The sequence below is a fragment of the Meridianimaribacter flavus genome (genome assembly GCF_004366715.1).
Taxonomy (GTDB): domain Bacteria; phylum Bacteroidota; class Bacteroidia; order Flavobacteriales; family Flavobacteriaceae; genus Gaetbulibacter_B; species Gaetbulibacter_B jejuensis.
On record NZ_SOQZ01000004.1, the window covers coordinates 115,343 to 230,685 of the forward strand.

Below are 115,343 nucleotides of genomic sequence, written 5' to 3' on the forward strand. Positions count from 1 at the left end.
TAGATACATAAACATGCCCTCTTTTTTCCCAAACAAACATTTTAGTACCATCATTATTAAACACTACTCCCATAATGGTATTGTAGCCTGTTTGCACTGTCTCGTGATAGTAAGTAGGTGTTGGTGTATTTGAATACAATTGTACTTCTGATAATTGAATACTATTATCAGAACCACATTGTGTAGTGAAATTTATTCTATAGTATTGATAGTATGTTGAATTTGTAAAATTAAATGTTCTTTGATGAAATCTAGTTCCTACACAAGGAATGGATCCTGAAGCGATTTGTGTAAAGTCAGTTCCATTATTTGAACCTGAAACAGTATAATTTTGAGGATCTCTATTAGGAGAATCGTTTGCAGTAGTAATCGATATTGATGATGCAGCTTTTGGGTTTGCACCTAAATCAACTGTAAAGCCCATACCATCGGCATAATTAAAATCTAAAAACTTAGTGGATGTTGAACCATCAATAATATTTTCTACAGTTTCATTTGCTGGAGAATTTACAGAGCCTAATTCTGTAACTGTCATAGCTGGTGAAAAAATAGGCGTTTGCGAAAATGAAAAGCTAACAAGTAAGAAAAAGAAGCTTAAAAACGGAATAGTCTTAGAATAAGACTTAATATAATAGCAAAACATGTCTAGTGACTTTAAGTTAAAATAAAATGATTTGCTATTAATCTTAATCCAAATGTAGGGATAAAAAATTAAGGAAAATAAATAATCTCGATAAGTCGTTTAAATAGGCTTTAAACAACCACATTTTAACAATAATTCACTAATTTCCAACACATAACACCTAACGTTAATGTACAGGGTTTTGTGCACATGGACAGTTACTAATTCCTTGTAGAAAATCAAACCCAACAGTTATACTGTGTGTCCCTGAATTATAACCAGCCAAATCATTAATTGTAAACTGATAGGAATACGCAAAATAAAACTTTGACTTCATGATACCTGCCATAGGACCAATATTTAAAGGTTTAAAAAACTGGTCGTTAAGAAACCTATAGGATGCTCCAACCCAATAATAATCTTCATTTCTGTTATACTTTCGGTATTTGAAGTTGATATCAGTACTTGAACGCTTATCACTATTGAATAGTTGATAGTAAACAGACGGTTCAAACTCTACTCTTTTATTTTGCTTACTCTGAATGATTAAACCTGAATATAATTGAAAGTTTAAAAGTAAACTTGGTTCTATTCCAACAAAATCATCAATTTCTTTTTCAAGAATATTGTTAGCATTTAAGCTAAAATAAAATCCTTTATATCTATATAAGGCTCCAATATCAAAGTTATTGTTATTAATTGCTCTATCATCAGTGATACTTGGATCTACAATAGGAATTTCGTAAGTAGGTTCAAAATTTTCAATATCAATTCTAAAGCTATTAATATTATAAGAAACACCAAATGACAGGTATTGCTTAGATTTATAATCTAAAATAAGGTGATGCGCAAAAGAGAATTTAACTCCTTTTTGACGTGTATTTCCGTTTTTATCATTGTATAACGACAAACCAACTCCTGAACGGTCTGCAATTCTAAAATCGGCATAAAGCGCTTGATTATCTGGGGCGTCTTTAATACCAACCCATTGTGTTAATCCGTTGGCTCTAATTCTAAAGTTATCTCCAATTCCTGCATAGGTTGGTGAGATAACAAAACTATTGTCGGCTAAATACTGTGTCCAAACTGGCAAATTCAACTCTTGTCCATAACCATTTATGACTACTAAAAACAGAATGTATTTTATAATTTTTTTCATGAAATTCCTTTTTTATTAAAAGACCATTTAGACCTTAACTATTATCTGTAAAGTGTAAAGTGTCCTACAAAATCTCTATCATCTACTGAACTATTTAACCTAACCACATACCAATAATCTCCAGTTGGTAACTCGGTATTATTATACCTACCATCCCAATATTGTCCTTGTCTATAGGTACCTACTTTACGACCATAGCGATCAAAAATGTCGAACTCTAGATTAGGATAATTTTGAGTACATCCTGGAGCCCAATAATCGGTAACTCCATCTCCATTTGGTGTAAAGTAATTTGGAATACATATATCTATATACTCCATAACTATAGTAGCCGTTGCAGTACATCCACTACTATCAGTTACAACTACTGTGTATTCACCAGTTTCCATAATGACAAACGTATTAACATCACCATAATCTTCATCATTAAGTGAGAATTGATAATCTCCTGTCCCTCCAGAAGCCACAGCTATTATTTCATTTATTTCTCCTTGATTTAAAACCAGAGTTAATGGCTCATAGCTTTCAATATCGAAAAGTTCAGTAGTTTGAATACATCCATTAGTGTGTCTTACATCTACATAATTACCAATACCTGAAGGTACATCTACAAAGATGTTGCTTGTTTGGTATGGTCCATTGTTTAATGAATAGTCCAAATCAGCAGGATCAACATCTCCTGTAACTGTAACAATAACACTATTTGAAGAGGCATTATCCACACACGCATATTCAACTTCTACTGCTGGTTCAAAACTTATAGCTTCAGGGAAAGTAATATTCCATTCAGATTCGCAACCTTGACTATCTCTTACAAAAACAATATGGTCGCCTCCATTTAAATCAGTAAAATCAAATTCTGTTTGACTTGGCGTTCCTGTAGTATATGGACCATCATAATCATCTAAACTCACACTGTAAGGCGCTGTACCACCTGAAATTTCAATACTGAATTCTCCATTAGCATCACCTTCACATAGTTCAGGGAACATAGAATCTGGAACAATACTAATAATTACAGGTACTGGCTCTTCAATGGTGAAATTGTAAGTTAAATAACAACCTAACTCATCTTGCACAATAACATCATAAGTTCCAGGAGCTAAATCATCAAAAATATTCGTTTCAAAAAACTGATTAAGTTGAGGCGAAATCGCATACATGATAACTCCTGTTCCTCCTGTAGCTGTTATTTCTAAAACACCATCATTTGCTCCTGTACATGTTACATCGGTCACTGTAAACGTCGCGTCTAACATTTGAGATGGTTCAGTAATTGTTATTGGTGCAGAAACTGTACTACAATCGCCACTTTCAACACTAACTACATATGTACCTGCAACAAGTTCGGTAAACATTCCTGGTGTATTTTGAGTTGCAGAAATTGGGTTACCTGAAGTATCTTCTAACGTGTACACATAGTTTCCTAAACCTCCTTGAGCAGTTGCAATAATAGATCCTGTATTATCTCCAGCACAATTTATAGTTGGATTGTTAGAATACAAGTCGATTTCTAAATCTAGAAGAGGGTCAATTGTAATTTCATTAGATACATTGGCTACACAACCATTGGCATCCATTACATAATATTGATATGTTCCTACTGGAACTGAAAATGTTGTAGAGGTTGTAAACGTTCCTAAAATTGTGGTAAAAGTACTATCGTTACTGTAGCTGTATGTTCCTGTTCCTCCTGTAGCACTTAATGTTAATGTTGACTCTATTAAACAAGTTTGAGTACTAGCTGTCACCAAACTAGCTTGTATAGGTGTTGGTTCATCAATCACTATATCTAGCGAAGTCATTTCACAATTATATCCATCATTTATAACTACTGAATATGTACCAGCTCCTAAATTTGAAAACACATTAGACGTTTGTGGTCCTGATGAACTTGGAGTTGGTAAAATAGTGTTTAAAGTATATGTGTAATCACTTCCTTGACCACCAGTAACATTTGTTACTGTTATTGTAGCGTTTTGATCACCAAAACAAGACAATACTGTTGTACTTGGCGTAAACGTTGCATTAATAGGTGTTGGTACTTCTAGTGTAATAGTTTCAGAAGCTATACAACCTCCTGCATCCATTACATTTACTGTATACGTACCTGCAGAAAGGTTTTCAAACATTCCGTTTGGAGAATAGGCAATTGTTGCTGCTCCTGTTAGTTCATACTCATAACTTCCCCATCCACCAGTAGCGATAGCAGTAATAGTACCTAGGTTATCGTCACAAGTTACATTTGAGGTTTCTGAAACTGTTAGTGTTAACGCTTCTGAAGGTGAAGAAATAATCACACTCTCAGTGGCACTACAAAACGGACTTTCACTTTCTGTGATAACAACAGTGAAAGTTCCTGCAGTCATTCCTGTTACAGTTAATGGGTTTGTAGCTGTATTAGCATTAACTGCTCCAGTTACTGAAGTTCCAACGCTATCAAACACTTCATAAGTATATGTTCCTGAATATCCACTAACATTAATATCAAAACTTCCTGAAGTATCTCCAAAACAGGTTACAGCAGTTGGCGTTGTTGTAAATGTAGGTGCTATTGCTTCAGGTAACGATACTGTAACTTCTTCAGTACAAGAGGTAACTGTATCAGTTACTGTTACTATATAAACTCCAAAAGGGAGTCCTGAAATTACATCTCCAGCAATACTCACAGAAGCAGGATTAGGGCTTATGGAATAAATATAAGAACCTGAACCTCCTGATACTGACATTGTAATTTCACCATCATCATTATTACAGGTAGGAACCGTATTTACAGTTGGCGTTAATCCTAAAGGTGGCGCAATTGTTACTGAAACTAAGTTTCCACAACCATTGGCATCATTTATTTCAACAGTATGTGTTCCTGAGTATAAATTTGAAATTGTAAATGGAGCTGTTAGTGTTTGAAATGCACCTCCATTAATACTATAACTATAAGGAGCAATTCCTGCAGTTGTTAGTGCTACTTCTATTTCAAAATTACCTTCTTCTGTTGCACATTGATCACTTAATGTTGCTGTAATTACAGGAGAAGAATCCATAGGTAACACAACAACAGGACTTGTTACTACACAACCATAAGCATCAATAACATGTACATAGTAACTTCCTGCATCCATATTAAATGTACTTGCTGAACTCCATGAAGGATCGTTAGCTGCTGGAGCAGTTGCTGTTGTTGTAATTTGATATTGATAAGGCGCTGTTCCATCATGACCAATAGCACTAATAACACCTGAACTTGGGTTACAGTTAGCGTTTTGATCTACTGAAGTAGTTAAACTTAATGGAATTGCAGATTCAGTAATATTAAAAGGAGCAGTTACCACACTACAGCCTGCATTGACTCCTGAAGTTTCAGTAATTAACACATAGTAGTTTCCAAATGGTAAAGGCCCTAAGTTTGTAACATTTAGCGAACCTCCTGCTGTAACTGTTCCAGAACCTGTTATTCCTGTATTTTGTTGTGATATGGCATCAAATATTGTATAATCTACTGTTACATCAGTCCCATAAATACTGTTTACAGTAAACGATACATTACCATCGTCACTTCCTGTACAAGTTATATTATTAAAACTCTCAGCACTTATTGACAAGGTTGAATTTGTAGGTATAGGCGCTGTTGCAGGTTCATAATAACTACACATAGTAGAGGCATCATATACAATAAAAGTATAGGTAACTCCAGGTGTTAATCCAGTAAATGTAGCTGATTGACTTCCTGGTGAATCTTCAGGAATCCACGTTCCTGCAGGATTAGGATATACCGAAGTAGGTCCTTGGTAAATACTAAAAAAGAATGGACCAAGACTTGGTAAACTAGAACCAATACTTACTACTGCTTCTCCTCCTAATGCACAATCTACCGAAGTACTAATTACAATATCTAAATCTGTAGGTGGAGACGCAACTAATACATCTTGATGTAAAACCGAACAACCATTAGCATCGACTACATTAATTTCATATAAACCAAAATCAACCACATCAAAACTTACCGAAGTTGACCCTGTAGCATTCAATTCAGAATTTGAATAACCATTAGTTCCTGTTACAAAGTAATTGTAAGGAGCTGTACCACCTACAACGCTATCAATAATAATAGAACCTTGAGACACTCCTCCTGCTGTACACGTAATATCAATGGTATGATAATTTACTACAATTGCATCAGGCTCATTTATAGTAATGGTTTCAGTGCCTGTACAAGAATTAGCATCAGTAATAGTAATAGTGTAAGTTCCTGCTTCTAATCCTGAAGTTTGCGTACCATAATCTGTAGCAGTTGTATCATTAAATACATTTATTGTAAAAGGAGGCGTTCCTACTGAAGGATCAATTGTAATATCAATTGCTCCATTAGTATCTCCATGACATAAAATAGGCTGAGTTTGAACCACAGCACTTATTGCAGGAGGAACAATTGGTGCTACAGTATGAATTACAGATTGAGCTGTACATCCATTAGCATCAGTAATTTCAAATTGATAAGCTCCTGGAGTTGCAGTTGTATAGGTAAATGTTGTTCCTGTTGCTCCTAAATTACTAAACGCTCCACCATCAATAGATACTGCATAAGTAAATGGAGCTACTCCACTTGATATTGTCCCTTCAATTACAGCATCAGGTGTTGCTGTACAATCAAGACCTTCAACTAAAACTGTATTTACCGAAACTACTGGCAAAGGATCTATAGTATAAGATTCTGAATATTCACAGTCATTTTCGTCTCTTACTTGAAATGTATATGTTCCTGGAGCTAAACCTGAAAATACATTTGACGTTTGGTAAGATGTTGCATAAGAAGCTGGAGCAGTAATTTGATATTCTAAAGTTCCTGTTCCACCTGTTACACTTGAAATAGTAACAGCTGATTCATTTGTTGGACAAGTTAATGGTGTATGACTAAAGGTTAAATCTGTTGGAGGATTCAACGCATCAATTGTAATTGTATTAGTAATAAAAGTACATCCACTTGCATCTTGAATAGTTACAGTATACGTTCCACTAGTTAATCCGCTAAAAGTATTACCTGACTGAAAATTAACACCATCAATACTATAAGTATAAGGTGGTGTTCCGCCTGTAACTCCTGTAACTGTAATTGTTCCGTTTGTTGTACAAGTATAAGGTGCTGATAATTCTGCTGTACCATCAATAGCGTCTGCTGAAGTAATTGTTACCGTTTGAGGATCAGTTAAACAAACCGAAGTTCCTACCGTATATTGAACGACTACATCATAATCTCCTTCTGAAAGTCCTGAAAACACTGATGAATTAGAAAAAGTCGTTCCTCCATCAATACTGTATTGTAAACTGTTACCATTAGTATTGGTCACATTTATGGTAATTGTTCCATTTGACGAACCTGAGCAAGAAATATCTGTTGTTGCAATGGTAAAATCTGGAGCAGGAATAGCATCTACAGTAATAGTTGTTTCTGCTGAACAGTTATTAGAATCTATTACTAAAATATCATAAACTCCTGGTGAAGTCACTACAAATTCAGGTACAGTTTGGAAATCTGTTGTACTATTTATAAAATAAAAATATGGAGCTGTTCCACCTTCTGGATAAATAGTAATTTCTCCATCACTACATGTTAAAGGTACGGTTACTGCTGCAGTAACAGTTAATAATGGTGGCTCGATAATTTCTATATCTTCAGTATGAAAACAACCATCTTCAGTTTCAATATTAACCGTGTAGGTTCCTGGGTTTAAATTTGCAAACGTATAGTTATTTTCGGTAATAGGACCTACACTATTTACTAATGTTCCTCCATTATATATTGAAAAAAAGTATTGAGGATCAACATCATTAGCAGCTAAGTGTACACTTCCTAAATCACCATGACACAAGGGTTGTGTTACTAAAGTTGAAACCGTAAAATCACGTTCTAAAATTTGAACATCTGGTACAGTAAACACACATGGGTTTGTTGACACTCCAATTTGTCTAATATATACAGTATAAAGTCCAGGAGTTGTTACTGAAAATACATTGCTTGTTTGATAATTTACATCATCTAAACTATACTCATAACCATTTGGCACATCTAAAACCGTAATACTTCCTGGTGTTGTACAAATAATATCAGTAGCAATTACTGAAGGACTTAAAAGATTTTGATATACATTGAAATAGAATTGTACAAAACAACCACCTTCATAATTAATAGTTAACCTAAATTGACCTGCTGTGTTTGCTGTAAAGTCCGAACCTGTTGCTACTTGATTCCAAGTACAAGCATCGTTTTCGTTAGCGCAATCGTCATCAGTTACAGGAGCACAACTCGATTCATCTAATTGTTCCCAAATTATTGAAGTGGCTCCAGCAATATCAGTTTCAATTTCTCTAAAATCATTTGCTCCACATAAAAATATATTTGGTAATAATTTTCCATCGTTTGGACAAGTCACCACCTCATCAGCATAAGGAATAACAGGGTTCGTTAAGTTATTACCTCCATAAAGCCCAACAACATATTCTTGCTCAATAGATTGACAAGGTGCTAATGCAGTATTAAAAGAATAATACGTACCTGTGTTTGTAACTGTAATGGTTTGTGTAGTGCCTATTACAGGAGTTCCTGTTGGACTTGTTGACCAAGAGTACGAATCATAACCATCAGCTGCTGTAAGTTCAACACTATCGCCACATAACACTATGTTTTGTGTAAACGTACAATCTAAATCTGCTAAAAAGTTTGTGGCTTGAGGAGTAATTAAACATCCTGTATTACTACTTAAACTTGGGTCATCTGTAATTGTGAAATTAGGATTAAAAAACCCACTGTAAGAAGCAAAAGCTTGATTACTTACAATGTTTGAACACGCATCAGCCAACTCATTACAAGTATCTACAACTTGAACTTCAATTCTAATTTCGTAAACTGGATCATTTTCTTCAACTAGATAGTCTTCAATATCAAATATAATTTCTCGAGTAGTAGGATCGTAACTTACAACTGTAACTCCTGGAGGTAAAACCAAATCCTCTGGGTAATTGAAAATAATATTTACCGGAAGAATATCTCTTATTTGAAAATTTGTAGCATTATCATTTCCTGTATTTTGAAAACCGATAACATAATTTAAGGACGCTCCTAAACCAACAGTTTGCCCTCCAATGTTGTTTCCTGAGTTGTCCTCTACAATTTTTGTAAGTACAATATGTGGCTCAATAATTTCTACTGCAAATGCGAAAAAGTAAGGAAAATAAGTGTCACCACTTGTTTCTAACCTAATTACTGCAGATGTAGCATCATTAGCAATTACTGTATTTCCAGGATTAGGAACAGTCATTACACCTGTGTCAAATCCTAATGTATTGGTACTATTAGGAACTCTGTTATTTACAGGTGTTGCATCTAGTTGCGTTACAGAACTATTAAAAAAGTTACCCACTGGTCTATCTGCAGTAGATAATGGCACACCATTAAGTAACAAACGGTCTCCTAAAATAGGCTTATCTCCTTCTAAAGTTGCAAAAGCAAAATTTGCTCTTACAGGAGCAGGTGCTGGAATAGTTCTAAATCCACTAACAGGAATATCAAGATTTGGATTACCTCCTGCAACACTAATTGCACTAAAACCGTCAAAACTGGTAATTGATTTACCAGGTAGTGTTGGGTCTTCATACACAACAAAAAGTGACCATCCAGCAGATTCTCCAGTTCCATTATATGGACTATAATCAGACGATTCTCCCTCAGCTGATGACACGTTTGCTACAGTATAAGTTCCCAAATCAACACCAGTTCCAAAACTTGTTACAATACTAGTTACATCAGCAAAACAAGCATAAGAAAAGCTGTCTCCTCCATCAACCGAACTACCATTTGCATCATAAATTACTGTACCAGTAATATCATTATAACCTCCAACAGGACCTCTTAACTTAACATTTGTAATTGGTTCGTCACCAGGATTTACTGCTCCCCAATATAAACCAGCATAAATAATTTGGTAACAGTTTGGGTTAGGAATTTCTAAATCAGCACTCGAAGAAGAAAACGTTGTTGGATCTCCATCAATATCAATATAAGTCATATTAACATTGTGGTTATACACCGAGTTATTATTAAACGCATTATTATTTGGTCCAAGAATATTGTTACCTATAAGCACAATATCACCTTTTAAATCTTCATTGAATCTTGGTGTAAAAGGCTCGTAGTTTTGGGCATAACATTGTAGGCCTAAAAACAATAATGAAACTAAGGTTGCTAGTTTAGAAAAAGTAGGTTTTTTCATGGTATTCAATTTTTTTAATTCTGAGTTCAAAAAGGGGCATAATTGAACCTAGAATTGGCCTATTATTTTATTAGTTTTCTATTTTCAAGAGTGATGCTTTTGCTTTATATGGTTTACTTTCTTTAGCTTCCAGTGCTGCATTTGCAGCTTGAATGCTTTCAAAACTTTCGTAATAGATGTAATACTTACTTGTCTTAACATCGTAGAAGAAATTAATATTCTTCTCACCTGAAGCTACTGCTTTAGCTAAGAAATCATCCCTCTTTTCTACATCAGTATGTACTGCAACTACCAAATAATATCCATTTTCTACATTTTGAACATTCTTAAGAATTTGGATATTGCCACTTAATTCTTCTCCAAAATCAAACTCTTCTTCAGGAATTGGACTAATACTAAGTGGTGTGTTTTGCTTAATGCTATTTAACCTCGCTTTATCTTGAGCATATCTATCTTCTTCATTATCATAAAGTGCGCGTTTAATTCTTCGTTTTCTTTCAAAGTCAGTTGCTAAGTTTATATCTTCCAACCTACTTTCTAAATCAGATTTAGCTTTAATAGCAGCCGCTTGTTCGGCTTTTAAAGATTTAAGTGCTTTTTGATAGTATAAGTACACTTCATCCATTGCTACGGTTTCTATTTGTTGTCTTTGATTGTATAAAGATTCTAATTCGTTGATTTTATCACTAGTCGTTTTAATCGCATTATCTAAATCTGTTCTTATTGCTTCAAGAGCAGCATTTTCAGCTGTAATACTCTTAAATGGTTTAGGTTCCATATAAATACCTTTTTCACTTAAATCGTTTTCCTCTTTTAAGTCTTTAAGGTCTTGGTCTTTTACATCAATAGCATCTAAAAACTTCTTTAATAAAGCTTCTTGCTCTTTCTTAGACGCTTCGGTAGACTCAGATATTTCGTTCATAGACTTACCAAGATTATCAGTTGCTTCTGGCGGTGTATCTTTCTCTTCATCAACCACTTCATCCTCTTGACTTTCTTCTAATTCCTGCTGAGCTTTTGCCTCAGCCTCTGCTTTAGCCTTAGCTTCTGCTTCTTGTCGTGCTTGTTCTTCTGCTGCTGCTTTGGCTCTTGCCTCCTCTTCAGCCTTTTGTTGTGCTTCGACTTGGGCTTTTGCATCAGCTTCAGCTTTAGCCTTAGCTTCCGCCTCTTGTCGTGCTTGCTCTTCTTCTGCTGCTTTGGCTCTAGCTTCCTCTTCAGCTTTTTGTTGTGCTTCGGCTTGGGCTTTTGCCTCTGTTGCTGCTTTAGCCTTAGCTTCCGCCTCTTGTCGTGCTTGTTCTTCTGCTGCTGCTTTGGCTCTTGCTTCCTCTTCAGCTTTTTGTTGTGCTTCGGCTTGAGCTTTTGCCTCAGCCTCTGCTTTGGCCTTAGCTTCAGCTTCTTGTCGTGCTTGCTCTTCTGCTGCTGCTTTGGCTCTAGCTTCCTCTTCAGCCTTTTGTTGTGCTTCGGCTTGAGCTTTTGCATCAGCTGCTGCTTTAGCCTTAGCTTCCGCCTCTTGTCGTGCTTGTTCCTCTGCTTCGGCTTTCAATTTACGTTCGGTTGCTTCTGCTTTAGATAGTTTAACAGCAGGCTTTATTTTTCTTGTTGGAGAAATTAAAGCACTTACTTCATCTTCGCTACTATAATCAAAGTTTGTGTTGTTCTTAAATTTGTAGGCTAGTGTAATTTCATGTGATGGACCAAAATCTGTTAAATCACCAAGCGCTTTTTCAAAGTTGTATTCAATTGAAATTTGATTCGTGATATTAAGTCCTAAACCTGCTGAACCACCATACAGAGTGTTATAACCAACTTGTGCCCAAATACCTTTAGGCACCATTACCATAGCTATACCAGAAATAACTGTTTTATCTTTTTTAAATTCTGAACGTAATAAACCTGTAAACTTACTTTCATCAAAAAAACCACGACTATCCATATAACCTGTATACATCATATGTGCTTGAATAGCTTGTTCGGGATTATCTTCTATAAGTTGAGAACTATTGAGATTATATAAGACTAAGTTGTTTATTGATATCCCAAAGTCTAAAAATGCTGTTCCATAGTTTATTCCAGGATTAACGGTAAGCATAAAGTTTGAAGGAATATTGTCTAACGAAGGGTCTGGAAAATTAGTAACTACATTTCCATCGTTAACTCCACTTTTATAAGCTCCAACGTTAAGACCAAATGTTAGGTTATTATCCGTATTGAGCCTAACGTTATAGGCAAAGTTAGCAAGTCCACCAAAAGTAGTTAGTACTCCGTAGTTTTGTTGAAATACACCTACGCCAATACCAATATTTTCTTTAAACCTTCCTGAAAAACTCACCAAGTAGGTTTGTGGCGCGTCTTCAAACTGAACCCATTCTCTTTTATTAGTTAAACTTATGTATTTATTTTGTTCTCTAACAAAGCTAAATGTTGGATTAATAACATATCTGTTGAACTTTAAAGAGTTTCGTACTGGTAGCGCAAGAGCAACTACTCCATCATCTTCTTGAGAGTAGGACATCTGTGTAGAACAGATAAATAACGCTATTACTAGTACAAAAAGTTTCATTTCATTTTACTACTGTTATTGAACCTTTTTTGGGTTTTTGATTAGGGATTGTGATGATATAATAGTAAACTGGATTTATGTTTTTAAAATCCAATTGATTTTCAGGCCAATTGTTTTGGTAATCATTAGTTTGTAACACTACTTTTCCTTGGTTTGTCATAATAATAACTTCGGTATTTGTACCACTAACATATTGTGGTGGTATTACCCAAGTATCATTAACACCATCTCCATTGGGACTAATAAGATTAGGTATGTTTGCTACATCAGGAAATTGCTCTATTGGTGCAGAAATTGAAAACAGAAATTCGCTAGACACAATACAACCTGAAGTTTGAGAAATAACAACTCTATAATCTCCATAAGCTGTTGCTTGATAGGAGTCTTCGGTTGCTCCTGCTATTAAATTGTTGTTGAAATACCATTGAAATTCTGGATCAATAGCTGTTGTTGTTAAACTCACCCATAAGGTTTCGCCTTCTTCCATAGTATTTTCTTCAGGAACATCAATAGTGCTTGTAAAGCTTTCACTCACTAAATCTATGGAACCTGAAGCTTCACAACTTCCTAAATCTACTTGAACAGAAAACACTCCAGATTCGTTTGTTTGATACATTTGCTCTGTAGCATCTGGAATTATATTTCCATCCTTATACCATTGGTAACTATTTCCGCCAATAGTGCTTAATGTTGTCATTCCTTGATCTGGACAAAACGGATTTCCTAAACTAGAAACTATTGATGCATTAGCTTCTCCTGAAGTTGCCTCACTAATAGTAACTCTATTTGAAAATGAATTAGAGGTACAAGTACCATAATTAGTTTCAACAAAATAAGTTCCTTCTTCAGTAACCTCTAGAGTGTTTCCTTGAGCTACAAATACTGAAGTTGTTGGACCAGTTTCTTTATACCAATTAAATGTAAGTGATGGATAGTTTAAAGGAGAATCATTTGAACCTGTTCCTGGATTATCAATAGTCAACAAATAACTACCTCCAGTACAATACGCTCCTGTAGACACTAAATTATTAATAGTAAACGGACTATCCTGTGCTTTATAATAAGCCGCAAAAGTTGCTGAGCCAGAGCTAGTAGCTACAGGAGCAGTACTTTTAATTCTTATTCTGTAACCTTCACCTGAAGTTGTTTCAGGTAAAGAAAAGCTTAATGTAGCTGGTGAAGTTGTAACTTCTCCTGCATTTGATGTAAATACAATTGTTGGATCTGAAAAGCTTCCATCAGCGTCAGACATTTCAATGATAAATTGGTTTGAAGCGCTCAAAGCAGATTCTGGTGAAAATACAAATGTTGTGTTATACGTATTGAACGACTCACTTGCGCATGCTTGACTGAATCCTAAATTTGGCGTACCAATAACTATTTGAGCGTTTGATTTTTCTGTTGAAAGAAAAGCCAACAAACAAATTCCGAAAAATAGGGCTTTAAGGATGGTAGTTTTTTGCATTCAGTTCTGTTTTTTAATTCCCTTTTTTATTCTCAATGTTAACTCTTAAAAGAGCTTCTTAATTGATTAATCAAAAAGAACACGCAATTCATTATGAATAGAGTGTTTAAAAAATTACATGAATCTATCTATTAGTCTTCGTAGGCGTTAGAAGCAATAATTTTGTTAATTCGTAATCTGTAATCAGGACGTCTCGTGCTTGTTGCATCAATAAATGTTTCAGAGTCGTCTCCTTTAGAATACACATTAAAAAATACACTGTTTCCGTACCAATTCTCTAAGTCTTCGTTATTGGAGTTATTTTTAGTAAAAATGTTTCCGTTGCAGTTGTTGAAATACATTTCACTAAATCTTATCTTTTTGAGATTTTCACTATTTACTTTGATATTGTCATCTAAAATAACCGCTGGGTTAAATCCAGAAATTACACTTTTGTTCATTCTCAATGACGCATCTTGATCAATATAAAGTGCTTCTTTTACCAAACCAACTTTTATATCAGCTTCTAAATTATCACTAATGTTTACTAATGTTAAGTTTTCAGCATTAACAAAAGTTCCAGGTTTAGTAAAATCTACTTCATCTTTTTTATCATAAGATGCAATGTGCATACATATTGAACCATCAGCTCCTGAAATATAAGGAGATCTAATTGCTAGAGAATTTGAAATATTACATAATGTTCCATAATTAAACTCATAGTCATTACTACTTGTTCTATATGAAATCATCTTATTTAAGTTTACTTCTCCTCCAAGAATATTGAAAGAGTTTCCTTCGCAATAGCTTACCATAACATTTTCAATAATGGTTTGGTTTCCAACTCCTGCTAAAGTAAGTGCGTTAAAATAACCAAAGTCTTTAGTTCTTTTACCAGCAAATTCAATTCTTACATATTTTAAAATACCTGAATTGCTTTCAGTATTGTCACCACCATAACTAATATTTTCATAAGATGAAGGTCTTAATCCGTATTCAACTGAAGAACCATTTCCATATTTATTAATTGGTGCATCTCCCAATACAAAAACACCTCCCCAATCTCCTTGTTTTTTTACGCTTCTGTTTGAAGTGAAAACAATTGGATCGGTTTGAGTCCCTTCAGCAATAATTTTACTGCCTTTACTAATGGTAAGTGACCCATTAGTATCAAAATCTCCAAGTATTACTGTACCTGGTTCAATTGTAAGTGTAGTACTATCAGTAACAAAAACACTTCCTAATAAAAGGTAAACATCTCTTTTATTAAGCTTTGTATCTTTTGTGATGTTTCCGGTTAAAATTTGTGTTGGCTCACCATAATCAGTATGATTTGGTTTAAACTCTGTCCAATTATTCAACCAGTTATTTGCTCCTATTATTCCCTTTTCCTGTTGGGCAAAAATGTTGCCAACAACAAAAAGTAATACACATAAAATTTGAGTAGAGTTTTTCATAGTAGGTAAATTTGTAATTAGGTTTGGGGTTCATTTTTATACTATTAGACCAAACATATTAACTTTTCCTATGAAATACAAATAATATCGGTAAAATACATTTTTTTAATATAAAAGACAGTTTATTCCTACAAAAATTAAGATAATTTGACTATTTTTTAATGAAGAAGAAATACTAATTAACAAGAAAACTCCTATTTATCAGAAAAATAAAAGATTACAAATAAAAAAACCTCAACTTATTAGGTTGAGGTTTTGATAAAAACAATACCAAATTGTTTAGTTATTAAATTCGTTATAAGTATGTAGCGATTTTAGTGTTTGCTCATAAAAAAGAATAGCTGCAATTAAATTTGATTTATCTGAATAAGGCAACACCTTTTTTTGAAATTCAATTGTACTATCAAAGTAAATTTTTGAGGCGTTTTTATTATCCTCTAATGCTTTTCTATTATCCTTAGTGTCTGGAATTCCTAAAGACGTCATTGTAATACCAGGCTTCGTTGCAAAAGCAATATTAGGGAGAATGTTAACAATGACTTCTATACGTTCGGTATACAAATCCAACAACTCTCCTTTTTGCATCTTTTCTAAATCTTCACGATCATGATACTTAGTTATTGAAACTTTACCGCTTATAATATTTTGAGCCTCATCCTTTTTTTGAGCAAATCCGTTACTCATAGCTAGGAAAAAAACCATCATAAGTATAGTAAATTTAGTTTTCATAGTTTAGATTTAAGGGGTTCAATATCGCAAATTTATGTAATTAAACGAAAAAAACAAGCGTTTTGTCGATTTTTTAAGAAATTTACGAAAAAAAATTTGTAAAAAATTAACAAATAGGACTTTAGAAGACATTTTATGATTAAACCATCTTATTTATAAACCTTTACATAATCTACAATAAACTCTTGAGGAAAAATTGAATCATCTACTTCTGGACCTCCAAAATTACCTCCAATAGCCATGTTTAATATAATATAAAACGGTTTATCAAAAGGCCATGTTTTATCGTTTTTAACTTCTGGATTAAAAGTGTAAACCAAAGTATCATCAATAAAAAACTCAATAAAATCTTTAGTCCAATTACATTTATAGATATGAAAGCCTTCTTCTATTTTATCGTTTGTTGTAATTTTAGTGTTTTTAGATTGACCATAACTATCAGGAGTATGTAATGTTGTGTGTACTTCATGTGGTACTTTACCAACATATTCCATAATATCAATTTCTCCACATGCTGGCCAACCTTTGTCACCAATATCAGAGCCTAACATCCAAATTGCAGGCCAAATACCTTGTCCTTGTGGCAACTTTGCTCTAACTTTAACTGTTCCGTATTGAAATTCAATCTTTTTTGCTGTAGTAATTCTTCCTGACTCGTAAAGCGTACTATCTTTTGTTGCTTTAATATATAACAAACCATCTTTTACTGAAACATTGTGTTTGGTATAAGTCTGTCGTTCATTATTGCCCCAACCACAGAGGTTAGGGCAGCCATCTCCTAATTCATAATTCCAAAATGATTCGTTTAATGAACTTCCTGTAAAGTCTTCTTCAAAAATTAATTCTTTTTTTGATGCTTTGTCACAAGATGTAAAAGCAATACACAATAATGCTATTAAAAAACTATTTCTCATTCTAATGTAAATTTAGCTTCTAATGTTGTATTTGAACTTCCTCCAACATACACTTTAAAGTCTCCTGGTTCAAGTAAAAATTTTCCTTCGTTGGAATAAAACCCTAACTCATTTTTAGACAATTTAAAGTTAATTGTTTTTGACTCGTTAGGGTTTAGCTCGACTAATTCAAAACCCTTTAACTCTTTTACTGGTCGTGTAACACTTGCAAATAAGTCTTGCATATATAATTGCACTACTTCTTTACCTTTTAGTTTACCAGTATTAGTCAGTTTAACACTTACCTCAACTGTGTTGTTAGAAACTACGTTAACCTTTAAATTGGTATAATTAAACGTAGTGTAGCTCAAACCATATCCAAAAGGATATAATGGTGTATTGCTTACATCTGTATAATGAGACCAAAATACCTCGCCTGGTGAAGGCATATTTGGTCGTCCTGTACTTTTACTGTTGTAGTATAATGGTAATTGACCTACGCTTCTTGGAAAAGTCATTGGTAATTTACCACTTGGGTTATAATCTCCATACAACACTTGTGCAATAGCATTACCACTTTGTGTTCCTAAATGCCACGCTTCAACAATTGCTGGTATATGCTCATCAGCCCAATTAATGCTTAACGGTCTTCCATTATTAAGCACTAAAACAATGTTTTTATTTACTTTATAAACCTCTTCAAGTAATTCTTGCTGAACTCCAGGTAAATCAATATCTGCTCTACTTCTTCCTTCTCCACTTTGAAACCCATGCTCTCCTAATACCATAATAACAACATCTGCTTGTTTAGCAACTTGTTTAGCTTCGGCAAACCCACTTTTATCAGATACATTAATATCTAATTCTCGTGCAAAAACAGTTTGTCCATATACCAAATCTGCTCCTTTAGCATAGGTAACTTGATTTCCAGAATATGCTTTTAATCCTTCTAAAACTGAAACTGCTGTTCCGTCATCAGCTCCAATTCTCCAACTACCCAACGGACTTGTTTTATCATTAGCTAAAGCTCCTATAACTGCTATTTTTTGTCCTTCCTTTTTTAAAGGCAAAACATTGTTTTCATTTTTTAATAACACTATAGATTTTTTAGCCATATCCAACACTGCATCTTGAATTTCCTTACTACCTGTTACGCTTTGCTCTCGCTCTTCGTTGCAGTATTTATAAGGGTCATCAAACAATCCTAATTCAAATTTTACTCTTAAAATTCTTCTTGCAGCATCAGTGATAAATTGCTCGTCTACTTTACCTTCTTTTACTAAAGTGACCAACTCATTAACATAAAGGTTTGATTCCATATCCATATCAGAACCTGCATTAACCGCTAATTCTGTAGCATGAGCACCATCCTTAGCATGACCATGTGCAATCATTTCTGCAATTGATCCCCAATCTGACACTACAAAACCTGAAAAACCCCATTGATGTTTAAGAATTTCTCTTTGTAAATATTTATTACCTGTTGCTGGCACACCATTAAGCTCGTTAAAAGAATTCATAAAGGTTCTTACACCTGCTTCATTTGCTGCTTGAAATGGTGGGAAAATAGTATTGTAAAGTGTTGAAGTACCAACATCTACAGTATTATAGTCTCTACCTGATTCGGCAAAACCATAACCAGCAAAATGCTTTGCACAAGCCGCAATAGTATTATGAGCTGAAAGATCTTCTCCTTGAAACCCTTTTACACGTGCTACAGCTATTTTACTAGATAAATAGGTATCTTCTCCAGATCCTTCCATTACTCTTCCCCAACGTGCATCTCTTGAGATATCAACCATTGGAGCAAATGTCCAGTTTATACCAGCAGCTGCAGCTTCTTCAGCTGCAACTTCTGCTGATTTTTTTATGGCTTCTAAATCCCAACTAGCTGACTCAGCTAATGGAATAGGGCTAATCGTTTTATAACCATGAATAACATCAAACCCAATAATTAACGGAATACCTAAACGTGTTTCTTCAACGGCTATTTTTTGAACAGCTCTCACATCTTTTACGCCTCTTACATTAAGCATTGAACCTACTAACCCTTTTCTTAAATCATCGTATTTTTTTGCGGCATCACCATTTTCAGGCACTGGACCAGTAACATCCCAAAACCCATTGTACTGGTTCATTTGCCCAATTTTCTCTTCTAAAGTCATTATAGCTAAAAGGCTATCTACTTTAGACTCGATGGTAGTATTAAGATTAGTATTGACAGTATTTATTGCCAATTTTTTCTCATCAGTTTGGTTGCATGAAACCAATAATAGTCCTATACAGACGAGCTGCAGATACGTTTTTATATAGTCTTTCATTTCTTACTGGTATACTCTTACATAATCAACTTCCATAGTATCTTCGGTAAATGCAGGATCAATTGTTCCTCCTAAAGTTCCTCCCATTGCAACGTTTAAAATCAAAAAGAAATCACTGTTGAAAGGTAAACCTGCATTATTACTCACAGTATGGAAGACAGTATCATCAACTAAGAAAATAATTTCGTCTGTTCTCCACTCAACAGTATAATTATGAAATTCTGTTGTTGAAGTTGGCGCACTTGTACTAGAAGAATCTCCAGCTCCAGGAGATACTGCAGGATGATGAACAGTTCCTAGAACTACATTTTTGTCTTGTCCTGTTTGTTCCATAATATCTATTTCACCACATGCTGGCCATGTATTAGTTTGGTAATCTTCTCCTAACATCCATATTGCTGGCCAAGTCCCTTGTGAAGCAGGTAGTTTTGCTCTTACTTCAACTCTACCATAAGTAAACTCATATAAGTTTTCAGTTTTTAATCTAGCAGAAGTATAACTTCCTCCATCGGCTTTTGCAGTTATTTTTAGCAAACCGTCTTCAACAATAACGTTATCAGATGCGTTTGTGTAAGTTTGGGATTCACCATTTCCCCAGCCACCAGCACCTAAATCATAGGTCCATTTTGTAGCATCAGGAGCTCCATTAACATCAAAAGCATCTTCCCAAACTAAATTATCAAAGTCCGTTTCGAAAGGATCTTGTCCTGCTCCTTCTTCTTCTGAAGTAATAATGAACCACCAATCGAACTCTCCATTTCCATCAGTAGTTTTTAATAAAATTTCATTTGGAACAGAGCGATCTACAATTTGATAATTATGGTTACCACCACAGTAATAGCTTATAAATGCTAATCCTGATAAGCTTAAGGTTTCTTGCCCTCCAGGAGCAATAAGCGTCCAAGTCTCAGAATAATCATTATAAAGGAAGTTTTCAACATCAGCTCCATTAATTGTTCCTGTACCACTTCCTAATTCACTTACAAGACCATCACGACCAAAAATGGTTCCTGTTGGATCGTTTGTAGGATCATCATTAGTATTATTAGTAATGTGAGTGAAAGTTCCATCTGCATTAAATATAAAACGATCGTCATACATTCCTACTCCAACTTTTTCATTAGCTGCAGCTCCATACCATTCCGCTGGAATTTGTCCTCCTACTGGACCCAAGCCAAAATGTCCTGGTTGTTCAGATTTCATTCTCCAAGTTTTAGAGCCATCACCTACTAGCAGTTCTAATAAATCTTCAGGTGGCGCATAAGTTGCTAAAACTTCTACAGTAACTAATGTAGAACTTGATGTTCCGCCAGCACCATAAGCTATAACAACAATGTCATAGGTATTAATGCCTAAGTTAGAAAAATTCATTGCTACCTCTCCAATTGGTGAGTTTGCAGCAACCGAACCGTAAACAAACTTAAAGTTGATAGCATTATCTGCTGTAGCTTTAAAATTAACTACACCACTCCCATCACCATAAGGATTATCGGCATCCTGCCCTACAATTTCGGTAGTTACAACAATATTTGATGGAGCTACTATATCTCCAAAACTTGCATCATCATCTTGACAAGAAGTAGCTACAAAAGCTATTGCCAAAAGTGAAGCGAAAATATATCTTAATTTCTTCATAGTCTTATTTTTTAAATTTTTACAAGCTTATACTGCCAGAAAACTCCAGCTCCAGCTTCAATAGAAACATTAATTGTATTACTGTCAATAAACGTTACACTATATGTAATTGATGATGGCGCATCTGCTGGATCGCTTAACTCACCTGAATTATTTGCTTTAGGCACTCCTATAAAAGCACCTATACCATTTAGTGTTACGGTTCCTGCTCCTTCATCATATGTATAAGTTGCTGGGTTAGATCCATCATGAGGTGCTACTGGAGCTCCACATGCATCTCCTCCACCTTGCCAACCTTCAACCCAAGTATCTGCTCCAAGAACATTACTGAACGATCCATCAGCTCCAAAAACGTATTGATCGTCATAGTAACAAGCTCTATCAGTTACACAAGCAGCATCACAATTCCACCAGCTAGTATCTCCAGGTGCTGGACCAACTCCTAAAGCTCCTGCTTCCTGAGCGACTTGCCATGTTCCTGTTAATGGAGATACTGGCTCTGATTCTTTTACTAAATGAAATTGCCAGAATACTCCTGCTCCAGCTTCAATAGATACTGTCATTTCAGTGTCGAAATTAGAAAGCTCTACACTATAAGTAATAGATGCTGGTGCATCAGCTGGATTACTCAATTCACCAGAGTTATTGGCTTTAGGCACTCCAATATAAGCTCCTACTCCATTTAATGTTATTGTACCATCTATATCGTTGTAAACAAAAGTTGCAGGATTAGATCCATCATGAGGTGCTACTGGAGCTCCACATGCATCTCCTCCACCTTGCCAACCTTCAACCCAAGTATCAGCACCAAGAACATTACTAAAAGTTCCATCAGCATTAAAAATATACTCATCGTCAAAGTAACAAGCTCTATCAGTTACGCAAGCTGCATCACAGTTCCACCAGCTAGTATCTCCAGGTGCTGGACCAACTCCTAATGATCCTGGAGCAGTAGATAACTTCCAAGTTCCTAAAACACCTGTTGGTGTTGCTGATGGTGTTTTCCAGAAATAAATATTATCAATAAACACTGTTCCAGCAGCCCATGGTTCGCCTACAAATTTTAGTTGAAAAATTTCCGTTACTGTTAATCCTTGATCGATATAATCTGAAATAGGAATTTCAATACTTGTCCAGCTATTAGCATTTAATGCTACTGTTACTGGAGCTTCTGTAACTGTACCTGATGCGTTATTAATTAGTGATACTTCAATATCAGTCACTGCATCAGCAGTCCAAACATCTAAATGAAGAGATTCCATGTTAGAAACGTCTACCGAAGTTCCATCGGCTAAGGCAATACCTTGATAGCTTAAATTTACATATTGTAGCATTTGGTCTCCTCCTAAATCAAACATGGCCCAACCACTACCTTGACCTCCTTGTCCCCAATCTGGAAAATAGTTAGTATCTGGAACATCATTATAAACACTACTAAATATTGATATTACATCTTCTTCAGCTCTTGAAGGTGGTGTTGGTGCCGATGCTAATGGTTGTAAAATAGCTGTAACTTCAAAGTCTTCTGAATATGTAGTTGTTTCAATAGCTGCTCCCATTGCTTCAATAGTAATGGTATAAATACCAGCTTCTTGGTAAGTGTAAGAAATAGTTTCACCTATATTGGCTGAAGATGGCTCAGTTGAATCATCTTCTCCAAAATCAACTTCATAAAACATTGCATAATCTGCAGTAACAGTTACGTTAACTGTTTTTGATAATGCTGGATCGTTTTCTATAATAACTTCTAAAATCTCTGGAGCTTGAAATGACACTACAATTTGTTGTGTGATAGTAGTTGATAAGCCATTAAGTCCGTTAGCAGTTATTGTTGCTTCGTAAGTTCCTTCTTCGTAAACATGGTCTACACTTCCTCCTGGTAGGATAACTCCTGAAGGTTCTGAATTATCACCAAAACCAATGTTAAAGGTTGTTACACCTTCTGCTAAAGGTGTTATGGTAACTAATCCTGTGTTGTCTTGTGTTACTCTTACAGATGCCGAAACATTTGTTGGTGCTTCAATTTGATTGACAAAATCTGTATTATCATCATCACTAGTACATCCAAATAATGTAAGGACAATGAGCGATAAGCCAAGTGTGTACTTTAAAATTTTCATAGTCTTATATTTTAGTATCCTGGGTTTTGTTCCCAATTTCCGTTTGAGAATTGAATCTCTTGTAATGGAATAGGAAATAATTCGTTCTTATTAGCTGTAAATCCTGGTATTTCAGTACCTCTTCCTGTTCTTACCAAATCAAAGAAGTGATGACCTTCACCTATTAACTCTACGCGTCTTTCATGATAAATAGCTTGTGTTAAAGCGTCTCCTGTTGCTGTAACATTATGCTCTGTATCACCAAAGGCTCTTTGTCTTACTCTGTTTAGGAAATTTTGAGCTTTAGTATCATTGATATTTCCTCTGTTAAAAGCTTCAGCAGCCATTAATAACACATCAGCAAAACGAATTGCCCTGTAATTATTAGGGTTTGTTAGGTTTAAATCTCCTGCTGCTTCTGTACTTCTAGTTCTAGGTAAATACTTTCTGTTGAAATAGCCTGTATGCTCATAACCTGTACCATAAGTAGCCCCTGTTTCATCTGCCCATGCTTGGATATCTAAAATTGCAACGTCTTTTCTTAAGTCACCATCTTCAAACTCGTCAACGGCTTCTTGAACAGGAACATTAAAGCTAAATCCAGGTGTAAACAGTGGGCCACTATAGTTTCTTACTCCGCTAAAACCAACTGCTACATTACCTTCGCTACACTGTAAACAATCGAATCCTGCTCCTTCAACATCAGTATATTGAACTTCAAACACTGACTCAATTCCGTTTTCGCCTTCCATCTCAAAAATGGTATCATAGTCGGTAACCAAATCATACGGTCCATCCATGATTAAAAGGTCTAATACATTTGCTGCTTCTGGAAACTTATCTTGATATAAATACACTTTTCCTAATAATGCTTGTGCTGAACCTTTAGTTGCTCTTCCTGTTTGTGGTGCAGTGTAAGTAAGATTATTTACTGCGTAGATTAAATCGGTTTCAATAAGTGCATAGACATCTTCAACTGGTGACCTTGGTATTGTAGTTTCATCACCTAATTGAAATCTTGATTCCTTAATTGGAATGGGACCAAACCATTTTACTAATTCAAAATTGAAATAAGCTCTTAAAAATCTTGCTTCAGCAATTATTGTTTCTCTACCTTCAAAATCGGTTTTATCTTGAAATTCTAGAATATAATTTGCACGATTTACACCTGCATACATCCAGTTCCATATATCTCTTAGGTTACTGTTTACTGGTGTATGAATCATATCGTCAATTTGTTGCCACCCAACAACGTCAGTAGCACTCTCTCCTCCACATAAAGTATTATTAGAAGCTATTTCTCCTAAAATAACATTAGCATAGGTAGATTGAAGTATATCGTAAACTGCTATTAAGGCATTGTAATAATCGTCTTCTGAATTGAAATAGTTTTCAGAATCTATGTTATATGTTGATACATCTTCTAAATAGTCGTCACCACAAGCATTAATGGCTAAACCCATAACGATTAAAAGTGACAGTTTTTTAATTTTTCTTAAGTATGTTTTCATTTTAATCATTTTTTATAGTGAAAGATTTAACCCTAATAAATACTGTCTTGATATTGGATAAAACCCATAGTCGATTCCTCCTCCAATTGCATCTCCAGAAGTAGCTGCAGGATCATACCCTGAGTATTCAGTAAATGTAAATGCATTGTTTACCGCTGCATAAATTCTGAATTTACTCATTCCTATTTTTTCTAAAACATTATCAGGTAATGAGTATCCTAATTGGATGTTTTGAATTCTCAAGAATGATGCATCTTCCACATAAAAATCAGAGAATAATCTGTTAGTTGTTGAGGCAGTTGTAACTCTAGGTACTGTATTACTAGTACCTTCACCTCTCCATCTATTAAGGTATAAATTAGAACGATTTACATTAGGTTGAGACCTCTCATAGTTTCTAACCATTTCTTTTCCAACTTCAGCATACATATAGGTTGCAAGATCAAAATTCTTGAAGTTTACACTTAAATTCAATCCCATGTAATAGTCTGCTTGCGGTTTTCCTAAATAAGTTCTATCATCAAAATCGATAACTCCATCACCATTAACATCAGCATAACGAATATCTCCTGGAGCAGCTTCGGCTCCTAATGCCAATTGTGAAGGATGTGCTTCAACTTCAGCTTGGTTTTGAAATATTCCATCTGTTTTTAATCCATAAAAATATCCTATTGGCTGTCCTACTTCCATTCTTGATGGTGCTAATTGACCCACACCAAAAGCGCCTCCTTCAGGAATAACATCTCCATTGATTGAAATTACTTCTCCTTTTACATTAGTAAAGTTGAAATTAGCAGCAAAACTTAAGTTATCAGAAAAGTCATCTTTATAACCAATACTAAATTCAAACCCCTTACTACGTGTTGTTCCTGCATTAACCGTTGGGTTTCCTCCTCCTGGAGCAGCAGTTCCTAAAATACCTGAAACTGGTAAACCTCCTATAAGCAGATCTTCTCTATCTTCAACAAAATAATCTGCTGTAATGTCTACTTTGTTGTTAAGTAATGTAATATCAAAACCTACATCTAGCTTTTCTGCTGTTTCCCATTGTGCATTAGGATTTGGTAATCTACCATTTGCAACTCCTGTTACTAAAGCTCCATCCATTACATAAGTAGCTTCACCATTTAATAAAGCTCGGTATAAATCGGCTCCAACGTTATTACCAAGTGTACCATAACTAGCTCTTAACTTTAAGAAATCTATTACTTCAGAATCTTCCATAAATGGCTCATCAGAAATTTTCCAACCAGCAGTTACAGACTTAAAGTAGTCTACTCTGTTTTCTGGAGAAAAATCTGAAGCAGCATCTCTACGAACCATTGCAGACAATAAGTATTTGCCCATATAATCGTATTGCAGTCTTCCAAAGTAAGATGTTAGTCTGTTATCGTAAACATAAGAAGCGTTTGATTTTGCATCACTTAATCCTGGTGTTAAACTTATATCAGCAAATTCCCAAGAGTTATTTGGTACATCAAATCCGCTTGCGCTTAAACCATCTCCCCAATTTCTTTGAGCACTTGTACCCAATGTTACTGTTGCGTGGTGCTTATCGGCAAATGTTTTATCGTAATTAATGAATGTTTCCCAAGTATAAGAGTTGTAGTGGTTTCTCGATTGGTCAACTCTACTTCTAGGATTATTAAACACTTTTCCTGTTCCATACTCAACAATTGGAGCAAACGATTTTCCTTTATCAGAATATACTTTGTATCCAATTCTTGAGGTTACGGTCAATTCTTTTAAAGGTTTGTATTCTAACTGAAAATTACCTTCAATATTAGTTCCGTTGTAGCTGTTATAAGTATTTCTTATTTGTGACAGTGGATTAATAACTTCGTTTCCTAAAGTACCATTCCAATCTTCTTCATCTACATTAAAAGTTGGCGCGTAGTTTAAAGCATTGAATAATACCGAACCTAAAGCGTTCTCTGAAAACCCTCTACTTGATGCTGTAAAATAATTAGCATTAGTTGTAAACTTGAATTTTTTAGAAATATCTATTCCTAGGTTAATCTTGATGTTGTTTCTAACAAAATCAGATTTATCTCTAGCTACTATACCATCTTGCTCCAAACGCGAAGCTCCAACATAGTAAGTAATTTTTTCACCACCACCAGACAAACTAACATTATGGTTAGTTATAGGTGCATTACTAAATACTTCGTCTTGCCAATCAGTTCCGGCTCCTAATCCTGAAACATTAGGATAAGGTAAAGCTTGCCCATTAGTAGCATAACTTTCATTAAGTAATAAAGCATACTCTGTAGCATTTAAGTAAGGAAGTGTACGTGTTGTCTCTTGAGTTCCTGTATATGCATTATATGAAAACTTTGGTGCTGAATTTTTCTTACCTGACTTTGTAGTAATTAAAACGACACCATTTGCTCCTTTAATACCATAAATAGCTGCTTGAGCATCTTTTAACACTGTTATTGATTCAATATCATTTGGACTTATAGTGTTAAAGGATGACACCTCATAACCATCAACAATGTAAAGTGGTTTGTTACTACCATTAGAGCTAATACCTCTAATGATAATATTAAACTCAGCTCCTGGAGAACCCGAAGGCGAGTTAACAGTAACACCTGAAGATGTACCTTGAAGTGCTATTGCTGCATCTACAGGTTTTAAATCTTCTAAAGTTTCAGATGATACTAGAGACACAGCTCCTGTTACATCTTTTCTCTTTTGTGTTCCGTAACCAATAACCACTACCTCGTCTAAAGATTCGGCATCTTCAACTAAAAGAATTGAGATTTCTTGACTACTTGTTATAGTTACTTCTTGAGTTTGATACCCTAAATAAGTAACTACTAAAATTGAATTAATTGGCACATCGTTAATTGAGAAATTTCCATCAAAATCGGTCGAAGCACCTTTTGCAGTGTTTTTAACAACAATATTTACACCTGGTAGTGGTGCATTTGTTGCTACATCTTTTACATTACCTTTTACGTTAATTGTTTGCGCATAAGAAAATGCGGAAAACATAAATAAGGCAATAAAAGCAATGAAGTATGTTTTTTTCATATAGATTGAATATTAGTTGTATGGTAAAATTATCACATTACACTAATAAATTATCAAAAACGCACGCTACAAAAAATATACAAATCAAAAAAAATCACATTTTTTTACGAATTTGACAAAAAACCCTTGCTTTTGTTAGGTTTTAGAAGCATTACAAAACACCAAACTACATCGTTGTAGATTAGCTATTTGCATAAAATGTTGTGGTAATGTATAGGTATTTTAACTATTTGTTTGGGTGTTATAAATCCAAGATATAATTTGTTAAGCTCACATCATGCTCTAATTCCATTTTTTTACGAAGTCTGTATCGTTTTACTTCTACACTTCTAGGAGAAATATTTAGTAAAGGAGCTATTTCTTTTGAACTTAAATTTAGTCGTAAATAAGCACATAATCTTAAATCGTTTGGAGTAAGTGATGTGTGTTTAGCTTTAATCTTCTTAAGAAAATCTTTATCAGCATTATTAAAGGCTTCCTGGAAGAGTTTCCAATCATCAGTATTATTAAGGTTTTTATCAATGATTTTAATAACAGGTTTTAAACCCTTTCCTTCTTGGGCAGCTTTAAGTTCATCTTTAATGCTATTTAAAAACTCATTTTTCTTTATCAAGCTCATAGTGGAAATAGCCAGCTCTCGGTTTTTGTTGTCTATGTCTTGTTGTAGCTTTTCGTTCTTAAAAGCCATAAGCTGTTGTTCATTTTCTAATTTCTTAAGATCTAATTCGCGTTGAGTTCTTTCTAATAGTTTTTCACGTTGCTTTTTGTAATAGTTTTTATATACATTATGCATAAAGAATGAAAACAGCGCAACACCCAACACATATAAAACAATCATTGTATTGGTTATATACCAAGGCTTTGCAATTGTAAAATTATAAGACGCTACATTAGTTGTAATAGTATTACCTACTCTTCCTCTTACATTAAAAGTATAGTTTCCGTAGGGTAAGTTTTTGAAAGACTCTTCAGAATGGTTACTCCACGAACTCCAATTATCGTAAATTCCCTTAAGCTGATATTGATACTCTGCCTCAGAATAGCGATTAAATTCAGAGATACTATACGAGAATGTTAAGTTGTTTTCTTTATTTTCAAAATTTCCTGACACAGATTTATCTATAGCACTTTGGTCTCCATCAAGAGCACTCATTTTTATTGTGTTGATGTCTATTTTAAACTTTCGTTCTTTAAGCTTTTCTAAATCAACTACAATATATCCTGATGAAGACCCTAAAAGGTATTTTTGACCATGCAAGTAAGATATATTCTCATAACCTGTCATTTCATTTCTCAATGAACTTGGTAAAGCAATTGAATGTATTTCTGGGATACGACTTAATTTCCCAGGTGTAAGATAGTTAAGTTCCTTATCAGAAAAACTCCAAAGCCTATTCGAGTTTTGATGCGCAATCAACTTACCTGAGGTGTAGCTTTGCTCATTAAATAACTTACTGTATATAGAATCTCTTTGAAATGTACTGTTTTCAGAATCATATTTAAAAACTCCTTTTTTGTATGCGTAAAAAATAGAATTGTTAAATTTTACTAGACTAGAATTATAGCCTTTATCTACAGTACTATCTTTTGTGAGTTTAATAACTTTGGTTAAGGCATCGTCAACTTTTATTTTAAAAACTCCTTTGTACTCATGACTTACCAGAATCTCATTATTTTGTGATTGCTCAAAATACTTAGATGAATTATTAAATCCTTCTATTTTATTCCTGAAAGTCCAACCTAATGATGTTTTCTCTAAAATGTTCAACCCATTATAATTTCCTTGTAACAGTAGGTTTTCAGCATCTTTAATAGGTTGAATATCCCAAGTACCTTGCACATTGGAAACTAATTGTGCTGAATTATTTTCTACTACATAAGTTCCCATATTATGACCACAAAATAATTGGTCATTTACAACTCTCAAACACCAAACCTGTCCTTTAGTACCTTTAATAAATTTAAACGCTTCGCTGCTATCTTCTTTTTTGTAGAAAAGTCCTTGATTAGTTCCTAAATAAAGGTTTCCGTTGTAAACTGCAGAACAATACACAGTTCCTAAATCGCCTTTTATATCATTGTAAATTCTAAACGGAGAAGTAATATTAACACAGTTAACACCATTATCTAGACCAAGCCATATATTGTTATCCACATCTTCCATTAAAGATAATACAGTATTATTACCCAAACCATCTTCGTGACTTATGGAATAATTAATTATACCATCTTCGGTTAAATGCAATAAACCGTTTGATATTGTTCCTAAAGCAAAACTGTTATCCTTAAGCTGAATGCTACTATAAATCGTGAAATTTGATAATTGAACATTGGCAGGAATATTCCATTTTCTCAATTCATCATTATTGAAAACAAATAATCCTTCAGATTGCGTGTGTATCAACAATGATTGTCCTTGCTGAAATACATTTACTATCCTACTACTCTTCAATACTTCATGGTTACTTACTAATTTAGGTAAGCCGTTTTCTAACTTAAATAAACCTTTGCCATACTTCTGAAAGTAAATACTGTTACCTACCTTGTACATTTTAACAATTTCAGTTTCACATTCAATAACCTTTATTGTTTGGTTTGAAATATTATAAATATAAATTCTATTTAAAGACTGAAACAATACCCAATCATCAACTCCTATGATGTTCCAAAACTGTTCGTCTTCAATAAGTGGTTGCTGTAAAGTTTTAGATATTGAGGTATAATCTAAAGTTCCAAATTGATTATGCGACCAATAACCAAACTCCATATAGCAACCTGTATAAATACGTTCGTTAATCGCTGTTACCGAACGTATAACAGTTTCGTTAGGCGAATTATAAAGTGTCCATACCGCACCATTAAATTCTAGCAAGCCTTTATTGTTTGCTACATATACATACCTATTTTCTGCTTGAGTGATTGACCAGTTTTGATTTCCTGCATTGTAATCTTTAGTAGTATAAACTTCAATTGGAGGCAACTCGTCTTGAGAAAAGCAAACACTAAACTGTATAGCTATAAAAAGAAAAGAAAGTATATAGGCTTTAATTTTCACTCAATGTTAAATTATTAGTTACACAAGTATACAAATAAATAAAAAAACACAACTCTCAAACTGTACAATCATTAGTCAACACTATACTTATCAATTCATTTTAACAACCCTAAAATTTATTTAACAATTGTTTAACTTCGTTTAGTTCGGTTTGTTACGAACTAATCAATATTTTTGCATTGTAAAATTTTAATAAGATGAAAACAATGGATGGGAAAAAGGGTGAGTTAGTAGAAAAACTAGGGATTCATTTTGAAAGAAAAAAGCAGATGGCTCCTGTGGCAGCCAGAATTTTTTCTTATGTGATTTTAACAGGAAAACAAGGAACTACTTTTGAAGATTTAGTATCAAACCTTTGTGCTAGCAAGAGTACAATTTCAACACATCTTAATCATTTACAAGATTTAAAAAAGATAACCTACTTCACCAAAACAGGTGACAGAAAAAAATACTTCATTATGGATCATGACAGTATGATTCGTGATATAGGAAATCTAATTGAAGAGTGGAAATCTGAACAACAACTTCACTTAGAAATTATGGATTTTAAAAGAGATGCCAACAAAAACTTGAGCGATGAAAATAAATTTGACCTACAATTTCATGAAAGCTTTGTAGAATTTCATGATGAAGCCATAAAATCAATAAATAAATTAAAAGAAACAATTGTAAATAATTAATACTAATCAAAATCAAAAAATGAAACAATTTCGAATATATAGTACGATAGTTTTGGGAGTTGCCACATTAGTGTTTACAGGGTGTAAACAAGAACAGCAACAAGCACAACAGCAAGCTCAGGCTTTACCATTTACAGTAACTGAAGTCCCTCAAAAAAGTGCTACTGCCTATACAACCTACCCAACAACAATTGAAGGAACAATTAACAGTGAAGTACGTGCAAAGGTATCTGGTTACATTCAAAAAGTTTTGGTAGACGAAGGCCAACAAGTTAAAAAAGGACAAGCTCTTTTTAAATTGGAAACTCAATCTTTAAGTCAAGATGCTGAAGCTGCTAAAGCTAGTGTTAATGTAGCTCAGGTAGAAGTTGACAAACTAAAGCCTTTGGTAGAAAAAAATATAATAAGCTCAGTACAATTAGAAACTGCTAAAGCTAATTTAGCACAAGCCAAAAGCGCTTATAATAGTATTGTTGCAAATATTGGTTATGCAACAGTAGTAAGCCCTGTAGATGGTTATGTTGGAGCTATTCCTTACAGAGAAGGGTCTTTAGTAAGTGCTACAAGTGCTAAACCATTAACTACTGTTGCAAGTATAGAAAAAGTATATGCCTATTTTTCTATGAATGAAACTGAATATTTAAACTTCTTACAACAAACAGAAGGTAAAACACTTCAGGACAAAATAAACAACTTCCCAAAGGTTGAATTGCTGTTAGCTAATGGTCAAACCTACAACCAACAAGGAATTATCCAAACAGTAACAGGACAAATAGATGCTAATACAGGAACGGTAAGTTTTAGGGCTATTTTTGAAAACCCTAACCTTTTATTAACCAATGGTAACAGCGGTACCATTGAAATTCCTAAGCATTATGAAAATGTTGCTGTAGTACCTCAAACTGCTACTTTTGAGCAACAAGGACAAACATTTGTTTATAAAGTTGAAAATAACACTACAGTTTCAACTCTTATTTCAATTCAAGATAAAACCAATGAGCTTTACATTGTAAACTCAGGCGTACAAAAAGGAGATGTAATAGTGGTTAAGGGTATTGGTAAACTTAGAAACCGAACACCTATTCAACCACAAAAAGTTGCTTTTGATAGCATCGTAAAACCAATCAAAACTTTGTTTCAATAATATTTAGAAGACAAAAATCATGTTAAAAACCTTTATAGAAAGACCGGTTTTATCGACCGTTATTTCCATCATTATAGTTATTCTGGGTGTTTTAGGGTATTCAACCTTACCAGTAGAACAATATCCAGACATTGCACCTCCAACTATTCAAGTAAATGCAACTTACCCTGGAGCAAGTGCCGAAACAATCTTGGAGAGTGTTATCATTCCTATTGAAGAACAAATAAACGGAGTTGAAGGAATGACTTATATGACTTCCTCTGCTGACAATAATGGTACAGCAAACATTACTGTTTATTTCGATCAGGAAATGGATCCAGACATAGCAGCTGTAAACGTTCAAAACCGTGTAGCACGTGCAAATCCATTATTACCCAGTGAAGTAATTCAAACAGGTGTAACTACTCAAAAACAGCAGACATCTGCTTTAATGTTCTTGTCCGTATTTTCAAAAAATGAAGATTACAATGCTACTTTTGTTCAGAATTATTTAAAAATCAACGTTATTCCTGCATTACAAAGGGTTAATGGTGTTGGTAATGTACAAGTATTCTCCAACCAAGATTATGCTATGCGAGTATGGTTAAAACCAGAAAAACTAGCAGCTTACAATCTTGTTCCTAGCGATGTTACAGCAGCTTTACAAGAACAAAGTTTAGAAGCATCTGCTGGTTCTTTAGGGCAAAACGATGGACAAGCATTTTCATACAATATTAAGTATAGTGGTCGTTTTAAAACTGAAAAACAATATGAAGACATTATCATAAAAGCTTTAGATAATGGTGAATATTTACATTTAAAAGATGTAGCAAAAATTGAGTTAGATGCTCAGGGTTATGATGGTTATGGATTTACCGAAGGTTACCCAAGTGTGAATATGGGTATTTATCAAACAGCTGGTTCTAACGCTCAGGAAATTATTGAAACCATTAAAACAGAATTAGATCGTTTATCTCTAGATTTTCCAGATGGTATCGAGTATGTGATTAATTACGACACCAACAATTTCTTAACTGCTTCCATGAACAAGGTACGTAATACCTTAATTGAAGCCTTCTTATTGGTGTTTTTGGTAGTATTTATATTCCTTCAGGATTTTCGTTCTACATTAATTCCTGCTATTGCAGTTCCAGTAGCTATTATTGGTACGTTCTTCTTTTTGAACTTATTTGGTTACTCCATTAACCTATTAACCTTATTTGCATTGGTACTGGCCATTGGTATTGTGGTTGATGATGCCATTGTGGTTGTTGAGGCAGTACATGCCAAAATAGATGAAGGTGCAACAGATGCCAAAGCAGCTACACTAGATGCCATGCATGAAATATCAGGAGCAATTATATCTATTACCTTGGTTATGGCTGCTGTATTTATTCCCGTAACCTTTATTCAAGGTCCAACAGGTGTATTCTATGAGCAATTTGGTGTTACATTGATTGTTGCCATTTTAATTTCAGCTGTCAACGCATTAACTTTAAGTCCTGCGCTTTGTGCTTTGTTTTTAAAAGGTCATGACGAAGAAGAGCACAAAAACAAAAGTTTCTTACAGAAATTCTACGATAAATTTAATGCTGGATTTAATGCCACAACCCAACGTTATGGTAAATCATTGGCATTCCTATACAAAAACAAATGGATTACAGCTTTTGTATTGATTCTCTCTGGAGTTGGAATTTGGTGGGCTGCAAATACGACGCCTACTGGATTTGTTCCTAATGAAGATAGAGGAATCATATTCATGAATATTGAATTGCCTGCTGGAGCTTCAATGGACAGAACAAATATGGTGACCGAAGAATTATATGAAAAAGCCAGTGCGCTTGAAGGTGTTAGAGGTGTGACGGTTATTAATGGTAGAAGTTTGATTAGTGGAGCTGGAACAAACTATGGATTGGGATTTGTTAAGCTGAATGATTGGGATGAACGTGAAAGCGAAGACCTATCGGCTAATGCCATTATTGGTAAGTTATTTGGTATTGCAGCTGGTATTCCTGATGCGAACATCATTTTCTTTGCGCCTCCAAGTATTCCTGGATTTGGGCTTTCTGGTGGATTTGAAGTGAACTTACTGGATAAATCTGGTGGTAGTTTTGAAGATTTAGATGCTACAACCCAAGAGTTCATTGGTAACCTAATGAAGCATCCTGAAATTCAGTATGGACAATCTTCATTCAACACAAAATATCCACAGTACGAATTGGACATCAATGTACCATTAGCCAAGCGTTATGGCGTTACAATTAGTAGTATATTCTCAACTTTACAAGGTTATATAGGTGGTGTGTATGCAGCAGATTTTGCGAGATTTGGAAAGCAATATAGAGTGTATGTTCAAGCCTCTCCTGAAGACAGAAGTGATGCTAATTCTTTAAACGAATTATATATAAAAACAGCAAGCGGTGAAATGGCTCCTATCACACAGTTTGTGAGTTTAAAACGTGTGTATGGTCCACAATCGGTAACACGATTCAACTTATATAACTCTTCAAAAATCAGTGGTGCTTCAAACCCTGGGTTTAGTACAGGTGATGCCATTGCCATTGTAAATGAAGAAATCAAAAATCTGCCTAGCACCTATGAAGTTGCCTACTCAGGTTTATCTCGTGAGGAAGTTAGTGCAGGAAACCAAACAGTTGTTATTTTCTTACTAGTAATAGTGTTTGTGTATTTCTTATTGGCAGCTCAGTACGAAAGTTATTTATTACCATTATCGGTAATTTTCTCACTGCCTTTAGGTGTATTTGGAGCATTCTTTTCTACCAAAATGATGGGATTAGAAAACAACATCTACTTCCAGATTGCCTTAATCATGTTAGTTGGTCTTTTAGCTAAAAACGCAATTCTTATTGTGGAGTTTGCTGTACAACGTCGACGACATGGTGAAAGCTTAGTAGATGCAGCTATAAATGGAGCCAAAGCACGTTTACGTCCTATTTTAATGACATCTTTTGCCTTTATCTTAGGATTAATGCCATTAGTATTGGCTAAAGGTGTAGGTGCCGAAGGAAACAATTCCATTGGTACAGGAGCAGCTGGCGGAATGTTAATAGGAACCATTTTAGGTGTATTTGTTATCCCAATTTTATTCATCTTTTTCCAATGGTTACAAGAAAAAGTATCTCGTAAACCAGAAGTAGAAACAATTGAAGCTTAAAAAAATGAAATCAACTATAAATAAAAATTTTAGTAAAGGCGCATTAGTTTTAATGCTTGCGCTAACACTGCAAAGTTGTTTTGTGGCGAAGGATTACACACGTCCTGAATTAGAAGAAACAGAACATTTGTACAGAACTGATAACTTACCACAAGATAGTTTGTCTATGGCAGATGTATCATGGAAAGATATGTTCTCTGACACTTACTTAAAACAATATATTGAAGAAGGTCTTCAAAACAACTTGGACATTCGTGTGGCTATTCAACAAATAGCAGCTGCCGAAGCTTACATGAAACAAGGTAAAGCAGGCTATTTTCCAACAGTAAGTGCTAACGCACAAGTAACCCATCAAGAGTTATCTGAAAACAGTCAGTTTGGTGGTTTGTTTTCTTCTTTAGATCAATATGAACTTTCAGCAAACTTATCTTGGGAAGCTGACATTTGGGGAAAGATAAGAAGTAATAAACGTGCTGGCGAAGCTAGCTATTTACAAACAGTTGCAGCTCATCAAGCTGTTAAAACACAATTAGTTTCAGCTATTGCTTCAACCTACTACCAATTGTTAGCTTTAGATGCTCAATTGGAAATTACAAATCAAACTATTGCAACAAGAGATAGCAGTGTGTACACCATTAAAGCGCTTAAAGATGCTGGACAAGTGACTCAAGTTGCAGTGGACCAAAATATAGCACAATACAATAATGCAAAAGCACTAAAAGTAGATTTGGAAGTTGCTATTTTTAAAACTGAAAATGCTTTTAATTTATTATTAGGAAGACCAGCAGAAACTGTTAACCGAAGTGCATTAACTCAACAGCAGTTAAATGCTGATATTAAATTAGGTGTTCCTGCTACTCTACTTAGCAACAGACCTGATGTTATTGCTGCCGAATACAGCTTAATTAATGCCTTTGAATTAACCAATGTTGCTAGAAGTAATTTTTACCCATCGTTAACCTTAACAGCAAGTGGCGGATTTCAAAGTTTAGAATTAGATGAATTATTTAATGCCAATTCATTGTTCGCAACTCTTGTTGGAGGATTAACACAGCCAATATTTAACAAGAGACAAATTAAAACTCAGCATGAAGTAGCTGTTTCTCAACAAGAACAAGCCTTATTAAACTTTAAAAAGACTTTACTAACAGCTGGTAACGAAGTATCAAATGCATTATACGATTATGATGCTGAAACTGAAAAATTTGAATACAGACAAAATGAAGTTGAAGCGCTACGACAAGCCGAAGCAAATTCTGAGGAATTACTTAAAAATGGTTATGCTAATTACTTAGACCTATTAACTGCAAGAGAAAGCGCTTTAAATGCTGAATTGAATGTTATTGACAATAAACTACAGCAGTTATTAAGTGTTGTTAATTTATATGAAGCACTTGGTGGTGGCTGGAAATAATAATGATAAGTAAAGAAGAACTTTTGGAATGTTCGGTGGCTAATTTTACCACCTTTGGAAGCAAGCGTTTTACTATGGACGAGTTGGCGCACTGTTTGGGTATTTCAAAAAAAACTATTTACAAATATTACAGTAGTAAAGAGGAGCTTGTTATAGCTAGTGTTACGTGTTTGATAGACTCTTTTAATGAAAATATAAAGGAAATAATAGCTAAAGAACAAGACCCTCTTTCTTGTATTATACTATTGTACAAACGAGGGTTTGAGTATTTAAAACACTTTAAACCTTCGTTTATTTTTGGCTTAAAAAAATACTACCCTGAAGCCAATAAAGTCTTTGATGATTTTAGGGATGAGTTTGTTAACGAAATTGTTTATGGGCTACTACAAAAAGCTCAAGTATTTAAGTTTATTAGTAGTGATGTGAATATAAAATTGTTTTGCGAGTTGTATTTTAAGAGGTTTGAAGAAATTGCTTTTAAAGACAATACGCTTTTTGACACTTACAGTAATGATGAGCTTTTAAATCATTTTGTGATTTTTAGTTTAAAAGGAATTATTAATCCTAATTACGAAAATCCTCATTTTAAAAAAGCCTCCTTTTAATACAAAAGGAGACTTCTCTACTAATCAATTCAAAAAACACTTACTTTATTATTGAGCTATTAGGTTTAAAGAAACCACAAGCAAACTACCTCCTCCAGAGAATTTTTCGGCCCAAACCTCTATGTAATCGCCTTGAGACAATTCAACTGAACCCACAACAGACACAGCTCCTACATCATTATTTGCTCCAATTTCTCTATAAACTTTGGTATCTTCTAAAACACTTCCATTTTTTGCTATATAGAAGATATAAATTGAGTTATTGTTATCACCTTGAAAAGAAATACTAGATGATATGTGAAAGTTTCTAGTCTTAACACCATCATAAACAATTCTATTATCAACAGGAGCACTAAATCTAAATAAGTTATTAGATGTTGAGGTTCCTACAAGCTTTGTCTCAACTCCTGATCCTATTGATCCAAAATCTGTTTCAAAGCCACTACCAATTGGTGCATCTAGGTGTATATCTCCACTTGCTACATTATCAGTTTCTAATTGAATTCCTGGACAATCCACATCCCAAGCTGTAGTGAAGTTATAACCAGGATATGTTCCTACTGTATATGGGTTTACTCTTGTTCCTGCACCTGTAAAACTTATTTCAGAAAGCAAAGCAGAAATATTAATTGTAGGGTTTGCACTTAAATCAATTCCTGTTTCTCCTGAATCAGCTACAACTCTTCCATTAGCCAATTGCAAATTATCAAATGTCCCTGAAAGAGTTAAAAAAGTACCTGAATTAGTATCAGTCCAAAACACTTTATCCATATACAAAGACGTGATATTTGAAGCATCAATACCATCACTAGAGTTAATGAGCTGAAACACCTCAAAATATACTATACCTAAGTTACTTAATGTTCCTATTGAAGATGCTCCATTAATAATTACACTATATCCAACAACACTTTCTACTCCAGACCCTGTGATATCAAAAACTTGTTGTCCATTACCACTAATCACAACATCTTTAATACGTCCACCTTTACTACCACTAAACAAAGCTGAACCTGTATTATTTACAAGAATATCTTCTCCTGTGTCATGTCCTTCAATATATGCTCCATTTAAATCTATTGGGTTATCTATTAGTATTGTTCCGTTGATTTCATATAAGTAATTTTCGTTTAAAACATATTTTCCACCTGATAATTCATCAGATAAATCAGCAACACTTTTAACCAACTTATAATTAGTTCTAGTTTCTGCTCCCTCTAATGGCAACCAACTTCCTCCATTATAAAAATAAAACACATTTTCATCGGTATCGAATACCAAAAGCCCTTCAGCTGGACTAGAAATTGCAGTTCTTTGAGTAGTGGTCATTCGTGGAGTTAACATTCCTTTTTCCGTAGAGCTTATATCTAACATTGAAGAAGGATCTGGATTGGTTGTTCCAATTCCAACTTGAGAAAAACCGTTGTAATTAAAACCTATGCATAAGGTTATAATAGAGATTATAAATTTTATTTTTTTCATAACTAGTAGTTTAAGATTTTTTGGGTGTGTTTGCTATTAATTGTTTCTATCTGTACAATATAAACTCCATCACTTTCACTAAATGGAATTGATATGTTTGTTTTATTATTAAGGTTCTTATTTAAGGCTAATATTTCTTGACCTAATACATTAAATACTTTTATAGATTTAAGCTCTACTCTATTTGCATTGCTTATAATTATATGCTCATTACCATCATAATAAATTTTGACATTTTCAATATCGTTGTCATTGTTAGATAAAGTTGCTTGCGGCATAAATACTATTGAAAATCTATCTAAATATTCGCCTATTGGTAAATTAACACTGTAGCTAGACTCGGTTAAATTATGAGTAGTGTTTAATACATTATCTTTTAAATAAACATTATCAGAAAAGTTTTCAAGAGCATCAATCATGATATTATGTGTTCCATTTTCAGAAATTAAAATACCTATAGGGAACTCTAACGTATTTTGATAATCATCTAAACCTTGAATTGCATATTTTTTAGTTAAGTCGTTATCAATAATAAAAAACATATCATCTTCTCTATGTCTATTTAGCAGTGCATCATAACCCAAGTTATAATTTATATCAGCTGGTGAATTTGGTAAAAAACCAAGTAGTAATTGCCTGTGAAATCCTTCTGGATCTTCGTAACCTAGTCTAATGTATTGTTTAACTGATTCTTGTTGGTTACTATCTGTTGTACTATAAAAAATAGACTCTTCAACTACTTCAGACTTAAATGCTCTTTGAGAGTTATTAAACACAATAGAACCTGTACCATAAGCTTCAACAAAAAAGCCCTGACCAACTGGCATATATTGTTTTGGAGGTGTAACACTACCTGAGCTACCTAGTCCACTTATTAAAGGTGATGCTATTGAAGGAGGTGTACCTCCTGTTAAATTTCTTATTGCATAACCTCCTAAATAATCGGTTAAAGCATGAGAAGTTGATCCTCCATCAACCCAAAAGTAAAGCGCATCTAGAAGTAAAATATTATCATTAATAAACTTTTCAGAATCAAGTGCAGAAGGATACGGATTCCCTAACAATGATTGCTCTCCTGAGTTTATTGCAAACGAATAATCTCCATTATTTGGCGCTCCATAATACACATAATTCTGTTCTGACAATAGAGTGTTTGTCCCTTTCATGGTATAACCTTGTCCAGGGTTTAAAGTGCTGTTTTCATCTAAACTTACCCAATCAGAATATGCTCCTGTACCTTGCATGTATTGATACAACCAATAGGTATTAATGGTCAAAGGTGTAATTACATTATCAGATCCATCAACAACCGATGGCAAACCATTGTATGGCGAACCAGAATTAAATGAAGCTTGTTGTGGATTAAATGAATTAATACTAGAATCTGTACCATCAAACTTTCCTCCTAATAGTGAAAATGTACCACCATTATTAATTGGAGACGACCAATAGTTAAACTTATAGGCTGATGAGTATCCTTGTTGGTCAATTAACAACTTTCCTGATGTTATTGTATTAGCATCAACACCAGAGTGCGTTTGGATTAGTTGCGCTTCTCCAACAAGTCTAATATCTCCACTTGTAAAATTTACAGCATTTTCTACATTTAAAGCAAATCCATCGTTTACTGAAAGTCCTTTAGTGTTAGTTGCTGTTACATCAACTTCTAAGTTGTAAAAGTTAATTTCATTAGATAATCCTGAAATACTTAACAAAGGATTACTCGCACTTTTAAAATAAGTAGTTCCAGAAGTGGAGGTTGTAGTTCCGTTGTTTACAAAGTTGTTGTTTAGGTATAAATTACCATCGTTGTTATGAGTTCCTGTTGTTTTATTAGTGTATTCATTTTCAAAATAAACATCAGTTGATGCTGAGATTTCAAATACTCCTTCATTTGAGATTTGCGAGTACCCAAACGAAAAGCAAAAAAGAGCAAGAAAACATATTTTAGTGTAGTTTTTCTTCATAAAAAAAGGCTATAGTTAATAAAGTAGATTGGGTTAAGGTGTAATTCTTAAAGCATCAGAGTTATAATTTTCTTTGTGATATTTACAGTTACTTGAATAGGTTTCAATTTTTGAAAACACCTTATATATATGATCTTTTCTTAAAGGCTTATAGATTAAATCTTCACAGAGTAATTCGTTTTTTGCCTTTATAACATCTTTTAGGTTAGTTGTAGCTGAGAGCATATAAATTTTTATCTCTTTCCTTTTAGGCTTCTTTAGTTTTTTAAATTCTTCTAAAAATTGAAAACCATCCATAAAAGGCATACTAATGTCTAGTAAAATGATGTCTGGTAAGGAAAGCGTTGGGTAAACAGTTTTACCGTCTAGAATTTGCAAAAACTTAAGCGCAGAATTTGCGTTAACAAAGGTTCGCACATTGCAATCTGGCACAACCTTTTCAATTGTTTTTTGACTAACAAATAAATCAATTTTATTATCGTCAATTAACATAATGTTCAACTTCATAAGTAGGGAGTTTTAAAGTTAATTATTTAGGGTTAAAGAGATGAGTACTCCTTTGGGGTTTTTAAAGTACTTACTCCTAATTTTTCTATTTCATTTATAATATTTTTTTTAAGGTTTTGTTTTATAATTAAAGTTGCCGAAACTACAATTCCTAGTTCATTAAAATTTGGGGAAACTAGTGTAGAATAGTTTATTTTTTTTCCATTTGCATCTAGGTCATAACTTTCAAATTCACTTAAAGTCTTGTTAATGAATACGTAATCAATATTTCTCTTAAAAACTTCAAAAAAATCAATGTTAATATAGTCATAAATATATGTACTTATCAAATCTTGAATGCTTTTATTGTAACATTCTTTACTAACATTTAATATTTTTCCATGCTTGGTAATTGTAAAAACATAAACAGGCATATTATTAAAAAGTGTTTTGCTTTTTATGTTTTCTTCTTTTAAGTTTTTATTGTCTAATTTATATTGGGTAACGTCATTATATATTGCTAAATACCTTGTATGTTTTTCCTTTTTAGTTTTAAATGGAATTATCGTTGCATCTAACCAAATTTCTTTACCATTAGATAAGGTTTCTCTTAGAGTACCTTTCCATGTTTTTCCCATTTTTAAAGTTCGCCACAACCCTTTATACAAAGGATCTGAATGCAAATGAGACTTAAAAAGTGTATGCGATTCTCCTATTACTTTATCACTATCATACTCTAGTGTTTTACAAAAAACATTATTGGCATACTCTACTCTTCCTAAGTCGTCTGTTATGGTAACCATAGAGTTAGATTCTAATTGAGATAATATTAAATTTTTAAGCTTATTCTCTCCCATAAAAATCATTTTTAGTTTCTATACAGTATTGTTTTGCTAATCTTATGTCACCGAAAATGCCATGAGGTGTAGTAGAATCGTATATTCTTTTATAAGAAGCAATTAAAAGTTTTGCTCCAATAGAATTTAGAATAAAAGCTTCAGAAATTCTTAAACTTTTTAAAATTGGGGAATTAGCCATTAAATTTCCTGCTTCAGGTGTAAAGGCTCCTTTAACACCTCTTATATCTACAACAAAAGGCATTGGGTTACCCTGACACATTTTTTCAATTGCTTTTATATATTCTTCTACTTTATTCAAATCTAATTTGCTGTAATTATTAGTGCTTAAAAATTGACAAAAAAGTATACCATCTTCAATCCAAAATTTAGTATTGCCTACTTTCACAACTTTATGATTATCCATACTTTAACTTAATCCGTTGAAAATAATATTGTTTTTATCGCAATGCCTTATTGCCATCCTTAACGTCTTAAATACTCTATCTGGAATTATAGGGTTATACATAAAACTATAAACAGTTAACACTCCTTTTAAAAGATAACTATCAACTAAAAATGTCTTAGAAAGCACTAAAGAATTAAGTATTGAGTTATTCACTAAAAACTTAAATATCTTAATAGCTTTAAAAAACTCTACATTTTCAATATTTATGATAATAGGCATATATTTTCCTCCTGATAATGAAGCTATTACTTTAGAGAAGATTTTTTCAACAGCAGCTTCCGTTTGGTTAGAGTCATAACTATTACTTACCTCACAATAAATAATATTGTCTTCAACCTTAAATCTAAAATCATCTATTCGTATTTCACTCTTCATTATCCTGAATTTGAATCATTTAAGACAATACCAATGCCAAAAAATGACCTCAAGAAGAAAAACAAATACAAAGCATTGATTTTCAACAACTTAAAAATATAAGGCTTTTTTCAATGAAATTAAAACGTGTCGGAATACCGTGTTTTTTTTATAAGAAGAAAAGACACTCACGGAATACCGTGAGTATTACGTTAAGGTTTTTGTATTCCTAGTTTGGTCATTTTATCACGTAAGGTACTAGGTTTTAGTCCCAATACATCTGAAGCGCTTTTTGGACCACTAATTTTCCAGTTACAACTTTCTAACACTTCAAGTATGTGAGCTTTTAATACAGAGTTTAAAGATAAGTCCTTACTATTGATACGTTGTTTTGATTTTTGCGTTGAAGTTTCAAAACCTGGTATCATTAAAGTTTCTGTGCTTGTTAGTATTACAGCTCTTTCTATTAAGTTTTCTAGCTCTCTAATATTCCCAGGCCAATTATAAGTCTTCATTTGAGCCATAGCTTCATCAGAAATATACTTTATTTGCTTTTCATAAGCTTTATTGAATTTATCTACAAAATGCTCAACCAATAGAGGAATATCCTCTTTACGATCTCTCAATGGCGGAATACTAATAGGGAACACGTTAAGCCTAAAATACAAGTCTTCCCTAAATTGCTTTTTCTCAATTTCTTCTTTAAGATTTCTGTTTGTAGCTGCAATAACTCTAACATCTAGCTTTTTTAAGCCAACTCCTCCTACTACCTCAATTTCGCCTTCTTGTAAGAATCTTAAAATTTTAGGTTGCATGTCTATTGGAAGTTCTCCTATTTCATCTAAAAAAAGCGTTCCACCATCAGCAAGTTCAAATTTTCCAACTTTATCACTAAACGCTCCTGTAAACGACCCTTTTTTATGTCCAAACAACTCGCTCTCAATCAACTCCCTTGGTATTGCTGAACAGTTTACTTTTATTAACGGTTTATTATTTCGGTTACTTGTATTGTGAATTGCTCTCGCTAATAGCTCTTTACCTGTACCAGATTCTCCTAACAACAATACAGTAGCATTTGTTGGAGCAACACGTTCTACTTCTGTCAACACATTACTAAACTCAACACTACCATATACCATTTCTTCATAATTGAAGACAAGGTCTAACTCATTTCTTAAATAAACGTTCTCTTGTTCTAACTGCTTTTTTAATTCATTCAACTGTTTATTAGCCTCTAAAAGTTGAGTATTTGTTTTCGCTATTGTTTCTTCGGCTATTTTTCGTTCATAACTCTCTACCATTAAGGACACCACATTAGCTATAGAACTTGCAAACTCTTGTTCTTCAATAGTCCAATCTCTAGTCTCCTCACCAACATGCTCAAAACAAATTATACCATAATACCCAGTTGTGCTGTTTATAAACACATCCATTAACGATTTAATTTTATTAGGTTTAAGGTAGTTTTCTGAAAACTGCTTGGTGATGTTATCATTTTGGGCATCAACCACTAAAATAGATTTATTGCTTTCTAAAGCCTTAAAATAGTTTGGGTTGTCCTCATAATTTATGGTGAAGTTTTTTTCATAAGAGTTTGATTTTAATTCATATAATTGCTCACAATGTATCGCATTATTATTATCATTAAAACTCCAAACACTTACACGACAAACATTTAATGTTTCGGCAGATAGTTTAGTAATTGTCTTTAATGAAGATTTAAAATCGTGTCCTACAAGTTCAGCTAATTTTAAAATTACATCTTTTTTTTGTGAAGACTGTATTGCACGTTCTTCTAATATTTTTTTAGCTTTTTCTTCCTCTGAAATATCTTTCATTGTTCCAAATAAAGCTGTAATTTCTCCAGTTTCGTTTTTAATAGCTCCTGTTAAAAATGATGCTAAAAACTGCTCTCCATTTTTTCTTATAAGTTCATATTGAAGTGATGGAGACTCTCCTGCTTCTATTCTTTTTTTATCAACAAGAATTTTATTGTAATCCTCTTTTTTAGTAAATGAGTAAGGTAATTGCATTCCAACCAATTCTTCTTTGGAGTATCCTAAAATTTTACAAGTTGAGTCGTTAACCATTATAACTTCCCCTTCAAGATTAGTTATAATTAAACCTTCTTGCATAGACATAACAAGGTTACTAGTAAACTCTTTGGCTGCTCTTAAATCTAGTTCTGCTTTTTTTCGTTCAGTAGTATCTATTATTGTTCCAAAATAAGATTTTATAGTTCCATCAGAGTCTTCAATACCAGAAACCATTACATCAACATTAAAACGGGTTCCGTCTTTACGCATGTATATAGTTTCAAAATTATTTAGTTCTTCTCCTCTTTCTATTTGTTCGTGACGAAGGTTGGACTCATCTTCAATTTCTGGTGGCGAAAAAGGATATGGACATTGCTGACCAATCAACTCTTCTTCAGTAAAACCAGACATCTTACAAAACGAAGGATTTACTTTGGTTATTTCGGTTTCCATATTGAACACAATTAACCCTTCGTTCATTGATTCTATTAAAGATTCAGAATAGTCTCTAGCTTCTTTTATTTCTAATTCAGCCTTTTTTTGTTTGGTAACATCTCTAATAATTCCAACAAGAAACTTATTACCTTCTTCATCTAAAAAGCGAGTTTTTTTAGTCGATAAATATTGTGTTTCTCCTCCTCTTAATGTTAAGGTTTCTTCATTAACATTCTCTTCTCCTGTCTTTAAAACATGCCTATCTATTTTTAATGCTAATTCGGCCTCTTCAGGCTCAACATCTTCTACAAGTGTTTTTCCTATTATATAGTCTCTAGGTAAATCAAACATTTTACAAAATGCATCGTTAGCTAAAATAACTTTACTATGCTCATCCTTAACAAAAACAGGGTCTCCTATTTTATTAATAATATTGTTTAAGTATTTTTCACTTTTGGCTATTAAACGTTCCGCTATTTTTTGTGGAGTAATATCTATAAAATATAAGGTCAATCCATTAGCATGAGGATACACTTTATTGGCAAACCATTTATTCAAAGGCTCATAATAGTCCTCAAAATATTGGGTTTCTCTTGTTTCAATTGCCTTATTAAATGCATTGTAAGTTGGTAGACCTACTGCTTCAGGAAACTCAGTCCATACATGTTTACCTAATAAATCTTCAGGTAATCTTCCTAAAATCTCACCAGCTCTATTATTAATATAGGTATAACAAAGGTTAGTGTCAAAAGAAACCAAACCATCAGAAATATTATTTAATGTGTTTTCGAGTTGTGAGGAAATGTTTCTCTCAATCAGTAAATTAAGATATCTTTTTCTATAATTTAAAACCGAAAAAATGTCTTTATTAGATAGCTCGAGTGACTCTATATCATTATCAAGATCAGAAATTGATTGAAAATATTTAAGATAAGCTATTACTTTAGACTTAGTATTTTTTATGGCAGCCAAAAAAACTAAAACAGGAAATTCTTCTCCTTTTTTATGCTTATAAACAGCTTCAAATTCACGTTTTAAATGATTCTCTTGAAAATCTTTAAACCTCTGGTTAAACTCATTAATATATTTTTTTGGCCAAAACGGAAATGGAGTTTTAATATTTAGTAACTCGTTTTTATTAAATCCTGTTATACTACAAGCCGCAGCATTGACCATTAAAACTTCACCTTGGGTGTCAGTAATTAAAAGTCCATCCTGTAAGGATTCAATAAAATTTTCAGAAAACCCATAGGAATTCTGTAGCTCTAGAAGTAATTTTTTCTTTGTGTTGCTCATAAAAACATATTTAATCCCTCTAATGCGCTTTGTTGAATTAACACCTGAAAAAATACTGCTTACTATATAAGAAAGTATTTAAAAATTAAAGTACTTCTTTTATCATAAAAAAACTAATTTAATCGATAAAAGGACAAAAGAAATTTTTATAGGTCTTTTTTAATCCACCCAACAATAAGTTAGCAACTTAAAAAAAAAACGTAAAGAACTGTTAATCAAAACACAACAGTTAAAATTATCTTAAAAGAAAATTATCCATTCATAGGCGAAAATTGTCCATTTTAACACATTGTTTTCTTCTTCAAATTTGCAGTGTCAATAATGACAAACAATTTAAAATATAAAAAAATGGAAAATTTAACTGCAACGGAATTTAAAGTTCCTACACGAGAAGAAGTATCTCAAAACAATCAAGAAATTTTTGATAATTTAAACAAAGCTCTAGGCTTTGTTCCAAATCTTTATGCTACAATAGCATATTCTGATAATGGTTTGAAACGTTTTTTAGACTACCAAAACGCTAAAACCTCTTTAAACAACAAAGAAAAAGAAGCTGTAAACCTTATTGTAAGTCAGGTAAACGAATGTGTGTATTGCCAAAGTGCACATTTAGTACTTGGTAAAATGAACGGATTTAGCGACGAGCAATTACTAGATATTAGAAAAGGAACAAGTGATAATGCTAAACTAAACGCTTTAGTAAAATTAGCAGCTGATATCACTGAAAACAGAGGAAAAGCTAGTAATGAAAATGTTGCTGATTTCTTTGCTCAAGGTTATACAAAAGAAAACCTTGTGGATGTTATTCTTCAAGTAAGTGACAAAACAGCAATGAACTATTTACACAATCTAACTAAAGTGCCAGTAGACTTTCCTATTGCTGAAAGTATTTAAAACATTCTAAAAAAACAGAGTCTTTTCTTGTTGAAGAGGCTCTTTATAACTCATTAAAACAAAACACAATGAAAACACATAGTATTAATTGGCGAAATGCCATTTTAGCAGGTATCACAGGGACTTTAGCTTTTGATTTGATAGGTCTTTTATTCACAGGAACGTGGTGGGATATTGCAGGAATAATAGGAGAAAAAACAGGACTAGGTTTAGCGTATGGTGTATTTGGTCATTACTCAAACGGTATATTATTAGCTGTTTTATACGCAGGAATAGCACCATCATTAATTGGTCCTAATTGGCTAAGAGCTCAAATTTTTGTAATTGCAGAAACCATAGCACTTGTTTGGTTTTTTATGTTTCCTCTTTTAGGTGCTGGTGTTGCTGGTTTAGAAGCTGGAGCAATGCTACCAATAGTTTCAATGGTAAGGCACTTAGCATATGGTGTTCCTTTATGGTTCTTTATTCATAAATTTCAACAACAAGAACTAAGTAGTAAAGCCACAATAAAAGCCTAATGATAATTAATCCAATACACAAACAACCTTTTTCATTCTAAAATCAAAATGAAGAAGGTTGTTAACACAACCAAAAACACATTAAAAATGAATACAGAAATAAAACACCCAATTCCTCCATTTAATGAAGAAACGGCAAGATTAAAAGTACAAATGGCTGAAGATGCTTGGAACTCTAAAGATCCAGTAAAAGTATCTAAAGCATATACAATAGATTCTGAATGGAGAAATAGAACTCAGTTCATTAATGGAAGAACTGAAATTATTGCATTTTTAACCAAAAAATGGAATAACGAAAGACACTACAAACTAAAAAAAGAGCTTTGGGGATTTAAAGACAATAGAATGGCTGTGAGGTTTGAGTATGAATTTCAAGATAATAACGACCAATGGTATAGAGCCTACGGAAATGAGCTTTGGGAATTTGACGAAAATGGGCTTATGCAAAAGCGTTACGCAAGCATAAATGATTTAAAAATTGAAGAAAGCGACAGACGATTATAAAACCTAACAATCAACAACACAATGAATAGAAGGCTTTTAGGAAATGTATTAATTGTTATACTCCTTGTTTTATTAGGTTCAGGTATAGCTATGTACATCATACCATTTAGCAAAGGTCTTGCTTCTTTGCATACAGTTTTTGGTTTCTTGTTTGTATTAACTATGGTATTCCATATAATCAATAACAAAAAACCACTCTTTAACTACATCACGGGAAATAGAAAACCACGTTTTCAAAAACTTCAAGCGCCATTTATTTTTAGCATTATTGTAGCTCTAGCTTTTGGTCTATATTTTAATATACCTTTATTAAATGGCGTTTATAATTTTGGTAATCAGTTAAGAAATAAAAAACTAGGGAAAGTTGAAACACCTTTTGAGTATGAAGTCATAGAACTCTCTAATGCTAATGGCCATCATAATTTTGAAATAGAATTAAAAAAAGGCAATGCTTTTCAATATCCTTTGTTCGCTATATGGTTAGAAGATAGTCTTGGTAATTATATAGAAACGCTTTATATTTCTAGAGTAATAGCATCAAGTACATTTGATTATGGTAAAAACGTTGACGGTAAATGGCAATCTGCAGTAAAAAGACGTCCTGAAGCTTTACCATATTGGTCTCATAAAAGAGGTATAAAAGCATCAGATGGTTTATATGTGCCGCTTAATAACGCTACAGATATTGATGCTGTTTCGGGTGCAACACCTACAGGGAATTTTATTATTAAATCTAAAAGTGATTTGAACGATTTAAAACACTATAAAGTAATGCTAGAAGTAAATCAATCTTACGATTGGAATAACTATTACACCAAAGATAAATTTCCTGATGATGACATATATTCTGGTTCTGGTCAAGTTGGTCAACCATCATTAATTTATGCTACAGAGGCATCATCTCTCAACATTAAAGACAATACGTATAAAATAATGCAACTTATAGGTCATGGACATCATTCAGGAAAAAATGGCAACCTTTACAAGGATCTTTCGCACATTAGCACAGCAAAACAAATTATAGATAGAGTAATTCTAAAAGTACACTAACAAGCAATAATGATTATGGAACAAAGAGATAGCTTTACGCTCACAAACCCACAAACAGGTAATTTAGCATTCAAACTATGTTATTTTGAACGTAACAATCCTTTTGACCATATAGACAAACACAACTATTACTTCCTTATTTGGATACAACAAGGTAACGGAATTATAAAAGCCGATTTTAACACTTATAATTTTACGCCAAATACGTTATTGTCGTTTTCACCTCATCAACCTTTTTTACTTGAAGCTGAAAGTTCTTTGAGTGGTTTAGTTATAAATTTTCATCCAGATTTTTTTTGTATTCATAAACACCATAAAGAAGTAGCTTGTCATGGTGTATTGTTCAATAATATTTACAATCCTCCTTTTGTAGATGTAGATGCTAAAGCCCAAGCCAATTTTAATATGGTAGTAGAGCAAATTAAAACTGAAATGCAAAATCCTGCTCTAGCACAATATGAATTATTGGTTTCTTACTTAAAGATTTTTTTAATTACTGCATCAAGGTTAAAAACCGAGCAACAGTCTGAAATACAAAAAGAACGTAGTGATACAGAAGAACCATTTATACTTCAAAATTTAAAAAACTACATTGAAACACATTATAAAACCAAGCACTCTGCTAGTGAATATGCTGATATGCTTGCAATAACACCCAAAGCTCTTACCAAGTTAACCAAAGCCCACTTTAACAAAACACTAACCGATTTAATTTCTGAGCGTATAATTATAGAAGCCAAACGAGAACTCTATTTAACCAACAAAACTGTAAAAGAAATAGCTTTTGAATTAGGTTATAATGATGAATATTACTTTAGTAGATTTTTTAAGAAAAATGCCGAAGTATCTCCTCAATTGTATAGAGACACTGTAGGATTTGATAGAATATCAGCCTTACAATAATATAACTCAAAAATAGTATCTTTATTCATTCAAACTATTTCAATTACTACTATTGGTGTTTGGGTAACCTTGAAAAGTTAATGAATCGTGAAATAATAGACATAAACGACTGCACAATTTTATTAGAAGAAGCTTCAACTAATACTACTTTAGTTGATTCCTGCTTTTTTGACGAACCAGTAATAGCTATAGCCTTTTATGGTGCTGGCGATGTTGGTTTAAACGTAAAATACAACGAAAAAACTAAAACATTTCATCATACAAAAGGTATGGTACTTTCGTTTTATGCTGATGAAAAAGTAGAATTTGAGCACCTAGTTTCATCACAAAAACCATTACAATGCTTGGTGATAGCAACGAGTTTAAGAAATTTAGATAAGCTGCCTAATGGTGAAGGTCAATTTCTAGAACAATTTTTACACCAACTAGTACATCCAAAAGATCATTATGTTGAAGGTCCTGTTTTTAAAATGAGCCCTGAAATGTTTCTATTAGTTGAACAGTTCTTTAGCAACACTTATGAAGGAGGTATTAAAATGATGTTTTACAAAAGCCATATGACGGCTTTACTTTCACATTACTTCGGACAATTAGCAAGTCAACAATCAACAAAAATAAATGTTGAACAACTTGAAAAAATTAATCTTGCGCAAGAACTCCTATTATCTGATTTAGAAAACCCACCTTCACTTACCGAACTTGCCCATAAAATAGGCACCAACACTAACACTCTAAAAAAAGAATTTAAAGCCCAATTTGGTGTTCCTGTTTTTAAGTACTTACAAAATGAGCGTTTAAATAAGGCACACAATCTCATAAAAAAAGAGCGCACAACCATCCAAGAAGCTGCTTGGGCTGTAGGTTATGACAGCCTAGGCTCATTCTCAAATGCTTTTGAAAAAAAATTTGGCTACAGACCTAGCCAAGTCTAAAATGCTTTTCGAATAAATCTTAATGCTTTTTAAATAAGTAGCTGATTTACAACAGCTATAGATTTGTATCATAATTAAAAAATCAAAAATTATGATTTGCAATCGGTTACTTAGTATTATATGCGCCATTATAGTATGGGTTTTGGGTGTTAGCTTTTATTTGACATCGTTTTACATCAACATCTTAGAAAACCCTGAGCGACAAGCCAATATTATATTAGCATTGTCAATTGTACCAAATGCTTGTCTTGGAACCTATTTGTTTTACAAAAAAGGACAAATGAAGCCCTCAACATTAGCACTAATATTTGTACTTATTGCTGTTTTACTTGATGCTTTAATTACTGTTCCTGTTTTTATAATTCCTGAAGAAGGTAGTTATTCTAGCTTTTTCTCAGACCCTGTATTTTATGCCATTGCAGTTGAACTTTACTTTATAGTATTCTATTTCGGGAGTCATTTAACTAAAAACAAAACATCATGAAAACTTCAATATTTTTTATCACAGTTTTACTAAATGCACTTTCTGTTGGATTCTTCTTTGCTTGGTCAGTTTCGGTGATTTTAGGAACAAAAAAAGTTGGTGACCTTACTTATCTAGAAACTATGCAAAGCATTAATAAAGAAATTCTTAATCCTGTATTTTTTATCGTTTTTTTCGGGAGCTTAATCACTTTAATTTTAAATGCAGCTCTACAAAACAATAATAAACTAATGTTTTGGCTCTTATTAACTTCTGCAATTATATATCTCATAGGCACTTTTGGTGTTACTGCATTTGGAAATGTGCCCTTAAACAATGAATTAGATGCATTAGACATCAAAGCATTAAATATAAACGAATTAAAAAACTTCAGAGACTATTACGAAAGTAACTGGAACCAATATCATAACATAAGAACCCTATCAAATATGATTTCATTTATTCTTTTACTCATTTCAATTTTTATTCAAAAACTATTTTAAATCAATCAAATTATGAACAGTAACATTTTAATTATCGGAGGAACAGGGAAAACTGGTCGTCGAGTAGTAGAGCAATTACAAAAGAAAGGTATACAACCTAGAATTGGATCAAGACAAGCAACACCAAGCTTTGATTGGGACGATAAAAACACTTGGATTGAATCCTTAAAAGGCATTGAAAAAATGTATATCACCTATTACCCTGATTTAGCAGTACCAGGAGCTAAAGAAGCAATAGAAAGTTTAACTTATTTAGCTAAAGAACTTGGTGTAAAAAAAATTGTTTTGCTTTCAGGAAAAGGCGAAGTTGAAGCTGAAGCTTGCGAAGCCATTGTAAAGAATTCTGGTGTAGATTATACCATTGTAAGAGCATCTTGGTTTAACCAAAATTGGAGCGAAAGCTTCTTTTTAGACCCAATACTTTCAGGAGAAGTGGCTCTACCAATGTCTAATGTTTTAATTCCGTTTGTAGATGCTAACGATATTGCTGAAGTAGCAGCAACAGTACTATTAGATAATGATTACAATGGAAAAACAATTGAAGTAACAGGTCCTGAACTAATTACTTTTAAAGACATTATTCACACAATCTCTACAGTTACAAATAGAAATTTAAACTTTCATGAGATAACTTTAGAACAGTATATTGAAGGCATGAGGCAAATGCAGTTACCTGAAGATGTAATTTGGCTAATAGAGTATTTATTTAGTAATGTACTTACTAATCCAAATAATCAAAAAATTAGCAATGATATAGAACAAGTATTAGGTAGAAAAGCTAGAACATTTTTGGAATACGCTAGAGAAACTGCTGAAACCGAAGTTTGGAGTACTGCTGAAATTATCAAATAATTTTTTTCAAAAAAAGGTATACTCTTTATTACACTATCTTTGCTTTTATAACTCACACTAAAAGCTAAAACGCTTTAATGAGCTAGCGCAAAAATATGCAACACTTTACACATTACTTTTTACACTTAGTGTTTCCGTTTTTAATAGCCTTTATATTCTTTAGGAAAGACTGGAAAAGAGTATACTTTATTTTATTAGCGACAATGCTTATTGATTTAGATCATCTTTTTGCAAACCCAATATTTCAACACAATAGATGTAGTATTAATTTTCATCCACTACACACCTACTATGCCGCTATTGGTTACTTTGTATTGCTGTTTCTTAAAAAACCACTAAATATTATAGGCATTGGTTTACTGCTGCATTTAATAACTGACTTGATTGATTGTGTCTTTACTTATAGTAGCTGCAAATCTTGTTTAAATAATGCTCCAGCTATTAAACTTATTGAGGGTATATCTAAAATAATTGGATTAAACTGAAAAACAAGATTGTTATAAAATTACTGATGCAATGTTAATACTGTGTTTGTATTTAACTGTTTTAGTTTTAAAATAACATCAGACTTAAAAAGACCTATTTTTCTAAAAAAGTTTGGTTTTTTATCTACAACACACATTATTTCATTGCGATGAGATTGTGCATAAGCCTTAAGCTGATTATTAGTTTTAGCATATTTTAAATCAACATGTGCATTTTGAAATTTACTTAAATACAGCATAAAGGCTTCTAAGTTATCCTTGATTTGCTCTGAAAGTTTATGTTCTTCTTCTAAAACCAGTATTCCTATTTCAACTTCTAAACCTCCAAGGCTTTTTCTAAATTGATCAAGTTGCTCATTGTTTAGTTTTTGCTTAAAATTTGAAGCTATGGTTAAACTTAAGCGTTTGCCTAACTTAACATTTGAAGGAATTATTAAAATTGGACAATCTCTAACACTGTTTAAAATTTCATCATTAGTTTTTTCTACTTTTTTGTTTCCTCCACTGGTTAATAAAACTAAGTCGACACCCAAATGAGCTTGATGTTTTTTTACAGCATTAACTAAACTAGAACATTCAGTTATTGCATGAAAATTATGAGACTCTACTTTACTTAAAGAAATACAACGTTCTATTAGTTTGCCTAATTTACTCTCAGACTCTTGTTTAGGTCTTTCATACCACTCTTCATCGGCATGCAGCAATTCTAAAGCATCTAATCCATTAACACTAAATGTGTAGGCATGTAAAAAATAAAATTCACATACTTCGTGCTTAAAGAGTTTTAAAATAGCGTCAATAGCTTTTTCATTTGCAGTCGAAAAATCAGTTGGGATTAAAATTTTTTTCATCTTTTCTTCAGTTTTAAATATTACTCTTTATACTTAGGCTAACCGCAAAGTCAATCTCTTTGCGGTTATAAAAACAAAACTAACAACACTATAACTCACTATTAACTAATGAATGATGTTAAAACCGCCTAAGTATTTTTCTTTTTTAACTTACCTTCTCCTATAGGTTATCAATGTTTTATAAATAGCTATTTTCAACTCATTGTAATCTTTTATCAATTGTTGATATTGCTGTCTTTTATTTTCATGCTGTTTTACTCTAACTTCATCATAAGGCACTTTACCATATTCAAACTCGGTTTTTAACGATTGCTCATATTTACACAAAGCAGCAACCATTAAGACATTTTTTCGCCTTATAGACTTTACATGATTTACAACAGCTAAGCTTTTTATTAATTGAGTACCTATAGTATTTAAGTAGGTTAAATCTTCATTGTTATTTTCTAAAACTTCAAGCCACTGCTCTATTTCTTTAATATCCTTTTTTATACAAAGCCTTCTATAGGCATCTATTATTGTTTGTTGAAATTGCATTAAACAAACGGAGGAATTAAGTCATTTTTAAAAGCGCAAACTTGCCTTTCACTTTTTTAAAAAAATCATCTTTTAAACGTCTATATTTATCTAAATGATAGAGGTAACTTCTTCGGTAACTTTCGTGTTCTGTTATATATACCATATCACATTGTGTGTCTTCACACTCAACAATATGACTTCGTGATACAGAGTATTTCACTAAAGCATTTAGAAGTGTATCGTTTTCTTTTTGTTTTTTCTTAAAATGTGCTAAAACGTTTATATTATTTATTTTATCATCCATATTGTGTGTACAAATAGACACCAGATTAGCAAGCTCTTTTTTTATGTATTCTAGATGAGCTATCCAGTTATCTAATTCTACACTATTGATTTTGTGTGTTAAATCAACATCAGTATCATGATTATAAATTTCGTTTTCTACTTTTTTCATAGTTTACCTTAAATTACTGTACCTACGTCACTAAGTGTCTCTTCTTGTTCAACTTTTACAATCTTAACTTCTTGCTTACCATTTGGAAAATCCCACAGAACCGTATCACCTTCAGAATAACCAAATAGCGCTGAACCCAAAGGCGTTAAAACAGAAATTTTATTGCTCTTAAAGTCTTTTTCTATTGGAGTAACTACTTGTATTGTTCTTTGTATGTCATTACTAAAAGCTACAGTAACCATACTGTTAAACCTTACTATATCTGTAGGCATTAATTCGTGATCAACAATATGAGCAGTCTTTAACTCTTCAGAAAAACTCATTAAGCACTTCTGTGTTTCGTGATCTTCAGCATATCCTGATATGTTGAGTATGCGCTTTAAATACACATACTCTTTTTTTTCTAGTATTAGACTTCCATATTTCATCTTCTTTTCTATTTAAAATTAATTAAGGAAAAATACCTCTTTGAACATAAGCTCTTTCTATACGCTGAATAGCAATACAGTAAGCAGCTGTACGCATATCAATACCTTCTTGTCTTGAATAGTCATACACCTTATCAAACGACTCTTTAAGCTTCTTATCAAGTTTTGCCATAACCTCATTAAGTTGCCACAATTCTCCGTTTCGGTTTTGCAACCATTCAAAATAGCTTCCTACTACTCCACCTGAATTACATAAAATATCAGGTATTATAGTTACACCTCTTTTTAAAAGAATTTTCTCTCCTTCAACATTAGTTGGTCCATTAGCTCCTTCAGCAATTAACTGTGCTTTAATTTTTGAAGCATTGTCTTTGGTAATCTGATTGCCTAATGCAGCAGGAATACAGATGTCGCAATCAAGTCCAAAAAATTTATCGTTATCTACAGGTTGAGCTTGAGGAAAACTAACGATACTTCCTTCGTTAATTTGACTGTAGTTATACAAGTCTTCAACCTTTATTCCTTTTGGATTTTGTATACTTCCGTTTGCATCTTGTACTGCTACTAATTTTGCACCATCTTGCTCTAAAAAGTAAGCTGCCCAATAACCAACATTGCCAAAGCCTTGTACAATAAATTTTTTATCGGTTAATACTTGAGCATTCTTTTCGGCCCAAAACTTTATGGAAAGGTAAACTCCATAACCAGTTGCTCTGTCACGTCCTTCTAAGCCACCACTACCTGCTGGTTTTCCTGTTACTACATGCTGGTTTGCCGATCGTTGCGCTGGCGGACGCGTACTCATGTACGTGTCAGCCATCCACGCCATTGTTTGACTATTAGTATTTACATCTGGAGCTGGAATATCGTGTTCTGGACCAATATTATCTGCTAACGCATAAGTAAAACGTCTTGTAATACGCTCTAGTTCTGATTGGGAATATTTTGAAGGGTCTAATTTAATACCTCCTTTTCCTCCTCCATAAGGCAATCCTGCCAAAGAGGTTTTCCAAGTCATCCACATTGCTAATGCTCTAGCTGCATCAATATCAACTGTTGGATGATAACGAAGTCCGCCTTTATATGGACCTAAAGCATTATTGTGTTGCACACGGTAACCTGTAAAAACCTCAACATCACCATTATCCATCTTTACAGGGAAATTCACAATAATTTCGTTATTGGTAATGCTTAATATTTTTTTGATATTAGGATGTAGTTTTATTTGGTTTGCAGCACTTTCAAACTGCTCCATAACATTATCCATCATGCCTCTTACAGGCACTTTCTTTTCTTCTTTTTTTATTTCTTTTGTTAATGTTGTCATTCTTTTTGCTACTTCTTTTATTGAATTTATTTTTTTAATTGTTATTTAAAATATCTGTTGCTTATGCTTCTTTCGTGATATTTCTCGTTTAAATACTTGTTAATTCTGGAGGCTTTTTTACTGCTTATTGCTTGCTTTGGAATAACAGTTGCTATTAATGTATTTAAGTTCATCTTCTCTTTCTTTTTAAAAAAATTAAACTAATTCTGTTTCGAGTTTTACTGTCTTATTTAAAACTTGGTTCTCTGGTAAATGGTTTTCTTCAAAACCTTTTTCATCATACTCACTACAAGACCATACCTTATCCTTTTGAGTTGTTAAAACACAACTAGACATGTGTAAACAACTTGGACAAATATTAATGTGATTCATATAAAAAATGATTTAGTATTTATTATGTACCACTATAGGCAATGCATGTGCCAAACGAATTGCATAGGCATATGAAAAAACCTCAAAACCCTTTATTTATAAGGTGTTTTGAGGTTTTAAAAATTGCTTTTCACTTTTTTACACTGGTACTTATTTCCCCTAATGTGTAAAAACGTATCAGCTAAATTTTAATCCATAAGTTTTTGTCGGATAGTTTTTCTATCTATTTGAAGAATCTCTGCTGCTTTAGTTTTATTGTTTCCTGTAGCTCTTAGCACTTTTTCTATGTATTTTTTCTCCATAACACGAAGTGGTACAAGCTCATCAGTTGGCGTGTCAATTGTATATTTTAACCGCTCAGGAATATGTTCAACATCAATTATTTTGTCACTCATAATTACTGCTCGTTGAACAATGTTTTCTAACTCTCTAATATTTCCTGGCCAATCGTATCGTTTTAGTATTTGTAGTGCTTCTGGAGTTATTTTTAAAAACCGATCTTTATATTCAATACCATATTTTAAAAGAAACTTATCTACCAATAAACCAATGTCATCTTTACGGTTTCTTAGAGGAGGAATACTTATTTCTACTACTGATAATCGATAAAACAAATCTTCTCTAAAGGTTTGATTTTTTATCATACTCAACAAATCATTATTTGTAGCAGCTATAATACGCACATCTATTTTTTCGGCTTTAGTTGTTCCTACTTTAATTACTTCTTTTTCTTGAAGTACGCGTAGTAATCTAGACTGAACTGCCAATGAAGCGTTACCTATTTCATCTAAAAAAATTGTACCTCCATGGGCTGCTTGAAAAAACCCGTCTTTGTTAGTTTCTGCTCCAGTAAACGCACCTTTTACATAACCAAATAACTCGGCTTCCAAAAGATTTTCAGGAATAGCACCACAGTTTACTGCTACAAAAGGTGCTCTTGAGAATTTCCCTTGATAGTGAATAGCTCTTGCAACAAGCTCTTTACCTGTTCCACTTTCTCCTTGTATATAGATTGTTGCTTTATTGTTTTTAACACGATCAATAATTTCAAAAACAGTTTTTATGCTTTCAGAATTTCCTATAATATCTCCATAAGCTTTTTGCTCTGTAGTGATTGTGTTTTTTTCGTCTGCAGTGGTTTCAGAAATCCCTATCGCTTTTTGTAAAGCTTCTTTTAATTCTTCTTTTGTAAATGGTTTAGTAAGATAATCTACAACACCAGATTTTATAGCTTGCAACGACCCTTGTACCGAAGGATAACCTGTTATTACCAATGCTGGCATTTTAGGGTAATGCTCTGAAGCAAACTTAATAAGCTCAAAACCATCAACCTCAGGCATTTTTAAATCTGTAATTAATAAATGTATATGTGTATCTCTCAAAATCATTACAGCTTCTTTTACAGACACAGCCTTAAAGACATGATAATTCCAAGATTGTAAATGTCGTTGTAATAATTCTAAAATATGAATATCATCATCAACTATAAGTATATTTTCCTTTCTTAATTTCATAATACTGCTACTTGTTTATAGGCAATTTTATAATGAATAATGCACCTTTATCTGGATTGTTTTTAGCTACTATAGAACCTTTATGAGACGCAACAATACCATGCACAACACTTAGCCCTAAACCTGTTCCTTCTCCATGAGGTTTGGTCGTAAAAAAAGGCTGAAAGACTCTATCTAAATCGGTTTTTTTAAACCCGATACCTTGGTCAGAAATTTTTAAAACTATATCGCTTTTTGTACTGTAAGCTTCTATCGTTATCATGCTATTTTTTGGTGAAAAATAAATAGCATTAATTAATAAGTTGAAAAGGATTTGAGTCATTTGAATTTGGTCTGCACGCAAAAACAGTTCGTCTTCAAAAATTTTCAATTCATAATTAACTTGTTCTTTTTTAAAAGTTGCGTCTAAAAGTTTAATGGCATTATGAATACTTGGAATTAAATCTATCAGTTTCATTTCCTGAGGCATTTCGCATGCAAAAAACATTAGCTTTTTAACTACTTCTCTCGAAAAAATAGCATTTTGAATTATTTTATCTAAGTCGGAAACCGCTTTTTTATTAGACTTTAAATCTTCTCTAAGTAACTCACCAAATCCTAGAATGTTAGCTAAAGGTGTATTGAGTTCATGTGATATTCCTGCGGTTATTTTTCCTAAAATATTTAAACGGTCAGCATGCTCCATTTGGCGCTTTAATGAAATCTCATTTTTTTGAATTTCTATACGCTCCAAAAGGCTTCCTATTTTTAAAGCCACACTGTCTAATAGTTGCTTTTCTTCTCTTAAAAAATTAATGTGTTGTGCTTTAGACTTCTCTAAATAAACCTCTAGCTTCCCTCTTTCAGTATTAAAAATATTGATAGTTGAGCTTATCTTTAAATCTTTATCAAGAAAATCATTTGTTGCGATTTTTATAGACTCGCAATCAATTAAAACATTAGTTTTTTTAGGGTATTGAAACGCTTTTTTTAAACTAAACGCTATGGCTTTTAAGGTATCTTCAACCAATTCATAATCTGAATTTGCTATAATTGAAGACACCTCATATAGGCAAGTTAATTCTTTTATTCGCTCTTTTAAGGCTGATTCTGTTTCATTCATCATACGCTACTTCTATTTTTATATCCTTCTAAATTCAACCTCTTATTACACAAACAAATTTACTCAATTTGAAGATTTAACTGTTTGTTTTCTTAAAATAAGATATCCTAAAACAGCTGAAATTAAAGAGCCTATAAGTATCCCAATTTTAGCAGACGAAATAAACTCTGGTGTTGAAGCAAATGCTAAACTAGCAATAAAAATAGCCATAGTAAACCCTATTCCTGCTATAAAAGACACACCAAAAATATGTCTTGTAGTGATATCATTTGGAATTTGTATAAAGTTAAGTTTTTGAGCTAAAAACACAACAAGCGGAATTCCAAAACCTTTACCAAGTACCAAACACAATACAATATTTACAATTAAAGGAACATCAAGCTCGACTGAACTATTTATAACCACACCAGCATTAGCAAGTGCAAATAGCGGAATGATAAAATACGCTACCCAACCATGAAGATTATGTTCTAAATGCTGTAAAGGAGACTGAAATTTGCTCGACCAATCTTCTAAATCATCCATGTGTTCAATTTGTTCTTTTGATAGAATAGGTTTTTGTAAAACACTTGCTGATTTTATGTCATTGAAAATAGTTTCCAACTGAGTTAAAAACGTTGATGTATCAATCTTTTGTCTTATAGGAATTGAAAATGCTAATAAAATACCTGCTACTGTAGGATGCACTCCCGATTTTAAAAACAATAACCATATAATAACACCTGTAAAAAAGGTTACAAACCTAGAGTAAAACCCTCTAAAAGACAGTATATATAAAAAACCAAGTAAGGCTAACCCTATTAACAATAACACAGTATTAATAGTACCACTGTAAAAAATGGCAATTACCAAAACAGCTTCAATATCGTCAACAATAGCAAATGCTATTAAAAACACTTTTAAACTTAAAGGAACTCGTTTACCTAAAGCATTTAATACTGCTAAAGAAAATGCAATATCAGTAGCCATAGGTATTCCCCAACCTGAAAATGTTTCAGGGTTATTATTAAGCAGCACAAATAACGCTACTGGTATTATTGCACCTCCTAAAGCTCCAAACAAAGGAAAAGCTAGCTTTTTAAATGAGTTTAGCTCGCCTATTAATACTTCTCGTTTTATTTCTAACCCAATAAGGAAAAAGAATATTGCCATTAACCCATCATTAATCCAAAGTAACAATGGTTTTTTAAGCTCAAAATTTTCAGAAGCAATTCCAATTTTATACTCCCAAATTGACTTATACAAATCACCATAACCCGAATTGGCCCAAACCAAAGCGATTACAGTAGTTAATAACAATAAAATACCACTCAATCCTTCAATTTTTATGAATTTTTGAAATGGTGAAAGAAATACTCTTTTAAGCATAGGCAATTATATTTATAAACGATTAAATTTTAATTCTCTTTTTATCACAGATAATATACCAAATTCGCGTTAAAAACTGAACGCTTATCGTCAAATACTTTAAACTTAAGTGGTTCTTTACAAAAACTTTTTAGCTCAACTAAATCGCACTGGGTAAATTTTACCCGCTAGAGTAAATTTCACTCAGTAGAACCTTAAAATTTGTTGACTATAATTATCCTCACAGCTCTTTAAGTAAAATGCCAAAAGCTGTATCTTTATTCCATAATTTTTTAGAAATCATAAAAAAACACCAATAAACTCGTGACTGAAAAAGAAAAAATGCTGAATGGAGATTTTTACAACTCTAGAGATCCTGAATTAATAGAAATGTATCACAATGCCCGAAAATTATTAAAAGCATACAATAATCTAGACTCTAAATTACTTGATGAACGCAATACTATTTTAGACATGCTTTTTCAGTTTAAAGGTGCAAACGTTTGGATTGAAACTCCTTTTTTTTGTGATTATGGTGCTAATATTTCAATAGGAAAAAACACATTTGTAAACACCAACTGTATGTTTTTAGATAACAACAAAATTTCTATTGGTAAAAACGGTTTGATTGCACCTTATGTTCAAATATACACAGCTACACACCCTTTAAAAGCTTCTGATCGTATAATTGAAACTGAAGATAATTCTCGTTACCTTACCTCTACTAAACCTGTAACCATTGGAGATAATGTATGGATTGGTGGAAACTCAGTAATTTTTCCTGGAGTAACCATAGGCAATAATGTAACCATTGGAGCTGGTAGTGTTGTTACTAAAGATATTCCTGATAACGTATTAGCTTTTGGAAACCCTTGTAAAATTGTTAAGCAACTATAGCAGTTACATACAATCTATAATAAAATTAATTACCAATCAGATTTATTATCTTTAATACCGCAACTAATCTGCTGTGATTAATGAATAAAGTATTATTAACTGGAGCTACAGGATATATTGGAAAACGGTTATTACCTGTTCTAATAGAAAAAGGATGCTTTGTTGTATGTTGTGTAAGAGACAAAAATAAATTTCATATTGAAGATTCTATTAAAGACAGCATTGAAGTAATTGAATTAGACCTCACTAAAAAAGATACCTTTAACAATATTCCTAAAGATATTGATGCTGCTTACTACTTAGTGCATTCAATGTCAACTTCAGATGATTATTTTGAATTAGAAAAGCAGTCAGCCATAAATTTTAGAGAAGCCATAAATACTACAAGTGCAAAACAAGTAATTTATTTAAGTGGTATAGTAAACTCAAACTCTCTATCTAAACATTTACAATCTAGAAAAAACGTTGAGATTGAACTCAGCAAAGGCAATTACGCACAAACTACTGTACGTGCAGGAATAATTATTGGGTCTGGTAGCGCTTCTTTTGAAATTATTAGAGATTTGGTAGAAAAACTACCAATAATGGTTACACCCAAATGGCTAAAAACCAGATGTCAACCAATAGGAATTTCAGATGTCATTAAAATTTTAACTGGTGTTTTAGGGCATAACCAAACCTATAACAAAAGTTTTGATATTGCAGGTAACGAAATACTTACTTACAAAGAAATGTTATTAGGCTTTGCTAAAGTGCGTGGTTTAAAAAGAATGATTTGGACAGTGCCAGTAATGACACCTAAGCTATCTTCATACTGGTTGTATTTTATTACCTCTACTTCTTACAAACTTGCTGTTTCATTAGTTGACAGTATGAAGGTTGAAGTTATTGCTAAAAATGACAGCATCATAAAATTGCTCAACATTACACCTCTTAGTTATGAAGAGGCTATCAAAAAAGCATTTAGTAAAATAGAGCAAAATGAAGTGGTTTCTAGCTGGAAAGATTCCACAGTAAGCGGAAGAATAAATTACAGAATATCTGACTATATAAAAGTACCTCAATTTGGATGCTTTATTGATACTCGAAAAAGACCAGTTGAAAATCAAGAAAAATGCCTTGAAAAAATATGGAAAATAGGTGGAAAAACAGGATGGTATTATGGCAATTGGTTATGGAAACTTAGAGGTTTTTTTGACAAACTATTTGGAGGTGTTGGTTTAAGAAGAGGACGCACAAATATTTACGACATAAACTCTGGTGATACTTTAGATTTTTGGAGAGTACTTTATGCTGATAAAACTGAAAAACGTCTCTTATTATTTGCTGAAATGAAATTACCAGGTGAAGCTTGGTTAGAATTTAAAATACAAAACAACACTCTTATTCAAACTGCTACATTTCGCCCAAAAGGCTTATTAGGTCGACTCTATTGGTACTTAGTATTACCATTTCACGGATTCATTTTTAAAGGCTTAATAACCGAGTTAACTAAAAATGATAACTCATAAGCCTCTTCTAGTTCACATTTACTACTAGATCTAACAAACTTCTTTTCATTTAAAAAAGTGAAAATAAACCCTTTACAAAAACCATATTTTTTAAAATGATTTTTTTAAACGCAACTAAGTTGCGTTATTGTTTTTTTGTTCTAGTTTTGCAACTAAGTTGCTTTTAAAATCTAAATTCAACTAAAAATAATTAACTAAATACTTTAATAAAATTAAACAATGAACAAAAAACATGTATTTTCTTTAGCGTTAGCGGTTTTATCAATTTTTGGCTTCCAATCTTGTAGTAATGATGATGACAATTCAGGAACAAGTTTTCGATGGAGTGATCAATCTGTAGCAGGAACTCTAGCATCAACAAACTCTCCAGATAGATATAGTTCGTACATAATAATATTTGACGAAGAAGAAACTGGAAAATTAATTACATCTACAAGCGAGTTTGAAGGTACTTATGAATTAAGAAATGACTCTCTTATTTTTAACACAAACGATACCGAAAAATGGTTTTTCTTTGACGTAATTGACAATGAGTTAATTAGCAGCAAGTACGAAGTTAGATTTTATAATGAAGACGGAACATACAACCCTGCAGCAGTACAGTACAATTCAACTTTTTATCAATCAGAAATTCCCGTAAGTAATGAATTAGTTGGCAACACTTATGTAGGAGATCTATATAAGTTATTTACATCTGGTGTTTTTGAAGAAAATTACAACATCGGTTTTGACCCTACTGGTGACTATTATGTAAGTGGTGAGGAAGACCATATTCATTATGAAACATATAACAATATAGCTTTTAGATCTGAAATTAATGGCAAAAAAGAATTTGGTGTTCTAATAAATGGAGAGCTTGTTGTTTCTGCTCTTGATGGTAACGGATTTTCTTATTGGGGAACCTTTGAAAAACAATAAACTAAAATTAAACAGCTTATTAAAAAAGTCACCTAAATGGTGGCTTTTTATTTTTTAAACTGATTAGAGAGATAGTATAACCAACATTTAGTAAGTTTAACTCAATTAAATCTAAACATAAAACTCATATACAAACCTAACCTAACATGCCTAGAGAATTTGACTCATTTATTATAGTCCCTGAATTTGCTGAAAAACCTATTATGCATTACGATGACTATATTGGTAAAAAAACAGAAGATTATCCTGAAATGGCTTTGTTGCAATTTAAAAGTATCATCGCTTCATTTATTCATGATGCCACTGAAAAAGAGGAAAAAACAATTACTTTTTTTGAAACACCAAACACTAACATAAAAGCTCATTTTCAGAAAAAATTAAAAACTATAGACAAAACACTAAAAATAAATACTAACATTTTTTTAGACACTATTAGTATTCTACCTGAAGAAAACAACAACTATCATTTAGCAAAACTTACATTTATAGCAAACAACAAAAAAATATGTATGTATTCGTATGGTCCTGAGGTTATCAAAATTGAGAACTAACAATTACAAATACACTATCTTTAATCCTCCAACAAGAGAACACCAATAAATATCTATGAAACAAAATATTTTAATGCTCTTCGTATTAGTAGTTTTAGTAAGCTGTAGCTCGTTAAAAAAAATACAACTAATGAAATCTGGTGAAGTTAGTAATACTAACTTTATGGAACGCATCAGTTTTGACTATGGTGCTAAACTTCCTATTGTAGAAGCTACTATAAATGGACATAAAGGTAGATTTCTTTTTGATACAGGAGCACCAAATGTGCTATCAAAAGAGTTTTCCCAAAAACTTAATTTAAAAAAATTAGCCTATGGTAGTGTTGGCGATTCTGGAGGGAATGTTTTAAACAATCAAGCTTTTATACAAATTGAAACTATTACTTTAGGTAAGGTTACTTTTAAAAACACAGGAGCAATTATTCAAGACTTAGGAACATCGCAAGCTATGAAATGCTTAAATATTGATGGAATTATTGGCGCCAATTTAATGCGAAATGCCTTTTGGAGAATTGATTACCAAAACAAAAAAATTGAAATCACTGACGATTTAAATCGTTTTGAACTAACAAACGAATATTCAACAATTAATTTTAAGACCAAAACTCAAGGCACACCTTTAATAGATTTAGATATAGATGGTATAAAAGTCAAAAACTTAACATTTGATACAGGATCAAATGGTCAAATGTCAATACCCACAAGTGCTTTACAAGCGCTACAAAAAACTAAAACTGTGAGTTCAACGTATTCAATAGGCTCAACAACTTATGGTGTTGGCGGAAAAGCTAAAAATGACACTCTCTTTTATGGTATTATCGATACAATTAAAATTGGAAATTTAAATCTTGAGAAGAAAATTATAAAATTCAGCACTCATAGCGATAATATTGGAAATAAGTACTTTGAGAATTATAATGTAGTTTTAGATTGGAAAAATGAAAAAATTTACATGAAAGAATTACAAAATTACCAACACGACTCCTTAATCGATTTTGGCTTTGGTATTGATTGGCAAGACGATGGTATATACATTGGCTCTATTTATACAAACTCTGATGCTACAAATAATTTACAAATAGGTGATAAAATACTAAAAATCAATAATAAAGAATTTAAAAACTTAAGTAACGACACCATTTGCACCACTTTTAAAAACAATGATTGGGATTATGAAAAACAAGACAGTATTATAATAACTGTAATGCGAAATGACAAAGCCCATGAGTTTAAACTTAATAAGAAACAACTATTACCAGTTGCCATAAGTGATTAAAATATTAACATATTCTTACTCTGATTATATCAAATTATTTATTTTCGAAGTGTAAAACATTTAATTACACCATTATAGTTGAAAGCATCTTCTAAATCTATTGCTGTTCTGCCATTTGTCAATATGAGTAATGATATTGATAATGAATATTTTAGTGATGGTATAACTGAAGAAATCATTAATGCTTTATCTAATATTAAAGCACTAAAAGTGATTGCACGAACGTCTTCTTTTGCCTTTAAAGGAAAACAAGTTGATGTTAGAGAAGTTGGAAAAGAACTCAATGTTTCAACCATATTAGAAGGAAGTGTAAGAAAAGTCAATAATCGTGTTCGTATTTCTGCACAATTAATTGACACATCAGATGGTGCGCATTATTGGTCTAAAAATTTTGATCGCGAGCTTGATGATATCTTCAAGTTGCAAGATGAAATTAGTCTTTTAATTGCCGATAAAATAAGAGAAAACTTTGGGCATTTCAATGTTGACGATTCTCTGGTAACACATCATAATATTTCCACAGAATCGTATCACAACTATTTAAGAGCTAAAAAACTTATCTCTCGCTTTAATAAGGTCGATGTGTTTAAAGGAATTTCGATTTTAAAAGAAATTATAGAACAGCATCCTACTTTCGCGTTAGCACATGTTAATATCCATTACGCATACAATATACTTGCTGCTGGCGGATTAATGCCTGTAAAAGAAGCTTTTGAAATTGGCGGGAATTATCTTGAAACAGCCCATAACCTAAAAGTAGATTTACCTGAAGTACATCATTCTTTAGGTTGGGACGCGCTTAACAAAAAATGGGATTTTAAAGCGGCTGCTTGCCATCTTAAAAAAGCTTTAGAATTAAAACCTGGTTATTCCGATGCACATCAAAAGCTTTTCATAACCTTAATTTTAGAAGGAAATCTAGAAGAAGCAAACACCCATATAAATACTGCATACACACTAGATCCGCTTAACGATTTAAACAACTATTTTATGGGCTATAATGCCTATATCAATAAAGATGAAAACGCTGTAAAAAGGCATTTTAAAAGGTGTTTTGAAATCAATAACAAATTCATTGTTGGTTATGGCATTTATGCATTGGCCTTAGCGTATCACAAACAACCAGAACACATTATTGAAGTTGCCCAGAGTATTCCAGAAATGGAAGGCTCTAAAATGGAGCAATTAATAATGACATCTTTAGCGCATGCAGTAATGCAAGACAAAGCAAAAGTTGAGGCTAACATAAGTAAACTAAAGCCTTTACTAAATTCTGATAGTCGTGAGCGAGTACGCTTTTTCTTGATTTATATTTACACGCTTTTGAAGCAATATAACAAGGCTTTAGATTTAATTGATGAAGGCATTTTGCACAAAGAACCTTTAATGACGTTAGTTAAAGTAGATCCATTATTAGAGCCTTTGCGTAATCTTGAGCGTTTCAAAAATCAACTTGAAATTATTTTCGCTTTGTCTAACGAAAGTAAACCACAAACAGAAACCACTGAAAAACAACTACTTTCTAAAACCCAAATAGCGCATTACAAAACAGCTATTTTAGATTTAATGGTCAATGAAGAAAGCTTCCTAGACACCACATTGTCTTTACGAACATTAGCTGATAAAATCGATATTCACCCAAATCATTTATCATGGTTGCTTAATGCGAGTTTCAAGAAAAACTTCAACGATTTTATCAATACTTATCGTTTAGAATATTTTAAATCCATTGCACTAAAACCTGAGTTTAAACACATAACTATCCTAGGTTTAGCTTACGATAGTGGCTTTAATTCTAAAAGCGTTTTTAATACTTTTTTCAAAAAAACTGAAGGCATTACACCTAGCAAATGGGTACAAAAACACTCTAAGTAAACCGTTTCTTCTTATAAATCCCGAACGTTCTAAATTATAATTTAGCACGACGCATAACTGTTTATACTTCAATTTTGCAGTATCAAATAATCAATTAAAAACGAACAGTTATGACAACTTTACACAAACTTTTAATGGCATTTATAATTGCAATTTTAATGCTTTTCACATCATGTTCAACCGATGATGACAACAACACAGCTTCCATTAATTACACAACTGCTGAAAATTTATTAACCGACATCAACTTTCAAGGTTATGCTATTATCACAAAAAATGGAAACGATTTGGTACGACAAGGTTTTGGCTTAGCCAATGAAAACACAGCACTTCCTCAAGATTACGAAATAGCATATCGTATTGGTTCGGTGTCTAAAACGCTTACAGCAGCAGCAATTATTCAGCTAAAACGCGATGGTTATATTTCTAATTATAATCAAACTTTAGATGAATTTGATCCTGAATTTCCAAACGGAAATCAAATTAATATTGCTCAACTGTTATCGCATCAATCCGGTATTCCAGACTATCAATTTGTGGTTGAAGACGCTACAGAACAAGGTTACTTTTTTGATGAAGAAGACATCTATGAAGTGATTATGGAACTCATTTCCGAAAACGGACTCAATTTCACACCTGGCGCAGGAAAACAATACAGTAACTCTAACTACCTTATCGCTGCGTTGTTGGTTGAAGAACTTACAGATATGTCTTACCACGAGTACATTCAGCAGAACATTTTCAATCCTTTGCAAATGACAAACACGTACAGAGGTACAGATCATATTAACTCAACCACACATGCAGAAGGCTATAACAATGGTAATGTAAACAGTGTTTACCCAATGAATTTAGCGTTTGGCGCTGGTGATTTTAGCAGCTCACCAAAAGATATGGAAACGTGGACAAATGCGGTAAAAACAAACTGGTTTACAACTGCTGAAAAAGATGAAATATTCGCCAAAGATGTACCAAGTGGTTATGTAGATTTTGGTTTAGGTTGGTTTACCACACAAGAAGGCAATACAACACTTTACTGGCATGGTGGCGATATAGACGGTTATTGGAGCATGATTGGTTTTGTACCAGAACACAACGCTACCATTGTGCTATTAAGCAATCAGCAAGACGATTCTGGTGAACAACGCAATACCATAATTCAGCAACTGTTAACTAATGAATTTAATTAAGGTTCAATCTTAAACATCACACAAAATGCAACATACCAACATACTATTAGCAGGTGCTACAGGCTATTTAGGCAAGCATTTATTAAGGGTTTTAATAGAAAAACAAAACCAGGTGGTTGCTATTGTCCGTAAGCCAAATCAGATAGATAATCCTAATGAAAATTTTCTGGAAATTAAGCAGGCTGAAGTCACCAAACCCGAAACTTTAAGAGATATTTGTAAAGGGATAGATACGGTTATTTCAACCGTTGGTATTACGAGACAGAAGGATGGTTTAACCTATATGGATGTCGATTATCAAGCGAATATGAATTTACTTGCTGAAGCTAAAAAGTCTGGTGTAAATCACTTTGTTTATGTGTCTGCTATTAATGGCGATAAACATCGACATTTGAAAATTTTTGAAGCCAAAGAAAAGTTTGTTGATGCTTTAAAAACATCAGGATTAAATTATACCATTATTAGACCTAACGGTTTTTTCTCAGATATGAAAGATTTTCTGCAAATGGCTAAATCGGGTCGTGTGTATTTATTTGGATCAGGAAATCAAAAATTCAACCCAATTCATGGAGAGGATTTAGCAAAAGCTATTGTCGATAACTTAGAAGATTACAATAACGAATTAACCGTTGGAGGTCCTGATATATTAAGCTTAAATGATATTAGTAAACTCGCACTGACTTCATTAAACAAGCCAATAAAAATAACGCATTTACCAGATTGGATAAGACGATTCATCATTTGGACTTTAAGAACATTTACCAGCGTTAAAATCTATGGTCCGATTGAATTTTTCTTAACGTTAATGGCAGACGATAATGTGGCGCCTACCTATGGAAAATATCATTTAAAAGACTATTTTAGAGAAGAAGCTAAAACGCTATAAATTATGAATATTCCAGATCCAAATACCGTTTTCCCGTTAGCCAATTACAATAAGCTTTGTTTTTTGAAAAACTACATTAAAAATCCGAACATTGAGGTTGGTGATTACACCTATTACGACGATTTTGAAACGGTTTCAAATTTTGAAAAAAATGTAAAGTATCATTTTGATTTTATTGATGATAAACTCATCATTGGAAAGTTTTGCATGATTGCTTCTGGTGCAACCTTTATTATGAATGGTGGTAATCATTTAACCGAAGCCACATCTGCTTACCCTTTTGCCATTTTTGGTGGTGCATGGCAACATGCTATGGATGACAAAACCTATCCAACCAAAGGGAATACTATAATTGGGAATGATGTGTGGATTGGTCACGACGCTACCATTATGCCTGGTGTAACCATTGGTGATGGAGCAATAATAGCCACAAAAGCAGTTGTTACAAAAAGTGTAGAACCCTATACTATTGTAGGTGGTAATCCTGCTAAACCTATTAAAAAACGTTTTTCAGAAGACACCATTTCTAAATTATTAGAACTTAAATGGTGGGATTGGGAGATTGAAAAAATCACTAAAAATGTAAATAAACTTACTTCCCATCCCGAGGAGTTGTTATAAATAAACCCTAAGAACTAATAAAAGGCTTAATAGTAAAACTGTTAAGTCTTTTTCTATTCATGTAAAAATTAAGGATTAGTACTAAATATCAAAAAGGTACCGAATCATAATTCAGAACGATTAGCCTTCACTTCTACTGCATCTTTGTACCATCAAAATTTCAATCAAAAAACGAACAATTTAAACATCAATCACAATGAAAAAATTAGTAATTATCTGCCTGTCACTTTTTACATGTAATGTTTTTGCACAACAGATCTCAGAGTCATCTAACCAAAGTGACAATGAATTAAAATACAGAGTGAGCTTTCCTGCTATTATCTTATCCAATATAGGTGACGGAGGAAAAAGAACCAACACGCAACACATTGAATTACATCTAAAACGTGAGCTTGACGCCAAAAACATTGTTGGTGTAAAATTTGCCACTTGGCGTTTGTTTCAACCTATGGGAATTCAATGGTGGGATGGACTTACAGATAAAATAGATTCTGAAACCGAATTTTATCCTGGTTATTTACGTGAAACCGGTATTGGTATCTCTTATCAACGTATGCTTTGGAAAGGGTTGTTTGCTTCAGTTGAAGTTTTACCATTATACAAAACCTATTTAGACCTTGATGACAAAAAAACAGCCAACGGTTTTAAACTTTACAATTCGTATCATATTGGTTATCATTTTGCTTTTGGTAAAAAGAAACAGTTTTTTATAGAACCACAATTTCATTGTAATGTTTGGCATTTTGACACCAATACGCCAGATTCATTTAAACAACTCGACAACAAATGGGATTCTTATTTCCTATTTGAACCCAACCTTTATATCGGTATAAAATTTTAACTTATAAGACTATCTTAAAACTCAAAAACTAACATTATGAAACATCTGTTTCTAGGTTTAATATTTTTAGTTGGATTATCAGCTATTGCTCAGCAAACAACAGAAACAACAATTAAACAACGCTTTAAAACTGAGTTAGAAAAGGAAAACATAAAAAGCGGTTTACTACATGTTTATTCTGAATCTCGTGGTATCGATATTCAGTTAGCTGAAAGTAAAGAGGATTCTATTTCAATAGATTACCCATTTTACACAGCTAGCATTACCAAGATGTTCACCGCAACAGCAATTGGTATTTTAAAGGATCAGAATAAATTAAATTTTGAAGACAAAATCGCTCAATACTTACCAGATTCACTGGTGAATAACCTTCATGTTTTGAATGGTAAAGACTATTCAAAAGATTTAACCATTGCTCATTTATTACAACACACCTCTGGCTTACCTGATTATTTTACAGACAAAACTAACGACGGAAGTCCAAATGTCATTAATCAACTATTGATGATTCTGGATAAAACATGGTCTGCAGAAGAATTGATTCAGTTTTCAAAAGAGAAGATGAAACCACACTTTATTCCTGGTGAAGGTTATCATTATACAGATACAGAATATGTGCTTTTAGCCTTAATTATTGAAAATGTAAGTGGTTTAACTTTAGATGAGTTTTTTAAGCAGCATATTTTTCAACCTTTAAATATGAATAGTTCTTATGTTAACTTAAAATCGTCTTCTATAGAAAACAAACTTCCAATCGTTAAGTTTTATGCTAGTCAATACGAATTGTCATCACTCAAAAGCTTAAGTGCCGATTGGGGCGGAGGCGGTTTAGTCTCAACTACGCATGATTTAATTGCATTTTTAAAAGCCTTCAATACCGATAAAATTGTAAAGAAAGACACACGTTTAGCCATGCAAAATTGGGTTATTGAAACAAAAGGAATGGAATACGGCTTTGGGATAAGACAAGTGTCTTTAGGTGAATTAACCAATACAGAAAGCGACTTGCAGCTTATTGGTCATTCTGGATCTACAGCTTCCTTCTTATGGTACTGCCCAGAATTAGATACATATATTTCGGGTACTTTTAATCAATTAGAAGTTTCAAAAAATGCTTTACTTTTGGTTATTGATGTACTAAAAGCAGTAAAAAGAAAATAAGTTTCATGAATACATTTCAAAAAAAAACAACCTGTCTTTTAATTCTTTTTGTCTCGATGTTAAGTACAATGTTAGCTCAAACACCAAACAAAATAGATTGGAAAGAAGACTTACAAATTTACAAAGCATCTTTAGAAGACAAACATATAGACCTTTACCATTCTATAACTGAAGAAGAATTTAATGCAGAATGGAGTAAAATTTATGATAGCATTGGTTTATTAAACGATTTTGAAATTACCTTAAAATTAATGCAATTAACAAGGCTTATAAATGATGGGCATACAGCTGTATCACTTCGTAACTATGATATCCACGACTATCCCTTCAAAATAAAACATATAGAAAATCAATGGCGCGTTGTAAAAATTAATAATACTAACAAAAACCTATTAAAATCTACACTTGTAGCTATTGATGGTGTTCCAATAGACGAGGTTATGTCTAAGGTTTCAAAAGTTACTCAATTTGTTGAAAACGAACATTCATTATTAGTTAGAACTGGAAACTATGCAACCATAAGCGAATTGTTATATGCTCTTGGTATTACAAAAAAATCAAACTCAGCAACATTTACTTTTCAAGACATAAACCATCAAAGTATAGATATAAGACTTGACGCTTTAAATCAAACAACTTCAAACTCTGATTCTTTTCAAGAACTTGTTATTGGCATTCCTGAAATCATTAAGCCTGAAAACCTCTCTTTTGAGTATTTATGGTATGCTCCTATTCAAAACACAAATGCGGTTTATATCCGATTTGATAGTTATCCTTCTTTTGAAAAAATGCAACGTTTTAGCGAAGAACTGTTAGGCTTTATTTCTAAAAATAAAATTGAAAAAATTGTAATTGACATGCGCAATAATGGTGGTGGCGATTTGTATGTTGGCATAGCACTAGCTTATGCTCTAAATTTGTCTGATACTGTAGATTGGAAACAAGGCGTTTATGTTATGACTGACGCTGTAACATTTTCAGCAGGAACTAGTAATTCTGCTCTTTTTAAACAGTTACTAAATGCAAAAATAATTGGACAACCAACAGGTTCCAACCCAACTGGTTATCAAGACATGGATCAGTTTGAATTACCAAATTCTAAACTTGTTATTACCTATTCTAAACGAAGATTCAATTTATCAGAAACGGTAACCCAAGGTATTTATCCAGATGTAATATTAAATTACAATTGGAAAGACTATAAAAATGGTTTAGACACTATGCTGCTATGGGTTATAAAAGACATTAAAAAGAAGGAATAGTTATACCTTATCCTTATAAAATATATAAATCCAAATAGACCTCGACAATTTAAAGTTAATGGTTCCTAATAAAACAGCTATTGTAGCAATAATAGCAAAAACTCGTAAAGGTGATAAATCAATAAAATACCAGAACACCACAAGACTCGCAATCATTTGCGCTACTGCAAGTCCGTAACTCACAAACATAGCTCCAAAAAAGAAACCAGTTTCGCGCTCAAACTTATAGTTACAAACAGGACATTTATCATTCATTTTAGGAATATTTAACAATAAGAGATTACCTCTATTATTAAAAATTTTACCGTTTTTACATTTAGGACATTTACAAGTCAACGCAGCAATAACATTACGCATAAGCAACTATTTTATTAGCAACAAAAGTAAAACCTCTAATCCTTTTTACATATATAGAATTTACACTATTATTTGTACTTTTAGGACATATTATGCAACTTCCTGTTTTAAATATTAGTCAGTTTAAAGAATCGGCACCTCTTAATGAAGTGTATATCAATTCATTTTCAAAACATATACAGCGTAATAAAGATTTAATAAGTAAACCACACAGTCATAATTTCTATCTGTGTGTACTATTTACCAAAGGTACTGGTACCCATGAAATAGATTTTGATTCTTATACGATTAATCCAGGTAGAGTGTTTTTTTTAAAACCAGGACAAACTCATTTTTGGAAGTTTAAGACACAACCCGAAGGGTATATCTTTTTTCATTCGCAAGAATTTTATGACCTAAAGTTTTTAAATCATACCCTACATTCATTTCCGTTTTATTACTCCTATCAAAATCCTCCTGTAGTAGATTTAACAAGCCAACAGCTCTCATTACTACAACTTAAGTTTAAAGAGGCTTACACCGAATATATGCAACCTAACCTTTTAAGAGAATTAAAAATAGTAAACTTGTTTAGTGACATTTATATTGAACTCACTAGAGCATATACCACTAATATTAATTTAGAAAAGCTTAAAACATCTCAATATTCGCAAATATTAGAGAAGCTAGAGCATTTAATAAACAACCATTTCCTTAAAGAAAAACTACCAAAGTTTTACGCACAAGAACTTAATATAACTACCAAGCATCTTAATAGAGTGGTTCAAAAAACCATTAACAAAACTACAAGTCAGCTTATCTCAGAGCGAGTCATTTTAGAAGCCAAACGATTAATTGTGCATTCTCATGATAACTTAGCTACAATTGCTTATCAGCTCGAGTTTTCAGACTATGCCTATTTTTCAAAAGTATTTAAATCCAAAACCGGACTAACTCCTTTAGAGTTTAGAAAAAATTATAACTAACAAACAGATTAACCTTTTAATAAACCATACAGAATTATATATAACAACGTAGATTTAAACAAGACAAACGTAGATTTGGAAAACTAACTCTTTTAGTATTTGCTCAACTTTGTATTATAATTTAAAAACACAGTAACATGAAACAAAAAACAGCAATTATTACAGGAGGCAGTAGAGGTTTGGGACGCGACATGGCTCTTAATTTGGCACAAGATGGAGTCAACATCATTTTTTCATATCACAGTAACCAAAATAAAGCCAACGAAGTTATTTCTGAAATTGAAGCTATGGGTCAAAAAGCAGCAGCATTTCCTTTTGATGCCAACAACCCTAAAAGCGGACAAGATTTCATTAATAAAGCAACCAACTATTTACAACAAGAAAATGGAAGCAAAAACTTTGATTTTTTGGTTAACAATGCAGGTACTGGAATGTTTAACTTAGTGTCTGACACTACTGAAGTTCAATTTGACGAAATGATGAACATACATCTAAAAAGCGTCTATTTTTTAACACAAGCAGCTTTACCATATCTCAATGAAGGCGGAAGAATCATTAATATATCAAGTGGTTTGGCACGTTTTAGCTTACCAGGAATGTCTGCCTATGCTATGATGAAAGGTGGAATTGAGGTCTTTACACGTTACTTAGCTAAGGAACTAGGTAAACGTAACATCACAGCCAATGTGATTGCTCCTGGAGCCATCGCAACCGATTTTGCTGGAGGCAGCAACAAAGACAAAGAAAAAGCAGACTTAATCTCTAGCATTACAGCACTTGGTCGTGTAGGTAAAGCCGAAGATATTGGAGGAACCGTCGCTTTCCTTTGCTCTAAAAAAGCAGGTTGGATTAACGGACAGCGTATTGAAGTATCTGGTGGTATGTTGGTGTAAAATCTTTTCTTAATTTTATAGCTAATGAAAGACTTAAAACACTTTAAAAAGGTAAGTGATTACCATAAACAAGCCAATATAGCTGCACCTGAACATCCATTAATTAGTTTGGTGGATTACAGTCAGGTGCAGTATCCTTCAATTATTGAATCTCTAAAATGGAAACAAGATTATTACACTATTGGCTTAAAACGCAATGTGCCTTACAAGTTCTTTTATGGTCAACAAGAATATGATTTTGATGAAGGTGTGATGACTTTCATTGCACCTAATCAAATTATGAGCTTAGGAGAAAATCCTAACATTAAAACCAACATACCTTCGGGTTGGCTCCTATTGGTACATCCTGATTTTTTATGGAACTCGTCCTTAGCAAAAACCATAAAGCAATATGAGTTTTTTGGATACACCGTAAACGAAGCATTATTCCTTTCAGAAAAGGAAGAACAAATGATGTTAAATATTTTAATGCAAATTCAAGGAGAATACCAATCTAACATAGATAAATTCAGTCAGAAAATCATAATTGCGCAAATAGAACTACTCCTCAATTATGCTGAACGTTTTTATGAAAGACAATTTATTACCCGAAACATTACTAATCATCAAGTATTAAGTCAACTAGAAAAGGTACTTGCAGAATATTTCACTAAAAACCAAACAATTGAAAACGGCATACCTACCGTACAAGATGTTGCAGACCGCTTAAACTTATCGCCTAACTATTTAAGCAGCATGCTCAAATCCTTAACAGGACAAAGCACACAACAACATATTCATAATACAATTATAGAAAAAGCTAAAGAGCAATTGGCAACACCGCTACTCTCTATTAGTGAAATAGCCTACAACTTAGGCTTTGAACATCCAGCTTCATTTACCAAGCTTTTTAAAAATAAAACAGACATGTCTCCTTCAGAATTTAGAAAGACGTATAATTAATAACTAGAGTAAATAGCAATCAAATATTTACTTAAATAACTATTCTTAAAAAGATGCTTCTATAGCTTTTCTTTTTGGTTTCTAGTCATCATTATTTGTTAACATCCATAAACAATTGATCAACTTTAGACCTCAACGCATCATTTGGTAGCACTTTGTAAAATTCCTCAAGTAAGTCTAAAGACGTTGGTTTTTTTGGATATTTATTATTAGCTAAAAAACTTCTTAGCGCTTGATTGACTTTGTCTTCACCAATCAATTCAGATAATTCTACCATAGCAATCGCACCTTTTGAGTAAGCTATATGTGTAGCTCCATAAGGCACTTTGTACAACGGTGGATTTCCGTAAAGTCCTTTTTCATTATCATAAATTTGTTGATGAATTTGCACACGTTGCATCATAGGCTCTTTACCATACAGTTTTTTGTAAATCATCATTTCGGTATACATGGCTAAAGATTCTGTAAGCATGGACGCTCCTTCCCTTTCATCTGGGTTTATTTGGCTATTTCCCCACCAAATATGAGCCAACTCATGACCTGCCAATTCATTGATAACATCTTTACTTGGATCACTATCGATATTAGCATGGAAAATCATGTTTTCGATCATAAAAATGGTAGCAGGATATGCTGTAGCTGCGAATCCGCTTGTAAAAGAAGACACCTCAACAAAGCTTATTTTTTCATATGGGTAAACATTAAAATTATCGATGCAATAATCTAAACTTAAAACCGCATTTTTCAGTAGTCGGTTTACATTTTCAAAATGCCTGTCATGATAAAGCACTTCAATCTCAATATTACGATGCTTGATAGATTGCTTTTGGTATTTAGCGGAAGCTACTGCAAATCGAAATGGAATACCATCGGCTTTATATTTCGTATATGTCCGATCGTTTTCAGACCACGTTTTAACGACATCACCTATTCCCATAGGTGTTTGATTGTTTTCTGTAGACACCATCATATTTAAATCGATAAAGTCATTTTTGAAAACTTCTGGTGCTTCAAGTTTCTTTAAAGTTGTTGGATTACCAAGTTCGTAGGCTTCTCGTTTTTGCTCATCCTCTATCTCTTTATCTGGCTGATATCCCAATGAAGGATAATAATTACTAATACGCATAAACGAACCATTATTAACGATAGCATTAAACGATTGATGTCCATTGACAGCATGCCATTTGTATGATAAATTAAATTCTAGAATCGCTGTGTCACTTGGCAATAAAGGTTTGTTAAGCTTGATTTCTGACACATGCTTATCGATTGAAATCTCTTCATTCTTTATTTGTAGTGTTGCGTTCTCTAATTTTAAATCAGAATGAAAATTGAGTAAAATCTTATTTATGGATTCATCTGACAAATTTTGAAGTCTATACTTGCCTTGGATTGTATATGCATTTTCAGAAGGATGCAAATCTATTTTTGTGTCTACATCTGTAATTGTAGGCTGAGATATGTTTTCATAATGACGGTAATTTTTTTCATAATTAATAGCTTCAATAAGTTGAGCATCTTCGCTTTTTGGTAAATAACCATTCATAAAATTGAATCCAGTAAAAACGCTCAATCCAAAGAAAATAATGACAATAAATGATTTGATTTTTGACCATTGGTTTGATTTCAAATATGAATTAAAAATCCACAACAATCCTAAAAGGCATATTCCAAAAAGCAATCTATTTGAAAAGGCTGACAGGTAAGCGCCATAACCATTTAGGTCACTAAACACACCCTTAAACCCTGAAAAAACATGTAATAATGGATAAGGCAACAACATCTTTATTAATGGTGTTGTAAACACTAAAACCGCTAAGATTGAAACACCTAAGGCTACATATTTACTCTTGATTATACTATTGATGAGAAGTAACAATGTACCAAAAAGGAAAAGCGGAATAGTATTGAATATGATGACTCCAAAATAAGCCAACCAATCAATTTGGGTATATCCATAACCGATTTGAAACACTAATGCTAATACTATGAGCAGTGTAGTTAAGAATACTAACAACGCAGCCAATGACATTAAATGACCTTTCAGTTTTGCTTTTGAAAAAAATGCACTGTCTTCTATTAAGTAAAAATTTGCTGAACTACTTCGCCAATACATGTCATTAATAAAATACACTAAAACGAATGCACCCAACAAGTGAAAACTTTGAGAAATAGCAGTCGCCAAAAGTCCAGAACTGGCATAATAATTTGGCAAACGTATGCCTTTATCGATATCTGAATACATTTCCATACCAACGAAGAACACCAATAGCATAGAAACGGCAACTATAGTTACGCTTTTAAACAGGTAAATTAAATCAACTTTCGCAAAGGAAATGATTGCGTTCAATTCAGACTTAAAACCAAAATCAAGAGCAGGCGTTTTGACTTCTGTTAATCTTACAATTGCTACTTTAACGTTAAGTTTTTTGCGCTTCAATACCTTTTTACTTGTCGCTTTATTGAACACATAAAAACGATAAGAAATCGCCAAAAACAGCATTGACAACACCGCATAAACGATACGATTGATAGCCAAAAAGCCTTTTAATGGCACGATGAACTGATTTTTTTCAGAAACACTTAAGTCTCTAGCTTCAAAGAAATAGGCAGATGTTCCAAAAGGGTCTAACAAAGATGATAGTTGTTGTACTTCAATAGATTGCGGAATGCTTCCTGCCATAAATGGCGAATTAGAAAACACCAATAACACCATATAAAGCACATACAGAAGTAAACCTCCAATGACCACTAATAACTTCTTACGTGTTGTATAAGCAATCATAAACAAGACACTACAAACGAAAAAGCAGTTTAAAACCCCGAAAATTAAAAAGGGATAGAGATACGACCAAAGACTAAACCCTAACTGCATTTCGCTTCCTGTTCGTATGTTTTGACCAATGACGAAACCAATAATTAAGATTGAAAAGCTTAAGAAAGTTTTTAATGTAAATCCTGAAAACTTCCCTATTAAATAGGTTTTAAGGGAAACAGGATATGAGAATAACATGATATCAAATTTTGTATCCCATTCCTTAAACAGAATCTCTAAAGCGAATAAAATAGCCAAAAATATCATGGACAGACTCAACAAAGCCATCATAAACCCAATGGTGTATGGTGAATTTAGATAAATACCTTCACCAGCAGTTAGGTTAAATTTGTAACCACAAAACCATCCTACAACCAGTAATATTACGCTTGTTAACCCTAAAACATAACGATTTCCGCTATGCTTTAATTGAAATTGAAGTATAGCATTCATAATTAACTGTTTTGAGAAAGCACATTAAAGTAAACATGCTCTAATATTGGATTAACTGGTGAAAACCCTTCAGGTTGTGAAGGTGCAACTACTGTAATTTGAAGTTGGCGTTCTATAAGCTGTTGACTGATAACATTGAGATTAGATTGGTACATTTCCAACTCAGCATTTTCAATACTTTTTGACCAGATTTTACCTTCTAATTCTGTGATTAATTCTTTAGGCTTTCCTGTTTTAAGAATTTGACCTCTGTTCATTACAGTCATTTCAGAACACAAGTTTTTCACGTCTTCAACCAAATGAGTAGATAAAATCACAACAACCTCACTACTAATATCACTTAAAAGCGTATTAAACCGATTACGTTCTTCTGGATCCAGTCCTGCTGTTGGCTCATCTACAATGATGATTTTTGGATCGCCAAGTAAAGCTTGAGCAACTCCAAAGCGTTGTTTCATACCACCAGAAAACGTATGCACCTCTTTATCTCTAAAATCCCAAAGGTTCACTTTTTCTAACAAATATTGAATCTGTTTTTGACGTTCAGTTTTGTTATTAATCCCTTTCAAAATGGCTATATGATTTAATAAATCATAAGTATTTACTTTAGGGTAAACTCCAAAATCCTGTGGTAAGAAGCCTAGATTTTTTTTAATATAATCTGCATCTTCTACAACATTAATATCATTAAAGGTAATTGATCCTGAAGTTGGTTTTTGTAAACCTACAATGGTTTTCATTAAAGACGATTTTCCAGCTCCATTAGGACCTAACAAACCAAACATCCCATTCTTTATTTCTAGGGAAATTCCGTTAATGGCATTATAACCATTTTTATAAGTTAGATTTAGGTTGTCGATTTTTAATGTATTCATAATGTTCATTTTTGATTGATTATTAATTGCTTTAGTTTTTACGCAATTTTTCTATTTCCTTTTGCAAATCATCTTCTTGTCCAAGTTTATATCGTTTTGAAACTTCAACTCCGAGGAGATAAGTGTCGATCGCTTTTTCCTTTTGGTTGGTCTTTTCATATAATTTTGCCAATTGCGTCAATAATCCAATGTACATTGGATAGGCTTCTGAGGCTTTTTTTAGTACAGTTATAGCTTCTAAGTCATTCTCTTTATTGACCAGAACCGAAACAAGATTAAAATAATCTTCAGCAGGTCGTCTTGCCATATTGCCATACTTGGTTTTCAATTGTTCTTCAGCATCTAAAAAGCTATTATCACTAAAATTACTGATTAAGTCTTCATTTAGTTTTAAATCAGAAAACAAAAACTTTAAACCATTGTAGCTCAACAGTAATCTAGATGCCATATGACCTTCATCACCTACCTCTTCATGAAGCCATCTAAAGTTTTTTGGTTGGTATTGTTTTACAACATCAACATACCTGATCAACTCTTGTTGCATTCCCCAACCGTCTCCACCACCAATTCCGAAGTAGACTGTTTTGTTTAGTATCCTATTGGATTTGAAGAAGGTTTTTGCCTTTTCAGTCATTTCTTCTTTATTCCACCAAAGTGCTGGTGATTGAATAATAAACGCATCAAAAAGTTCTGGGTTTTCCATGAGCGTGTAAACGCTAAACAAACCTCCAAAAGAATGACCTTCTAAAATACGATAAGGATGTGTTCGATAATTGTTATCTACAAAAGGAATCAACTCTTCACTTAAAAACTCTAGAAATTTTGGTGCACCTCCACTCAGTGGTATTCCTGAATTTCCAGTGCTTCCTTGTAAATCCTCTCCAGCTTTTGAAGGAGTAAAATCTCTATTTCTGTCTAAACTTTCTATACCAACCACAATTATAGGTGGAATTAATCCCGACTCGGTTAACAGCTCAACAGTACCAACTGTGTGTTTTATGTTTTGCAAACCATCTAAGACATATAGCACTGGATATTCTGCTTGGTTATCATGATAGCCTACAGGTAAAGAAATAATTACAGGGCGTTCTTCCTTTAAAATATCAGACTGAATTTTGTGTTGAGTTCCTAAACCCAACAATTGATAATCTTCAGTCATTTCTATTTTATTAGCTAACTGTGCGTTTGATTGATGACAAGACAAAACCACAATGGTAATAAGTATAATATGCTTAATTAATTTAGCTTTCACAATGCTAATTCTTTTAAATTCTTATAGGATTTTGTTGTTCCCTTTGTAATCATATAAAATGTTAATCCTACCTCACCAAGAGCAGCTGCAACTCCAACTATTAATGCGGTATAACCTTCATAACCTGGAACATTAAAATTTCCAAAAGTTTCAATAAGATAACCAGCTGCAGCACCTAACAACAAACCGCCAAATAGTTTTGGAAACACATTGGATTTGTATATAAGCATAGCCAGTAACAAGCAATGAATACCAAAAAATCCACCAGCAATTAAGTATCCGTAATGATGCGCTTCCATCAATAGACTGCTCATTTCCTGAGCTTGTGCTTCACTAAATGCGCTTGACATTCCGCTTGTTCCAAGCACCTTCAAAGCCATGTAGTGATTCAATAAATTTAAACTCCCTATCGCTGGATGTGCGATAAGTCTAAAGGCCGAAGACACCATGGCTAAAGTTTTATTGAAAGGTTTAAAAATCTGATACAAGAATACCGAAATGACAACATCTAAAAGGAATGCTATTAAATCTGTTGTTAAACCTAATTGAAACAAACCTTTATTTTGAAGTATATTATTTGCGGTTTGTACAGCATTACCTGGCACAATAAGAGTTCCTCTAACATACCCTTGACTAAAACCAGCACAAATTATAACCAACAAGTAAAGTAATCCTGTGAGTCTAATCTGTTTTATACTCGCTAACGCTTTTACACTTTTCATGATTTCGACGTTTTGATTTATAAGCAAAATTCAGAAATAGGCACTTGTTTTTATTGACTGTTAGTGCCAAAGATTTGATAATTTGGGACAACGCACTTGTATACGTTTATGTCACGCAGTAATTAGTTCAACTCTTTCAATAATTTCTCTGATTCTTCTTTCATCAAATCTTTAGAAATCAAATCGTTTGCAATGCGTCTTGCTTTATCTTTCTCGCCTAACGACACATAGGTTTTGGCTAATAAATACTGTAGATTTTCATTAAAAAAGTGAGGTGACGTCAATTCTACTAATGCAATACCTTTCTTCAATTCCTCATTATTTTCAGTCGATGCTAAAATCTTGTAATAACCATACGCAGCTACTAATGGTAAATCGTAATTAGCATTATTCTTAGCGAGTTCTTCTTCAGCCCAAGCTATAGTTTTGGTGTTATCCAACACCTCCTGAATTAAATAAGCACTCCTTTCGTCATTATAAAATTCCCTTTTTACAGGCGTAAGCCCTAAAGATTCCACAACAGCTTCTGCTGATTTTGTTGTTGAAAAAGGATTTTGACCTGTTACAAATTTTCCTGAAACAACAACTTTTGAAAGCATAAAATCGGTTTGTTTAAAAATAGCTCCTCTGGATTCTAATTTGGTTTCTAAACTAAATGGAAACTCCTTTACCCATTTTTTTCCAAAAAGTTCTTCTTCTACGTTACAAAAGCTAGTTAATTCTACACCATTTATAATGTAATCTTTATCATCAACCACATTTACAAAAGCTGCTGGACCGTGACACACAGATGAAATAACAGTATGTTCTCTTTTGTATAAATTCAATATAATTTCCTGAAGAGAAGGGTCGAAAGGCAAATCAAACATAGCACCTTTACCTCCAACAATATAAATAGCATCGTAGTCATCGGCATTTATGTTTGCCGTAGCTATGGTGTTGTCTAATAAGCTTAAAGCCTGTTTGTCTTCCAATAGAGTTTTGTTGTATAACTTTTCACTGTTATACTTATCAGGTTCTGCTTTGCCGCCTTTTGGACTAGCAATATCAATAGATAAATTATTGTTTTTAAAAATTAAATACGCTTGAGAGAATTCATCAAACTCATAACCTGGTCTTACAGATCCCATATCTTTTCCATAACTGCTTACCACCATCAAAACCTTTTTCTTGGTATTTTTTGTTTGAGAAAGTAGGATGATTGGTAAAAAAAGAACGATACATAAAATAGTTTTTTTCATTTTTTGATTGTTTTGATTGAATAAAGAACACGAATGAAAAGCAAATTTGTTACTTCAAACGTTTTTTGTTCAATGACAAATGTCAAACAATCTATGTTTTATGTATTGACCTTTTAAGCCAAAAAATTGATTATTGAGGACAGTATAATTGGCTACAGGTTTTTGCGATATTCATTAGGCGCTTGACCTGTCCATCTTTTAAACGCTCTATTAAAAGCGCTTTGTTCAGAAAAGCCTGTTAAAAAGGCAATTTCACCAACCGATTGTGATGAATTGGAAAGTAATTGAGTAGCTGTTTCGTGTTGATTTTTTTGAATAAGTTCTCTAAAAGACAGATTTCTATCTGCTAATCTTCGTTTTAAGGTTCTTGCACTCATACCCAAATAGTCACCAACCTGTGAAATACTTGGTATACCACTAGACATGGATTCTTTTAGTAGCTTATTGATTTTAGAAGTGAGCACATCTTCTTGTTCGCTTAATTTTGATTTTTCCTGCTCCATACGTTCTAGCAGAAATTGATGAATAAATTTATCGGCTTTTATTGTTGATACCTCTAGTGTGTTAGAGTTAAAAATCAAAGTATTTTCAATTGCATTAAAGTTTACAGGACAGTCAAAATATTCAGAAAAATAATCACTATCAGAAAATGAGTGCTTAAAATTAACCTCAATAGGCTTAATGTTTTTACCTGTTACTTCATTTAAAATTCCAACCAACATCACAAAAGAGGCTTCATTAGCTGTTTTTATACCAGTTCTATAAACCTCTCTGTTTAAAACAAGTTTAGTTTTATCTTCACATACTTCCAGCTCCATACTGCCATCATCAGTAACCAGAACCATGTAACGTTTTACATTGTTTAACACGTCGATAGCTTTTAAGCATGTTTTCCAAGATAAACCTAACGTTCCATAATCTGTAGTATCTAGTTGCTTGCCTTGTCGTAATCCAAAACCTGCTTGTAGCTTATCTGCTGCTAGCTCATACACTTCTAGCAACAATTCCATTGGCACACGCTTATTCTCTACTTTATAATCTATGTAGTAGTTAAGATGCTCTTTAGTTAAACCTTCGGATAAGGCAAGTTGAATAGCTTTGTTATATATTGTTGAAAAAACAACTGCCATAAAAGACACTAGGTTTTTAATGACTTTAAACTACTTTATTTAAGGACATTGACAGTCCTTTATGAGTGTCTAAATATCAAAAATTGAAACCAAAAAGATAAACAATTTTTATTATCGCTAATTCTTTTAGGGGATATTTTGGTTGAATTGCTTTTTAAGTGAGTTGTTTCCCGACACATAAAGTAACGCTACCTGTATTCATTGTCATAGCGAATGTACAATACAAATTTGGTGTAACAGATAATAAGTTAGCTTAAAAATAGAATAAAGAACAATAGATGATAGTACTTATCTAACCAGAATTTAGCCTTCATCCGTACTATAAGTATTTAAAATCAATCACTTTTCAGGTTAAATTCTAAAAGGGAAACAGGTATGTCTCCATACTTCAATAACTCATTATGAAATTTTATATATTCAAAGCCTTCTTTCCTTTTTGCTTCATTCAAAAATTTAAGAAATACATCTGAGCCATACTTATAGGTAATAACCTGTGCAGGCCAGCGTTTCATTCGATTAATTTCTCGCCAGCCAATAGCATCTTGATCTACGATATGCGCTTTCCAAAAAGAAATTGCCTTTTCGTCTGACCAGCCATAATAATTTATACCCACATCTAAAACAACTCTAACAGAGCGTATTAAATCCCATTCCCATTTACCGTATTTATCATAGATGGTTTTATAAACACCTAACTCTTTACCAAAATGTTCCACATAAGCACCCCAACCTTCTACAAAACCAGAGTACCAAAACAATTGCTGTATATCTGTACGTTTTATAATAGCATTAACCATAATTTGGTAATGATGCCCTGGAATGCCTTCATGAATATAAATCCAATCTAACTGACGCTTATTAAAAGGCTGGTCAAAATAATTAAAATAGAATGTGCTATTGTTATAATATGCTGGAACTTGTGAAAGAGACTCATTAGTACCTTGAGTTATATTTACATCAGGTATACTATCAATATATGGGAAAAAATTTGTTGCTTTTTTGGCAACTTCTCTTTTGGTGTTCTCAAATGCTTGCTGAATATCCTCAACATTATGCAAAAAGAATGAAGCATGGTTTAAATATTCTTGAAAGGCTTGCTTTGAAAGTCCAGACCTAACTTGCAAATCTTTCATATTGGACTTAACTTTTTCAATCTCATCTAATCCAAATTGAAACATTTCGTCTGGTGTTACAGTTATATCAACCCATTTTTTCAATAAATAAGCATACCAATTTTTTCCATTCTTAATAGTGTAAATACTCTTTTTATCATCCAACTCAGTTGCATCATCCCATTGTTTTTCCAAAGAGATACGTTCTAAATTCAATGCAACTTCGTAATTCATAATGTGATAATCTAATTGCTGATATTCATTTAAGTTTTTAACATCCACATTAGTTAATTGCTTTGCAACCGTTTTAAAAAAAACCTCCTGCTGAATTATATTTTCAATTGGCTTAATCGACTTTAAATTCTGTACATAATTAGCTTGATGATATGGTATTTGTAATGCGATATAATTCTTTACAAAATCTTTGCGAACAGTTTCAAAGCTTTTATTCTGAGAACATAATAGTTGTGAAACCAATAAAAGAATCACTACACTATGTAATTTACTATACTTCATCATCTCAATCTTCTGTATTAAATTGAACTGTAATTGTTAATGCTATTAAAAGCTGGAGTACTTTTCTTTCTTAATGATACAAACTTTACCTCATTAGATGAATTAGCAACCTATGTGAGTTTAATGAGCTTACCATTATCACACCATATAAAACAATTAGCATCTTTCTTTTTGTTACTATTTAACTTTTGCTTTCATCCATTTAATACTCTCTTTTCCTAACGCGACACTATAATTGTCACGTGCATGTGTCATGTAAGTACCATTTCCTAAAGTTTCGGCGTTATGTTGCATTGAGTCAAAATTTACAAAACCATGGTCAGCTTTCTTAACTACAATAAACTCTCCTTTACCTCCATTTTTATTAACTATATCAGCTATTTTTTCTGCACTTTTTGGACTGATTGCTTGAATATCAAACTCTCCGTACATTGCCAAAACATTGGTCTTTACTTTTGTCCAGGCTTCAGGAATATTAACATCTGCTAAACTTTGCCAAAAATCGAAATGTCGTCCTATGTATTGGTTTTGTCTAAAATTGACTTCATTATCTCTAAAAAAATTGGCATAAGCTTCGTTCTCAAGAATTTCTGAACCTGAAAGTTTATTAATTAAAAAGTCTTCATTAAACTTTAAATTAACCTTATTATCTTCTTTAATTTGAGAATCTGAAACACCAAAATGCTTTGGTTGTATGGTATATAAATCTACCATATAATCGTACCAATTCTGAGCTATGCTTCCATAGGTTAAAATGCCACGAGGTGATTTCATATCGTTTAGAAGTGGAGCAATGACACCTCCCATTGAGTGTCCAAACATAAAGATGTTATCAGTATCTATTGTTTCTTGTTTCAATAAGTCTTTATAACCTTCTTTAAATGCAGTAAGCTCTTCATCAAAACTTATTTGCATACAATGCTTACTGCTCTTACTATCTCCTACGCCTGGTTTTTCAACCCTATAAACTGCAAAACCAGCATTAACCCAATCAGATATTAACTTTTTTGCCGGATTATCATCGGTAGTTGTTTCAACAGTTCCGCAGGTATAACCTTGTAAAAAATACACAACAGGAGCCTTAATTTTATGTTTAGGTGTTACCAGAATACTTCTTAGCACATTACCTTTATAAACCACTTCTCCATAGGTAACATCTCCATTTTCAAAAGTTTCTATAGGTCTACCAAATAAAGCAGTGGATTTAATTTTCTTTGAATTACCTGAATAAAATTCAGCTTCAATGTGATCACCTTCATACAGCTCACTAGTAATTGCCAAAACATCTTGAATTGTTCTAACAGATGACCCATTCAATTTTGTAAGTACATCATCTTGCTTTACTCCTAAATTTGCAAATGTTGAGTTTGGCATAACAGCAGTAATATGCACTCCTGTTTTAACTTTAAAATTGTGCTGCATTGCAATACTGTCGGTTAATGTTTGCATCATAATCCCTAACATACCTTTACGCTTTAATGTTTGAGATTGTAATGTTGTTGAAGCAACTAATACAATGAGAATATATAAATATTTAATTTTCATGTTTAAACTTGTTGTTATATTGATTATCATATTAAAAATGGGAGAGATTTATCTTGATGAGAAGCAACCAGCAAACTTCCTTTAATTTTACAAACTCTTCCTATTTCATTCAAAGATTTCTTCAGCTTCTTGGTAATTTGTAAGTGTTATTTTCAATTTCGATAATAATTTCCTTTAATCGCGATTGAAATTGTTCTGGTGTTGTATTTAGTGCTTTTCTTACATCTTTTAAGGCCGCTTTCTTATTGTTCAAGAAATATTGACTAAGCCCTCTATTTAACTCTAAAAACCACGTATCAGGATTTGATTTAAGTGAAATGTTACAATACTCTAATGCGTCCTGATAAAAACCATTTTGAAGCAAGAATCTGCTAAAACCATTTGCCTCATAAACTGTAGCATTCAATTGCTTTGCTTCTGCTATAGTCGTTTTGGCTTCTTCAGTTTTGTTCAACTTTGTTAACAATCTGATCTTTGTTGAGATATTTGTTAAATTCTTATCTGCTGCAAAACCTCCATAACCGCCATTTATGGAACGATTAACCCACTGCAGTGCTTCTTCTAAATTGGTGTTATGTTCTAAACACCATGATGCGGCATCATTCCATGACTGCCAATGATACGTGTTAATACCTCGTAATTCACTTCTAAAACTTTCCACAACAGTTGTATTTAAATCAACTTCTACAGTAAACGGAATTCGTTTTTCTCCCCATTCCAATCCGATAACCAATGTGTTTTCAGTTCGATTTAAAAACTCGTAGTCAAGTTGTTCTGACTTCGGACAAGATTCCGATGGTACAGAAATCCGAAGGCTAACATCATTTTCTACATCTAAATAATAACTTCCCCATTGGTCATAATTGTGTGCGAATAATAAATCATAGGTGTCACCTTTAGGTATTATATGGAATCCATATTTACCAGATTTTAATAATTTACCTTCAATTTTCACATCTGTACTAAATTCAATAACAGTTGCCATATTAGCTCCTGCTCTCCATGGAATAGGATTACCTTGCTGTGGAATGATACCTGAGTTGTTCCAAACATCCCTACCTTTTAATGCTGGACTACTATAATCTATTGTGATTTTTGTGACTCCAAGCATTTGGCTCTCTTGAATCTTAGGGCTGGTTTGAGGTATACTTAAAGTGTGAAATTGCGCATATAGACTTATGGTGCACAACAATGTAATAGCTGAAAATACAAACGATTTATTCATTTTTAGTTTTTTTAAAATTTTAAGCTAAACTATGCTGATAAAGGTTGTTTAATCTCCTAATTCGTGAAATGTGGAGATATTTTTATGAGGATTTTAACAGAATCATTTGAAATCGAATAAATATATTTGTAAAAAAAGGTAGGATGGACACATCAATAGCGTTAATAGTTTTTTCAAGTATTGCAGTTACTTCCTGTGTCTTTTTGGCTAGTTATTTTTTGTTTATTAGGAAAGAATCCAAACTACAAGATTTGACTTTAGGACTGTTGTTCATAGCTATTGCGCTAAGAATTTTAAAGTCTATTTTTTATTATGTCTTACCAGAAATTTCGCCTATTGGAACTGCTTTAGGCTTTTTAGGTTTTGCTCTTATTGGACCTTTGACTTTTACTTATCTTTCGCTTAACAAAAACAATCATAAAATCTTAAAACCAATTCTATTATTGCATGTTTTATTCCCAGTGATTGGTTTTGTTATCATACTCATCAATAGCAATTTTGCCTATGATATGTATTTATTAGCAAACGTTAGTTTTGCTACCTATCTGGTAATATCTGCTATTACATTCATTTCAAAACCAAAAGAAAATAATTTAACCCAATGGCATAAAGCTTTGTTTTATGGTTTAGTAGCTTTATCAGCAGTATTGATTTATCAGCTTTTAGGAGAAACAATTTCTGCATATGCAACAGGTATTGCTCTTTCTTCAATAGTTATTTACTTTTTATTTTTCTATGCATTACAATCGCCTTCAGTTGTAAAAAAATCAAGTTCTAAAGTTATACCAGAAAAAATGATAAGAAAAATTACAAAGGCAATGGAAGACGACAAGATTTATTATCAACCTGGTATCACATTAGCACAATTTGCTGAAGCGATTGATGCTCCTAATTACTTAGTTTCTAGAGCTACAAAAAAAATATATAACAAAAGTTTCCCTGAAGTCATCAATAGTTTTAGAATTAAAGCTGTGAGAGATAAACTATCACAACCTGAATTCATGAACGAAAAAATTGAAGATCTCGCTTACGATGTAGGATTTAATACCTCTTCTGCTTTTTACAATGCCTTTAAAAAAGAAGTCGCTATGACACCTAGAGAATATCAAACCTCAATTATGACTAAGAATTAGAGCAAATAAAGTACTTTCAGGACTTTATAAATGTTGACAACACTATTACTTCCCGATACAATATTTAACTTTTCTTTATAATAAAGGGTTTATCGTGTTTGGGCAACAAATAGGATACAAAAAACTCATAAAAAGAGTAAAACAAGAGCAATCATTAATAAATTCATTTACGAATATAGCATAAAAAAACCGCTCGATTTGAGCGGTTTTCAAATAAAAGCACCAAGCTATTAATTGGCTATCCCAGAGCCTAAATAAGTACTGTTTGATACTTGGCTACCATCGGCAGTTATAAATGCCATAAATAGCTCTACAGTATCTCCTGCGTAGGTTGTTGGTATTGCAACAATTTGAGTTCCTACTGTTCTGTCTGCTCCATCTGTTAAAGAAATAGATTCTTTCTTTGATGGATTGTAAACCAATAACATTGCTTTATCGGTAGCATTGGCGTTACCTTCAGCAGAGTTATCATCCCAGTTAAAAGTTACCTCTCCAGCTGTTGCAAGATCTGTAGAAGGGTTCAAAGCAGCTGATAAACCTCCCCTACTTACTAATGCGGTTGCATAATCCACCTCAAAGTCTGGTTCGACTCCTGTAATGGCATTATTCAACACATAAGACATCGCAGCATTAAATGCTGTTTTCTTCACTGCTAAAAACTTATATCCTTTTTGGATGAATGGTTTTACAGCCTGAATAAATTCTAAAGTCACAGTAAACTTGGTTCTTTGGTTTACCTGACCTACTGTTCTTGGATTGGCTACACTTGAAGGTTTAATTCTGATGTAGTCAATACCTTTCCAGCTTCCACCGATAATGTTTCCAACCTTACCGGAAAGCCCTCCTAAAATTCCTTGAGCAATTTTACCCATAACATAAATGATTTAAATGAAACTTACTTTTCTTCGGACTTGGTACGGACTTGACACGAAGTTGTACATTCCGTTGAAATATATGGCAACTTTTATGCTATTCGTTAGATATGGATTTTGTTGCTTTAGATTGCTTCCTTTTGCATCAGAAATAAAAAAATGAATATTTTTTTTACAAAGAAAAAGAGAAAAAAGAAAGCCGTTTCTTTGATGGCGTTGACATACTGTCAAGTTTTTTGGAAAAAATATTGCTGATGGAAAGGGTTTTGAAATTTGCGCCTTACCAAAGGTGCAAGATTTTTTTCAAAACCCGTAGGGCTTGAACTTTATAGTATGATGAGCGTAGGATGAAGGTAGCCATCTATCTTTGCAATCTTTTTTTTCCTTTTCCGTATATTTAAGGATAATTATAAATAAAAGCATTATGGCAAAATTTGAAGTATATCAAGATGCTCGAAATGAGTATCGTTTTAGGTTAAAAGCTAACAATGGTCAAACCATATTAGCAAGTGAAGGTTATTCAGCAAAAGCTGGTTGTATGAATGGTATTGAATCTGTTCGGAAAAATTCGCAAGATGATAGTAAATTCGATAGAAAAATATCAAGTAATGGTAAACATTATTTCAATTTAAAAGCCAGTAATGGACAAGTGATTGGGACCAGTGAAATGTATGAGTCTTCCTCTGGAATGGAAAATGGTATAGCTTCTGTTAAAACTAATGCTCCAAATGCTTCTGTTGTGGAAGTTTAAGTTTAAACTAAAATCAACACCATAATAGTAAAGCCCTCTTTTCGAGGGTTTTCTTTTTTCGACAATGTTTCTTTAGCAGGTAATCGCGTAGCGTATGGCGATAGCCATAATAGCGAGCCGCCAGCGAGTTGAGCAAGGGTGGTGTGGGAAAATAGCCCGATAGGGCTACCACACCTACGTTGAAAACGCAAGGGTGGCGCAGGTTTTTGATGCCGGTGGCTTTAGCGTGGGTGTAGCGTGGGAAAGCAAGTGTAACAATTGAATGAAGCTATTGAAGGGTGGCTACCTTTTTTAAATTTTAGCAATTGTGAGTGCTTAACGCTATTTAATTATAAGGATTTAAGTAGATTAAGGAAATTGAGGATTATAAAATTTACTAACGAGCAATTGCCAATTTAAAAATGGGTTGTGTCGTGGCTGAAATAGCTGACTGAATGCGTTACTCTTGCTGTGCGTTTGCAATATAGAATAATCCGCTTTTGGGTTTTAAAATCTATTTAATCAGCTATTAAAGCGGTTTTAAAAGTATGCGCATACTTCAAATTTCTTGAAGCGGTTATTGTATATGCAAAATGGCTGCCTTCAAAAACTGTGACACCCTGATTAGCCCGCAGCGAACAGCAGGCGAGCCAAATTATTAAGCAGCGGTTGTACCCCAATTTATGTTTTGTGTGCCACGAGCACACACCTTATTGGGGTTTGGGGTGCAAGAGTAGCTGCGGGTGAGGAAGTTGTGTAGTGTGTGAAGTAAAGCAAATACATAGTGCTAACGAGGATGTGTCACCGCAGTAGTGCTATGTATGGTAAGCACCAATGCAACGCATTTGTGATTATGCTTTATGGAACAAAATGGAACAACTGACGAACACCTTATTACCTGCCCTTTTAAAATTAAAATGTAAAAAAAGAGCCTTCCGAAAAAGACTCTTAAATTATTTGCTTAATGATCGTGATTTGAATGGACATCACTTTTCATTTCACCAGATTGATTCATCATCATTTCGTGATCGTATTGGCAACAACCAGGTAAATTTTTATAGGCTTCTTCATTTCCTGCTACTTTTTCAGTATCATACCCTGAAGCTGCGATTGCATTATGAATTGCCATTGCATCTGTTTTGGTATCATCAAAAGAAACATCAATTTTCTTTTTATCAACATCCCAATTGGCACTTGCCACACCTTCTACACTATTGGCTGCTTTTTCAATGGTAGTTTTACACATACCACAATTACCTCTTACGCCAAAAGATAAATCTGTCATTGCGATTTCTTTTGATACTTCCGTTGTTGTAGTTTCTTCAACTTTTTTAGTTTCGTTTTTACAACTTGTTAATCCCATAGCTACTATTACAGCTACACTTAAAATTACTTTTTTACTCATAATTTCCATTTTTTTTAATTTGTTTTCGTGAATCTTCGATTTCATTGTTTAAAAATTTAATTATTATCTGTGTTTATTTATTCTATTGTTTGTTTAACCTCACCACATTTAAGCATTGCATCACCAAAATATGGATTCAAGATTTGTTCTTCTTTACTTAACCAATAGGCTCCGTTATTGTTATCTGCCATAGGGCAAAATTCTACATATACCTTTTCATTTACACCAAATATTTGAACCGCTTTTATTAAATGTGATGATAAATGTTTAAAATGGTCTCTTTGTGATTTTATATCGGACGTTTCAGAAATTGAAGTTGCAGAAGATTTTATTTCATCTACTAATGGCATCCAATGATTGTGCGCTTCATCTTTAAGCAATTTCATATCTACCCTACTCAAATTTGATAGTAAAGATGATGCATTTTGTGAACTACCTTTTGAGTCTTCTTTTACTAAAGCATCTTTTAAATTGATGTAATCATTGTATATCTCTTTTAATTGCTCTTGAAATTTCTCTGATACTTTTAAGCGTTCATTCATATTAGTATGGTCACTTTCTTTTTTTGATGTATTATTATCCATACCTAAATGACCTTCGTGACCTGTCATTGTTTTACCACCTTGCTTGTTCATCATTGACTTTTTGCCCTGTAGTTGTGCAGCAGCATCCACCGTAAACGTTCCGTTGGTAACAATTTCATTTCCTGTAAATAATCCCTCTAATACCTCATAATTATCACCGATTTTATTACCTAAAGCCACTTCTTTCAATTCAAAAACAGGTTCGTTTGGATTTGCTTTGAGATAGACTACAGAGCGTTCGCCTGTCCAGAGTACTGCTGATGATGGAATTGTCAACACTCCATTTCTATCAGTTTGAGTACTTTTAATTTCTGCGGTCACAAACATTCCTGGTTTAAATATATCATCGGTATTATTAAGAACTACTCGTAAGGTTACAGTACGTGTTTTTGTGTTTAAAACAGGGTTTATAAAATCTACTGTGCCTTTAAACTGTTTATTAGGATAAGCATTTGTTGATACGGAAACTTCTTGCCCTTTTTTGAATTGTTCAATTTGATTTTCATACACATCAAAATTTGCCCAAACCGTATTGAGATTAGCAATTTTCAACAAAGGCTGACCTTGCTTAATATAATCGCCTTGTTCCACTAATTTTTCAGTCACCGTGCCTGAAACGGTAGCATACACAGGGAAATTTTCAATGACTTTTCCAGAGGATTCAATTTGGTTGATTTGAGTTTCAGACAATTTCCAAAGCTTTAATTTATTACGAACCGCTTTGTATAAAGCAGGTTGCGATGCTTTTAAAGAAGCCGCTGTAATCAATTCTTGTTGAGCTGCATATAATTCTGGTGAATAGATTGTTGCCAACAATTGACCTTTACGTACTTCTTCACCTGTAAAACTGATATTCAACCGTTCAATTCTACCAGAAAAATAACTCACTTGTACTGCATTTGCTTCTTCATTTTCAGCTATTTTACCCGATAGTTTGATGATTCCATTTTCTGCTGAACCATTACCTACAATTGTAGTTTGAATGTTTGCTAAAGCCATTGCATTAGCTGTTAATTTAAACTGGTCTGCTGTTAATCCATCTGCACCAGCCTCGGCAGGAATTAAGTCCATTCCACAAATGGGACAATCGCCTGGTTCTGGTTGCATAATTTGTGGATGCATAGAGCAAGTCCACATTTGATTAGTTTGTGCAACTTCATTGTGATTATGGTCTGCTTCTTCTTTTGATGAACCGCCAAATAGCAACCAACCTAATAATAAACCAACTGCTAATATTCCTAAATAGATTAGTATCTTATTTGTTTTCATTTTCTAATCGTTTTATCATTGCTTTCATTTCTTCTATTTCCTTGCGTTGTGCTTCAATAATATCTTCTGCCAGTTTTTTTACTTCTGGGTCTTGAATATCTGCCCTTTCACTTGTTAAAATAGCGATAGAGTGATGAGGAATCATTGCTTTCATCCAAAGGACATCACCAATAATTGGTGCTTGTGCTCTTACTAACCCTAAAGCCCCTATAAACAGAATAAAACTACCTGCAAGAATTGCTATATTTTTCTTTCTATCATTATACATTTTTCGCATAAAAAACCACATTATTACTGCCATTGCTGAAATACCCAAGCAAGTCATATAGAATCTTGTTAAACTAAAATACACGTGGTCTATTGAATAGGTATTTAAATACATTGTAATGTACATTGCTACAAATGAGCAAGCCAACATTATAAAGAAGGTTTTATAGTTTCCTTTGTTTGAGTGTTCTTTTGAATTTTCCATATTATTTAATTTTATGGTTATACTTTAATTGTTCTTAATCGTAATGCATTACCTATAACTGAAACAGAACTAAAACTCATTGCTAAAGCTGCAATCATTGGTGATAATAAAATTCCAAAAAATGGAAATAACACACCTGCCGCTATAGGAACGCCCAATGTGTTATAGATAAGTGCAAAAAATAGGTTTTGTTTAATGTTCTTCATTACTGCACTACTTAAATGACGAGCTTTAACTATACCGTGTAAATCACCTTTTACCAATGTAATCATAGCACTTTCAATAGCGACATCTGTTCCTGTACCCATTGCAATACCTACATCACTTTTTGCCAATGCAGGTGCATCGTTGATACCATCGCCTGCCATAGCAACCACTTTACCATTGTTTTGAAGTTTCTCGACTTCTTTTAATTTATCTTCGGGTAACATACTCGCTTTAAAATCTGCCAGATTCAACTCTGATGCTACCGCTTGGGCTGTATCGTGATTATCTCCTGTAAGCATTATCACATCAACACCATTATTTTGCAGTTCTTTTATAGCTTTTGCACTGGTATATTTGATTTTATCACCTATAACTACATAACCAACCACTTTTTTATCGATAGCTAAATATGAGACTGTTTTCCCTTGTTTTTGATAGGTTTTAGCTTCTTCCTTCATTTTAGAGGTGATTTCAGCATTTGCGTATTCCATCATTTTTGGATTACCTAAAGCCACTTTTTTATTATCAATTTCAGCTTCTACGCCCTTTCCTGTAACTGCACTAAAATTGGCAGATTTTAAAATTTCAGCATTAAGTTCTTTACCATATTTTACTGTTGCTTCTGCTAATGGATGTTCACTGTTGGTATTTAACGAGACGATGTATTGAAGTACCTTTTTGTCGTTATAATTATCACTAAAAGAACCTACGGTTTCAACTGTGGGTTTACCTTCTGTTATAGTTCCTGTTTTATCTACAATAAGGGTATTTACCTTATTCATTTTTTCTAATGCTTCTGCATTTTTAATCAATACACCATTTTGAGCACCTTTACCCACACCAACCATAACTGACATTGGTGTTGCCAAACCTAAAGCACAAGGACAAGCAATAATTAATACTGCGATGGCATTAACAAACGCATATACATAGGCTGGTTCTGGCCCCCAAATACCCCAAACAATAAAAGTGATAACAGAAATAATGACTACCACAGGTACGAAGTAACCCGATACTTTATCTGCAAGATTTTGAATAGGGGCACGACTTCTACTAGCATCGTTTACCATATGTATGATTTGGGAAAGTAATGTGTCGCTACCTACTTTTTCCGCTTTCATCAAAAAGGCTTGGTTGCCATTTATTGTACCGCTACTGACTTTATCTTCTTTAACCTTATTAACTGGGATAGGTTCACCAGTAATCATTGATTCGTCAATACTGGTTTCTCCCTCTGTAATAATACCATCAACAGGGATTTTATCACCTGGTTTTACTTTAAGAATATCGTTAAGTTCTATCTTGTCAATACTCACTTCAACCTCTTCACCATCAACTATTTTTATAGCTTTGTTAGGTGCTAATTTCAGTAATTCTTTTACAGCGGAATTGGTTTTACTATGCGCACGAGCTTCCAATAATTGACCTAACAATACCAAGGTTAAAATAACTGTTGCCGCCTCAAAATACACGTGAACTGCTCCCGATTCGGTTTTAAACTCATTGGGGAACACATCAGGAAATACCATACCTACCACACTAAATAACCACGCTACACCTGCACCTATACCAATAAGTGTAAACATATTGAGGTTCCACGTTTTTATACTTCGATAAGCACGTTCAAAAAACATCCAAGTTGCATAAAATACCACTGGAATGGATAAAACGAATTGTACCCAATTCCAATATTTCTGTTGCATTATATTGTATAAAGGATTGTTATTAAGCATTTCGCTCATTGCTATTAAGAAAATAGGCAAAGTAAAGGCTGTTGCTATCCAAAATTTTTTCAATAGTTTTTTATAGGTCTTTTCTTCAGCAGAAAGGTCTGGTTGCATTGGTACTAAATCCATACCGCAAATAGGGCAAGAACCCGCTTCATCTTTTACGATTTCTGGATGCATTGGACACGTCCATTGCTCTTTTTGCGATGTAGAAATATTTTGTTCTTCAACCAAATCCATACCGCATACAGGACAATCACCTGGTTTGTCGTAGGTTTTATCACCCTCGCAATGCATTGGGCAATAAAATGTGCCTGTTCCTTTGCCTTTTGGGGTTTTCTCCGTTTTAGGTTTTGAATGGTGATGATGTTCACCTTGATTATGGATACTATATCTACCACCATCATCTTTTAAAGCCTTTTGAAAGGATTCTAAAGAAATATGCTGTTCCATTTCTATAATGGCTTCGGCTTTTTCTAAATTAACCGATGCCTTTGAAACACCTTTTACTTTTGAAAGTGTTTCTTCAACGTGACTGCGACAACCGTTACAAGTCATTCCGTGTATATGATATGTATGTTTCATTGTTTTCATATTTTAAAGTTAACCCACAAAACTACCTTTCACTTGCCAGTATGGTTTTCCTAATATTGGATAATATTTATACAATTTGGTCTAATGGTTTTCTGCTATCAATTTGTAGGTTTTTAAAATCAGTCATAGACATTCCCGTTACTTGCTTAAACTGTTTTGCCAAATGGCTACTGTTTTTATAATTGAGACTATATGCTATTTCTGAAAAATTCAGCTCTTGCAACTGGATATATTCCTTAACCTTTTCAATTTTTAGGTTGATAAAGTATTTTTCTAATGTTATACCTTCTGACTTACTGAAGGTTTTACTCAATATGGAATAGCTCTTGCCCATTTCACTTTCAAGTTTAGCGAGTATAACATTTGTATCGTTCTTTTCTATGTGTTCAATAAGATTCACCTTAATCTTTTCAACCAATGCTTTTGTAGGGTCTTTAATCAATTCAAAACCTAGAACATTTAAATTCTTTTCAAATTTTAAATAATCATTATTTGGATTTTCTTTAACTGTTATTTTTCCAAGTTGGATAGCTTCTACTTCAAAACCTTCATCATTTAAAAGTTTAAGAATTGACATTTTACAGCGATTACAAACCATATTTTTTATAAATAATGTATGTGTCATTGCCAAAAAGGTTTTAGTTTAAACTATCTTTTAATTGATTAAAATATTTGATGATTTCTTGTTTTTTAGTATTTGTAAATACGGCATTACTATGAATAAATGTATATGATTTTAAAGGCATTTTGTCATCCTCTATTTGGCTGATTATTGACCTCAACTTACTATTCTTCCGTCGGCTGGAATAAGAATCCCATTCACTAAAATTCAATTCTTCTTTTCCTTTTTTAATATGTCCTTCAAGAAACCAAGCAACAGGTTGCACCTTATTGTACCAAGGATATTGTGTGTTATTACTATGGCAATCGTAACACGAAACCTGCAACGATTTTTCAACCGTTACAGGTACGTTGTTCACGAGCATAAAATCGGTTTGTGGTATGGTTTCACTTTGGTTGTAATCCACAGGAAAAAACTGTATGGCAACCAAAGCAATTAATGCTATCCACGCTATGATTTTTACAATCTTCATTTAGTTGATTTCACGCTGTACTTTACCACATTTTAGCATTTTATCACCGAAATAGGGATTTCTGATTTCTTTGTTCATACTCAACCAAGCACCACCCTTGTTGTTATCGTACATTGGACAATACTGCTGGTAAATGGTCATTGATGTTCCGGTGATTTCTACCATATCAACCATATCCTTGCTCAATACTTTAAAATGTTCTCTTTGGTGCGCTATGTCACTTTCTGAAATATGTTCTGCGTGTTCAGTGGCATCTTCAATAATATCCTTTAGTTCGCTTTGCTTATCATCTGAATATTTAGAAGTATCAAAAGCCTTAAGTGATTTAGCCAATGTGCCTCCTAAATTTTTCGCTTTTGCGTTGTCATCGGCTACCAAAGCATCTTTAAGGTTGAAATAATCATTTAATACGACTTGTGAGGTACCATTTCCATTCATTGCCATTTCCTTTTTATCACCATCGTGATGACCATCGCTATTATCGTGATTCATTTTTGAATGGTCTCCATCTGCATTCATCTCTGAATGATGCTCTGTTGAATCATTCTTGTCTGTTTTGGCATCTTTACAAGACACTGCTGTAAGGGCTACAAATGCTATTGCAACTACTCCGAATACTAATTTTAATTTGCTCATTTTGTTTTGATTTTAACTATTATTTGTTTTTTGTTTCTTTTGGTGCTGATAGTTCCATTTCCCTATCATACTGACAACATCCTGGTAAATTATTATAAGCATTTTCATCTGCTTTTACTTTTTCTGTGTCATAACCTGATTTTGCTATTGCTTTATGTAAAGCCATTACATCTGTTTTTGTATTATCATAAGAAATAGACATTTGTTTGGTTTCTTTATCCCAAGATGCTTCAAAAACACCATCGATATTATTTACAGATTTTTCAATGGTTGATTTACACATTCCACAATTACCTCTAACACCAAAAACAGTTTCTGTTTTTGATTGTGCAAAGCCTACTGTTAGTGTCATAATTAATACGATTGATGTTAAAATTGTTTTTCTCATTTTTTCTTTTTTTAATTATTACTTATTTACATTTTAAATTAGAATCTTGCTAAAAGACCACCACCCCAACCATATCGGTTGTTATAGTTTCCTTGAATTGAAAAGTTTCTTGACAGGATGTAAGAAAGGCCAACCAACCATTGTGTTTCACTCTCATAAGAGCTATTCCCTATATCATTTACCCATCCAAAGTCTGCTCTATATTCATACTCACCTTCCAGAAAAATTCTTGGGAAAAGCAATAGCTCTCTATCCAAACGTACTCTTGGGCGTAGCTGATTATCCATACTCACATCTACATTAAACCTATAAGGTGTAAAGTATTTTACACCAATAAGACCAACTGTATTGAACTCATCGAAGGAATTTGGTATTTCTGTTTCTGTATTAACACCTACGTAGAGACGTACCCAATCATTTAGGTATCTATCATAGTTTACTTCGGCTTCAAGATTTCTGTCATAATCGAACTCTGCTCGTAAACCAAATCCATTTCGGATATTAGTTGACATCAAAAAGAGTTCGTTAAAGTTTGAGCCTGCACGCAACAATCCCCAGGAATAGTAATGGTCTGTTTCATCAACGAGTTTTTGAGCGGGAAAATCCTTCATCCTTACATCCCTTGGGGTATCATAACTAAATACTCTTGCCATACCACCCATCATATGATATAGGACGTGACAATGAAAAATCCAATCACCATATTCTTCGTTGTAGAACTCTATAACCACTTTTTGCATTGGCGGCACGTTAACCGTATGCTTTAATGGTGAACGTTCTCCATTTTCGTTAATCACTCTAAAATAATGACCGTGAAGATGCATTGGGTGATGCATCATTGTTAAGTTATTTAATGTTATTCTGGTAACCTCTCCTCCTTTAATTTTAATCTTATCTGTTTCAGATAATGGCACGCCATTTATACTCCACACATAGCGTTGCATATTACCTGTTAGGTTGAGTAAAAGGTCATTTACAGGTAAATCTTCCTTATAAGTGGTATTTTCTTTTGCCTTTAAAAAATCATAGTTGAAATAGGTTTTACGTGTATTGTAATCAAAAGACCTAGAGTCTTTCTCCATCATAGACATATTATGGCTCATTGGCATAGAATCCTTTTTCATATCCATCTTTTTGTCCATTTCCATTTGCATATGATTATCATTCATATTCATTTGGTTATCCATCTTACCATCTTTCATCGACATCTTATTATTCATATCCATATTCATCTTACCATCTTTCATATCCATTTGCATTCCATACCTTTTCATTAAAGCTTCAGGTGTATTTTTCTTTTGATTACCTGCCATTGCTGGCGCTCCCATTTTCATATCCATTTTGGCCATTTGCTTCATCATAGCGACCTTGTCTGGTCTCTCCATTCTTTTTGCTGGATATAGCGTTCCCTGACCCAATCGTAAGGAAGTGCTTCCAGAGCCATCCTGTGTTGTGGCGGTAACTTCTAAAGTACCATCGGGAATGGTTACGATAACATCGTAGGTTTCGGCAATACCAAATAGAAATCGGCTTTTAGATACGGGTTCCACATCGATACCATCTCCTGCAACAATCATAGGGTTTCCACCACCAAAGTCCATCCAATAATAGGTAGAGGCAGATGCATTGATAAAGCGAAGCCGTACTTTTTCGCCTGGTTTGAATTCTGGATATTCTGCTAACGACTTTCCATTGGTTAGAAAGGCGGGATAGTAGATATCGCTAATATCAGCCCCTTCCATACGGTCTCTCCAAAATTTCAGTTGAGCACCAAAAGCACCTTCTGAAATGACTCTACTCAATGGTACTGCTGTACCTTTTTTAACTTGATACCACTCGTTACCTCTTTTAAGGTTTCGTAGCACGTTCAATGGTTTCTCGTTTGTCCAATCAGAGAGTAGCACCACCAAATCTTTATCATATTCCAAAGTTTTTTCTTTTGGATGAATGATAATAGACCCATAAACACCTTTCTGTTCTTGTAACATTGTATGGGAATGGTACCAATACGTACCTGACTGGTTGATAGGGATTCTGTATTGAAAAGTCTCTCCTGGTTCGATTGGGGGTGTATTTAAATAAGGTACGCCATCATAGAAATTTGGAAGTATCAACCCGTGCCAATGCACAGAGGTTTCCACATCCATTTTGTTGGTAACATTAATAATAGCAAGGTCGCCTTCATTAAATTCCAAAACTGGTCCGGGAATACTACCGTTGATAGTCATACCTTTGGCGGTTACACCAGCTAGTGTCATTTCATTTTCCTCAATAGTGAGATTATATTCTTTTATTTTCCTTCCTTCTTCATTTCTATCATCTCCATTTGTCCCTACTTGGGCAAATGCAATTGACGTTAGGAATAATAGAAGTATTGTGTTTAATGTTTTCATTGTTTACTGAATTAAATAATTAATTATGACACTTTGAACATAGTAGGTTTTAATGGATTCTATTTGGTTCATTTGAAACTTTAACTGCAATTCTTGAATATCAAGGACATCGTTAAAATCAATCGTGCCAGTTTCGTAGCTTTTGATGAGAATTTGCTCTGCATCTTTAGCTTGTTTTAGGTTTTTTGTTGCTGTATTATTGCTTATTCTTGCTGAAATTCGGTCGTTAATAGCTTTATCTAATACCGTTTTTAAATTGTTTAAACGCTCTTGTTTTTGATAATTGATTTCTTGCTGTTCCAGTTCGTTTTGTTTGGAAATAGATTTGTACTTTTTATTGAATATTGGAATTGACACCGATACCATTGGCATTACAATATCTTTCCCGTTATCCGAGAAATTCATATCTGGTCTTTCGGAAACATTTATATAATCTAATCCAAAACCAATCATTGGACTGCTTTCTTTTTGATTTAGTAATTCTGACTTTTCTACAGACTGGTAGAGTTTATCAAACTTTACTAATTCAGGATGTATTGATAAATTTTCAGTATTGATTTCAAAATCTTCTATCGGAATTGTTAAGCTATCTACCACAGTAACTACAACATCATTTTTCCTATTCAAAAGGTTATTAAAATTAGTTTGTTCTGCTAAAAACTGTTGTTGCAACACATCTTTTAATTGCTGTAAATCGTTTTGTCGCATTTGCAAACGCAATACATCTACTGCTGACGCTTTACCTACCTCAACAGAAGTCAATGCCATTGTTTCGTAGGTTTCCAACAATTTAATATTATCACTCAATATTTGCTTTTTTGCTTGGTTTGCATACAGTTTGTAATAGGATTGCGATACTGAAGCCATTAGTTTACGTTTGGTAATAACGATGTCTTCGTATTTCGCATCTGCCAATGCGGTTACATAATCTTCACGAGAGGTAATTGTACCAAACCAAGGTAACATTTGTTTTGCTGATACTTTAAACCTTTGAGCGCCTGTGCGTGTTTCGGGTTCGCTAACAAAGTAACCGACGCCAAATTCGGTGTTTGGAATGGTGTTGACTTCATTCACTTTTTCTGAAACTCGTTTGTATTGCAACTCAAATTTTTGAATTTCGGGATTGTTTTCTAACGCTTCATCAATTAATGTTTCTAATTGTTGAGCGTTTACAAAAAGACTCAAGAAACAAGAGCCAAGAGCCAAGACGATTTTTATGTGTATTGATTTATATTTCATTTTGATGCTCTTTTAAGTTGAACTTCGGCTTTCAAGCTATATAAAACTGGCACAACAAATAAGGTGATTAAAGCTATTAACATTCCACCGAAACTCGGTATTGCCATAGGAATCATAATATCACTACCTCGTCCTGTTGATGTGAGTACAGGCAAGAGTGCTAAAATGGTTGTTGCTGTAGTCATTAAACACGGTCTAATACGTTTTTCACCTGCTTCTACAATAGAGGCTCTAATTTCCTTTTTTGTTTCTGGTGAATTTCTGTCAAATGTTTGTGTTAAATAGGTTGCCATTACTACTCCGTCATCGGTTGCTATACCAAATAGAGCAATGAAGCCTACCCAAACAGCTACACTTAAATTAATGGTGTGCATTTGGAATAAATCACGTAGGTTTTCACCAAAGACACTGAAGTTTAAAAACCACGATTGTCCGTATAACCATATCATTAAAAAGCCACCTGCAAAAGCTACTGCAATCCCTGTAAAAACCATTAAGGATGTACCCACCGAACGGAATTGGAAATACAGAATTAAGAAGATGATAGCCAATGCTAATGGTACAACTACCGATAAGGTTTTTTCGGCACGTAATTGGTTTTCGTAAGTTCCTGTAAATTGATAGTTAATGCCTTTTGGAACTATTAATTCGCCTGCATCAATCTTACTTTGTATCATGGCTTGTGCATTTTCTACTACATTTACTTCTGCATAGCCATCCATTTTATCAAACAACACATAGCCTACTAAAAAGGTGTCTTCACTTTTAATGACTTGTGGCCCTTGCTCGTAACGAATGGTTGCCAATTCGCTTAAAGGTACAGGACTACCTTTTTCAACAGGCACGTAAATTTGCTGTAAATCGGTTGGGTTGGCTCTTAATTCTCTTGGGTAGCGCACACGAACGCCATAACGCTCACGACCTTCCACGGTTTGGGTTAAGGACATACCACCAACAGCTACTTTTAATACGTTTTGCACCTCTTCAATACTTACACCATAACGTGCAATTTTTTCTCTATCAATATCAATTAGCAAATACGGTTTACCCACAATACGGTCTGCAAAAACGGCTTCATCCTTTACACCTTCAGCTTCTTTTAAAATGGTTTCTAACTGCATTCCAAAAGCTTCAATTTCTTTTAAATCTTGCCCTTTTATTTTGATTCCCATTGGTGCACGCATTCCTGTTTGTAGCATTACCAATCGGGTTTCAATAGGTTGTAGTTTTGGTGCTGATGTGACGCCTGGTAATTTGGTGACTTTTACAATTTCGTTCCAAATATCGTCTGGTGATTGTATTTCTGGTCGCCAGTTTCGGTAAAACTCGCCATCATCGTCTGGGATTAATTGTTCTTTTACATTTAGAGATTGCCACGCTTCACGTTGTTCCGCTCGCAATGACATTCCGTTTTTTAATACATACTCACCATCATTGTTGACCTTATAGCGTTGACGCCCTCCTTTATCATTCAGCATATATTCAGGTTTGTATTGAATGATGTTTTCATACATTGATAATGGTGCAGGATCTAAAGCTGATTCTGTTCTTCCTGCTTTACCCACAACGGTTTCAATCTCTGGAATACTGGCTACTGCCATATCCAATTGCTGTAAAACGCGCTTATTTTCTTCTACTCCAGAGTGTGGCATTGAAGTTGGCATTAATAGAAAAGAACCTTCGTTTAAGGATGGCATAAACTCTTTACCTGTGTTTTTCATTATGAAAAAGCCTGCTATGACAATTGCTGTAGGTATGGAAAGAAATAATAATTTATTGTCTAAACACCATCTTAAAATACGTGTGTAGTATTTAATGAATAATCCAAATACACCTAACAAGCCAAAACAAATAATAGCTACAAAAATGAGGTTTAAGAAGATGCTTTCGTTTACTCCTAACGGTCGCCAATATTCTGCTAATAAGAATACAATTGCCGAAGCAGAAATGATGATGTTGGCAAAGTTTGCTTGTTTATCTGAAATCTTGTTTTGAAGATTTAATAAAGCTGTGACACCAAAAGCGATGAGTATGACACCTAACCAATATCCATAAATTATTGCTGCTATTCCTAATACTATTAAAACACCGTTTAAAGCATATTTAAAATGTTTTTGAATGCTCTTTTTTCGGAATAAAAAGGCCGCAAACGGTGGTATTAGAAATAAGGCTACAATTATGGACGCTGTTAAAGCAAAGGTTTTAGTAAATGCTAATGGTCTAAATAGTTTTCCTTCTGCACCAATCATTGTAAATACAGGAATAAAACTGATAATGGTTGTCATTACTGCGGTTACGATTGCACCAGATACTTCTGCTGTTGCGTTGTAAACGACTGTGTTTATTGGTAATTTGTTTTCGTTTTCGTCTAAATGCCTTACGATGTTTTCTGAAAGTATGACACCAACATCTACCATTGTACCAATAGCAATAGCAATGCCTGATAGTGCTACAATATTGGCATCGACACCAAAGAGCTTCATTGCTATAAATACCATTAACACCGCAACAGGTAATAGCCCTGAAATCAATACGGAAGCACGAAGATTAAATACCATTATGATAATGACCAAAATGGTAATGAGTATTTCTAAAGTTAAGGCTTCATTGAGTGTACCCAATGTTTCTTGAATCAATTCTGTACGGTCGTAAAATGGTACTATAGTTACTTGTGATGTTCTACCATCTGCCAACGTTTTTGTAGGTAGTCCTGCGCTTAATTCGTTTATTTTGGCTTTTACATTATTAATCACTTCCATTGGGTTAGCGCCATAACGTGCTACTACAACACCACCAACCACTTCTGCACCTTCTTTGTCTAAAATTCCACGTCTTGTTGCAGGACCTAAAGACACTTTTGCCACATCTTTAATTTTGATAGCTGTGTAATCTTCTGAAGTTACAACTGCATTTTCGATGTCTGCTATGGATTTCACATAACCCAAACCACGTACCAGATATTCGGCTTGATTGATTTCTAAAGTCTGTGCTCCAATATCTCGGTTACTTTCTTTAACTGCTTTTACAATATGGTGCAAGCCAATATTATATTGACGCATTAACTCTGGGTTTACATCAACTTGATATTCTTGCACGTAACCACCAATAGATGCAACTTCAGATACACCACTTGCAGATGACAATGCATATTTTACATAGTAATCTTGAATACTACGTAATTCGTGCAAATCCCAACCACCCGTTACATTTCCATTTTCATCACGACCTTCGAGTGTGTACCAAAATATTTGACCTAATCCTGTAGCATCTGGTCCCAAAGCAGGATTAACACCATCAGGTAATAAACCACTTGGTAAGGAATTTAGTTTTTCGAGAATGCGACTTCGACTCCAGTAAAACTCTATATCTTCTTCAAAAATGATGTAGATACTGGAAAAGCCAAACATAGACGAGCTACGAATGGTTTTTACTCCAGGAATACCCAATAATGATGTGGTTAATGGATAGGTAATTTGGTCTTCTATATCTTGTGGTGAGCGACCATCCCATTTGGTAAAAACGATTTGTTGGTTTTCGCCTATATCTGGTATGGCATCTACAGCAACTGGATTACTTGGTAAGAAACCAGTATCCCTATTGAAAGGTGCATTAACCGTTCCCCATCCTACAAAAAGGACGAGTAGCAGAACTGCAACGAGTTTATTTTCTATTAAAAATTTGATGCTTTTATTGAGCATTGGCTTTGATTATTAAACAGTTAGACATTGGTGTAAGAAAAACACCGAATACAGCAAATTATCCTTACGACATTGCAGTCATAGGATAAAAAAGTCTATTGTTTAAAAATCAAATTAAGTATGTTTCGTCAATCTTGTAGAGTTGCCTTATGACGAGTGGCGGTTTATATTCTTCGTAAGTAGAAACGTTATTTTCTAAACCTTCAAAAAGGTTAATGTAAGTGTAAACAAATGAAGCCAAAAATACTTGTTGTTCAAATGTGATTTTGTCAACTTGCAATTGTAATTCGTCTTGACCTTCAATTGCTAATTGTTTATCATCACAACAATTTTTCTTGGTAATAGAACATCCTTCGGTTGAAGGCTTTTCCATTTCCATTCCGCACCCTTTGGCTTTATGAAAAATAGCAGTTTCTACTAACGTATCTCCGCAATAATGCATATTCACAGTAAATGACATTGTAGAGAATAACACTACAAAAGCCATTGCGAAAGCCATTATTTTATGCAATACTTTTTTCATTGTAATTGCAAAGTTACGAAATTTTAACAAATACTTATTTAATTAACAGAAGTTTAATGCTCAACTCCATTTCATTTTCTGTAACCTTACCGCATTTAGAATTGCTAATAAAGCCACGCCTACGTCTGCAAATACAGCTTCCCACATTGTTGCCAAACCTCCTGCTCCCAAAATCAGTACAATTACTTTAATACCAAAAGCCAAAATGATATTCTGCCATACAATTTTTCGAGTGGAACTGCCTATTTTAATAGCTCTCACTACTTTTGAAGGTTGGTCGGTTTGAATGATAACATCGGCTGTTTCTATGGCTACATCGCTACCTAATCCGCCCATTGCTATACCTACATCACTTGCTGCTAAAACAGGTGCATCATTAATACCATCACCAATGAAGGCTACTTTATTTTGTGGATTTTTCTTTAATGCTTCAACTTCATTTAATTTATCCTCTGGCAATAAACCTCCCTTGGCATTTTCTATTTTTAAATCCTTTGCCACTTGTTGAGTTATGGAATCTTTATCTCCTGAAAGCATCATTATTTTTTTAATCCCTACCCTATGTAAACTTGATATGGTTTCTTTAGCATCCTCCTTTAATTCGTCCGCAATTACCACATAACCTGCAAAAACATTATCAATAGCTACCAAGACAATAGATTCCACGATAGATTCAGTTTCATTAGGCACTTCTATATTATTGGATACCATTAAAGCCTTATTTCCAACCAAAACTTCTTTACCTTTTACCATACCTTTTAACCCTTTTCCTGCAACTTCAGAAACCTTATTTGCTTCAAAATTGTTGGTTCCTTTCTGGTATTCCATAATAGCTTTAGCAATAGGATGTGTAGATTGCTCTTCCATTGCCATTAGATAGTTCATAAATTCTTCTTCATCCCAATCAAAGGTCTTAATGCTTTTGATTTTGAAAACTCCTTTGGTTACCGTTCCTGTTTTGTCCATTACCAAAGTATTTATCTTGGTCATTGCATCTAAAAATGAAGCACCTTTAAATAATATTCCATTTTTTGAAGCTGCTCCCAATCCACCGAAATATCCTAATGGAATTGAAATCACTAACGCACAAGGACAAGATATTACCAGGAAAATTAATGCTCTGTATAACCAATCTCTAAACACATAATCATCTACAAAAAAGTATGGTATAAAAGTTACACCAATAGCTAAAAACACTACAATTGGTGTGTAGATACGAGCAAACTGTCTGATGAATAATTCTGTTTTAGACTTACGAGCTGTAGCATTTTGAACCAAGTCTAATATTCTCGCAATAGAACTATCTTCAAAGGTGTTGGTTACCTCAACTTCAACAACACTTTCTAAATTGATACTACCTGCGTAAACCTTTGCATCTTTCTGAATAGAATCTGGTTTGCTTTCGCCTGTTAATGCTGCGGTGTTTAGAGATGCTTTTTCGGATAATAAAATACCATCCAATGGAATTTTTTCACCTACTCGAATTTGTATTTTCTCGCCAATATTTACAGCTTCTGGCGACACACTTATATAATCACCATCACGAAATACATTAGCTTCTTTTGGTCGAACATCTAATAAGGCTTTAATATTTCCTTTTGCTCTATTAACTGCTGCGTTTTGAAATAATTCTCCTACTGCATAAAATAGCATTACTGCAACACCTTCGGGATATTCGCCAATGATAAACGCACCAATGGTGGCAATAGACATTAAAAAGAACTCGGTAAAAACATCGCCTTTTATAAGACTTTTCCATCCTTCTTTAATTACAGGAAATCCAACTGGAATATATGCTAAAGTGTACCAAACTACTCGAATCAATCCTTCAAATTGAGGAATCGCATCAAAATAATCTACAGCGATACCTACCATTAACATAACAAAACTTATAATAGCAGGAATGTATGTCTTGAATGCACTTCCATCTCCGTGGTCGTGACCATCATCGTGAGAATGTTGTTCTTCTGAATTTGGTTTTAAATCTCTTAAATTGACTTTCTTTTTTTTCATTTAGTTTTGTTTTAGCAACAACTTTTGTTTTGTTGAATTGGTGGACAAGGAACTGTACCATAAGAACAATACACACAACAATCTCCTTCGATTGGTTTCAAAACCGTTTTACAATGCTCACACTCGTAAAAGAATTGACAAGCGTTAGTTGGCATATCTTCTTTCTTTTTATGACCACAGGTTGGGCAAGTGATTTCCGATTTTAATATAGTTTGCATCAATTTTAATTTTTATCAGTTACTTTATAACCCGTAGAATTAATTGCTTTCTCAATTTCTAATTCATTAGTTTTAGTTTGGTCATACTCAATGATTGCGTTACCATTCTTGTATGATGTTTTTGAGTTTACAATTCCGTTAAGTTTATTTACTTCGTGGTTTACGTGAGCTTCACAACTGGCACAAGTCATTCCACTTATTTTATACTCTGTTGTTTTGATATTTGATTTATCAACGATAACAATTTGTTTCTCTGAATTTGGATAAAACATACTTGAGTAGTATGGTAATGCCAACATCACTATTGCGAATACTGTTACAACTCCTAAAAAGGTTTTTGACTGAATAAATTTTGGTTTTTTATCCGTTTCACATTCACAGTCGATTTCTTTTTCTGGTTTTAATTTTTGATACCAAGCAAAGAGAAGAACTAATATAGTTAGCCCTATTAAGTAAGGTCTAAATGGTTCTATCCAAGAAAAAGTTGAAGCTACACCACTTGTACCTGCAATTAATGCCAAAACAGGTGTGATGCAACACAATGAAGCTGTGATTGCTGTTAGGATACTTGTAACCGCTAATTTATTTTTCATTCTATATATAATAATTTTTCAATGTCATTTGGAATAGGCATACGTTTTAATGGTGGTACGTTTGCGCCACCTGTGTTACCAAGAGGAACGTGATTTATAAATGATTTCCAGCCACCAACAAGCAATCTAATAATTTGACCGAATACTTCTTTAGTATCTTTTTGTCTAAATCCAAACTTTAGCATTAGCCAATGTGAATAGGTATGCTCTATAGGATAAGATTGTCCTATTATATGACTACGTTCTAAATGATACCAAGCATTGCTAAAATGCTTATTTTCTAAACAGAAACTGTATAGTTTTAATTCTTCGTTATACGCCTGTTTCAGATGTTTAGGTATTTTAGTATTAAACTTCATATCCACTAATTTTGGATAAATGTACTTTAATAGTAAGTGCAATGGAAGTGCAATTATTAGCCACTACACTTATCGCAAATACCTTTTACCACCAAATTTACATTCTCTGACACAAAACCATCAGGTACTTTAATTTGCGGTATTTTATGTTCTGTTAGGCAAATCGTTTCATTGCAATTGTTACAATGGAAATGTAAGTGTAAATCGGTTTTTATATCACAATTACATCCCTTTTCGCATAACGCATATTTTGTTATCCCTGTGCCATCGTCTATTTGATGTACAATATCATTTTCCTCAAAAGTTTTTATTGTTCTGTAAAGCGTTGTTCTATCTGCTTTTCCAAAAGCATTTTCAATATCACTTAAGGTTACTGCAACATTCTTTTCCGCAAGAAACTTATAAATTAGCAACCGCATTGCTGTTACGCGAATATCTTTTGACTCTAATACTTGTTCTATCGTTTCCATAATTAATGAGCGTGTTCTGCTTCTCCTTTTTTCATTTCTGCTATAAGGTAATACGCATTATTGTAAGCAAATTTGGTATTAGCGGATACTTCTTCTGAAAAAGTAACTTCAATCCAATCTCCATCTTTTTCTCCAGTTATTACTTCTACAGGCTTAAAAGCCCAAATTTCACCTTCTTTTTCTATCGTAAAAACAAAAAATCTATCGCCATCTTTTACAATGGCACTTTCAGGCAATGCCTTTGTTAAAGCATTATCGGTTTGTATTCTTCCTTGAATGTACATACCTGGAATGAGATTACCTGATTTATTTTCTATTTCGGCGTGCACGTGAACCGCTTTAGGGTTGTCTTCAAAGGTTTTGCTTACCGAGTAAATCTCGGCCGTAAGTTCTGCATCTGGTATGGATTGCACACTAAAAGTTACCTTTTGCCCTTGTTTTACTTTATAGACATCTTTTTCAAACACCATTAAATCTGCGTGCACGTGGTGTGTGTTTACAATCTCGAACAGTTCAGTTTGTGGTTCTACATATTGCCCTGTCTTAACCTCGACTTTTTGCACAAAACCTTCAATGGGGCTTCGTAGCGGAATTTGTTGAGCGATACTCCCATTACGAACTGATGCTGTATTGATATTCAAAATTTTCAGTTGAGCTGCCAAACCATTTACTAATGCAGTTGAACCTTTGTATTCTGCTTCTGCCTTTTGGAAATTAGCACCAGATCCTACTCCTGCATCGTATAATTTTTTTTGGCGTTCGTAATTTTTCTTTAAAAGTTCGCTATTGCTATAAGCGTTTAGGTAATCGGTCTGTAAGGCTATAATATTTGGATGTGACAAATAAGCCACTACCTGACCTTTTTCAACTTTATCGCCTTCAATGACTTTTATGAATGTTACATTTGCTCCTATAACAGAAGTAATAGCAGCTTCGTTTTGGGGTGGTACTTCCAATGTGCCGTTTGCCTCAACATAGCCACTCATATTGCGTAAGCCCAAGGTGTCTATTTTCATTTTTAAGGCATCAAACTGTTGCTGATTAAGCGTTACTTCGCCTTCTTCGTGGTGTTCTTCATTTTCACTGGTTTGTTCTGTTTTATCGTGAGAAAGTCCATCATTTTCTGAATGGTCTTTTTTATTGCCACAAGACACCATAAAAAGTGCTGCAAAAATGACTGCGATGTATTTGTATGCTGTTTTTTTCATAATGTTATTGATTGAAATATTGTAATTGAAATGCACTTTCTAAATAATTGAATAAAGCGTTTTGAGCTTCCAGTTCTGACTGTACGGCTTCTTTTACCAATTGTGTAAAGGTGGTATAATCTATTTCTCCTTCCTTATACGCCAACAACGCTCCTGATTTCTGGTCTTTGGTTAACGGTAACACTTGTGTTTCGTAAAATTCCCAAGACAGTTTCCATTTTAAATAATTTTCTTTTGCTTGTGCATATTGTGATTGTAATTCTTGTTTTTTGAATAACAAATTACTTTCTGCAATAGCATTGTCAATTTTTGCTGATTTAATTCG

Annotated in this window: 92 protein-coding genes (2 of these 92 running past the window's edge); 32 read left to right on the forward strand and 60 right to left on the reverse strand. The window is 33.3% G+C overall.

Translation table 11 applies throughout. From position 1 onward, the window contains the following. From A8975_RS09605 to A8975_RS09670, 14 genes are all read right to left on the reverse strand, one after another. On the reverse strand, window positions 1-643 hold the 5' end (the start) of the coding sequence (locus A8975_RS09605) for a PQQ-dependent sugar dehydrogenase (protein ID WP_134200120.1). It extends 2,087 nt beyond the left edge of the window; only the first 643 of its 2,730 coding nucleotides appear in the window; it begins with the start codon at window positions 641-643; its stop codon lies beyond the left edge, outside the window. A gap of 166 nt (window positions 644-809) precedes the next feature. Continuing rightward, on the reverse strand, window positions 810-1,781 hold the full coding sequence (locus A8975_RS09610) for a type IX secretion system membrane protein PorP/SprF (RefSeq protein WP_129760686.1): 972 nt from the start codon (window positions 1,779-1,781) through the stop codon (window positions 810-812). 41 nt (window positions 1,782-1,822) lie between these two features. Then, window positions 1,823-10,042, reverse strand: coding sequence for a T9SS type B sorting domain-containing protein (locus A8975_RS09615; RefSeq protein WP_134200122.1), 8,220 nt, complete (start codon window positions 10,040-10,042; stop codon window positions 1,823-1,825). Window positions 10,043-10,112: 70 nt separating this feature from the next. Beyond that, entirely contained in the window at window positions 10,113-12,602 is a 2,490-nt protein-coding gene (locus A8975_RS09620) for a type IX secretion system membrane protein PorP/SprF (protein ID WP_134200124.1), read from the reverse strand. Window position 12,603: 1 nt separating this feature from the next. Continuing rightward, window positions 12,604-14,067, reverse strand: coding sequence for a gliding motility-associated C-terminal domain-containing protein (locus A8975_RS09625; protein WP_134200126.1), 1,464 nt, complete (start codon window positions 14,065-14,067; stop codon window positions 12,604-12,606). Window positions 14,068-14,198: 131 nt separating this feature from the next. After that, a complete protein-coding gene (locus A8975_RS09630) occupies window positions 14,199-15,503 on the reverse strand; it encodes a hypothetical protein (RefSeq protein WP_134200128.1) in 1,305 nt (434 codons plus the stop codon). A gap of 279 nt (window positions 15,504-15,782) precedes the next feature. Beyond that, window positions 15,783-16,232, reverse strand: a complete 450-nt coding sequence (locus A8975_RS09635) for a hypothetical protein (RefSeq protein WP_129760681.1) — start codon at window positions 16,230-16,232, stop codon at window positions 15,783-15,785. Between the two features lie 149 nt (window positions 16,233-16,381). Continuing rightward, window positions 16,382-17,146, reverse strand: coding sequence for a family 16 glycosylhydrolase (locus tag A8975_RS09640; protein ID WP_134200130.1), 765 nt, complete (start codon window positions 17,144-17,146; stop codon window positions 16,382-16,384). Further along, on the reverse strand, window positions 17,143-19,446 hold the full coding sequence (gene bglX, locus A8975_RS09645) for a beta-glucosidase BglX (RefSeq protein ID WP_134200132.1): 2,304 nt from the start codon (window positions 19,444-19,446) through the stop codon (window positions 17,143-17,145). Before bglX ends, A8975_RS09640 begins: the two co-directional genes overlap by 4 nt. A 3-nt stretch (window positions 19,447-19,449) precedes the next feature. After that, complete coding sequence (locus tag A8975_RS09650) at window positions 19,450-21,081, reverse strand: glycoside hydrolase family 16 protein (protein ID WP_134200134.1); 1,632 nt, start codon at window positions 21,079-21,081, stop codon at window positions 19,450-19,452. 11 nt (window positions 21,082-21,092) lie between these two features. After that, the gene (locus A8975_RS09655; protein ID WP_134200136.1) at window positions 21,093-23,201 is read right to left on the reverse strand and encodes a PKD domain-containing protein; all 2,109 of its coding nucleotides are present in this window, start codon (window positions 23,199-23,201) and stop codon (window positions 21,093-21,095) included. 11 nt (window positions 23,202-23,212) lie between these two features. Beyond that, window positions 23,213-24,691 carry a RagB/SusD family nutrient uptake outer membrane protein gene (locus tag A8975_RS09660; protein ID WP_134200138.1) on the reverse strand — a complete coding sequence of 493 codons (1,479 nt, stop codon included), beginning with the start codon at window positions 24,689-24,691 and terminating at the stop codon, window positions 23,213-23,215. 12 nt (window positions 24,692-24,703) lie between these two features. Continuing rightward, the gene (locus tag A8975_RS09665; protein ID WP_134200140.1) at window positions 24,704-27,730 is read right to left on the reverse strand and encodes a SusC/RagA family TonB-linked outer membrane protein; all 3,027 of its coding nucleotides are present in this window, start codon (window positions 27,728-27,730) and stop codon (window positions 24,704-24,706) included. 241 nt (window positions 27,731-27,971) lie between these two features. Continuing rightward, a complete protein-coding gene (locus A8975_RS09670; protein WP_134200142.1) occupies window positions 27,972-30,785 on the reverse strand; it encodes a triple tyrosine motif-containing protein in 2,814 nt (937 codons plus the stop codon). A gap of 197 nt (window positions 30,786-30,982) precedes the next feature. Here A8975_RS09670 and A8975_RS09675 point away from each other — a divergent pair, with 197 nt between their 5' ends. From A8975_RS09675 to A8975_RS09695, 5 genes are read left to right on the forward strand one after another with little or no spacing between them, the layout of a single operon-like run. Beyond that, window positions 30,983-31,465 carry a GbsR/MarR family transcriptional regulator gene (locus A8975_RS09675; protein ID WP_134200144.1) on the forward strand — a complete coding sequence of 161 codons (483 nt, stop codon included), beginning with the start codon at window positions 30,983-30,985 and terminating at the stop codon, window positions 31,463-31,465. A gap of 19 nt (window positions 31,466-31,484) precedes the next feature. Further along, window positions 31,485-32,609 (forward strand): efflux RND transporter periplasmic adaptor subunit, encoded by a 1,125-nt coding sequence (locus tag A8975_RS09680; RefSeq protein ID WP_134200146.1) that lies wholly within the window; start codon window positions 31,485-31,487, stop codon window positions 32,607-32,609. A 19-nt stretch (window positions 32,610-32,628) separates the two neighbouring features. Further along, complete coding sequence (locus A8975_RS09685; protein WP_134200148.1) at window positions 32,629-35,763, forward strand: efflux RND transporter permease subunit; 3,135 nt, start codon at window positions 32,629-32,631, stop codon at window positions 35,761-35,763. 4 nt (window positions 35,764-35,767) lie between these two features. Next, the gene (locus tag A8975_RS09690) at window positions 35,768-37,177 is read left to right on the forward strand and encodes an efflux transporter outer membrane subunit (protein ID WP_134200150.1); all 1,410 of its coding nucleotides are present in this window, start codon (window positions 35,768-35,770) and stop codon (window positions 37,175-37,177) included. 2 nt (window positions 37,178-37,179) lie between these two features. Continuing rightward, window positions 37,180-37,782, forward strand: coding sequence for a TetR/AcrR family transcriptional regulator (locus A8975_RS09695; RefSeq protein ID WP_134200152.1), 603 nt, complete (start codon window positions 37,180-37,182; stop codon window positions 37,780-37,782). Window positions 37,783-37,830: 48 nt separating this feature from the next. On the opposite strand, the gene A8975_RS09700 is transcribed toward A8975_RS09695, so the two are convergent. The 7 genes from A8975_RS09700 to A8975_RS09730 form a co-directional block, all read right to left on the reverse strand. Continuing rightward, window positions 37,831-39,264 (reverse strand): cell wall anchor protein, encoded by a 1,434-nt coding sequence (locus tag A8975_RS09700; protein ID WP_208325369.1) that lies wholly within the window; start codon window positions 39,262-39,264, stop codon window positions 37,831-37,833. Between the two features lie 2 nt (window positions 39,265-39,266). Beyond that, on the reverse strand, window positions 39,267-41,231 hold the full coding sequence (locus A8975_RS09705) for a T9SS type A sorting domain-containing protein (RefSeq protein ID WP_134200154.1): 1,965 nt from the start codon (window positions 41,229-41,231) through the stop codon (window positions 39,267-39,269). Between the two features lie 33 nt (window positions 41,232-41,264). Continuing rightward, window positions 41,265-41,738 carry a response regulator gene (locus A8975_RS09710; protein WP_134200156.1) on the reverse strand — a complete coding sequence of 158 codons (474 nt, stop codon included), beginning with the start codon at window positions 41,736-41,738 and terminating at the stop codon, window positions 41,265-41,267. Between the two features lie 32 nt (window positions 41,739-41,770). Continuing rightward, on the reverse strand, window positions 41,771-42,574 hold the full coding sequence (locus tag A8975_RS09715) for a PAS domain-containing protein (RefSeq protein ID WP_166667466.1): 804 nt from the start codon (window positions 42,572-42,574) through the stop codon (window positions 41,771-41,773). Next, entirely contained in the window at window positions 42,561-42,980 is a 420-nt protein-coding gene (locus A8975_RS09720; RefSeq protein WP_129760665.1) for a hypothetical protein, read from the reverse strand. Before A8975_RS09720 ends, A8975_RS09715 begins: the two co-directional genes overlap by 14 nt. A 3-nt stretch (window positions 42,981-42,983) precedes the next feature. Further along, window positions 42,984-43,397 (reverse strand): hypothetical protein, encoded by a 414-nt coding sequence (locus A8975_RS09725; protein ID WP_129760664.1) that lies wholly within the window; start codon window positions 43,395-43,397, stop codon window positions 42,984-42,986. 191 nt (window positions 43,398-43,588) lie between these two features. Beyond that, entirely contained in the window at window positions 43,589-47,143 is a 3,555-nt protein-coding gene (locus A8975_RS09730) for a PAS domain S-box protein (RefSeq protein ID WP_134200160.1), read from the reverse strand. Window positions 47,144-47,491: 348 nt separating this feature from the next. On the opposite strand from A8975_RS09730, the gene A8975_RS09735 reads away from it, so the two are divergent. The 10 genes from A8975_RS09735 to A8975_RS09780 all read left to right on the forward strand — a co-directional run bounded on the left by A8975_RS09735 (window position 47,492) and on the right by A8975_RS09780 (window position 54,247). Beyond that, entirely contained in the window at window positions 47,492-48,037 is a 546-nt protein-coding gene (locus tag A8975_RS09735) for a carboxymuconolactone decarboxylase family protein (protein WP_131507464.1), read from the forward strand. Window positions 48,038-48,105: 68 nt separating this feature from the next. Further along, complete coding sequence (locus A8975_RS09740; RefSeq protein ID WP_208325370.1) at window positions 48,106-48,555, forward strand: hypothetical protein; 450 nt, start codon at window positions 48,106-48,108, stop codon at window positions 48,553-48,555. Between the two features lie 48 nt (window positions 48,556-48,603). After that, window positions 48,604-49,059 (forward strand): nuclear transport factor 2 family protein, encoded by a 456-nt coding sequence (locus A8975_RS09745; protein ID WP_243832971.1) that lies wholly within the window; start codon window positions 48,604-48,606, stop codon window positions 49,057-49,059. A 21-nt stretch (window positions 49,060-49,080) separates the two neighbouring features. Further along, a complete protein-coding gene (locus tag A8975_RS09750; RefSeq protein WP_134200162.1) occupies window positions 49,081-50,109 on the forward strand; it encodes a hypothetical protein in 1,029 nt (342 codons plus the stop codon). Between the two features lie 15 nt (window positions 50,110-50,124). Beyond that, the gene (locus tag A8975_RS09755) at window positions 50,125-51,012 is read left to right on the forward strand and encodes a helix-turn-helix domain-containing protein (RefSeq protein WP_134200164.1); all 888 of its coding nucleotides are present in this window, start codon (window positions 50,125-50,127) and stop codon (window positions 51,010-51,012) included. A gap of 80 nt (window positions 51,013-51,092) precedes the next feature. Then, complete coding sequence (locus tag A8975_RS09760; RefSeq protein WP_134200166.1) at window positions 51,093-51,944, forward strand: helix-turn-helix domain-containing protein; 852 nt, start codon at window positions 51,093-51,095, stop codon at window positions 51,942-51,944. A 91-nt stretch (window positions 51,945-52,035) separates the two neighbouring features. Further along, window positions 52,036-52,428: a DUF5367 family protein gene (locus A8975_RS09765; RefSeq protein ID WP_134200168.1), complete on the forward strand. Its 393-nt coding sequence runs from the start codon at window positions 52,036-52,038 to the stop codon at window positions 52,426-52,428. Next, the gene (locus tag A8975_RS09770) at window positions 52,425-52,910 is read left to right on the forward strand and encodes a DUF1772 domain-containing protein (RefSeq protein WP_131507476.1); all 486 of its coding nucleotides are present in this window, start codon (window positions 52,425-52,427) and stop codon (window positions 52,908-52,910) included. The genes A8975_RS09765 and A8975_RS09770 overlap by 4 nt, the downstream gene beginning before the upstream one ends. A 12-nt stretch (window positions 52,911-52,922) precedes the next feature. Further along, window positions 52,923-53,762 (forward strand): NmrA family NAD(P)-binding protein, encoded by an 840-nt coding sequence (locus A8975_RS09775; protein WP_131507478.1) that lies wholly within the window; start codon window positions 52,923-52,925, stop codon window positions 53,760-53,762. Between the two features lie 95 nt (window positions 53,763-53,857). Further along, window positions 53,858-54,247, forward strand: coding sequence for a DUF6122 family protein (locus A8975_RS09780; RefSeq protein ID WP_131507480.1), 390 nt, complete (start codon window positions 53,858-53,860; stop codon window positions 54,245-54,247). A 20-nt stretch (window positions 54,248-54,267) separates the two neighbouring features. Here A8975_RS09780 and A8975_RS09785 read toward each other — a convergent pair whose 3' ends face one another. The 9 genes from A8975_RS09785 to nhaA all read right to left on the reverse strand — a co-directional run bounded on the left by A8975_RS09785 (window position 54,268) and on the right by nhaA (window position 62,182). Then, on the reverse strand, window positions 54,268-55,098 hold the full coding sequence (locus A8975_RS09785) for a universal stress protein (protein WP_131507482.1): 831 nt from the start codon (window positions 55,096-55,098) through the stop codon (window positions 54,268-54,270). 150 nt (window positions 55,099-55,248) lie between these two features. Then, the gene (locus A8975_RS09790) at window positions 55,249-55,635 is read right to left on the reverse strand and encodes a hypothetical protein (RefSeq protein WP_131507484.1); all 387 of its coding nucleotides are present in this window, start codon (window positions 55,633-55,635) and stop codon (window positions 55,249-55,251) included. Between the two features lie 16 nt (window positions 55,636-55,651). Next, window positions 55,652-56,071 carry a hypothetical protein gene (locus tag A8975_RS09795; protein ID WP_129760652.1) on the reverse strand — a complete coding sequence of 140 codons (420 nt, stop codon included), beginning with the start codon at window positions 56,069-56,071 and terminating at the stop codon, window positions 55,652-55,654. An 8-nt stretch (window positions 56,072-56,079) separates the two neighbouring features. Next, a complete protein-coding gene (locus tag A8975_RS09800) occupies window positions 56,080-56,499 on the reverse strand; it encodes a GreA/GreB family elongation factor (RefSeq protein WP_129760651.1) in 420 nt (139 codons plus the stop codon). Between the two features lie 22 nt (window positions 56,500-56,521). After that, window positions 56,522-57,826, reverse strand: a complete 1,305-nt coding sequence (locus A8975_RS09805) for a Glu/Leu/Phe/Val family dehydrogenase (protein ID WP_134200170.1) — start codon at window positions 57,824-57,826, stop codon at window positions 56,522-56,524. A 195-nt stretch (window positions 57,827-58,021) separates the two neighbouring features. Further along, window positions 58,022-58,198, reverse strand: coding sequence for a hypothetical protein (locus tag A8975_RS14565; RefSeq protein ID WP_166667467.1), 177 nt, complete (start codon window positions 58,196-58,198; stop codon window positions 58,022-58,024). 188 nt (window positions 58,199-58,386) lie between these two features. After that, entirely contained in the window at window positions 58,387-59,712 is a 1,326-nt protein-coding gene (locus tag A8975_RS09810; protein WP_134200172.1) for a sigma-54-dependent transcriptional regulator, read from the reverse strand. A 7-nt stretch (window positions 59,713-59,719) separates the two neighbouring features. Further along, complete coding sequence (locus tag A8975_RS09815) at window positions 59,720-60,814, reverse strand: sensor histidine kinase (RefSeq protein WP_134200174.1); 1,095 nt, start codon at window positions 60,812-60,814, stop codon at window positions 59,720-59,722. 63 nt (window positions 60,815-60,877) lie between these two features. Continuing rightward, window positions 60,878-62,182 carry a Na+/H+ antiporter NhaA gene (gene nhaA / locus A8975_RS09820; RefSeq protein ID WP_134200176.1) on the reverse strand — a complete coding sequence of 435 codons (1,305 nt, stop codon included), beginning with the start codon at window positions 62,180-62,182 and terminating at the stop codon, window positions 60,878-60,880. 303 nt (window positions 62,183-62,485) lie between these two features. On the opposite strand from nhaA, the gene A8975_RS09825 reads away from it, so the two are divergent. The 12 genes from A8975_RS09825 to A8975_RS09880 all read left to right on the forward strand — a co-directional run bounded on the left by A8975_RS09825 (window position 62,486) and on the right by A8975_RS09880 (window position 75,150). Then, window positions 62,486-63,058, forward strand: coding sequence for a sugar O-acetyltransferase (locus A8975_RS09825; RefSeq protein ID WP_134200178.1), 573 nt, complete (start codon window positions 62,486-62,488; stop codon window positions 63,056-63,058). A gap of 80 nt (window positions 63,059-63,138) precedes the next feature. Further along, on the forward strand, window positions 63,139-64,569 hold the full coding sequence (locus A8975_RS09830) for an SDR family oxidoreductase (protein ID WP_134200180.1): 1,431 nt from the start codon (window positions 63,139-63,141) through the stop codon (window positions 64,567-64,569). A 219-nt stretch (window positions 64,570-64,788) separates the two neighbouring features. Continuing rightward, complete coding sequence (locus tag A8975_RS09835) at window positions 64,789-65,487, forward strand: hypothetical protein (protein WP_134200182.1); 699 nt, start codon at window positions 64,789-64,791, stop codon at window positions 65,485-65,487. Window positions 65,488-65,633: 146 nt separating this feature from the next. Then, window positions 65,634-66,038: a hypothetical protein gene (locus A8975_RS09840; protein ID WP_131507497.1), complete on the forward strand. Its 405-nt coding sequence runs from the start codon at window positions 65,634-65,636 to the stop codon at window positions 66,036-66,038. A 55-nt stretch (window positions 66,039-66,093) separates the two neighbouring features. Further along, window positions 66,094-67,314, forward strand: coding sequence for an aspartyl protease family protein (locus A8975_RS09845; protein WP_134200184.1), 1,221 nt, complete (start codon window positions 66,094-66,096; stop codon window positions 67,312-67,314). Window positions 67,315-67,392: 78 nt separating this feature from the next. Beyond that, window positions 67,393-69,189, forward strand: a complete 1,797-nt coding sequence (locus A8975_RS09850; RefSeq protein WP_243832972.1) for a helix-turn-helix domain-containing protein — start codon at window positions 67,393-67,395, stop codon at window positions 69,187-69,189. A gap of 110 nt (window positions 69,190-69,299) precedes the next feature. After that, entirely contained in the window at window positions 69,300-70,379 is a 1,080-nt protein-coding gene (locus A8975_RS09855) for a serine hydrolase domain-containing protein (RefSeq protein WP_134200186.1), read from the forward strand. A gap of 25 nt (window positions 70,380-70,404) precedes the next feature. Then, complete coding sequence (locus tag A8975_RS09860; protein ID WP_134200188.1) at window positions 70,405-71,265, forward strand: SDR family oxidoreductase; 861 nt, start codon at window positions 70,405-70,407, stop codon at window positions 71,263-71,265. Window positions 71,266-71,268: 3 nt separating this feature from the next. After that, window positions 71,269-71,886, forward strand: a complete 618-nt coding sequence (locus tag A8975_RS09865) for a CatB-related O-acetyltransferase (protein WP_134200190.1) — start codon at window positions 71,269-71,271, stop codon at window positions 71,884-71,886. A 196-nt stretch (window positions 71,887-72,082) separates the two neighbouring features. Further along, complete coding sequence (locus tag A8975_RS09870; RefSeq protein WP_134200192.1) at window positions 72,083-72,727, forward strand: hypothetical protein; 645 nt, start codon at window positions 72,083-72,085, stop codon at window positions 72,725-72,727. Window positions 72,728-72,763: 36 nt separating this feature from the next. Continuing rightward, the gene (locus A8975_RS09875) at window positions 72,764-73,888 is read left to right on the forward strand and encodes a serine hydrolase domain-containing protein (protein ID WP_134200194.1); all 1,125 of its coding nucleotides are present in this window, start codon (window positions 72,764-72,766) and stop codon (window positions 73,886-73,888) included. Between the two features lie 5 nt (window positions 73,889-73,893). Next, window positions 73,894-75,150 carry a S41 family peptidase gene (locus tag A8975_RS09880; protein WP_243832973.1) on the forward strand — a complete coding sequence of 419 codons (1,257 nt, stop codon included), beginning with the start codon at window positions 73,894-73,896 and terminating at the stop codon, window positions 75,148-75,150. Here A8975_RS09880 and A8975_RS09885 read toward each other — a convergent pair whose 3' ends face one another. Next, window positions 75,151-75,405: a DUF983 domain-containing protein gene (locus A8975_RS09885; RefSeq protein WP_243832974.1), complete on the reverse strand. Its 255-nt coding sequence runs from the start codon at window positions 75,403-75,405 to the stop codon at window positions 75,151-75,153. Window positions 75,406-75,599: 194 nt separating this feature from the next. Between A8975_RS09885 and A8975_RS09890 the strand changes: the two genes are divergently transcribed. The 3 genes from A8975_RS09890 to A8975_RS09900 all read left to right on the forward strand — a co-directional run bounded on the left by A8975_RS09890 (window position 75,600) and on the right by A8975_RS09900 (window position 78,307). Beyond that, window positions 75,600-76,472 (forward strand): helix-turn-helix domain-containing protein, encoded by an 873-nt coding sequence (locus tag A8975_RS09890; protein WP_134200196.1) that lies wholly within the window; start codon window positions 75,600-75,602, stop codon window positions 76,470-76,472. Window positions 76,473-76,609: 137 nt separating this feature from the next. After that, window positions 76,610-77,365 carry an SDR family NAD(P)-dependent oxidoreductase gene (locus A8975_RS09895; RefSeq protein ID WP_134200198.1) on the forward strand — a complete coding sequence of 252 codons (756 nt, stop codon included), beginning with the start codon at window positions 76,610-76,612 and terminating at the stop codon, window positions 77,363-77,365. A gap of 24 nt (window positions 77,366-77,389) precedes the next feature. Next, on the forward strand, window positions 77,390-78,307 hold the full coding sequence (locus tag A8975_RS09900; RefSeq protein WP_134200200.1) for a helix-turn-helix domain-containing protein: 918 nt from the start codon (window positions 77,390-77,392) through the stop codon (window positions 78,305-78,307). 91 nt (window positions 78,308-78,398) lie between these two features. Here A8975_RS09900 and A8975_RS09905 read toward each other — a convergent pair whose 3' ends face one another. The 9 genes from A8975_RS09905 to A8975_RS09945 all read right to left on the reverse strand — a co-directional run bounded on the left by A8975_RS09905 (window position 78,399) and on the right by A8975_RS09945 (window position 91,193). Next, the gene (locus tag A8975_RS09905) at window positions 78,399-81,575 is read right to left on the reverse strand and encodes a M1 family aminopeptidase (RefSeq protein WP_243832975.1); all 3,177 of its coding nucleotides are present in this window, start codon (window positions 81,573-81,575) and stop codon (window positions 78,399-78,401) included. Window positions 81,576-81,577: 2 nt separating this feature from the next. Beyond that, complete coding sequence (locus A8975_RS09910; RefSeq protein ID WP_134200202.1) at window positions 81,578-82,450, reverse strand: ABC transporter ATP-binding protein; 873 nt, start codon at window positions 82,448-82,450, stop codon at window positions 81,578-81,580. Window positions 82,451-82,481: 31 nt separating this feature from the next. Further along, window positions 82,482-83,702, reverse strand: a complete 1,221-nt coding sequence (locus A8975_RS09915) for an alpha/beta hydrolase-fold protein (protein WP_243832976.1) — start codon at window positions 83,700-83,702, stop codon at window positions 82,482-82,484. Then, window positions 83,699-84,424, reverse strand: coding sequence for a DUF4386 domain-containing protein (locus tag A8975_RS09920; RefSeq protein ID WP_134200204.1), 726 nt, complete (start codon window positions 84,422-84,424; stop codon window positions 83,699-83,701). Before A8975_RS09920 ends, A8975_RS09915 begins: the two co-directional genes overlap by 4 nt. A 122-nt stretch (window positions 84,425-84,546) precedes the next feature. Next, the gene (locus A8975_RS09925; RefSeq protein WP_134200206.1) at window positions 84,547-85,665 is read right to left on the reverse strand and encodes a type 1 glutamine amidotransferase domain-containing protein; all 1,119 of its coding nucleotides are present in this window, start codon (window positions 85,663-85,665) and stop codon (window positions 84,547-84,549) included. A 152-nt stretch (window positions 85,666-85,817) separates the two neighbouring features. Continuing rightward, entirely contained in the window at window positions 85,818-86,795 is a 978-nt protein-coding gene (locus A8975_RS09930) for an AraC family transcriptional regulator (protein WP_134200208.1), read from the reverse strand. Window positions 86,796-87,130: 335 nt separating this feature from the next. Beyond that, window positions 87,131-88,426 (reverse strand): DUF885 domain-containing protein, encoded by a 1,296-nt coding sequence (locus A8975_RS09935; protein WP_134200210.1) that lies wholly within the window; start codon window positions 88,424-88,426, stop codon window positions 87,131-87,133. 174 nt (window positions 88,427-88,600) lie between these two features. Further along, window positions 88,601-89,968 carry a serine aminopeptidase domain-containing protein gene (locus tag A8975_RS09940; protein ID WP_166667468.1) on the reverse strand — a complete coding sequence of 456 codons (1,368 nt, stop codon included), beginning with the start codon at window positions 89,966-89,968 and terminating at the stop codon, window positions 88,601-88,603. Window positions 89,969-90,089: 121 nt separating this feature from the next. Then, entirely contained in the window at window positions 90,090-91,193 is a 1,104-nt protein-coding gene (locus A8975_RS09945; RefSeq protein WP_134200214.1) for a DUF2911 domain-containing protein, read from the reverse strand. Between the two features lie 143 nt (window positions 91,194-91,336). Between A8975_RS09945 and A8975_RS09950 the strand changes: the two genes are divergently transcribed. Beyond that, window positions 91,337-92,326, forward strand: a complete 990-nt coding sequence (locus A8975_RS09950; RefSeq protein ID WP_134200216.1) for a helix-turn-helix domain-containing protein — start codon at window positions 91,337-91,339, stop codon at window positions 92,324-92,326. A 230-nt stretch (window positions 92,327-92,556) separates the two neighbouring features. On the opposite strand, the gene A8975_RS09955 is transcribed toward A8975_RS09950, so the two are convergent. Beyond that, the gene (locus A8975_RS09955) at window positions 92,557-93,198 is read right to left on the reverse strand and encodes a DUF6266 family protein (RefSeq protein WP_134200218.1); all 642 of its coding nucleotides are present in this window, start codon (window positions 93,196-93,198) and stop codon (window positions 92,557-92,559) included. 424 nt (window positions 93,199-93,622) lie between these two features. Between A8975_RS09955 and A8975_RS09960 the strand changes: the two genes are divergently transcribed. Continuing rightward, complete coding sequence (locus A8975_RS09960; RefSeq protein ID WP_134200220.1) at window positions 93,623-93,949, forward strand: YegP family protein; 327 nt, start codon at window positions 93,623-93,625, stop codon at window positions 93,947-93,949. A 940-nt stretch (window positions 93,950-94,889) separates the two neighbouring features. Here the strand turns inward: A8975_RS09960 and A8975_RS09965 are convergent. From A8975_RS09965 to A8975_RS10055, 19 genes are all read right to left on the reverse strand, one after another. Then, window positions 94,890-95,333: a heavy-metal-associated domain-containing protein gene (locus tag A8975_RS09965; RefSeq protein ID WP_134200222.1), complete on the reverse strand. Its 444-nt coding sequence runs from the start codon at window positions 95,331-95,333 to the stop codon at window positions 94,890-94,892. 77 nt (window positions 95,334-95,410) lie between these two features. Continuing rightward, entirely contained in the window at window positions 95,411-97,186 is a 1,776-nt protein-coding gene (locus A8975_RS09970; RefSeq protein WP_134200224.1) for an efflux RND transporter periplasmic adaptor subunit, read from the reverse strand. Next, window positions 97,173-97,658, reverse strand: coding sequence for a DUF305 domain-containing protein (locus A8975_RS09975; protein ID WP_129760632.1), 486 nt, complete (start codon window positions 97,656-97,658; stop codon window positions 97,173-97,175). Before A8975_RS09975 ends, A8975_RS09970 begins: the two co-directional genes overlap by 14 nt. A 17-nt stretch (window positions 97,659-97,675) precedes the next feature. Beyond that, the gene (locus A8975_RS09980) at window positions 97,676-100,177 is read right to left on the reverse strand and encodes a heavy metal translocating P-type ATPase (RefSeq protein WP_134200226.1); all 2,502 of its coding nucleotides are present in this window, start codon (window positions 100,175-100,177) and stop codon (window positions 97,676-97,678) included. 76 nt (window positions 100,178-100,253) lie between these two features. Then, window positions 100,254-100,763 carry a helix-turn-helix domain-containing protein gene (locus A8975_RS09985; protein ID WP_243832977.1) on the reverse strand — a complete coding sequence of 170 codons (510 nt, stop codon included), beginning with the start codon at window positions 100,761-100,763 and terminating at the stop codon, window positions 100,254-100,256. 61 nt (window positions 100,764-100,824) lie between these two features. After that, entirely contained in the window at window positions 100,825-101,280 is a 456-nt protein-coding gene (locus A8975_RS09990; RefSeq protein ID WP_129760629.1) for a heme-binding domain-containing protein, read from the reverse strand. Further along, window positions 101,281-101,916, reverse strand: a complete 636-nt coding sequence (locus A8975_RS09995) for a DUF3347 domain-containing protein (RefSeq protein ID WP_129760628.1) — start codon at window positions 101,914-101,916, stop codon at window positions 101,281-101,283. A 19-nt stretch (window positions 101,917-101,935) separates the two neighbouring features. Continuing rightward, a complete protein-coding gene (locus A8975_RS10000; RefSeq protein ID WP_129760627.1) occupies window positions 101,936-102,304 on the reverse strand; it encodes a heavy-metal-associated domain-containing protein in 369 nt (122 codons plus the stop codon). Between the two features lie 38 nt (window positions 102,305-102,342). Beyond that, window positions 102,343-104,697 carry a multicopper oxidase domain-containing protein gene (locus A8975_RS10005; RefSeq protein WP_129760626.1) on the reverse strand — a complete coding sequence of 785 codons (2,355 nt, stop codon included), beginning with the start codon at window positions 104,695-104,697 and terminating at the stop codon, window positions 102,343-102,345. Between the two features lie 3 nt (window positions 104,698-104,700). After that, window positions 104,701-105,936, reverse strand: coding sequence for a TolC family protein (locus A8975_RS10010; protein ID WP_129760625.1), 1,236 nt, complete (start codon window positions 105,934-105,936; stop codon window positions 104,701-104,703). After that, complete coding sequence (locus tag A8975_RS10015) at window positions 105,933-109,634, reverse strand: efflux RND transporter permease subunit (protein WP_134200228.1); 3,702 nt, start codon at window positions 109,632-109,634, stop codon at window positions 105,933-105,935. Before A8975_RS10015 ends, A8975_RS10010 begins: the two co-directional genes overlap by 4 nt. Before the next feature lie 109 nt (window positions 109,635-109,743). Further along, the gene (locus tag A8975_RS10020; RefSeq protein ID WP_241974209.1) at window positions 109,744-110,157 is read right to left on the reverse strand and encodes an HYC_CC_PP family protein; all 414 of its coding nucleotides are present in this window, start codon (window positions 110,155-110,157) and stop codon (window positions 109,744-109,746) included. 60 nt (window positions 110,158-110,217) lie between these two features. Further along, entirely contained in the window at window positions 110,218-112,170 is a 1,953-nt protein-coding gene (locus A8975_RS10025; protein ID WP_062618773.1) for a heavy metal translocating P-type ATPase, read from the reverse strand. An 11-nt stretch (window positions 112,171-112,181) separates the two neighbouring features. Next, a complete protein-coding gene (locus tag A8975_RS10030; RefSeq protein WP_076692386.1) occupies window positions 112,182-112,388 on the reverse strand; it encodes a GDCCVxC domain-containing (seleno)protein in 207 nt (68 codons plus the stop codon). Between the two features lie 5 nt (window positions 112,389-112,393). Continuing rightward, complete coding sequence (merTP, locus tag A8975_RS10035) at window positions 112,394-112,981, reverse strand: mercuric transport protein MerTP (RefSeq protein WP_062618771.1); 588 nt, start codon at window positions 112,979-112,981, stop codon at window positions 112,394-112,396. Continuing rightward, window positions 112,978-113,340, reverse strand: coding sequence for a DUF3703 domain-containing protein (locus A8975_RS10040; RefSeq protein WP_062619731.1), 363 nt, complete (start codon window positions 113,338-113,340; stop codon window positions 112,978-112,980). The genes merTP and A8975_RS10040 overlap by 4 nt, the downstream gene beginning before the upstream one ends. 56 nt (window positions 113,341-113,396) lie before the next feature. Then, window positions 113,397-113,810 carry a Fur family transcriptional regulator gene (locus tag A8975_RS10045; RefSeq protein ID WP_062618769.1) on the reverse strand — a complete coding sequence of 138 codons (414 nt, stop codon included), beginning with the start codon at window positions 113,808-113,810 and terminating at the stop codon, window positions 113,397-113,399. Window positions 113,811-113,812: 2 nt separating this feature from the next. After that, window positions 113,813-115,018, reverse strand: a complete 1,206-nt coding sequence (locus A8975_RS10050) for an efflux RND transporter periplasmic adaptor subunit (RefSeq protein WP_062619728.1) — start codon at window positions 115,016-115,018, stop codon at window positions 113,813-113,815. A gap of 4 nt (window positions 115,019-115,022) precedes the next feature. Further along, a protein-coding gene (locus A8975_RS10055) for a CusA/CzcA family heavy metal efflux RND transporter (RefSeq protein ID WP_134200230.1) crosses the window boundary here: on the reverse strand, window positions 115,023-115,343 show its final stretch. The gene runs 4,014 nt beyond the window's last position; only the last 321 of its 4,335 coding nucleotides appear in the window; the start codon falls outside the window, past its right edge; the stop codon is at window positions 115,023-115,025.

What these genes read in the sequence shown, in the direction of transcription:
- A8975_RS14565 (WP_166667467.1), bottom strand. Translation starts at nt 58,198, where the DNA reads ATGAATCACATTAATATTTGTCCAAGTTGTTTACACATGTCTAGTTGT.
- A8975_RS09685 (WP_134200148.1), top strand. Translation starts at nt 32,629, where the DNA reads ATGTTAAAAACCTTTATAGAAAGACCGGTTTTATCGACCGTTATTTCC.
- A8975_RS09905 (WP_243832975.1), bottom strand. Translation starts at nt 81,575, where the DNA reads ATGAATGCTATACTTCAATTTCAATTAAAGCATAGCGGAAATCGTTAT.
- A8975_RS09860 (WP_134200188.1), top strand. Translation starts at nt 70,405, where the DNA reads ATGCAACATACCAACATACTATTAGCAGGTGCTACAGGCTATTTAGGC.
- A8975_RS09940 (WP_166667468.1), bottom strand. Translation starts at nt 89,968, where the DNA reads ATGAAAATTAAATATTTATATATTCTCATTGTATTAGTTGCTTCAACA.
- A8975_RS09665 (WP_134200140.1), bottom strand. Translation starts at nt 27,730, where the DNA reads ATGAAAAAAACATACTTCATTGCTTTTATTGCCTTATTTATGTTTTCC.
- A8975_RS09650 (WP_134200134.1), bottom strand. Translation starts at nt 21,081, where the DNA reads ATGAAGAAATTAAGATATATTTTCGCTTCACTTTTGGCAATAGCTTTT.
- A8975_RS09865 (WP_134200190.1), top strand. Translation starts at nt 71,269, where the DNA reads ATGAATATTCCAGATCCAAATACCGTTTTCCCGTTAGCCAATTACAAT.
- A8975_RS09735 (WP_131507464.1), top strand. Translation starts at nt 47,492, where the DNA reads ATGGAAAATTTAACTGCAACGGAATTTAAAGTTCCTACACGAGAAGAA.
- A8975_RS09765 (WP_134200168.1), top strand. Translation starts at nt 52,036, where the DNA reads ATGATTTGCAATCGGTTACTTAGTATTATATGCGCCATTATAGTATGG.
- A8975_RS09965 (WP_134200222.1), bottom strand. Translation starts at nt 95,333, where the DNA reads ATGAGTAAAAAAGTAATTTTAAGTGTAGCTGTAATAGTAGCTATGGGA.
- A8975_RS09690 (WP_134200150.1), top strand. Translation starts at nt 35,768, where the DNA reads ATGAAATCAACTATAAATAAAAATTTTAGTAAAGGCGCATTAGTTTTA.
- A8975_RS09660 (WP_134200138.1), bottom strand. Translation starts at nt 24,691, where the DNA reads ATGAAAACATACTTAAGAAAAATTAAAAAACTGTCACTTTTAATCGTT.
- A8975_RS10005 (WP_129760626.1), bottom strand. Translation starts at nt 104,697, where the DNA reads ATGAAAACATTAAACACAATACTTCTATTATTCCTAACGTCAATTGCA.
- A8975_RS09930 (WP_134200208.1), bottom strand. Translation starts at nt 86,795, where the DNA reads ATGGCAGTTGTTTTTTCAACAATATATAACAAAGCTATTCAACTTGCC.
- A8975_RS09730 (WP_134200160.1), bottom strand. Translation starts at nt 47,143, where the DNA reads ATGAGCAACACAAAGAAAAAATTACTTCTAGAGCTACAGAATTCCTAT.
- A8975_RS09990 (WP_129760629.1), bottom strand. Translation starts at nt 101,280, where the DNA reads ATGAAGATTGTAAAAATCATAGCGTGGATAGCATTAATTGCTTTGGTT.
- A8975_RS09705 (WP_134200154.1), bottom strand. Translation starts at nt 41,231, where the DNA reads ATGAAGAAAAACTACACTAAAATATGTTTTCTTGCTCTTTTTTGCTTT.
- A8975_RS09755 (WP_134200164.1), top strand. Translation starts at nt 50,125, where the DNA reads ATGGAACAAAGAGATAGCTTTACGCTCACAAACCCACAAACAGGTAAT.
- A8975_RS09895 (WP_134200198.1), top strand. Translation starts at nt 76,610, where the DNA reads ATGAAACAAAAAACAGCAATTATTACAGGAGGCAGTAGAGGTTTGGGA.
- A8975_RS09770 (WP_131507476.1), top strand. Translation starts at nt 52,425, where the DNA reads ATGAAAACTTCAATATTTTTTATCACAGTTTTACTAAATGCACTTTCT.
- A8975_RS09610 (WP_129760686.1), bottom strand. Translation starts at nt 1,781, where the DNA reads ATGAAAAAAATTATAAAATACATTCTGTTTTTAGTAGTCATAAATGGT.
- A8975_RS09910 (WP_134200202.1), bottom strand. Translation starts at nt 82,450, where the DNA reads ATGAATACATTAAAAATCGACAACCTAAATCTAACTTATAAAAATGGT.
- A8975_RS09740 (WP_208325370.1), top strand. Translation starts at nt 48,106, where the DNA reads ATGAAAACACATAGTATTAATTGGCGAAATGCCATTTTAGCAGGTATC.
- A8975_RS09715 (WP_166667466.1), bottom strand. Translation starts at nt 42,574, where the DNA reads ATGGGAGAGAATAAGCTTAAAAATTTAATATTATCTCAATTAGAATCT.
- A8975_RS10015 (WP_134200228.1), bottom strand. Translation starts at nt 109,634, where the DNA reads ATGCTCAATAAAAGCATCAAATTTTTAATAGAAAATAAACTCGTTGCA.
- A8975_RS09970 (WP_134200224.1), bottom strand. Translation starts at nt 97,186, where the DNA reads ATGAAAACAAATAAGATACTAATCTATTTAGGAATATTAGCAGTTGGT.
- A8975_RS09810 (WP_134200172.1), bottom strand. Translation starts at nt 59,712, where the DNA reads ATGAAATTAAGAAAGGAAAATATACTTATAGTTGATGATGATATTCAT.
- bglX (WP_134200132.1), bottom strand. Translation starts at nt 19,446, where the DNA reads ATGAAAGACTATATAAAAACGTATCTGCAGCTCGTCTGTATAGGACTA.
- A8975_RS09870 (WP_134200192.1), top strand. Translation starts at nt 72,083, where the DNA reads ATGAAAAAATTAGTAATTATCTGCCTGTCACTTTTTACATGTAATGTT.
- A8975_RS09835 (WP_134200182.1), top strand. Translation starts at nt 64,789, where the DNA reads ATGAACAAAAAACATGTATTTTCTTTAGCGTTAGCGGTTTTATCAATT.
- A8975_RS09655 (WP_134200136.1), bottom strand. Translation starts at nt 23,201, where the DNA reads ATGAAAATTTTAAAGTACACACTTGGCTTATCGCTCATTGTCCTTACA.
- A8975_RS09960 (WP_134200220.1), top strand. Translation starts at nt 93,623, where the DNA reads ATGGCAAAATTTGAAGTATATCAAGATGCTCGAAATGAGTATCGTTTT.
- A8975_RS09615 (WP_134200122.1), bottom strand. Translation starts at nt 10,042, where the DNA reads ATGAAAAAACCTACTTTTTCTAAACTAGCAACCTTAGTTTCATTATTG.
- A8975_RS09950 (WP_134200216.1), top strand. Translation starts at nt 91,337, where the DNA reads ATGGACACATCAATAGCGTTAATAGTTTTTTCAAGTATTGCAGTTACT.
- A8975_RS09795 (WP_129760652.1), bottom strand. Translation starts at nt 56,071, where the DNA reads ATGAAAAAAGTAGAAAACGAAATTTATAATCATGATACTGATGTTGAT.
- A8975_RS10045 (WP_062618769.1), bottom strand. Translation starts at nt 113,810, where the DNA reads ATGGAAACGATAGAACAAGTATTAGAGTCAAAAGATATTCGCGTAACA.
- A8975_RS09725 (WP_129760664.1), bottom strand. Translation starts at nt 43,397, where the DNA reads ATGAAGAGTGAAATACGAATAGATGATTTTAGATTTAAGGTTGAAGAC.
- A8975_RS09890 (WP_134200196.1), top strand. Translation starts at nt 75,600, where the DNA reads ATGCAACTTCCTGTTTTAAATATTAGTCAGTTTAAAGAATCGGCACCT.
- A8975_RS09995 (WP_129760628.1), bottom strand. Translation starts at nt 101,916, where the DNA reads ATGAGCAAATTAAAATTAGTATTCGGAGTAGTTGCAATAGCATTTGTA.
- A8975_RS09925 (WP_134200206.1), bottom strand. Translation starts at nt 85,665, where the DNA reads ATGAAAAAAACTATTTTATGTATCGTTCTTTTTTTACCAATCATCCTA.
- A8975_RS09945 (WP_134200214.1), bottom strand. Translation starts at nt 91,193, where the DNA reads ATGAATAAATCGTTTGTATTTTCAGCTATTACATTGTTGTGCACCATA.
- A8975_RS09750 (WP_134200162.1), top strand. Translation starts at nt 49,081, where the DNA reads ATGAATAGAAGGCTTTTAGGAAATGTATTAATTGTTATACTCCTTGTT.
- A8975_RS09955 (WP_134200218.1), bottom strand. Translation starts at nt 93,198, where the DNA reads ATGGGTAAAATTGCTCAAGGAATTTTAGGAGGGCTTTCCGGTAAGGTT.
- A8975_RS09815 (WP_134200174.1), bottom strand. Translation starts at nt 60,814, where the DNA reads ATGAATGAAACAGAATCAGCCTTAAAAGAGCGAATAAAAGAATTAACT.
- A8975_RS09830 (WP_134200180.1), top strand. Translation starts at nt 63,139, where the DNA reads ATGAATAAAGTATTATTAACTGGAGCTACAGGATATATTGGAAAACGG.
- A8975_RS09885 (WP_243832974.1), bottom strand. Translation starts at nt 75,405, where the DNA reads ATGAATGATAAATGTCCTGTTTGTAACTATAAGTTTGAGCGCGAAACT.
- A8975_RS09625 (WP_134200126.1), bottom strand. Translation starts at nt 14,067, where the DNA reads ATGCAAAAAACTACCATCCTTAAAGCCCTATTTTTCGGAATTTGTTTG.
- A8975_RS10010 (WP_129760625.1), bottom strand. Translation starts at nt 105,936, where the DNA reads ATGAAATATAAATCAATACACATAAAAATCGTCTTGGCTCTTGGCTCT.
- A8975_RS09675 (WP_134200144.1), top strand. Translation starts at nt 30,983, where the DNA reads ATGAAAACAATGGATGGGAAAAAGGGTGAGTTAGTAGAAAAACTAGGG.
- A8975_RS09985 (WP_243832977.1), bottom strand. Translation starts at nt 100,763, where the DNA reads ATGTCAATTCTTAAACTTTTAAATGATGAAGGTTTTGAAGTAGAAGCT.
- A8975_RS10000 (WP_129760627.1), bottom strand. Translation starts at nt 102,304, where the DNA reads ATGAGAAAAACAATTTTAACATCAATCGTATTAATTATGACACTAACA.
- nhaA (WP_134200176.1), bottom strand. Translation starts at nt 62,182, where the DNA reads ATGCTTAAAAGAGTATTTCTTTCACCATTTCAAAAATTCATAAAAATT.
- A8975_RS09760 (WP_134200166.1), top strand. Translation starts at nt 51,093, where the DNA reads ATGAATCGTGAAATAATAGACATAAACGACTGCACAATTTTATTAGAA.
- A8975_RS10030 (WP_076692386.1), bottom strand. Translation starts at nt 112,388, where the DNA reads ATGCAAACTATATTAAAATCGGAAATCACTTGCCCAACCTGTGGTCAT.
- A8975_RS09640 (WP_134200130.1), bottom strand. Translation starts at nt 17,146, where the DNA reads ATGAGAAATAGTTTTTTAATAGCATTATTGTGTATTGCTTTTACATCT.
- A8975_RS09880 (WP_243832973.1), top strand. Translation starts at nt 73,894, where the DNA reads ATGAATACATTTCAAAAAAAAACAACCTGTCTTTTAATTCTTTTTGTC.
- merTP (WP_062618771.1), bottom strand. Translation starts at nt 112,981, where the DNA reads ATGAAAAATAAATTAGCGGTTACAAGTATCCTAACAGCAATCACAGCT.
- A8975_RS09900 (WP_134200200.1), top strand. Translation starts at nt 77,390, where the DNA reads ATGAAAGACTTAAAACACTTTAAAAAGGTAAGTGATTACCATAAACAA.
- A8975_RS09975 (WP_129760632.1), bottom strand. Translation starts at nt 97,658, where the DNA reads ATGGAAAATTCAAAAGAACACTCAAACAAAGGAAACTATAAAACCTTC.
- A8975_RS10050 (WP_062619728.1), bottom strand. Translation starts at nt 115,018, where the DNA reads ATGAAAAAAACAGCATACAAATACATCGCAGTCATTTTTGCAGCACTT.
- A8975_RS09980 (WP_134200226.1), bottom strand. Translation starts at nt 100,177, where the DNA reads ATGAAACATACATATCATATACACGGAATGACTTGTAACGGTTGTCGC.
- A8975_RS09695 (WP_134200152.1), top strand. Translation starts at nt 37,180, where the DNA reads ATGATAAGTAAAGAAGAACTTTTGGAATGTTCGGTGGCTAATTTTACC.
- A8975_RS09875 (WP_134200194.1), top strand. Translation starts at nt 72,764, where the DNA reads ATGAAACATCTGTTTCTAGGTTTAATATTTTTAGTTGGATTATCAGCT.
- A8975_RS09935 (WP_134200210.1), bottom strand. Translation starts at nt 88,426, where the DNA reads ATGATGAAGTATAGTAAATTACATAGTGTAGTGATTCTTTTATTGGTT.
- A8975_RS09775 (WP_131507478.1), top strand. Translation starts at nt 52,923, where the DNA reads ATGAACAGTAACATTTTAATTATCGGAGGAACAGGGAAAACTGGTCGT.
- A8975_RS09920 (WP_134200204.1), bottom strand. Translation starts at nt 84,424, where the DNA reads ATGAAAAGTGTAAAAGCGTTAGCGAGTATAAAACAGATTAGACTCACA.
- A8975_RS09785 (WP_131507482.1), bottom strand. Translation starts at nt 55,098, where the DNA reads ATGAAAAAAATTTTAATCCCAACTGATTTTTCGACTGCAAATGAAAAA.
- A8975_RS09745 (WP_243832971.1), top strand. Translation starts at nt 48,604, where the DNA reads ATGAAGAAGGTTGTTAACACAACCAAAAACACATTAAAAATGAATACA.
- A8975_RS09855 (WP_134200186.1), top strand. Translation starts at nt 69,300, where the DNA reads ATGACAACTTTACACAAACTTTTAATGGCATTTATAATTGCAATTTTA.
- A8975_RS09845 (WP_134200184.1), top strand. Translation starts at nt 66,094, where the DNA reads ATGAAACAAAATATTTTAATGCTCTTCGTATTAGTAGTTTTAGTAAGC.
- A8975_RS09720 (WP_129760665.1), bottom strand. Translation starts at nt 42,980, where the DNA reads ATGGATAATCATAAAGTTGTGAAAGTAGGCAATACTAAATTTTGGATT.
- A8975_RS09680 (WP_134200146.1), top strand. Translation starts at nt 31,485, where the DNA reads ATGAAACAATTTCGAATATATAGTACGATAGTTTTGGGAGTTGCCACA.
- A8975_RS09635 (WP_129760681.1), bottom strand. Translation starts at nt 16,232, where the DNA reads ATGAAAACTAAATTTACTATACTTATGATGGTTTTTTTCCTAGCTATG.
- A8975_RS09840 (WP_131507497.1), top strand. Translation starts at nt 65,634, where the DNA reads ATGCCTAGAGAATTTGACTCATTTATTATAGTCCCTGAATTTGCTGAA.
- A8975_RS09620 (WP_134200124.1), bottom strand. Translation starts at nt 12,602, where the DNA reads ATGAAACTTTTTGTACTAGTAATAGCGTTATTTATCTGTTCTACACAG.
- A8975_RS10040 (WP_062619731.1), bottom strand. Translation starts at nt 113,340, where the DNA reads ATGAAGTTTAATACTAAAATACCTAAACATCTGAAACAGGCGTATAAC.
- A8975_RS09780 (WP_131507480.1), top strand. Translation starts at nt 53,858, where the DNA reads ATGCAACACTTTACACATTACTTTTTACACTTAGTGTTTCCGTTTTTA.
- A8975_RS09790 (WP_131507484.1), bottom strand. Translation starts at nt 55,635, where the DNA reads ATGCAATTTCAACAAACAATAATAGATGCCTATAGAAGGCTTTGTATA.
- A8975_RS10020 (WP_241974209.1), bottom strand. Translation starts at nt 110,157, where the DNA reads ATGAAAAAAGTATTGCATAAAATAATGGCTTTCGCAATGGCTTTTGTA.
- A8975_RS09805 (WP_134200170.1), bottom strand. Translation starts at nt 57,826, where the DNA reads ATGACAACATTAACAAAAGAAATAAAAAAAGAAGAAAAGAAAGTGCCT.
- A8975_RS09630 (WP_134200128.1), bottom strand. Translation starts at nt 15,503, where the DNA reads ATGAAAAACTCTACTCAAATTTTATGTGTATTACTTTTTGTTGTTGGC.
- A8975_RS09800 (WP_129760651.1), bottom strand. Translation starts at nt 56,499, where the DNA reads ATGAAATATGGAAGTCTAATACTAGAAAAAAAAGAGTATGTGTATTTA.
- A8975_RS09700 (WP_208325369.1), bottom strand. Translation starts at nt 39,264, where the DNA reads ATGAAAAAAATAAAATTTATAATCTCTATTATAACCTTATGCATAGGT.
- A8975_RS10025 (WP_062618773.1), bottom strand. Translation starts at nt 112,170, where the DNA reads ATGAAAAAAAAGAAAGTCAATTTAAGAGATTTAAAACCAAATTCAGAA.
- A8975_RS09710 (WP_134200156.1), bottom strand. Translation starts at nt 41,738, where the DNA reads ATGAAGTTGAACATTATGTTAATTGACGATAATAAAATTGATTTATTT.